Source organism: Flavobacterium shii, from assembly GCF_025847235.1.
GTDB lineage: Bacteria > Bacteroidota > Bacteroidia > Flavobacteriales > Flavobacteriaceae > Flavobacterium > Flavobacterium shii.
The window spans coordinates 1-109,492 of sequence record NZ_JAOZEW010000023.1 but is presented as its reverse complement, the minus strand read 5'-3'; the positions used below and the strand labels follow the sequence as shown (position 1 = coordinate 109,492).

The window sequence follows — 109,492 nt, the reverse complement described above, 5'->3', positions numbered from 1 at the left end:
CTGATAACGCCCCAGTTCTTTTTGAGTAGCCCCATACCGCAACCAAACTACGACCATTCCTTTTGGTGCAAAACCAAAAATAATATCACCAAATTCGCTATACGTTACAGATTGATTGGGTTTACGCTCATATACATATTCCTTTAAATCTTCGTCATTTTCTAAATCTTCGTAATTGGAATAAAATCTTTTGGTTAAATCCACAATCGTATCTACTGGAAAATCCACATTCAAACGATAAAAGGTATCTTCATATCCTGCATAATAAGTAACATCTACCCCTATAGGAGTACCGTACTGTTCTGTCCATCGTTTATGAGCAGATCCCCATTCGCCCGAAGAACCTCCATAAGGGAATGAAGCTGAACTGCCCTCAAGTGTTTTTATTTTATCATAAACAGGTTCGATTCCATATTTGTTTTCAGGATGACACATCTCTACATGAAATTGTGGTAATTCTTTTTTCATTTGACAACTAATTAATTGGGTAAAAACAACGGCTAATAAACTACAATGCGATACTATTTTTTTTATTTTATCCATGGTGTATTTCTCTTTTTCTATATTTTTGTTCCAATGCGCCTTCTTTGGATGGAGCTTGACTTTCGCGCGTTTCCAATCCAAATTTATTGGCTTTTACTGACCAGTGCAAATATTCGTTTCGCAAAGTTTTTAAATCTTTCTCACTTATATAATCAAGATACGATATTTGTCTCAATTCGTTTAAATAACTTTTCGAATCATTCGATTTTTCTCTAATATATTTATTCCTTAAATCACTACAGGCTTTCATATAGTTCATTAACTGATTGTAAACTTCTTGCAAAAAAAGATTATTTATTTCGTATTTTTTTTCAATTTTAGTAGTATCATATTTCACCCCAAAATAATCGGAGAAAAAGAACATTTTTTTTAGCGGTATTTTATCATAGCTATTGCGTAGATTTTCTCTTGTTCCTACAACGGTATAAAAAGTTTCGGCATCATCGACGCTTCCTTTTACTTCTGTACCTAAATCTGAGTCATGAAGCACTCCTGCTGTAACTTGATAGGGTTTATACCAGCCTTCGTTAATTACTATTTGTCTAAATTTTTCAATTTCGGTATCTGTATCATGAATTACCCTGTTGTATACCGATTCTCTTTTGTAATACAAAACAGAAACTTCCTCTTCCAGATCATTATAAGCACCGCCTATGTCACAATGTACGCCAGGAAGGGTATATTCTAACCCATTTAATCCTGCACTGGTAATATCGGTAAGGTCAAAATTTTCGCGGTATTCGTCATCAGCCGAAAGCTGTAAAACAAAATGTGAATTTTTAATGGCGTCAAGATCTAAATCGCTTACATCATTGCCATGATAAACTCCGTAAGAAGCAACCGTATCATAAAGTCCTGTAAAATGAAATTTAATTTTTTTGGGATTAATTTTTCTTTTTAACAGACAAGCTGCAAAATAACCGTGTTTATCTAATAGAGGACTATAAGGTACCTTAAATCTAAAGTCCTGATTTTCCATTCCTTGGTAGTTACGAGGTGTGTTTACTGTTATATTATTCTCTCGATCTGTGTTAAAAATAATAGCAGGACTATTAGCGATATGCAAAAAATGTCTGGCGGCTGCAGCACCACGGCTAAAACCAAAAACATTTACTTTTAATTCATCGATTTCTTTTCCTGTATATTTTTCCTGAGAGAGTATCTTCCCTGCTTCAACACAAGCCTTTACTACTTTCGCCACTACACCTCGATCTCCCATACCAAGGCAACATCCGGAAAAATATCATCACTCTCTTTATCAGAAGTTCCTATCCCTTCTATATAAATACTTTCCTGAAAAGGAACATCAGTAGCTACAGTATCATAACCTCGTGCCACGTTTGAGAAAGCATTGGTATAACTATCGTCTTCTTGGTTTGATTCTTTGTACTTTTTACCTTCTAGCGTATTGGTTTTATTATTTTGCGTACCATCAAAAAAAATATTTAATGTAATGTTTATTTCATTTGCCAATGAATCGGCAGGATGTAAGGGTTCATAATCATGGTAAAAAACACCTTCTTGATCTCCGTGCCAATTATTATTTTGAGTTGCAATAAAATCTACATTACCCTCGGTTGCGCGTATATCAATATTGTCTGTAGCGGTCTTTTTTAATGTACCGCCAATAATTCTTGTAATACTCATGATTAACCGTTTTTAGATATTTCGCCACTATGGTTATTTACATTTTTGGCACCTCGTACATCGATACTTTTCTCTGTACTATTTAAAAATATTTCCTGAGCCATTTCTTTAATGCCTTTACCCTGTGTTTCTTTATTTCCTTTTATCCACTCAAACATACTTCCTACAATATTTAAAACGAAATTTATCCCGATAGAAATAGTTTTTGAACCTGTAATTGTTTCGGTATGATTTCCGCCAATGGCGTCCATTTTATTTATACCTACATTTGTGTTCATGTTTTCTGAAGCATTAAAATTAATATTTTCGGCATTTACAGTAAAAGTTTTGATGGCATCGGTTGTAACATTACCTTGTCCATCTTGAAAAACTTTACTTCCTGCTTTATCCTGTGTTAAGATAGAACCATCGGCATCGTTGATAACGATTTTACACCCACTTCGGGTTTGAATTACTTTTATGTCATTTTCTGGCGAGCCATAACCCGAAGATTCATTACCATTATATTGTGTTCCCATAACATAGGGATTCTGAGCATTACCACCCTCAAAACCGACCAATACTTCTTCTCCAATTTCAGGGATAAAATAAAAGCCTTTTCCTGCTCCCGAGTGCGGTTGTAACATGCGTATCCATTGGCTCAAAGTATTGCTGGTTGCTCCATAAAACCGCACTTTTACACGACCTAATCCTTCGGGATCATTGTTGTCTTCTATTTTTGCGGGTTGGGTTTCGGCTTTGGCAAAAACATGAACGTTAGTATAATGTGGAGCTGCAACATCGGCAGGAATCGCTTTAAACTCACAAGAATAGTTTCCGTGTACCTCTGAGTGGTGTATCGCTTCTATAACAATCAGTTCATGTTCTACGGTTTGATTTATTATCGTAAATACTTGTCCGATTCCTAAAGGAAAGTATGATATACCACTATAATACACACTATTGGCATCGCTACCCGCAGTTTGTAATGTAACCATTTCTTCTATTTCCTCTTTGCTTTGTGCATTGGTCGTATAGGCACCATTGCTTAAATCAGGCTGTACAACAGTTCCTTGATTATAACCTACTATAGTCGAAAAACTGTCTTTACTACCTGTAGCGGTTCTCGCAGCAGCATTACGAATATCTGAGCCATTATTATAATCATAACCAGTCAAATAAATTTTATGAGATACCATATTCGTTTGTATCTTAAAGCTATGCAGGGAAGCCCCATTGATTAGTTTTACGTTACTACTTTTTGTTTGTCCAAACTGCATACGCATACCATCAAAATAGAACCATTGTCCGTAACGTGCTGCCAATCGTTTTAAGAACTCAAAACTGGTTTCATTATACTGAGCCATGTATTTGAACTCCTTAAGATAGGTTGACCTTATAGAATCTCTTTGATAAAATTCGCCCGGACCTTCGGTAAAAATACCAAGTACAATATCGTCCATTCCTCGCTCTAAGAAAGTTCTTGATTTTTTCATATCATCCAAAACAATCGTATGACTTATACCTGTAACGTGTAAACCAACTGGACTACCGTGAAGATCAACAGAAGAAAGTTCGGTTATGATTCCTTTACTCATCAATCTAATTCCTGTAAGGCTCTTAAAGGTAAAAATAACTTCATCACCCAAATAACTTCTTAATGCTTTTGCCTGGTCAGCAGGTTTTATAATTGCTTTGCCTGTATATTGCCATATAAATGAAAAATGATGATGGTCTGCCATTTTTTGGGATAGCTTTAAATCATAATAAACAACATTTTGAGTAAAACTCCCTATAGTTATATGTACTTGTTCTGATAAATGTGTCATGATAATCGGTACTTATTTTATTTAATTTCTAAATTTAATCCAGTGCAATCCAGTTGTTCGAAGATTTGGCATCCCCAAAGGTTATTTCTTTGGCGACTAATTCCATTGTGATTTTCATTGGTATTTCGGTTGTGCTGGTAAATTTTTCATCATAACTAATGCAAAATGCTTTTATAAATGTGAGTTCTTTCATTTTGCTCAAAGCATCCCTTCTATAAAAAATGATTTTCCCATCCTTGGTCAAATCTCCATTTAACATCCAAGACAAAAAACTACTGCTTTGATTGGCTTCAATTATTATTTTTATAATACCTCCTTTGGCATTTCCAGTAGGTTTACTCGTTGTATCGATTTCTTGCTTAAAGTTGATATTGAATTCAAGGATATTGTACTCTTCCCCGTCAATCTGTAATTTGGATAAAAAACTCATGGTTTTGGTTTATTGATTATAGATAGGTTAAATATTGTCTTACCATTTGATGTAAAAATAATCTTGCAAACCTAAAGGTTGCGTTACATTAAAACAATACCCACTTTTAGTGATTTTATAAAAAATATACTACAACAAAATTCTATCATTTAATTAACTTAAAATAATAATGTTTTAAAAAAGATATAGCTATATAACAACAAAAAAGCATTCTTGAAATAATTCCAAGAATGCTTTTTTGTTAGTGTTTATTAACTAAAAAGTTATTTTGACTGAAAATCGATTTTAAGATGATTTATTATCATGAATGTGTATTTGCCTCCGCTAAATATCTTATTAAAAAGCGCTATTGAGAAAGGTATTTAATTTCATCTTGTACAGTATCCGATATGGGTAAACTACTATGTACTTTATTAAGTGTTTTAATGTTTGAATAGTTATTTATATGTACTACAATTAAATGCCTAGTATGATTTTATTAATTAAAACAGTCCAAACCAGTATTGATAAGAAATGATAAAGCTCAATCGTAATGGACTGAGCTTTATAAAAAAAGTTAGTATGTTTTGTTGTTGTATTTTATGAAATTGCTTCTTGTTTTACAGGATTTTTACTTTCTATAGCAATGAATTTAGTAAGCATAATATCTGCCGTTTGCAAAGCTCCTTCAACCCAACCTTGAGCATCAGAGTAAGCTTCTCCACAAATGTATAAAGAACAATTTTCTATTGGGTGGACAATTTGTTCTTTTACTTCCCAGCTTTTAACTCCAATATTCCAACTATTCCATCCTCCTCCAAACGGATCTTCTCCCCAATCACGGAAAGAAGCACTCTGAACGGCTGGAGTATAATCTACATCATGAATTTGTTTTAACTGACGGTCTAATTCTTCAACCATTTTGCGGGGAGCTTGGTAATCATGCCAACTCTGGTTTAAAACTTTGCTCTCGGCAATTTCGGCATTAGCGCCTTCCCCAATAAAAGGATCACTTATAAGATCGGCATGAGAAATACCTTTTTTCCACGCTTTTTTTCGTTGAGGTCTAAGTCCGTCCCAAAAACCAATATTCGAACCATCGTCATAACTTGCCAATAGCATTGATTCTCCGCTTTGTGAAGGATCTCCATTGTTAATAGGCCAGTAATAGGTTTGTCTTATAGGTAAATCGGTTACAGTTCTTCCTGATTGTAATGGTACATATCCCTCTACAGGATCTGTATATCCTGCATTTCTCCACCAAGGGCTGGAATAGGTGGTAAATACTTTAAACAATGGTCTTGGAGTCACACTGCTTATAAGAGATTGAATTTCCTGTAATCTAGGAGAAGTATTAGTTAATAGGTCAAGAGAGCGACGTGGCATAGCCAATATTAATTGTGTTGCCTCGATGATTTCACCATTAATTGTAAGTTCAAATATATTGTTTTTGGACTCAAATCCTTCTAGTTTAGCGTTTAATCTTACTTCGCCTCCGTCTTGCTCAAAGAAATTTGCTAGTGAAATTGGAACTTGTTGGAATCCATTTTTAAATCCTTTGTATTTTGGTACTAAACCAAAATCCGAAAGATACCACGGAATTGCATCTGCAGCATTCCAGTTAACCAGTGTCGAGTTATATCCTCCAGAATCGATACTAAATTGATACGCTTCTCCACTAATTACACGGTAGAGTAGGTTCCAAAATCCTAATGTGTATAATGGTTCTCCTTCAAATGTTGCTTTATGACACATATCTAAACGTTCCTTTTCGGTTAAATTTGTATTCGTCACACCCGGAACTAATTGTTCGATCGCATTTACAATTATTGTTCCCGAAGTATTTCCTTTTTCCAAAAAAGATAATTTATAAGGTACTTTGTCGGGATCACTTGTAAAGTCCGATAAACGCAGGTGTTCACCACGTAAATAAGCTATGTTTTGAGGCTGATCTACAGGGAAATCGTATAATTTGATTTGCTCTTCCGGAGATAATTTTTTATTTATATCTTCTATTAATTTTACTATTAAATGCTGCGTGTTTTCAAGAATTCGCATTCCGCCTAATTCTGCCACCATATTTGGAATCCCCGGAGGTATTACAGACAATAAACGTCCGCCAATATGATCACCACCTTCAAAGAGGACTATCTTTTTGTCGGGATATTTTGTTTTAAGTTTCCATGCGCTGTATACGCCCGAAACACCTCCACCTACTATGGCGATGTCAATTTTTTTATTTTCCATTTTTTTTATATTTATGTCGCTTTCGCAACGATTATTTCTTTAAAAGAGTGATGGTAAATTCAAGATTATATTTTCGTTTTCTAAGGATTCAACCATTTTAAGTGATGCTTTTTTGCTGGATGCATTTTTTCTTAATGAATCATCAAGGAAAATATTTAGCGGTGGTTGCAAAGCATATCGTTTATCGACCATAAAAAACGTATCGTTTGATTTGATTTTTAATGGTGGAGTATTCGAAGCAATACGCATATCCAATATGTAAGAAGAGTTATTGTTTAGAACATGATTTACGCCTCTCTCGACAGCTTCTTTTACTTTGGCTGCTGTAAGTACAACTTCTCCGTGTTCTCCACCAAATGCTTTTGCTAAATTCACAAAATCCATTTTTGGTCTTTCTAATCGTAAATAATCAGGATCCATTGTTTTTGGCGTCCATCCATATCCCGGAGCCTTTCCGTAGGCATCCACAACTTGTTGTAGACCTAGTTGTAGCGTATGATATTCATGATTATTGGTAATAATATATAAGATTGGTAATTTTTCGTGAGCTGCAGTCCACCAGGTTTGCGGATAAAATAAAGAAGATCCGTCGCCTATGGCATTAATGACCAATTTAGTACCGATTCCTTGTGCTGTTTTTGGTTCCAATTTAATTCCTAACGAAGCAGGCATCGACCATCCAAGCGAACCACCGGCTACACAATAATAACTAATAGGTTTTGCTCCATTGGTTCCAAAAGGAAGATAATATTGAAAAGGAGCTCCATCGGAAACAGCTTCATGAACGTATACAAAATTATCTGTTAACTTGCGGGTTTCAATAGCTTCTTTTAATGCTTTGGCTATAACAACAGCCCATATATCAGGCTCTTTCATGGCCTTGTCATGATAATCGTTCCATTGTTTAGAACGAGAGATATCCAAGTCCTTGAGGTTTTTATTTCGTGCTTCAGCAGCTATTGGTCTTTGTGGAGTGATATAAGTGTTTAATAGTGGTAATGTGGCCTTAATATCTCCCAGAATAGCTTCTTCACCATAAAAGTTCTTGGCAATATCCCAAGTGTTATTGGTGAGATAGGCTAGTTTTACATTTTCGGGTATCAATGGTCCATCAGAATATTTAAATACTGCAACTTGTGCCTGAGCTCCAAAACCCACTAGAAAAGCTACGTCATGATCTTTAAAAACTGCCTGAACTCCTGCTTGTGACCCAGGTAATTCTCCTTGCCAGTGATAATCATTGTTTGGAAAATTGGCGACACTACTAAAAGATTGTAAAACAACGGGTGCTCCAATTAATTCGGCCAAATCCTGAACTTCCTTCCAGGCATCTGCATAACCTACAGCATCGCCACAAACAATAAGAGGATTTTTGGCTTTAGCCAATAAATTGGCTGTTTGTTTAACAGCTTCATTATCTCCAATAAAGTGAGGAGCAATACGAGTGACTCCTTTAATTTTTTGATTTTCCTCAATGGCGACCATTGTAAATTCCCACGGTATAGAAATAAAAACAGGACCATTTGGTGGTGCCATCGCTTCCTTAAAAGCTCTTTGTAATACCAATGGAATTTCCTCGGCGGTACGTACTTCATGAGCCCATTTAGTATATTGCTTTGCTAGGTCTACCAGATTTGACGCTAGTAATGGTTCTTGAGTAACCAACTCGTTTTGTTGCTGGCAGCAAAGAATTACCAACGGCATTTGAGAACGATGAGCGTTAAAAAGATTACCTATACTGTGTGCAATTCCTGGCGTAACATGCACCACAAGTACTCCGGGTTTTCCTGTCATGCGGGCAGAACCCATTGCGGCTCCAATAGCAATATTTTCATGTAAACATTCGATATATTTAACTCCATTTTCCGGATATGAAGTTCCATCTATTAGTGGAATTTCATTAGTACCGGGAACGCCAAATATATATTGGATTCCTAAATCTTTAAGGATATCAAATAAATAATCTCTAGTCCATCGTGTAGGGTTTTGAATTGCTTCTTTTTTCATGATATTTGGGGTGTTGTTTTGCAATGAGTTAATATTGTGATGATTATGGTTTTGAATAGATTGTAAATCAAAGGTAGAAACAAGCTTTTATAAAAAATTGAGTATAAATACGTGTTTTGCAAATACTGAATTTTATTTTTAATTAGTTGTAAATAACAAAAGGCGAGATACATATTCTTTTTACAGAAAGTATCTCGCCTAAGCGTTTTATTATTTGAGAGTCTTTACTCTATATCTATGTCCTTTAAAACAAAAAAGACACTACGTTTATGGAGTGTCTTTTCTGTTTCGGTAATCTATTGCAATGTTGTAATAAAAATTACAATGTCGTTGTTTCAATAGATGACGTTATTGTTGAATTAATAATAGATAAAGTAAGAGAATCTTGTTCGCCAGAGAAAAAGGCGTCCAATATTTTTTGAAATACAGGATTGCTATTTTCTACTAATGTAAAAAGAGTCATTGAAGAGCGTAATTTTCGCGCATCCAATTCTCCAAGAATTGTTTCTGCAGCGATCATTTTATAAGTCAGTAATAATTCTGAGATCTCAATAAGATGTTTTCCTAAAATAGGATGTTCCAGAAATTCAGTAGCTTCTTTTAAATCAGCAATCGCATAATAATTGGACGTATCGCTAGTCCCCAATCCTTTTATTTGAGGGAAGATGAACCACATCCAGTGAGCCTCTTTTTTTCCTTTTTTAATTTCAGAAAGAGCGGTAAGATAAAGGTGGTTTTGTGCCTCTAAAAAGCGGATTAAATCATTGTTTGAGTGAGTCATTGTTGTATTATATTAATAAAAAAAGGTTGCAAAAATAGTAAAAAAGATAGGAGAAACCTAATACAAGATTCAGACAGTGTGTGTTTTATGACTAAGTTGAGGATTATCCTACGTTATTTTTTGTTAAAACAAATGATACCTTCTGAAAGTCAGATTAATCCTTGCAGGTCTTTTTTTATTTTCTCCAAATGAAGATGTATTCTTTAACATTTACCCCCGATTAACATCTTTTTTCAATCTTAAGCTTGGTATAAAAGCCTATAATAGGAGGGGAGTTCTAATTAATACGATCAATTCTAGTTGTTTTTTAGCTCCTTTGCGGCAGCTTTTTTTGCATCTTTATCTTTCTTTTTAAAATAACCTCTTAATAAAAAGTTGTGTTTGGCAGCCTCGAGATCTTCATTTAATTTCTCAGAGCTGCTTTCCAGATTTTCCAGTGTTTTTTTCAAATTGGCACCCGATTGTTCATCGTGCATCAAGACGCCAATAGTAGTATTTGGATTTGCACTTGCTTCTTTTAGATTTGTCACTAATGCATTGGCATTTTGAGTCATTTGATGTAATTGCAATGCAGATTTTTTTATCGAACTAAAAACAACAGTATCTGTTACTAATTCATTGGCAAGAGTTCCTTTTTTATTTAATTTTGAGCTAAAACTATTAAGCGAAGTCATGAGATCTTTTGCTTTTGCAGAAGCATCATTAAGAGATGCAGTTGCCGAATTGATGTTATTGTATAATGTATTGTCATTTATTAATTTCCCAACCGTTCCCTCGCTTGTCGTTAGTTTTTTGCTTATAGTTTTAAAATCAGTGGTAATAGCCAGAATATTTTCATTGTTTTTCTGCAACGTATTCATGATATTTTCTGTGGTTAATGATTTCTCAATAGCCAAAGTGTCTCCTTCCTGCACAGCATTAGATTGAGAAGTACCTCCATAGATAACGATGACTTTATTACCAATAAGTCCATCATTACTTATTTTGACTTTGGCATCTTTACGAATGAAATTTTGTATGTTTTTCTCCACATTTAAGCGCACTAAAACATGTGATTTATCATTGAGACTTACACTAGCGACAGTTCCTACTTTAACACCCGAGAACCAAATGTTATTTCCTTTTTGCAATCCATTTACATCATCAAATAGGCAAACTAACTGTACTTTATTTTTAAAGGTTTCATGCAGATTACCTACCATTAGAATTCCCAATGCAAGGAAAATTATTCCTAGTAAAATAAAAAGACCCACAATTATACCACGTTTATTAGGAGACTCATTCATAACTTATTGTATAAAATTATAGTTAAAAAACTCTTTTACCTGTTTATTATCTAAGTTTAAAACTTCTTCAAATTTTCCGACTTTCAAAAATTCCCCTTCAACCAGCATGGCGATGCGATCACAAGTATTTTTGGCACAGGTAAGATCATGGGTAATAATAACAGAACTGGTTTTATATCTCTGTTGTACTTCTACAATAAGATCATTAATTTCGGTACTTGTAATAGGATCTAATCCAGCTGTAGGCTCATCGTACAACATTATTTCGGGGTTAAGAATCAATGTTCTTGCTATCCCGATTCTCTTGCGTTGCCCTCCAGAAAGATCTGCAGGGAGTTCCTTTATTTTATCTTTTAATCCTACAGCATCCAGCGCTTCTTCAACGGCATTATTCACTTCTTTTTTAGAAAGGTTCTTCACGTTCATTGTTAGCGGAAATGCCAGATTTTGATAAACATTCATACTATCATACAAAGCACTGTTTTGAAACGAAAATCCAATTCGCAATCGCAGCTCGTCTAATTCTTTTCGGTGTAATTTATTAACCTGTTTTCCCAATACCATTATTTCGCCTTTGTCAGGTTTTAATAATCCCACAAGAGTTTTTATCAATACCGATTTACCAGAACCGGATTTTCCAAGTACAGCAATATTTTCACCCCTGTGAACTGTTAAGTCCACACCCTTTAAAACATCCAGCTCACCAAAGGATTTATATAATCCGTTGATTTTTATGACTGTTTCGTCTGTATTAATATTATGTTGTACTTTGTGTCTCTCCATTTTAAAAATATCTTATCCAATTAACAACTTGTACAATAATAACTTCTTCAAAAAAGATAAGAAACATTGCAAGCACCACCGCATGATTTGTTGCCTTTCCTACGCCACGAGTTCCTTGTTTGGCATAAAATCCTTTATAACAGCCAACAATTCCAATAGTAAAACCATAAACAATAGATTTAATGAGAGATGAAAAGATGTCTAAAAAAGAAATATTAGAAAAGGCATTTTTATAAAACGTTACCAAACTGGTAGCTTCTTCGGAGTGAACATTATAATAAGAGCCCAATAATCCTACACAACTGCAATACAATGCCAGAATAGGTATAGAGATTGTTGTAGCAAGAACGCGGGTAACAACCAGATATTTGAAAGGATTGATCGCAGAAACTTCCATAGCTTCAATTTGCTCTGTTACTTTCATGGAGCCCAGCTCTGCACTAATGCTTGAACCAACTTTACCCGCACAAATTAATGCAGTTACCAGTGGACCTAAAGCCCTTACAATAGCGATTCCTATTAATGATGGTAACCAGGAAACGGCACCGAAAGTCTCTAATGAGGGGCGTGATTGTTTTGTAAAAACGATACCAACAATGAATCCGGTAAGCGTTATTAATGAAAGTGATTTTAATCCTACTTCAAAACATTGATTGATAATTTCCCGCCAATGAAAAGGAGATGTAAATGCTTCTCTAAAAAAGCGAGCCGTAAAACGATACCCTTGATAAACACCCTCTAAATAAGAATCTATTGATTTTGAAAACAAATTTTTTTTTGTCCCGATACTATTCATTCTAGAGTGTTTTATTATGTTATTATAATCTGAATCTTTAAAAATAAACCGAATATACCTCTATTGAATAGGTATTATAAAATTACAAAAATAAAGTTATAATGAAGATTTTATTCTAAAAGATGTTGATAATGAAATTATTGTACTCAGAATAACTTATCGTTTTTAAGATACATATAAATAAAATATTCATTAATATTGAAAATAATTCTTTGTTAGCTGTAAGAAATTCTTTGTAATATCTTGTAATTTAGGTCATTTGTATATTTATATTTATTTTTTAGGTGTATTAAAATATACTTTTTAGTATATTTGTATTCTAATTGCAACATACAATGCTTACAAAGGCCGAAAAAACAAAACAATTCATATTAGAAACTGCGGTACCACTTTATAATGAGAAAGGTATTTCGGGAGTGAATATAGATGATGTCCTTGAGGCGACAAAGCTTACCAAGGGGTGTCTTTACGGTCATTTTCAAGGTAAAGATGATTTGTCTGAACAAGTTATAGATTTATCGCTTAAGAAGATTTCGGATAAAGTAAGAGCTGCTGTTTCTAAAGGTAAAACACCCAAAGGTAAAGTGCTTGCATTTATGGACTTTTATAAAAATCCTATTGAAACATACATTTCCGGAGGATGTCCTATATTTAATACGGCTGTAGAGGCCGATGATAATTATCCGGGTGTAAAATTGAAAGTAGCCAAAGTGTTTAGAACTGGTCAGGAAGAAATTACTGCTTTGCTTCAGGAAGGAATTAATATTGGTGAATTTTCCAATACTCTTGATCCTGTTGTTTTTGCTTTTAAAATGGTTGCTGCTATAGAAGGAGGGATTGTAATGTGTAGAGTTATGGACACTGCTAAACCTATGCAAGGTCTTATTAAGAGTCTAAAATCTGAATTGGAGCAATACGCTCTGTAATTTTTTTTAGATAAAAATAAACTAAAAAGTATATTTTAAAATAAACTAAATAGTATAAATGTTTAAATAATAGAATCGTAAATATCTATAAAATAAACAAAATAAAAATAATTTTTTAATTTAAATAAACAATAATGAAAACAACAGGAAATACAGTATTTATAACTGGAGGGAGCGCAGGAATAGGGTTGGCTATAGCTAAAAAATTAAGCGCTGCGGGGAATAAAATAATCATTAATGGGCGTAATGAAGAACGTTTGCAAAATGCATTAAAACAATTGGATAATGCTATTGCGATACAAGGGGATTTATCATTGGAAACAGATAGAGTTCGTATTGCAACACAATTAAAGGAGAATTATCCGGAGGTGAACATAATCATCAATAATGCTGGTGCTGCTTTTGCTTACCTTTTAAGTGAAACCAAAAATGCACATGAAAAAGCACTTATCGAAATGAATACGAACTATTTTAGTGTGATACATTTTACAGAATTGTTACTGCCTCACCTGGCTAAAAAGGCAGAGGCAGCTATTATAAATATTTCGTCAATTGCAGTTTTCGACAGTCATAAATTTCTACCTACTTACGGTGCGACAAAGGCTGCATTGCATAGTTATACCGTTGCATTGAGATACACATACGAAGAAGAAAAAAATATCCAGATTTATGAGGTATATCCTCCATTGGTAAATACAGAATTTTCGGCAGGAATAGGAGGGGCAAACGGTATTCCACCAGAAGATGTTGCCGATGAATTACTTCTTGCTTTAGAAAAAAATCAGTTTGATGTTCCAGTAGGAGATTCTAAACAATTTTTTAAATAATTAAGTAAAATTAAGTTCTTCGTTATGAAAGTAGAAATAACTGACTATTTTTTCAAAAAAAGTTTCTTAAATTTAATAACGGAGAATTTATTTAGAGAATAAAAAATTTAAATAAAATGGATATAAAAGGTAAAACAATATTGATTACCGGAGGTGCTTCTGGTATTGGATTAGAATCTGCCAGACAGTTTTTATCAGAAGGAGCCAACGTGATTATTACAGGTAGAAATCAGGCTAAATTAGATACTGCAAAAAAAACACTTCCCCAATTAACAGTTATAAAAAGTGATGTCGAGAATCCCGATGATGCATTATCCCTCTTTAATAAGGTGGTTTCTTTGGGCGGAATTGATATTTTATACAATAATGCAGGTGTTGGAAGTCCGGCGCTAAATCTTGGAATTGCAAATGAACAAATTCTGAAGAATGCAATTTATGAAATGAACGTTAATTATTTGGGTGTTATAAGACTGAATGATCTTTTTATTAATATGCTCAAATCAAGAAAGGAAGGGGCAATAATAAACACAACATCAATTTTAAGTTTAGTTCCAGCCATCGAAGAGCCAACTTATTCTGCAACTAAAGCAGCTTTAAGTTTTTATACCCGATTGCTTAGGAAAGATTTGGAGATATTGGGAAGTAACGTAAAAGTATTTGAGCTGTTACCTCCAGTTGTAGCAACAGAGATGACGGCTAATAGAAATGACAAAAAATTAACCACAGAACAGTTGGTAACAGCACTTATTTCGGGACTTAAAAAAGATCAATTTACGATTCGTGTTGGGGATTCCAAGTTACTATATTTTGTAAGCAGGTTTTTCCCTAAACTAGCTTTTAATCTGGTAAATCCTAAAAAAGCATACACAAGTCTTAAGTAATAAATAAAGTTTTAAAGTATATAAAATGAAAGCATTTATAATTAACAAGTATAGTAAAAATTCCAGATTGGAGCTTGTAGATATGCCTGTACCGGAAGTAAAGGATAATGATGTTCTGGTTGATGTTTACGCATCTGGATTGAATTTTTTGGATTCCAAAATAAAGGCAGGCGAATTTAAACTCATTTTGCCTTATAAACTTCCATTAATTCTGGGACATGATGTAGCAGGTATAATAACTAAGGTTGGGAAAAATGTGAAAAAGTTCAAAGTTGGTGATGAAATCTATGCCAGACCATCTGATTTTCGCATCGGAACATTTGCAGCTTTTATTGCCATAGATGAAAAAGATGTAGCACTCAAGCCTAAGAATCTTTCTATGGAAGAAGCCGCATCCATTCCCTTGGTGGCTCTTACAGCTTGGCAGGTACTGGTTGAAAGAGCACAAATAAAAGAAGGGGATAAAGTGTTTATTCAGGCAGGCTCCGGAGGCGTAGGAACCATTGCAATTCAGCTTGCGAAACATTTAGGCGCTAAGGTTGCTACCACTGCAAGTATAAAAAGTTCCGAGTTATTAAAAGAGTTAGGTGCCGATTTAATTATTGATTATAAAAATGAAGATTTCGAGAAACGCCTAAGTAATTATGATGTTGTATTGAATAGTCAGGATAAAAAAACACTTGAAAAATCGATAAACATATTAAAATCCGGCGGAAAATTAATTTCAATTTCAGGGCCTCCAACTCCGGATTTTGCAAAAGAAATTGGAGCGCCCTGGTATGTAAAAAAAATTCTTTCCTTAATAAGTGCCGGCATACGTAAGAAAGCGAGAAATCGAAATATTGATTATTCCTTTTTATTTATGAGAGCGCAAGGGGAACAGTTAAGTAAAATTACTGCTCTTATAGAATCGGGAATAATTAAACCGGTTATGGATAAAATCTTTCCTTTTGAAGAATTAAACGAAGCACTATCTTATGTAGAAAGTGGACGTACAAAAGGAAAAGTTGTTGTGAAAATGAAATAAGTAGTCTATATTTTTTGCTAAACATTTCATACTTGTGCTGCGCAAATGTCTCCGACTTTGCGCAATTTTGAATTTTAAAATTCCATTACAGAGCCCAAACCACGTCTTAATCCTTTAAATGTTCCTACTTTTTCAATGGCAAGTATGGCACCTTTTACATAAGGTTGCGCACTTGTACCGGAATCATGTCGGATGGTTAATTTTTCATCTTGTAATCCGAAAATAGTTTCGATGGAAATAACGTGTCCCGGAAGCCGAATAGAATGAACTTGTACACCATCTAAGTTTGCTCCACGACTTGCTTTATCGCCAATTATTTCATCATTAGAAACATGAACCGTTGGCTTTTGGATTTGAGAAAGGCGATGTGCTAATTCTCTGGCTGTTCCGCTTGGGCTATCAATTTTATCTTGATGTGCATAATCAATAATTTCGAAATTTGGAATGTACTTGGCAGCCATTTCAGCAAATTTTTGCAGTAGCACCACTGTCATAGCAAAATTTCCAACAGCCAATACAGAAGCATTGTTTTCAAGAGCTACTTTTTCGATCTCGCTATAATCTTCGTTTGTTAAGCCCGATGTTCCAACAACAACATTCTTTCCTTTTTTTAATGTAGCGATAATATTCTTTTTGCCTACTTCGGGCTTTGTATAATCCACCAATACATCAAAATTAGTTTCTGATAGAGCTGTTTCTATATCTCCAAAAACAGGGATTTGTACATCTCCTAAATTTAGAATTTCCGCGAGATTTTCGCCCTTGTGTTTTCGGGATAATGCGCCAACCAACTGCATTCCGTCAATATTAAAAATACCTTTACTCAATTCTGAGCCTGCCCAGCCTGTTGCTCCTGCTATAAATACTTTTATCATTTTCTTTATTTTTTATTTCCCCTTCGATTGAGTTAAAATATTTTCTTATTGAGGGTGTTAGGTGTTATATTTGATTACAATTTAAAAAAAATAACTCAGAATAAGTAAACAGCAGTATTAAATTTTAAATCTTACTATTAATAATTACTATTAACTATAATAGATTGAAATTGAATATACAAGGTAGTAATAAGGTTATGTAATAGGAAAAATCCAATATCTTTGTTTTAGTTTAAAAAAGGTGAACATTTATGCTGGAAAATTTCTCATTTGGTCTCGGGCTTGTTACTGCTATTGTATTAATCATTATGCTGGCCAATAAATTAAAAGTTGCCTATCCGGTACTTTTGGTTATTGCTGGATTAATTTTAGGGTTTATCCCTGGTGTTCCAATACTACATATTGAGCCGGAGCTTATTTTTATAATTTTTCTGCCACCATTACTTTATGAAGCAGCTTGGTCAATCTCCTGGAAGGAATTATGGCGTTGGAGGCGAATTATAAGCAGTTTTGCATTTGTAGTGGTGTTTCTTACGGCACTTTCAGTAGCATTTGTAGCCAATTATTTTATCCCTGGTTTTTCTTTGGCTTTGGGTTTCTTGCTTGGGGGTATTGTATCGCCACCAGATGCAGTAAGTGTAGGTGCCATTTTTAAAATTGTAAAAGTGCCACGCACATTGTCATCTATTCTTGAGGGAGAAAGCTTGCTTAATGACGCATCATCGCTTATTATTTTTCGATTTGCATTAATAGCAGTTGCAACAGGTCAATTTATATGGTATGAGGCAGCTTTGGATTTTGTTTGGATGATTATTGGAGGTATTGGGATTGGGTTACTACTTGGATTAATCTTTAGAAAATCTCAAAAATATTTGCCTACCGATGCCAATATGGATATCGTTCTTTCATTAGTAGCTCCTTATTTAATGTATATTATAGCAGAACATGTACATAGTTCCGGAGTTCTTGCAGTAGTAAGTGGTGGTTTATATTTATCAAATCACAGGCATTCCTTTTTGAACAGTGCTTCCCGAGTACGTAGTGTAAATGTTTGGGAAAGCCTTTGTTTTGTACTCAATGGTCTTGTATTTATCCTTATAGGTCTAGCACTTCCAGAAATTACAGCAGGTCTTGAAGGAGTTAGTATCTACAATGCAATTGGTTATGGAGTATTGGTTACAGTTGTTTTAATTGTGGGCAGAATTTTATCTGCGTATGGAGCAGTTATAGTAACAATGATTGCGCGAAATTTCATTACAGTTGCCGAGACTACCAATCCGGGTTTTAGAGGCCCTTTTATTTTAGGATGGTCGGGTATGCGAGGTGTTGTATCCCTTGCAGCAGCTTTATCGATACCAATAAATCTTGATGACGGCACACCATTCCCACAAAGAAATCTAATATTGTTTATTACGTTTGTCGTAATTTTTCTAACATTAACCATACAGGGATTGACTTTACCGGTGTTAATAAGGAAATTAAAGATTCCTAGTCCTCCCCAAAAGTTTACAGAAGAAGAGATTCATAATCGAATAAACCAACAACTGGCAGAAATTGCCCTTAATAATCTAAATAGTAATTACAACGAGCAACTTAAAACTTTACCATTACTACAGCAAATGGCGACCAAGTGGCAAGCAGGTATTAATTCTTCTGATGATGTAAAAATGACCAAAGAAATCGAAATAATATATCGTGAGATTCTAAACAATCAAAGGCAATGGTTGATCCAGAAGAATAAAAGCTTTGAATTATTAGACGAAGAAATTATCCGTAGACATTTATACCGTCTCGATATGGAAGAAGAAAAACTACGCTTGATGTGATCATTTTTGACTCGATAAACCCAAAAAATCCGTTTCGGGTTCAATTTTGTCCGTCTCCCCTCAATTTATAATATTCATAATATTTAGACTTTATACTTTTGACCTGTTAAAAAACAATTATTAGTATAAAAATTAAAATTTTAAAGTTATGAACATCATAAAAAAATTATTTATTGGCTGTATTCTGTTAGCTACTACAAGCGGTTTTAGCCAAAGCTTTTTCAAAAACATAACAGATCGTCTTTATTTTGGAGTAAAAGCCGGAGCGAACTATAGTGATTTTTCTAATGCAGACTTTGATACAGAAGGGCTGACAGGCTTTCATGCGGGTGGTATTGTAGGTTACAAATTCAATGATAAGTTTTCTATTCAAGAAGAGTTTTTATACTCCACCCAAGGAGCCAAAATAAAAGGAGGTCTTATGGATGGCAAGGATATAAAACTATCTTATGTAACAGTTCCAATTCTATTAAAGTATAAAACAAATTTTGGTTTATATTTTGAGGCAGGTCCGCAAGTAGGGATATTAGTAGATGAGAATTTTAGCGCTTTGGGAATCAATTCAGGCACAAAATATGCCGAAAAAATTGACGGAGGAGTTTCAGCAGGGATTGGTTATCAGTTCAAAAATGGATTAGGAATCGGAGCAAGGTATTATAGATCTTTAACGGATGTTACAAAAGTGAAAACTGCTGGTATAAATACTGATTTTCAAAATAATACAGGTCAGGTAAGTTTGTTTTATATTTTTTAAAAATAACAAATAAGGGTTAGGTTACCACGCTTTTTTATTTTGATATCGTGATGAAAGTTCCGGCTACAATTTGTAGTCGGACTTTTTTTGTAGCTGAAAGTATGATTTTATAATTAACTGTAAAACGGGTGATAAGATAAAATATTCATACATATTTTGTATATTCCTTGCTGTAAATAATGCTAAAACTACAATGAAAATACACTAATCGTTTAACTTTATCAATATGATAAACAATATTAAGAAAACCGTAAATTCATATAATCTCAAAGAGATTAGAAAGTTAAATATGCTGCTGGTGGGACTGGCTTTTCCATTTACTTTTTTATTACTCTTTCTGTTTGAGGAGATACTCTCAGCCTTATTTGTTCTGGCAATTAAAACAGCTTGTTATATGCTTATTACAAGCAACTTATTGGTTGAGATTTTAAAGTACAGCGCAAAAAAGTTTCCTGATGATCTTTTTAAGTTTAGATTATGCAGGTATAGTCTTAGCTATACCTCAGGAATAGTAATTTATCTTACACTATGGCCAATTTTTTCTTATCTGGCAAAAATTCCAAGTCATTTGGATAACTATAAGCTTTTGGCAGCATTTATTGCTATTGCTATTGTGCTTACTACCATTATATTATTTTTGCATGACTTTGTAATTTTCAGGGAGAATAAAATCCAGACAGAGCTTGAAAATTCTCGTTTACAACTTCGTACTTCACAAGCTGAGAATCTGCTCTTAAAACAACAGATTCATCCTCACTTTCTATTTAATTCATTAAATACGTTGAAAGCCTTATATAAAAAAGACCCCATACTTGGCGAAACGTATCTAATACAATTAGCCGATTTTCTGCGAGCTGCCGTATCGCATAACAATGACTGTGCAACAACACTCGAGGAAGAAATACACATTTGTAAAAATTATATGGAAATGCAAAAAATACGTTTCGGTGATGCTTTGGAATGGGATATAGAAATAGAGGATATAAAAATGCTTAAAGGTTTTGTTCCTTCTTTTTCATTACAACCATTACTGGAAAATGCAATAAAACACAACATATTTACCAAGCAAATTCCACTAAAGTTAATTATAAAACAGGAAGGTGAAAATATAACAGTATACAACGCTATTAATCGCAGAGATGCGGGAGAGACGTCTACAAAAAGTGGACTTAGTAACTTAGCCGAACGCTACCACTTGTGGTCAGGTCAGGAAATTATAATCAAGAATGATGGAAAAACCTTTTCTGTCAGTTTTAAAATCATGATGCATGAAAATAATAATTATTGAAGATGAAATGCTTGTTGCAGACGAGCTTGTTGACAATCTTAAACAAATAAAACCAGATGTAGAAATTGTATGCATTTTAAGTTCTGTTAAAGAAGCAATAGATTATTTTACAGATAATCCGCAACCGGATCTTATTTTTAGTGACATACAATTAGGTGATGGGTTAAGTTTTGACATTGCAAAAGTAATAACGATCGATGTGCCTATAATTTTTTGCACTGCGTTTGATGAGTATGCGCTCGATGCTTTCAGGGTAAACGGAATAGAATATATACTAAAACCTTTTAGCCTTGAATCATTGGAAAAAGCACTTCTCAAATTCCAAAATATGCAAAAGGTCATGGCTGGAAGTATTGCCTTGAAGTATGAAGCGGCTATGGCTACATTAACGGCAAGAAATAAAAATAACAGTAATACAATAATGGTAAAATATAGAGATAGACTTTTACCATTTACTCTGGATAAGATAGCGCTGTTTTACCTCGAAAATGAAATTACGTATATGTATGCTCATTCCGGAAAAATGTATACCATGACCGATAGTCTTGAAGAACTGGAACATAAGGCAGGATTTGATTTTTTTAGGATGAACAGGCAGTTCCTTGTGAATCGTAATGCGATAGAAGATGCAACAGACTACTTCCCAAGAAAACTTAAAATCAACCTGCTTATTGCATTTGATAGAAATATTATAGTAAGCAGGGAAAAGAGAAGCAAATTACTAACATGGCTTGCCTATTAAAGAGAATTACTTTTTAACCGTTTTGTTATTTTTAATTTAAAATTGATATATAAAACCGCCAATTGATAACATTAGCGGTTTTTTGTATGTTTTAAAGAGTTGCAGCTGCTTCCAGAATTAATTCGGCTACTTCTTTTGGATGTGATGCCAAAGAGATATGCCCTGCATCAAGAGATATGATTTTTTTAGGATTCATTCGTTCCGCCATTTCTTTCTCTGTTTCTGTTGGGATCATATTGTCGTTATTGGACACCTGGTACCAACTTGGTTTTGTTTTCCATGCTGGCTCGCCTGCGATATCTCCAAAACATTGTCCGTGTATAGGTCTTTGAGATAAAGCCATTACGAAGGCATTTTCTTCGTCTAAATCTTGACAGAATGATTTATGAAATTCATCGTATTTAATCCAAAAAAAACCTTTTGCGTCGGGATAAATACTGGCTCCGCCTGCACTGGCTCTACGCCCCAAGAGACCTCCCAAACTTTCTCCTGCATCTGGTGCAAATGCTGCGATGTACACTAAACCTACTACTTTATCATGATTTCCTGCTCCCGAAATTACAGCACCACCGTATGAATGTCCTACCAATAGTACATTTCCCTCCTGTGCATCAATTAGATCAGTTGTTTTATTAATGTCATCTTGCAATGAGGTTAAAGGATTTTGAACGCTACGCACTTTATAACCGCTTTTTACCAATGCCGGAATTACGTGTCTCCAGTGTGAGCCATCTCCCCATGCACCATGAACCAAAACAATGGTTAAATCTTTTGTTGCCATATTTTTATTTTTAAATTGTTTGATAAGGCAAATTTATCCACTTGAGATTCAATAGGCGTTCACTTAAGTTAACTAATGAAAATTCTTTTTCTTATCCGACTAAGAGATTGCGGCGTTATACCCAGATAGCTTGCAATGTGTTTTTGGTGGACTTCTTGAAAAATTAAAGGGCTTTCTTTTAATAAATTCGTATATCGCTGTTCGGGGGAGTAGTATAATAAATCCTCTATTCTTTTTTTTGCATCCAGATATAATTTTTCTTTTGTTTTTCGGCCGAATTCCTGCCAATAGATTCCTTTAGTATATAATTTTTTTAAATCATCTTTATGCAATAAAAATAGCTCTGATTTGTGAATTGCCTGAATGTTTAATTTTGATTTTTTGTCAAATAGTAAGCTTTCATAATCCGTAAAGAACTGATTATTAAAATGAAAATTAAAGCTTATGTCATTACCATTTTCGTTATTGTGAAAACTTCTCAAGGTTCCATTTTTAACAAAACCAATATATTCACATTTTCCTTCTTGTTGTAAAAAGAACTCGGATTTTTCAAGTGTAATACTTTTTAGTTGAGAAAAAAACTCGTCAAAATGTTCCGCGTCTACTTGAAACAGGCTGCCATATTTTTGAAAATTATCAGACATTTTTATCTTTTTTTAATGCAAGGATAAAGGTAGAATAATTTAGAAGGTCTCACAATATTTCTCTTTTATTGGAGAGGACTATTAATATGCGAATTCAATCTTTTTTGTTAGTTCGATCTTTATTTATTTTATTTTTAATTTAAAATTTCATCCATGTTAAGATTGTGTATAATTGTATAACTTTTCGGATTAATTATATAACTTTTTCCGATTTTAAATTTACATTTTTGTTGTAATTGGTTGATTTATTATGTTGTATGAAAAAATACGTAAATTTTATAACCCTTTTTTAATTCCCAAATTATGAGAAATACAAACCACATTGCCATTCTATCGAGTGCGCTTTTTACCCTATTTAGTTGTTCGAGTGATAAAGATGTCAATACCAATCCTGGTACAGTAACCAATCCGGTAGAAGGTAATGCAGCAAATACAACTTATAAACCTGCATTTGCAGGACAAACCCGTATCGATGGGTTAAAGACAAATACAAGCTTTCAGGCAGCTGTTATTACTTCTGGTTTGACTAGTCCTTGGGGAGTAAAAAGTCTTCCAGACGGCAGATTATTAATTACAGAAAAAGCGGGCATTATGCGCATTGTTACTACAGCAGGAGCAGTGAGCAGTCCAATTACAGGTATTCCAGCTGTTAATGCTGCAGGTCAGGGAGGTTTATTAGGTTTATGTCTGGATCCTGAATATGCTACAAATCGTATGATTTATTGGGTTTTTTCGGAAGCAGCAGGAGGAGGAAATAATACGGCTGTTGCCAAAGGAAGATTATCCACCGATGAGAAAACGATAGAAGGAGCAACTGTAATTTATCGCGCTAATCCTGCCAATGCCAGTACGCTACATTATGGAGGGCGCATACTTTTTGACAAGACAGGTACTCTTGTAGTTAGTACAGGAGAACGTTCTGTGCTTGAAACCCGACCATTGGCACAATCACTTACCGCTGGTTTAGGAAAAGTTGTTAGAATTACAAAAGATGGACAACCGGCATCTGGAAATCCTACTTTTAGTCAAGCAGGTGCATTGCCGGAATTGTATACTTATGGACATAGAAACCCGCAAGGATTGGCATCTCATCCTGTTACAGGTGAAATTTGGCTTGCCGAGCATGGACCACGCGGAGGTGACGAAATTAACCGCTTAAAACCTGGATTTAATTATGGATGGCCAGTTATTACTTATGGCATTGAATATAGTGGAGAAAAAATCGGTGCTGGAATTCAGCAACAAGATGGGATGGAGCAGCCTGTTTACTATTGGGATCCTGTGGTTTCACCAAGTGGTATGACTTTTTATACTGGGAATCGTGTTCCGGAATGGCAAAATAATCTTTTTATAGGCGCTTTAAGCGGAATGCATATTGTACGTCTTGCCATAGAAAATAATCGTGTTGTGGGCGAAGAAAGACTTCTTGCTCAGGAAAACCAGCGATTTAGAGATATTACACAAGGAAATGATGGCGCTCTATACGCTATTACAGATGGAGGTAAGTTGTATAAAATTGATAAGGAATAATTATACACATCTCTTTTTATATAAAACACGAATTATTATGGCGCTATTTGGCGCCATAATTTGTTATAGAGCAGTTTTTTTGAGTTATCGAAATTTGAAATACACATCTTTTTTTTAATATTAAGAACTTAATAGCCTGTAAGTGCAAGAAAAACAGTCTTAAAATAAGTGATCTTTCTACTAATTTATCAGTTTTTAAAAAATAATAATTTTAAACTATACTAATTTGGTAGAATTTATATATATTTGCAGAAGCAAAAAAAAAGCTGCATAACTTATCCAGAAAGACTGAGGGAGTAGGCCCTATGATGTCTTAGCAACCTGTTACCCAATAAGGTGCTAAATCCTTCTGCTACGGCGGACAGATAAGAAAGATTTCCTTGGAAAATCTGAATAAGTTACATCGTATTTTTAAACCTTTTTACTGATTACAATGAAAACTGAGTTAGTCCCTTTGTGTGTCCATTCTAAAAAAAATAACCTGCCTTTCGAAGAAAAAGAAATCTTAGTTTTCCGAATGCGTAGCCGCTAACTTTATAAATACCAATTCCATTTAAATAGCATTTGCTATAGGTCATCTCAAAACTGACCCAGGAATAACTATGTCCAATTTTAAAACAAATTATAATGAAAAAAATCGTATTATTTCTTACGCTTTGCCTTGGAGCAACAGCAGCTCAAGCACAGCAAGATACAAATGTGCAGTTAAAAGGAACAGTTGTAGATACTGTTGCCAAATATGTTTATCTGCAAAAATTCCATAACAAGATGTTCACCACCATAGATTCTGTTAAGGTTGTAGATGGGAATTTCAATTTTAAAACAAAAGTAAAACTTCCGGAACTTTATGGTCTTAGTTTTAACACGGCTAATAGTCCGCTGTACATATTTCTAGAAAAAGGACCAATTACGGTAAAACTGAGCCCAGTAAAATATTACAACAATTCTGTTGTAGAAGGTTCGGCATCTCAGGATTTATTTAATACTTATAAAAAGACGGAGAACGTAGAGATTAGTAAATTCATAACCGAACACCCAACTTCTATTGTTTCGGCTTATGTATTATATAGAAACTGGTCTTACAGATTAACTCCCGAACAAATAACTCAAAACATTGCATTGCTTGATAAAAGTTTGGCTACTACAACTTACGTTAAAGAACTTAAGGAATTGGTAACGGTTTTAAACGGATTGGCTGTTGGTAAAAAGGCACCGGATTTTATAGGTAAAGATGCAGAGGAAAAATCTGTTCGTCTTTCGGAAAATCTTAAGGGATATACATTGATTGATTTTTGGGCGTCTTGGTGCGGACCATGTAGAAAAGAAAATCCAAATATTGTTGCTGCCTATAAACAGTATCATGATAAAGGATTTAATATAATCGGAATTTCTTTGGATAAAAAGAAAGAAAGCTGGGTTAAAGGAATTAAAGACGATGACTTAAACTGGTTACATATTTCGGATCTTAAATTTTGGAATAGCGAAATAGCCAAATTATATGGTGTAAGAGCGATTCCGGCAAATTATCTGGTAGATTCAAAAGGGATAATCGTTGCAAGAAATCTTCATGGCGAAGAACTGGAGACTACACTTAAATCACTTTTAAATAAATAAGATCCCAGTAGCCAAACAAATAGTTTACTCTTAGCAATAAAATTATGTTATTTAAAAAATCTATAGAAAGCCTGATCTCCGAGAATGAGAAAAATGATGGAGCAGGATTAAAGCGTTCATTAGGACCAATAAACCTTGTAGCACTAGGAATTGGTGCAATAGTAGGAGCGGGAATATTTTCTCTTACGGGTATTGTAGCTGCCGAAAATGCTGGTCCTGCAGTTATTCTTTCGTTTATTCTTGCAGCGGTTGCCTGCGCTTTTTGTGCTTTATGTTACGCAGAATATGCATCAATGATTCCTGTAGCAGGTTCGGCTTATACCTATACGTATGCTACGATGGGAGAGTTTATGGCATGGATAATAGGATGGGATTTGGTTCTCGAATATGCGCTTGCTTCTGCTACTGTTGCGGTAAGCTGGTCCAGTTATGCTACAAAATTATTGACGCATCTCCATATTAATCTTCCTCCGGAATTAACAAGTTCCCCATTCGATCCGGTAAAGCTGGCAGATGGAACAACTCTAAGTGGCGGAATTGTTAATCTGCCTGCAATAGTTATTGTTGCTTTACTTTCTCTTGTACTTGCAAAAGGGACCAAAGAATCGGCAACGATGAATAATTTCCTGGTGTTACTAAAGCTGAGTGTAATTGTTCTTTTTATTGTTTTAGGCTGGTCATTTATTCAAGAGGAGAATTATCATCCTTTTATTCCTGAAAATACCGGAGAGTTTGGTCATTTTGGCTGGTCGGGAATAGTTAGAGGTGCCGCTGTGGTATTCTTTGGGTTTATAGGGTTTGATGCGGTCTCAACAGCAGCTCAGGAATCTAAGAATCCACAAAAAGATATGCCTATCGGAATAATTGGTTCGCTTCTGGTAGCGACTGTTTTATATGTTGCCTTTTCTTATGTAATGACAGGAATGGTTTCTTATAAAACTTTTATTGGAGATGCGAGTCCAGCTGCAACTGCCTTTGCTGTTACGGGGTATCATTTTTTAAACAGCGCTTTAATTATTGCAATTCTGGCGGGGTATACCTCTGTAATCCTTGTGATGCTTATGGGACAGTCTAGAGTTTTTTACAGCATGTCCAAAGATGGACTTTTACCTTCTTTTTTCAGTGACATACACAGTAAGTTCAAGACACCATGGAAGAGTAATCTTTTCTTTATGGTATTTGTGAGTATTCTGGCTGGTTTTGTACCCATTTCAGATTTGGGACATATGGTAAGCATTGGTACACTTTTCGCTTTTTCGCTTGTTTCATTAGGGATTATTATCCTAAGAAAAACAAGTCCAGATGTAAAACGAGGTTTCAAAGTACCGTTTGTACCATTCGTGCCGATTTTAGGTATTGGAGTATGTGTATTCCTTATGACAGGACTTCCTCTGGAAAGCTGGGAGCGCCTATTTATCTGGATGGCAATTGGTATCGTGTTTTATTTCCTTTACGGAAAACGACATAGTAAATTAAGAAAAGAAAATGAGCAGTTAAAGAAATAATTAAAATGATAGGGAAATGAATGCTATTGAAAACAAAATAAAACCAAGTCAATTAGAAGACTATTTTTCAAAGTTTAGAGAAAATACAATTGGAGTAAATCATAGTTTTGAATCTGTGTATGGGAAACAAAAGTTGCTTTATGCCGATTGGATTGCAAGCGGAAGATTATATCTTCCGATCGAAGAAATTATGCTAAATAAAATAGGTCCAATGATCGCCAATACGCATTCATTTTCCAGTCAGACAGGTAAAGCTTCAACTTATGCGTATCTGTATGCCAGGGATTTAATTAAGACTCATGTAAATGCCAATGAATCGGACGTTTTGGTTGCTACAGGAACCGGAATGACCGCTGCGATATCCAAACTGCAGCGTATTATGGATTTACGTAAGTTAAATGGTAAAATAACTCATGACATTGATCGACCAGTGGTTTTTATTACACATATGGAGCATCACTCCAATCAGGTTTCCTGGTATGAAACCAATGCTGATGTGGTGGTTTTACCGCCTGATGAAAATAATTTGGTTAGCCCAAAGATACTTTCGGAAGTAATAAAAAAATACTCAGACAGGACTTTAAAGATAGGTTCGTTTACTGCTTCTTCGAATGTTACGGGAATCATTACTCCTTATCATGAATTGGCAAAAATAATGCATAAAAATAATGGGTTTTGTTTTGTCGATTTTGCTGCTTCAGCACCTTATGTTCAAATAGATATGCATCCCAAAAATCCAGAAGAACAATTGGATGCAATTTTCTTTTCGCCACATAAATTCTTGGGAGGACCAGGAACATCCGGTATTTTGGTTTTTAATGAAAAATTATATAAAACTAGTATTCCGGATAACCCCGGAGGAGGAAATGTAAAATGGACTAATCCTTGGGGGAAATATTTGTACAGCAATGTAATCGAAGTTAAAGAAGATGGCGGAACTCCCGGATTTTTACAGGTTATAAGAACAGCTTTGTCTCTGGAACTGAAAGATAAAATGGGAATTGAAAATATTAAAAACCGAGAAAAAGAATTATTAGATATTTGTTATTCCGAGTTTAAAAAGATAGCAGGATTATCAATTTTAGGCAATATTACAACGGATCGAATAGGTTGTGTTTCTTTCATAGTTGAAGACATTCATTATAATTTAATTGTTAGACTTTTAAACGATCGATTCGGAATTCAGGTTCGAGGTGGTTGGTCATGTGCAAGTACGTATGCCCACTATTTATTTGATATTGATGAAGAAAAGTCTAGGGAATTTACAGATAAACTTCTTCTGAAAGATCAGAGTAATAAACCAGGATGGGTTCGTTTATCCTTACATCCTATAATGACAAATGATGAGGTCGTGTTTATCTGTGATGCTATACAAAAAGTAGTTTTAAATCATAAGGAATGGCAAAAGGATTATAGGCATAACCATTCTACCAATGAATTTGAGAGTATTATACAAGAAGAAAACATTGCCGAAGAAGTAAAGGAATGGTTTGTGCTGAAATAAAGTTGAGCTCATTAAAGTTCCCGCTCACGACGTGGATGATCAAGATTTGCAAAAGCAAAATCACTATAGAACGGATTTAAAAAAATAGAAGTAAAATAAAATTCGTTTTAATTCTATCTAACTCTTTGCCGAAGGGACGCAGATTATGCGGATTCGCTAAAGCGAAAACACGGATTAAACGGATTTTATTTTCGATTATTTTAAAACCCGTTTCATCCGCGTAAATCTGCGTTACTTTTTAGACAAGTTTAAAGAAACTACTCACGCAAGAGCCATTAGAAAGTAGACTTATATAAAAAAGAATCATAATGAATAGTAATATAATAGGATTTCATCATTTTGCAATTAAGGCACAGGATTTTGAAAAAACAGTACAATTTTACAGAACACTTAATTTTGAAGTGGTACATGGTTGGAGCCTTCCTGAGTTCAATTTGGAAAAGTGTGTGATGATGAAGAACAAGGGATTTGATTGTTATATAGAAATATGCGACAATAATGCTAATTTTCCGACTCAGGGACGCAAAAGAAAAAAAGGAGATTCTTATGTAGAGAATTCCCTTTTGCATATTTGCTTTACAGTTGGCGATGCAAATAAGGCGTACAATGAAGCAATCGAAAATGGCGCCAAACCATTATCGGCAAAAGAAACATTAGAATTAAGAAGCCTTAAGAAAATTGTGACCGTTAGTAATAGTTTGGTTTATAGCCCAAATGGAGAGGTAATTGAGTTTTTGGAATCTGTTGTTTTTTAAGTTGTTTTTTCGGATAAACATAATTTTGAGTTTAAGGTTGATATCTTAATTTTCTAACTTTAGATAATACTTCATTCTAATTATAAAAAATGAATTTATATTTGCTTTACTATTATAAGAATACACATAGATTCAAAAAATAAAAATAAAATGGATACCGTTTTTTTTTCTCATATTTTAGCAAAAGTGTCGCTCAGTGAAGAAGAAAAAAACAGTATAAAAACTTTTTTTGTATCTAAAAAACTTCGCAAAAGGCAGTATTTGTTGCAGGAAGGAGATATTTGTAAATATTTATCCTTTGTAGAAAAAGGTTTGCTTAGATCCTATAATATTGATGAAAAAGGAGAAGAGCATATGAATATGTTTGCCTGTGAGGGATGGTGGATCTCTGATATGAACAGTTTTTTATCCGGAGAAAAAGCAGTTTTTAATATAGATGCCATAGAAGAATCAGAACTTTTAATGATTACTCTGGAGGACTTTGAAGAAATGACTTTGAAAATACCTGTAATGGACCGCTATTTCCGTATTCTTTTTCAGAACAGTCTAGTAACTAAAGAGCGAAGACTCGTTAGTTCAAACACACATACTGCAGAGGAAAAATACATTGAGTTAATGGAATCTAATCCAGCTATAATTCAAAGAATTCCTCAAAATTTAATTGCTTCTTATATTGGTATCGCACCTGAAACTTTAAGTCGTATTAAGAAAAATATTGCGTCACGCAAATAATTCTAATTGATATAGATCAATTTTATTTCTTGTTCTATATCAACTGCCAGCCTTTTGAAGCAATATACATTTGTATTGATATAATTTCAATATAATATAAATATTTCGATAACATTTTATGGTAAATACAACACTTCCAAAAATACTTATTACTGGAGCAACTGGACAAGTAGGCACAAAAACAATTGATTTTCTTTTGTCTAATAAAGACATAGAAATTATAGCTGCAGTACGATCACTAGAAAAGGCAGCTTATTTTACTGCTAAAGGGATTGCAACTGTAATCCTTGATTTTGATGATGAAAGTACTCATTTACCCGCTTTTGCAGGCATTGATCGTATTTTAATCATTACTGGCTATACAGTCGATATGTTACGCCAGAGTAAGGCACTTATAGATAATGCTAAAAAAGCAGCAATACAACATGTGGTACATTTAGGAGCTTGTGGTCGCGACGATACTACAGTCGCACATTGGGCATGGCATCAGTTTATCGAAAGATATATTGAGTGGTCTGGTTTTTCATATACCCATTTACGTCCCGAAAGTTTTATGCAAAACGTGCTGAGTTATGGCGGTAAAAAAGCAATAGAAAACGGAGTAATTAATGCTTATGTAGCCGATGCGAGAATGAGTTGGGTTGATATCGATGATGTGGCGCAGGTTGCAGCCTTGGCTTTGGCACATCCGGAGTTACATGCTGGTCAAACCTACCGATTAGGATATGATGCTATAACCTTTGATGAAATGGCGGCATTGATGACTTCTATAATTGGTAAACCATTTCACTACGAACCACTTTCTCCCGAAGTTTTTTTACAATCCATGATAGATTCCGGTGCAGAAATGGCTTATATGAGTTGTGTTTATGATCACTGGAAGCGATATGCTGCTGGAACCATACCCGGTGCAGATGATACTTTTGACAATTTTTATGAAATTACTGGTAAACAACCCACAAAATGGGCTGATTTTATAGAAAAGCATAAAACAGAATTAGAATACTAATTATTAATTGATTTAAGAATAAGCAAGCTTAAGTAATTAAAAAAGAGCCCAATTCATTTAGAATTGGGTTTTTACGTTTGTGTTATATGATAGAATTGCACCAGACAAATTACATCGTTTGTTTTATTTCCAAGTCATTGGTACAAGAATTAGTTTTCTAAAAGGGTGCAATCAGGAATGGAGACAGCTTCTTTAAGTTTACAGGCGTTACGATGAAACTTAAAATCTTAACTTTAATAATCTGTATCCGTGTATAATTTTATTTTTGTATCTGTATCTGTTTTTATTTAGCGCGTAATTTTGTACCAAATAATTATATTATGAGTACAAAAGTAGATAAGATTCAGCATATAGAATTTGACAGCGCCAGTATTACACACCTTAGTAGCATTTTAGGGATTTACAACCAAAAGAAAGGAAAAACTAAAAGGGAACGAAACTCAAAACAAGATAATGTCGAGGATATTATGGAGCATTTTGGACTTCCGTTAAATGTTGCCTATTTTGGAAAGCAAATGATAGGTTATGGATTTGTTCTAGTAAACAGCTCGAGAGAGATTGAAATGAATTATCATTTTGATGAGCAATATGATGTGTCGGATATAAAGAAAGGCTTAGAGAAAGAAGTAGAAAAAGAGTTTAAGATTTTGTTTAATGATGCAGATAAGAAAGTAGATGCTGTACAAAACGCAATTCATAAGCTGGAAAATTGGATTAATCAATGCTAGCAATGATTTTGCACTTATTTGAGATAGTATTATCGTGGATAAAAATCCAATTTTAAGTAAATTTGCACGCTACAGATAAAATTTAAAGAAATGGCCAAAGAGATTTTATATTTAAAAATTGCACATATTATTCAGGAGCAGATTTTATCAGAAACTTTAAAAATAGGAGATAAACTGCCTTCTATTCGTGCCTTGCAGAAATTGTATAATGTAAGCATAAATACTGTCAAACAGGCATTTTTGGAATTAGAAAGTAAGTCTTTGATAGAATCCCGACCTAAATCCGGATTTTATGTGAGTAAGACTTCCAACAGAAAGTTTTCGATTCCTTCGATGAATAAATTAAAAGTATCCGAAAGCCAAAAAAGCCCTGATGATCTAATTACTAAGGTATTCGACACCTTTAGCGATAAGAGTATTACCCAATTTTCATTGGGAGTTCCACATAAGAGTTTGCTTCCTATTGCCAAACTTAATAAGGGAATCATTAAAGCCATGCGGAATTTAGAAGAGAGTGGAACCGATTATAATTTAGTTCAGGGGAATCTAAATTTAAGGCGCAATCTTGCAAAATGGTCTCTTGTACTAGAAGGTAAATTAACCGAAGATGATTTTGTAACAACCTCAGGAGCTATGAATGCTATTTATAGTTGCTTAATGGTTACAACTCAGCGAGGAGATACTATTGCTATAGAAAGTCCGGTTTATTTTGGAATACTTCAAATAGCAAAATCTTTAGGGCTCAATGTTATAGAATTACCTACACACCCCACTACTGGAGTCGACCTGGATGCTTTAAAAAAAGTAATACATAAAGTTAAGGTATGCTGTTTTATGAGTAATTTCAGTAATCCTTTGGGGAGTTTAATGCCGGATGAAAGTAAAATGGAATTGGTTAGAATGCTTACGTACCATAATATTCCTCTTATAGAAGATGATTTGTATGGGAATCTTTTCTTTGGTGCAGAGCGGCCAAAACCTTGCAAGTTTTATGATGAAGCCGGGATTGTTATGTGGTGCGGTTCAGTATCCAAGACGTTGGCACCCGGATATAGAGTAGGATGGGTAGCTCCGGGTTTATTTAAAGAAAAAATTATCAGACAGAAATTAGTTCAGACAATTTCTACGCCCTCTTTGTATCAGGAAGTTGTTGCCGATTTTATGGAATTTGGAAGATATGATCATCACCTGAGAAATTTCAGGCATACATTACATACAAACTGTCTTAATTTTCAACGTGCTGTAGAAGATTATTTTCCTGAGAACACCAAGATTTCTCAGCCACAAGGAGGCTCATTTCTTTGGCTTGAACTAGACAAAAGTATTGATACCGTTTCTTTATATGACATAGCCATAAAGCAAAAAATAAGTTTTGCACCAGGACGTATTTTTACTCAACTCAATCAGTATAACAATTGCATGAGGCTCAACTTTGCATTGGAATGGAATGATAAACTCGATGCCGATTTAAAACGTTTGGGTACGATTGTAAAAAATGCATTGTAAATCTGTGCCCAATTAAAGTTAAAAAACTGTATCTGTGTTTGTTTATGGGTATATTATAGTTTTACATAAAAAATAGCATTATACAGCTTATTGTTTTTTGGTGTTTTTTTTTTAAGTAATAGATTTAATATAAAAAGGAATGAATCAGGATGTAGTTAATGCCAAATCAAGAGTAAAATTTATAGATTACTCTGATGAATTTAAAGAATCAATTAAAATACTTAACTATGCATGGCTTGAAAAGTATTTTAGAATTGAAAAGATGGATCAAATTTCTCTCTCAAATCCAAAAGAAGAGATTATTGATAAAGGAGGTTTTATCTATTATGCAATATTAGATAATGAAATTATTGGTACTGCTTCACTTTTAAAAAAGAATAACGGCATTTTTGAATTAGGAAAAATGGCAGTTAGTGATACTGTACAAGGTTATGGAATTGGTACTTTATTATTAGAACATTGTCTTAAAACGGCAAAAAGCAAGAACATCGAGACGTTAGTTTTATATTCTAATACCAAGTTAGAGTCTGCGATACATCTTTATAGAAAATATGGATTTGAAGAAGTAGATTTAGAGCCGGGACTTTATGAACGTGCTAATATAAAAATGGAAAAACAATTATAAAAAGTTTTAGTACATAGGTTTCTAAGTTGAAATACAGGTGATTTGGCCGCAAAGTTTTTTACAGATAGTACAGAAATTATTTCCATGCCCGTTGCTAAAAAAAAAATAGATTAGTGTAAATTAGTGTAATTTGTGGCTAACTTTTCTACTACAGATTGTAATTTAAAAAGCTTCTCCAATTCGGAAATAGAGACCCCAATCACCTTTTCCTACAGCAGCATCCAGACCCACATTAAATTTTTCGGTTTTAAATGCTCTGTAGCGATAGCCTATACCGGCTCCGGGATATAAATTCCAGTTAAAATCGGAGGTATCAGAACCATAAATAGTAGCCACACCGGCAAATCCCACAAGTCCCATTTTTTTATTAAAGTTGTATCGGTATTCACCCTGTAAAGCCATGAGTCCGTCACCACGGTATTTTCCCTCAGAATATCCCCTGATATCTTCTCCACCGATGGTTACTTGTTGTTCGAAAGTAATATTTCCTAGTCCGAACTTACCCGAAAAGCGGGCTGCAAGTACATCTGTTCCATTTCGCATGGGGAAATATTTATTGTATTCCGAGAGAATTTTATTAGCACTAATATCGTTCCCAAACCATGTGGGATAATTAATCCATCGCAATTTTACTTTATCACCCTGAGTAGGATAATAAACTGCGTTTCGGGTATCGTACATCATATTTATTTGTATACCATTTGTTTGTGTAACAGAAGATGGTTGTACATCATCTTCATATTTGGTATTGTAATGGGCATAAGCATAACCAAGACCTGCATATAAAGCTTTTACTATTTTACGCTGTACGATTATGTTTGCCACAGATGCTTTGGTAGCATAGTCATAAAAATCCGGGGTGTCGATGTCATCTACATAAAACTGAGCATTTTGATTGCCTGTTGCCAAAAACAATTGTGCCCGCCACTTATCTTCTTTAAAATACCATTTGTTAAATGAGGCTACAAAATAGGATTTATTGGTAGTATAAACGGCAGATATGCCCGATAAAGATTTAGGAGAAATAGTATCGGTTTTGTTTAGTTTATACATCATCATGGGAATAGCCCCAAACATAAAATCAAGAGTTCTGTTGTAATTAACGTAAGGCATTACATTAAAATCAATGTTCTTGGTCTTCGGCTTAGATGTTGCAGTGCTGTCGGCTAACTTTGCCTGGGTCCATGCCCATGAACAACAAAAAAGCAGTAGTATAGTAGGTAGGATTTTCTGCATTTGGGATTTTTTTTTAAGTTGTTCGTTATGAGTTGTTTAATGGGTTTTAGAGCATGTGTAAATGTGATAATTGGTTATGCGAGTAAATTTATTTGGCGACATAAAACTTAAAGGTAAATTATTTTTTTTAGGTATCAAAATACTGTAGTATAGTAACTTATGTTTTGGTTTTTATAGTGCAAGAGAACAATGGCGGAAATTTTTTGCAGGACGAGACAAAGTCATAAAAGAGCCTCTATTCGTAAAGGAATTGAGGTTTTTTTGTTGTGTTCAAAATAGTTACCAAATAGGATTGATAACATAAGATATGAAATGTTAATACAATGTTTTATAATCGTCTTGTTTTATTAATATAACCGTAACCTTATTGACCTACCCTCATTTCTAATTTTGGAGACATATTATAAAACAAACCATTGTAGTATATGTCATTTTTTAAATTAAGAATACATCGCAAAAAAACAATTGAAATAAGTGTTTTATTAAACACCGATTATTTGATCAATAATGCAAAAGTGAGGTATTATGTATAAAGGATATACTGATGAGGAGCTTGTTGAATTATTGAAGCAAGGGAAGGATAAAGCATTTGATGAATTATATTTTCGATACAGAGATTTACTTGTTCGGTTTGTATATTTAAGAATGAAATCACTTCCGGTTTCTGAAGAAATTGTTCAGGAAGTTTTCACTACTATTTGGGAACGACGTAAAACCTTAGTGATTCAAAAAAAATTTGCGGCTTATGTCTATACTTCAGTTCGTTATATGACTTTGGATTATATAAAATCGCATACTATAACCGATCAATATATAAAGGAAGTTTCCGATAGAAGCACAGGGGATTACAATAGCAACAATGCAACCGAAGATTCCATTTATTATGATGAACTGCAACAAGCAGTAGATAAAGCCACATTATTACTTCCTAAAAAATCCAAAGAGGTTTTTATCCTAAGTCGTATTAAACAGTATTCCAATAAAGAAATAGCAGATGAACTAAATGTTTCTCACGAAACAGTAAAGTACCATATCGCTTATGCGCTAAAATTTATGCGTTCCTATTTGGGCGAGTTCAACTACTAACAGAATTTCATGTTTAGCGTACGTTTTTCATTCTTAACAAAAGCGTAACCTTATGCACCTACCTGAAATTTGAATTTCTAAGACATACTATTAAAGAGATAAATAAATTATAATGCCTGAAAAATTACATCAAGATATAAAACTTTTTTTAGAAGGTAAACCTGCTCCAAAGGGACAAGAAATTTGGGATAACTGGTATGATCACCCTGAGGAAATATCGGATAAAGAGATTATCATAGTATCTGATCGTTCGAAATTAAAAAAAGAAATCAGACAAATAAAGAAAACGAACAAGGTTATTTTTCTTCATAAAAAAAATTGGGCTTTAGCTGCTTCACTTATATTATTAATGGGGTTATCCTGTTTTTTTTATCTGTCATCTATAAAAACGGTTACTAAAGAATATGCAACAAAGGCAGGAGAACATGCTAAAATAACCTTGGCAGATGGGACACAAATATGGTTAAATGCCGGAAGTCGTTTAAAATATCCAAATGAATTTAAAGGAGGTACACGTGAAGTTTATTTAACAGGAGAAGCTTTTTTTGATGTTGCCAAAGACAAAAAACATCCCTTTATAATTCATACCGATAAAATGGATACCAAAGTATTGGGAACCAGCTTTAATGTTCAGGCATATCCTGAACAAACTACACAAGAAGTTTCTGTTTTAACTGGCAGGGTAAATGTAAAATCTACAGTTACCGAGGAAAATGTTTATGTAACGCCAGGGCAGAAAGTCATTTTTAAATCCAAAAATAATAAGCTAAAAGCATTTAGTGATATTCCTGTGAATTCTATTTCATTATGGCGAAAAAATATAATTGTTTTTGAGGATACTCCTTTACCAGAAGTCATCGCAACGATCAATCGGAATTATAATGTAGCCATTGAGATTGAAAATAAGAATCTAAATAATTTAAAGATAAGTGCCTATTTTAAAGAGCTTCCTGCAGAGCAGGTTCTTGGTTTAGTATGCAATATAATTAATGCCAATTACAAACTAGAATCCGGAGTTTATAAAATTCGATAACCTTTTTACAGCTTATAACACAAAATAAAAATTGCCACGAAAGAAAATTAAAGAGATTCAAAAAAAATTAAAACCAGAAATTATGAATGAAAAACAAATGCGGTACGTCGTAAATTGTCAAAGCATTAAAAGGGCCGTATTGGCGAAAGCACTTCTGTTTGTTACTTTATTTTTTATAGGGTTAACAGCAAAAGCCAGTGGTGTTGAAATGAACAAAAGAGTAACCTTAAAAGTAGAAAATGAAAGCATAAAAAACATTTTTCAAAAAATTGAGAATCAGGTCGATGTGCATTTTATGTATGAAACCAATCAAATTAATACCAATCAAAAAATTAGTTTAAAGCTTAGTAATGTAACATTAGAGCAAGCACTTGATAGAATTTGCAGTAATTTTTCACTTCGATACGAAATTTTGAATAATTACATTGTTATTAAAAAAAATCAAAAAACTGGAGATAAAATTACTATTTCGGGAACTGTTTATAATGGTGATGACGGTATGGCATTACCAGGAGTTGGAATCGTAGATAAAGGGTCAGACGCTACAGCAACAACAGATTTTGACGGAACTTTTAAAATAGAAATCAATGTAGCCGAAGCTACACTTGTTTTTTCATATATAGGTTATGTTACCAAAGAAGTAAAAGTAACTCAATCGGAAAAAATCTCTGTAAAATTATTTGCCGATATGAAGCAACTACAAGAAGTTGTAGTAATGGGGTACGGTAGTGTGAAAAAGAAAGCAGTTTTGGGTGCAGTAGGTACAGTTTCTATGAAAGAGACTTCGAGTAGAACCTACAATAGTGCAGCCGAGTTATTACAAGGTACAGTTGCAGGTGTTACTGTTATTAATAATGGAGGAGACCCAACGAGTGAACCAACAATCAATATTCGTGGTATCGGATCTTTAAACGCCGAAACTCCTTTGATAGTACTGGATGGGATTATTTATAGTGGTTCATTAAATACTTTAAATCCAAACGATATTGCTTCTATAAGTGTTTTGAAAGATGCTGCTTCTGCGGCAATTTATGGTGCCAGAGCTTCTGGTGGCGTGATTTTAATTACATCCAAAAAAGGAGTTTCTGAGCGTATTAATGTAAATGTGAATTATCAAGGAGGTGTTCAAAATGTAGCTAGAAAATTGGATGTTTTAAATGCAGCCGAATATGCTGATGCAATGAATACTGCCAGAGATAATGCCAAATTGCCAAGGATTCCTGCATTTGACCCTGCATTCGAACCTACGGCAAGAACTACAAAAACAAACTGGATGGATGAAATTTTTCAGTTAGGTCAAATTCAGGATTTATCACTTTCAATAAATGGAAAAACCGAGAAATCTAATTTCTTTCTTTCGGGGAGTTACCGAAAAAATGAAGGGATATTATTGAATACTTTCGGAAATAGATATACAGCAAGAGCAAATTCTTCTTTTAAATTGGCTCCTAATTTTACAATAGGAGAGAATCTATCGTATTCATTAACAGATGGCCAATCTGCAAATACAACAAGTGGTTATACAGGGGCTATTTTGGCAGCAATTTTTTATCCACCAAATGCAACAGTATATAGAGAAGATGGTTCTGGGAATTTTGGAGGTGTTCCCGAAAAATATATAGGTTCTTATGGAGACGTTATAAATCCTGTAGCTTATTTAAAAAGATTGGATAATCGCAATCCTATCTCTACAATTTTGATAAATCCCTATGCCGAATGGGAGATTGTTCAGGGGTTAAAGTTTAAATCAAACTGGGGATATACGAGAATACAGAATAATACAACGGAATTTGCAACTAAAATAACAGAGCCGGGTAAGATATTTGATTTTAATCGATTGACAAAAAGCAATATAACTACTACCGATTTATTAAGTGAACAAACTCTTTCTTATGAAAAATCACTGGGTAAACATAATTTTAAAGCCTTGGCAGGATATACGTACCAACAAATAAAAAAAGATTTTTATACAGTACAAGGGACAGGTTTTGATAGTGAAGATCCATCACAACGCTATTTGCTAAATGCCAAATTGATTCAGCAGACAGAAGCAGGTTTATCTGAAGAAATCATTTCATCTTATGTTGGAAGGTTAAATTATGATTTTAATCAAAAATATCTAATTTCAGGAATTGTCCGTAGAGACGGTACTTCAAAACTTACATCGGAAAACCGTTGGAAAGTGTATCCTTCTATTTCCGCAGGCTGGCTAATTTCTGAAGAAGAATTCATGAAAAATATTAGCCCAATAGTGAGTAACTTAAAATTACGTGCGAGCTGGGGGCAAATAGGGAATTTAGGAAATTTAGGACCATACCAATTTAGCGTGCCTTTAGTACAAACAACTGCTTTAATCGGGGCTACTCCTGTAATTAATTACGGTTACTCAGAAAGTGAATTGTCAAACCCTTCTTTAAGATGGGAAAGTTCTGAGCAATCTAATGTTGGTTTGGATTTTACAATGTTCAACAATAGTATCTCAGGATCTGTAGATGCTTATGTAAAAACCAACAAAGACATGCTGGTTCGTGATCAGCTTCCGGGTGTTTCGGGAACTCCATTGGGTAGAATTGTAAATTCTGGAGATGTCGAAAACAAAGGGATTGAAGCAAGTCTTACGTATCAAAAAACACGTGGAGAATTTAAATTTGATGTTACTGCAAATGCGTCATTTTTAAGTAATAAAATAGTTTCTATTAAAGATGATTTAACTTCTCTGGAACCGCTTAATCTTAGTAGGGTTCGTAGTTTACCATTGGCAAATATTTATCAGGTAGGAAGTCCTGTAGGTGCTTTTTACGGATATTCGACAGATGGATTGTTCCAAAGTAATGCCGAAGCAAAAGCATATAAAAATGCCAAAGGAGATCTTTATCAGCCTAATGCAGTTGCAGGAGATATTAAATTTAAGGATATAAATGGAGATGGTGTAATTAACAATAATGATAGAGTAGTACTAGGAAGTCCTTTTCCTAAAACAACTTATAGCTTAAATATGAATTTTAGATACAAAGATTTCGATATGAATATCTTTTTAAGCGGAGCAGCAGGAAATAGTGTTTTTAATGCAGTAAAATATACAGGTTTAAATGCTTCTTTCCCTGGATATAATTTATTAGCCGATTCTAAAAATGCGTGGTCACCTACGAATACTGATACCAATATCCCGGTACTTTCATCAACAGACAATAATAATAACTTCGGACGAATTTCTGATTTCTATATTGAAGACGCTTCTTTCGTACGATTAAAAAACTTTTCTATCGGGTATACTGTTAAAGAACAATGGTTAAACGGAAAAGCTAAACTTAGATTTTTTATCTCAGGACAAAACCTTTTTACAATCACAAACTATTCCGGAATGGATCCAGAGGTTGGTCTTAAAAACTTTGGTATGGACTTAGGAAAATATCCACTTTCTCGTATTTATATGACGGGTGTAAATGCAACTTTTTAAAAAATATAAAACAAATAAAATGAAAAAATTAGGTCTTTTATTATTGAGTTTTGTACTGTTTACATGTACAATAGCTTGCGAAAGTGAACTTGATCTTGTACCACAGGGAGCTCCTTCGAGTGCAAATTTCTGGAAAACACCTGCTGATGCAAAAGCTGGAGTGAATGCTATTTATGCTTTGTACTCTGATGATAATATGTATGGTCGCGGTTTTTTCTGGCTCAATAATGCCAGTGATGATATAGGAACTAAGCCAAGACAAAATGCAGAGCGAATTAAGAATTTTATTGTTGATGGTGCCGAATCGGATACTAAAGATATTTGGCGAATTCATTACGAAATCATGAAACGTTGCAATGATGTTATTCGTAATATCCCGAAAATCTCCTTAGATGAAAAAACAAGAAATACGATGCTTGGAGAAGCCTATTTTAATCATGCAGTAATGCATTTGGAATTGGCGTATCATTACGGAGATGATCGTGCAGGAATCCCTATTCAGGATAGAACAGATCCTACGAATGTATATGTACCACGTGCAAAAAATGTAGCTGAAAATTATGCTTATATCGCTGCCGATTTAATTAAAGCTGCCGATTTATTGCCTTATTTTAATGAGCTTACTCCGGATAATTATGGACGTGCGCATAAAACGGCTGCATGGGGATATTTAGTGCGTACCTATTTATACGCCAAAGATTGGGATAATGCCATTAAATATGCCGATTTGATTATTAAAAGTGGGAAACATAAATTGCTTGACAATTTTGATGATGTATTTAAAATTAAAAACAACTGGTCGACAGAATATATCTGGTCGGTTACTTCCAGTGCAGATAATACATCTTTAGGTTCGATTTTCCCAGGAGTATGTCTGGAAGACAAAGGTTGGGGAGTTTATAACGGTTGGGGAAATTTTTATCCTACCAAAGAACTATTTGATACCTATGATCCTACAGACAAAAGGCGTAGTGCAACTATCTTGCAAAAAGGAGATCAATTTATGTATTTTGGTGAATTAGTGACTTTTAATCAAGGTAAATATGTGGTGAGTTCCAGTAATAGAACAGGTTACCAGTTTAAGAAATACATGGAACCGTTTAGTTATCCAAAAACAACTTCTGGTGGAGTAGATACCCGTTATGTAAATGCAAACGGAGATAAACCTTCGACCACTTTAAATGTACCTCTTTTGCGTTATGCCGATGTAATCCTAATGATGGCAGAAGCTAAATTAATGAAAGGGCAGAATGCCGATACAGAGATAAATATGATACGCAATCGTGCCGGCTTAAAGGAGATTACTGGAGCAACAATGGTTGATTTAAAAAGAGAAAGACGTTGCGAATTGGCAGGAGAATGGACCGATCGCCATTTTGATTTAGTACGTTGGGGCGATGCTCAGGCTGCTTATGCTAAACCTTTGCATCATTATGATGGAAGCGTAATTTATCCAGCCCGTAATTTTAACCCTGCTATTCATCATGTTTGGCCAATACCACCAGATGAAATTGCAGTAAGTAAAGGAGCCTTATTTCAAAACAAAGGTTGGTAGTTAATGGGTGGTTTTGTTTAGTTTTTTTTTGCACTGCAAGCTTATGTCTGGCTTGCAGTTGTAAAAAAAAAGGTAAACAATTTAATTATAAAAGTTAGTCAGTCTTTTAATAAAAACAGACTAACTTAAATTATCTATAAATGAACGCGGATCAAACGGATTTTTAAAAACAATAGATAGAAAATCCGTTTGATCCGCGTTCATTTTACAAAGTGTTAGATAGAATTAACAAGATTAGAATGATTAGTTCCAGCGGGACATTAATATTTATATAAATTCAATTTTACCAATGAAAAAAATAATAACCCTTTTTTGCTTCCATTTTTTCTTGTTTGCACAAGCACAGGAATACAGCACATCCAATATTCATTCTCATAATGATTATGCGAGTGCACTTCCTTTTTATGGAGCCTATTCGAATGAAGTTGGCGTTATTGAAGCCGATGTTTTTTTAGTAAATAATGAACTATTTGTTGCTCATACTTCCAAAGAAATCACACAACAGAACACGCTTAAAAGTCAATACCTTGATCCGCTTGCTGCAAAATTTAAAAGTTTAGGAGGAAAAGCATACCCAAGTAATAAACCTTTAATTTTAATGATCGACATTAAGACAGAAGCTGATGCAACTTTAAAATTAATCACTCAACAGCTAAAAACGTTTCCAGATCTTATTTCGAATAAAAATCTAAAAGTAGTTATCTCAGGAAACCGACCTTCTCCTGCAAATTGGAAGGATTATCCGGAATTTATTTATTTTGATGGTAGATTGAATGAAAATTATACTTCAGAACAATTGTCTCGTGTCGAAATGATTAGTGAAGATTTAAAAGAAATCACAATTTGGAACGGTAAAGGTGTAATGACACAAGCCGATTCGGAAAAAGTACAAGCGATTATTAAAAAAGTACACGATCAGAATAAAAAAATTAGATTTTGGGCTACACAGGATAATGTAAACACATGGATGACTTTGATGAATTTAAAAGTTGATTTTATTGGTACAGATAATGTTTCAGAATTGGCGCATTTTATCAACAATATCAAATCAACATTTTATCAAAATACAGAATTCCATCAGGCATATATTCCTAAAAATGTTTCGGCTTTCGCCAAAAAGAAACCTAAAAATGTGATTCTATTAATTGGTGACGGAATGGGATTGGCGCAGATTTATTCCGGCTACACGGCTAATAAAGGTCAGCTGAGTCTTTTTAATATTCCAACTCAGGGATTATCTATAACGAAATCTTCAGATAGTTATATTACAGATTCGGCTGCAGGGGCGACTGCTATGGCAACAGGTCACAAAACCAATAACCGATTTATTAGCGTTGATGAAAACGGAAAACCACTGGAATTGATCACAAAGCAATTGGCTAAAAAGAATTACAAAACGGCAATAATTTCTGCGGGAAATATTACCGATGCTACTCCGGCAGCTTTTTATGCGCACCAGCCAGAAAGAAGTTATAGCGAACCTATAGCTGAGGATTTTTTATCGAATCCTTCAGATATTTTAATTGGAGGAGGAGTAAAGGAGTTTAATTCAAGAAAAGACGGTAAAGATTTGTCAAAAGTATTAATAGAAAAAGGATATACTTTTTCGGATAAATTCAATACGCTGGATACAATAAAAAATGTCCGACTTGTAGTTTTGGATGATGCTTCGGTAGTTTCCATGAAAGATGGGAGAGGAGATTTTTTAACTAAATCTTTGGCGAAAGCAACATCGACTTTTTCTAAAACAAAAAATCCGTTTTTTATCATGGCCGAAGGTGCACAAATTGATTATGGCGGACATAAAAATAATGTAGAATATGTGGTTCGAGAAATGCTCGATTTTGATAAATTGGTAGGTCAGGCAATGGAATTTGTAGATAAAAATCCTGAAACATTATTAATTGTAACAGCCGACCATGAAACAGGAGGTTTGTCATTAATAGACGGAAGCATTGCAAAAGGTTATGTGCATGGAAGTTTTAGTACCAATGATCATACGGCAGTTCCGGTACCCGTTTTTGCATACGGACCAGGTGCTCAAAATTTTATGGGTGTCTATCAAAATACTGAAATTTATACTAAAATAATGGAAGTTCTTACTCATTAAATAAATTAGTTTTTTGGAATTAAGGAGCCTTCTCAAATTTTGTTTTGAGAAGGCTTTTTTTATTAAAGTAATTAAAATGGAGCTTTTACCTGCTATAAATGAAATGCAAAACTACTTTATTAAGAGGTTTAGCTGAATAAATATACTGTAGTAAATTTTTTATAAAAATCACTAAATGTGGGTATTGTGTTGAGATAAAAAAGCTTTATTTTTACACGATTATACTTACATTTAGTTATTGGGATAATAAACTTTTAAAGTGCTAAAATATAGATAGATAGGGTTTTTTATTCCATAGTAAGATAATTTATACAAAATAAATACTTAGGGTATAGTCATTTTTGAACTATAATCTTTTAAAATTTTACAAAATAAATATGGCTGGAAATGGGTTTTATATAGCGGAGAGAAATGAAGACGGTCATGATAAGCATTCCATAAAAAAAGGAGACACATTCGAAAGTGTGGCTGAAGAACTTGGTATTGAGTGGCAAACTTTGCGCGCGTATCACAATACACATTGCGTTGCAGATGCCGATGTTATAAATGCTTATTTCCCTAGTCACTTAAAGTTTTTACTTTTAAAACCCATCAGATTACAAGCAAATGGGGAACTTGAAGAAGAACCTCTTAAAAAAGTAATATTTAATAATAGCTTTAGAATACCTTTTAACCGCGCCAAAGTAAAAAAGAACTATGTGGTAATGTACACAATGGAGAATGGCGAACAAGTCAATACCATAAAATATAAAGCTAGTGTAAACTGGGTTGCAACTGATAAAAATGAATATTCTTTTTTTGAAATTGATAGACAGTCTAATCTATGCATCAATGATAAAGAAGCCGATACAATAGCCGAAAAATTGTCTGAACAAATATCGAGTATATTATATCCTTTGGTAATCGTTGTTGATCAAACGGGAAAATGGATTGATATTCATAATTTTAAAATAATACAAGAGCGATGGAGAACCAGAAAGCAGAATATCTTAGGGAATAACGAAGGAATGACAATAAACAAATATTTAGACTTTGTAGATTCTATGCTAGTTGAGAAAGATAACTTGCTGAAAAATCTTTTGGATGATTGGTTCTTGACAGTCCTTTTTAACGGAATCCATACAGATCATACTTCAGATCTAGCTTTTACAACAACAGTAGATTTCCCTATTATACCTAAAGAAGTTCCTGTAAAATTTGAAATAATACAAAAAATAGAAGAATATCTCAATAGTGCCAATATGTTAGTGATTAAAAGGAAAGGGATATTGGCTGATATTGCAAATGACATTGCATCGACAGAAAATCCTCAATTAGGTAATTATTATGCTATTTATCATTTGAATCCTAATAATTATATGATAGAAAATGTAAGTCTGGTATGCAATATAATGCTGGATAATCCAAAAAAAGTGACTATTGAAATTCATAACCTAAATGATAGTAAAGTAATAGTTGGTGGGGTAAGTAAATCTCTTTTTGTAGCCGAAGAGGTGAAAAAAGAAAGTTTTCTCAAAGGACTTTTTAAACATTTCTAAATAATAAAATAAAGAGTTATGAGCGAAAAACATATTGTCGTACATGGTGCTATTGTAAAGTGCAAGTTTAGCGTAGAGCCTAAGCTCGATAAACTAAAAGTAAAAACACACAAAAAGCATTATGCGAATGATAAAGATGCCAGTAAAAAACTTATTGCCACTGATAAAGAGGTTGGTCAAACTTTAGAAAAACACACTTTTGGTAAGTGTAAAAAGCAGCCAATGGGTAACGATTACTTGCCTTGCCAAGCTGTAATAACAAAATGGAGTGGATTCTATGAAAATATAACTTTGTCTAATAAAGGCAAGATATTGGTTGAAGACAGTAAAGGTACGTGTCCGATGGGCGCCCCAGATTGTATCGAAATTACCAAACACGGACAAGTAGCAGAGCCTAGCGAGCAAAATTTTATGAATGCCAATGTAGATGTTCAAAATTTAATAAATCCAATTATAGATATGAGAGCGTTTCAAAACGAACTAAACGGGATTTCTGAAGTTGAAAAATAACAATTATGAGTTTTTATATAAAAGGAGATACAAGACCAATAATTGGTAAAAATATTTATACATTAATGTTTTCTAGTACAGGTAAACAGACAGCAAAGAAAAATAATCAATTATATGTAAGTGAAAAAGGCGATACTCCCAAAGAGGTAGATGCTACTAAGATTGTAAAGCAACATTGGAAATTATTGAAAAACGGGAAACTAATTTTGGATTTAGGTTCAGATGGCAAGATTACCTTTAATCAAGTAAGTTTAGGAATTGACTACACTATCGAAGTTGTTTACACAGATACTTATGGTACAAAAGGTACTGCAAAACTAGATATTACTCCTGTAGCAGGAAAACCAAGCATACAAAACCTTAAATGGCAAAATCAATATTACGAAGATCTCAATGGAAAATTAGTTGGCTATTTGGACAATGTACGTTTGTTTATCCATACATTAAACATTCCTGTAGGAGATACGCTCCAAGTGACCATTTGGGAAGATGAAGGTACCGATGGACACGGTAGTAGTTCTCGTAATATGGGAACTTATACTACCACTCGTGTAGATAAATATGGAAAAGCCGAGTTATATTTTAATAATATAAAAGTATATCAAAAAATATTAAATGATAAAGATCTTATTAATGAAAAAGAGCATGAATTTTATGCACAGGTAAAATACAAAGGCAAGATTGATACCATAGAAGACACTATTCAATTAAAAATTGTAAATCAGGTGATTAAATTGACAGAAGTACCTAAAAATAATACTCTTGTAACAGTTTTTACCCCAGACAAACAAAAACAACCAGAAAATAAAAAAGGGGTAAAAGTAACTGTGAATGTGTTTTTTGATGGAACATTAAATAATGCCCAAAATACCAAAGACAGATTGGCATACCAAGAAGGGAAAGTGAACAAAACGGCAACTGAAGATCCAATGGCCTTTAAAAAGAATGCCGGAACAGATAGTAGTTATGATAACTATTTTTCTAATATTGCTATAATGTATGATCTTAACACGACTGAAAATAAAGACAAGCAAATAAAAATTTATATAGAGGGTCCGGGAACAAGAGACCATGAGGAAGATGACACGATGGGATTTGCTTTTGGTAGTGGTGATAAATCGGGGATTCCTGTTAAAGTAAAAAAAGCTTTTGATAAGATTAATGATCAAATAGATTTCTTAAAGAAAAAGAATTTTATAAAAGAAACTGAATTTGTAAACGAAATTGAATTGAGTGTTTTTGGTTTTAGTCGTGGTGCAGCGGCAGCTCGTAATTTTATTTCTTTAAGACTTAAATTACAAAATATGTACAATCTTGAATCAAGTAAGCTTACAATTAAATTTGTTGGACTTTTTGACACTGTTTCTTCCTTTTCCAAAAATGCCTCTATTACACCAAATTTTGAGAATGATGTCGAGGGCAAAGAAGGATTGGGATTAAAACTAGAGGGTAATGTACAAAAAGTGGTACATCTTACAGCAGCCGATGAATACCGTGGAAATTTTTCGCTCACTAATATTAAAAGCTCCATACAGGCTGGTGTAGGTTACGAACTCTCGCTACCAGGCGTACATAGTGACATAGGTGGAGGTTATGAGGAAATTCAGAAAGTAGAAGATAGGATTTTATCTTCAAATGTGATAAAATTTGGCGAAATAAAAAATGAACTTACAAAACAAGGTTGGTATACTCCGAAACAGTTTTATCAAATAGAAACCAATAAAGATGATAATACAGACCATATAGATTTAGAATTGCATGGTAGTCGTAAGAATATCCCAAACAGTTATCAGTATATCCCACTTGCTATTATGGTAAAACTAGCAAAAAAGTATGATTTATCATTTGATGAATCATTGTTGGGTGAAGGTAAAAAAGAAACTTATAATGTACCTGAAGATTTAACGGAAGCCAAAGAAGCTTTATTAAATTACGCTATAACTAATGATGGAGCGCACAGCAAAGCAGTTTCTATAAGAGCCGAAAAGTTATGCCCCATTCGCAATAAATACTTACATCGTTCTACATCTACTTCTTTTGGACTGGAAGGAAGATATAAAGACAACAAACCCTATAGACTACCTATTGATGGATAAACTACAACAATTATGAAGAAATTAAAAAATATGATAATCGTACTATTCCTTATATCATTATGGAGTTGTAACAAAAAAGAAGAAATGTTAGTAAAAACAGAAAAATTTGAATGGCTCGCAGAAACAAGCGGAGATGAAAGTTGTCCTGTAGAGGTTGTTCAGGGTAATTTTATCCTTTCGGATGGTAATACTGTCTGGATACCAAGCGGACAATATTTAAGTGGTAATTGGGGAGCCAGCAGTGGTACTATGGTAGTAGGAGATGATTTAAAAAAAGTACCTGAACGCATGAAAATAACTTGGTTTTCGTATGCCGAGAATAAATTTTATACAGGTGATTTTGAATTACCTCAAAAAAAAATATACGATATTTTTAAAAAAGATTATGGAAAGTCTATAATGCCAAATAGTTCAGAATTCAAAAATGGGTTTAGAAGTTTACTTGTGGGTTTTGCTTCACAAGGATTAGTAACTGTTTGGATTGATGGAGAAGGTTCTAAAGAAATAGGTACCTATCAGGCACATGAAACAGTTGATGTGGAGTGGAGTAGTTTTAGTAAAAATCTAAATAGAATAGAAGTTATTAAAAATTATCAAAAGGATATGCTTCCATTTGTTCAAAAAGAAATCGCAGAAGGTAAAATTAGCAATACTTATTTTAGAAACAGGCTAAAACGATACCATTATACCGTTGGTACAAACAGACCTGATTTTAAGATTTATAATTATAATATTCCTTTTATCAATAACGAAGTTATAAGCAAAACAAATACTGGTTTGGAATTTTTAAGAGATACTACATTAGGAAAAGCAGTTCCTATTAGTATGGCTATTTTTATCAAAGATCAATTTGCTCATGATTTAGAAGTTCGTATTTGGATAGATTTACTCGATGGAAAAACAACAGATGAAAATGACCATTTAAAAGATCCTCTTGAAGAGCGTGCATTCAATAACCAACTAATGGATCTTTTTAAAACCTTTTTTGAACAAAATAAAAATGTAGAGTTGTATATAAAATTCAATAAAGAAATTATAAAAAGCAATATTAATAAACCTGTTTATTCTGGTAAAGTTTGTTTAAAATCAGCTATGGCTGAGCTTGAAATACCAAATTCCAAAGTAGAAGTATATAATGCGGAGTAAAATACTTAAATGTAGTTTTTTATAATACTTATTTTTCCTTAATACCTTAATGGTTTATTTTTTTTATACTCATGAAGCACGATAAAATACTAATTATAGTACTCTTAACCTTGGTTTTTGGGTGTAAAAGTAGAGAGGAAATGTTAGTAAAAACAGAAAAATTTGAATGGTTGGCAGAAACAAGTGGTGACGAAAGTTGTCCTGTAGAGGTTGTGCAGGGTAATTTTATCCTTTCGGATGGTAATACTGTCTGGATACCAAGCGGACAATATTTAAATGGTAATTGGGGAGCCAGCAGTGGTACTATGGTAGTAGGCGATGATTTAAAAAAAGTACCTGAACGCATGAAAATAACTTGGTTTTCGTATGCCGAGAATAAATTTTATACAGGTGATTTTGAATTACCTCAAAAAAAGATATATGATATTTTTAAAAAAGATTATGGAAAGTCTATAATGCCAAATGGTGTAGAATATAAAAATGAATATAATACACTTACAGTAGCTATGGCTTCACAGGGATTGGTAACCGTTTGGATTGGCGGAATAGGAAAGAAAGAAATAGGTACCTATCAGGCACATGAAACAGTTGATGTGGAGTGGAGTAGTTTTCATAAAGGAGATAAATCTGTATTGATGAATTTGCGTCAAAAACAAATGCTTCCATTTGTTCAGAAAGAAATAGCCGAAGGTAAAATTAGCAATACTTATTTTAAAAACAGGCTAAAACGATACCATTACACTATTGGTACAAACAGACCAGATTTTAAGATTTATAATTATGATGTTTTATTTATGAACAATGAAGTTATAAGTAAAACAAATACTGGTGTTGAATTTTTAACAGATACTATAATTGGAAAAGGAGTCGCAAAGGAAATAGTACTTTATATAAAAGATCAATTTGCTCATGATTTAGAGGTTCGGGTTGATGTAGATTTACTAGATGGAAAAGTTCCAAATGAACGTTTAAAGCCTCTTGAAGAGCGCGCATTCAATAACCAATTAATGGATCTTTTTAAAACCTTTTTTGAGCAAAATAAAAATGTAGAGTTGTATATAAAATTCAATAAAGAAATTATAAAAAGCAATATTAATAAACCTGTTTATTCGGGTAAAGTTTGTTTAAAATCAGCTACAGCTGAGCTTGAAATACCAAATTCCAAAGTAGAAGTATATAATGCGGAGTAAAAGGCTTAATAATAATCTTTACGAACTAGTAGTTAATTCAATCTCTATAAAAGATTATAAAGAAGACAATCAGTATCTAAAACAAAAAACATGAAAGAAAATAGATTAATAAAAAAAGATTCTGATATACTAGAACATTTAACAATTAGATTAGGAATTCCTCTTTTTGTTGTTTTTTTATTGTGGGGGATTGGCGACATTAGTAACGGCTCTTTTGAAACATTGATATTTTTTTCATTTTTTATCAGTGTTTTACTGATTATAATTATCACATTTCTATTAAGAGAAACTATTGATCTTCATAGGAATAAAAGATTTTTATTGAGAAATATAAATTGTGTTTTATTGATGTTTTTTATCCCCACATTTTCATTTCTAGTAATTGTAGGTTTCGGACTTGCCACATTTTGATATTCTTAAACAATAAAATATGCACATATAAACTTGATAGTTCTAACATTAATAATGCTAAGCAGTTGTAAAAAAGACGATGAAATTGCCATAAGGCACGAGAGATAAGCTATTTTAAACTCCTAAAAATTCGTTAGGTCTTTTATTTAGTATTTGAAAAAAACTAGAGCTAAATGCTTGCAGACTTTTATACCCTACAAGATATGCTACTTGAGATACTGTATATTTTCCGGTGCTTAAAAATTCAATCCCTTTTATGATTCGTACCAATTGGATATACTTGGAAATCGTAATTGTTGTTTCTTTCTTAAAAACTCGTTCTAAGGATCGCAACGACATATTATTGTTTTCGGCAATTGTACTTACCTGCAAGTTATCTCCAATATTATCTATAATAAAGTTACTTATTTGCAATAAACGCTCATCGTTTGGGATAACGACATTTAGCGTCATTGCATCTTTAAAGAAACTTGGCAGGGCTACAAAAATTGCATTTAGAAAAGCTTCTTCTTCAATCGAATATTCTTCTATTTTACTCCATTTAGACGAATACGCTATGATCTCCCGAAGTACAGTAGGGACAGAAAAGATCCTTAGTTTATCATAAAAATTATCTTCTTCTTCGATGGTGTAAAAAATAGTTCTCAGGTTTATATTATCCGAAACTGCTGTTGTCCTGTGAGATAGATTGGAAGGTATCCATGCAGCATGATTTTGAGGTAGGAGATAGATACGCCCAGCCACATGAAGGTATTGAAATCCCTTTTCTACATAAACTAGTTGCGCTCTTTTATGAGAGTGCTCATCGCTGTCATGTATCCAGTTATCTTCAAACCATACATAGGCTTTCTTGACAATTTTGTCTACTAATTCATGATTCTTCATAATGCATCACACAGTTTTATTTTGTCGTTTTAGATTAAATATATGGCAAATTTAATTATAATACGCATTGTAAATTTGCCGAAGAAAATAAATATCATGAATAAGTATAAAAAAGACTGGAAAAGTAAGATGGGATTTTGTTTTGGAATCTTACTTCCATTCATAGGAATCCTATTTGTTGCCTCAACATTACGTGCGCCATTAACAGCACTTGGACCTGTATTAACAGAGATAAGTAAATCTTTAAATCTTTCAAACGGTGAGGCTGGATTACTTACAACTATTCCGTTAATGGCATTTGCATTTCTATCTATTTTTGTTGGGCAACTATCAAGGAAACTAAGTATAGAGAAGTTTTTGTTGTTTTCAATAGTACTTTTAATTGTTGGACTATATATAAGAGTGATGGGAACCGTTTTTACATTGTTTCTAGGATCGGCTATACTTGGGATAGCAATATGTATTGGAAACGTTTTGGTACCGGGATATATAAAGCAAACATTCCCTAATAAATCAGGAATGGTTATAGGTTTTTATTCTGTATCGATGAATCTTACAGCAGCACTTGCTTCTGGATTTAGTATTGCAATTGGTAAGTTAAGTGGTCTTGGCTGGAAAGGTTCTTTGGGGGTATGGATATGGATTGCTGTATTTTCATTTTTGATATGGTTACCAATTGTATTAAAAAGAACAGAAAGCATTGGAAAAACAGAAATTGTAAAAAGCAATGTAAACATTTTTAAGTCACCATTGGCATGGCAAATTAGTATTTTCATGGGGCTTCAATCCTTAATGTATTATTCTCTTGTAACCTGGCTTCCTATGTTGCTTCAGGATTTTGGTATGATAAAAGAAGAAAGCGGATGGGTTTTGTCTTTTATGCAAATGGCAATGCTCCCTTTAACCTTTCTTGGACCAATTATCGCATCCAAACTTTCTAGTCAAAAGAGTTTGGTTTTTATTGTTGCCGCAGGAATGTTTATTAGTGTGTTACTAATAGTATTTTTTCAATTGCAATATATCTATATAGCTGTTATACTTTTTGGGATATCCTCTGGATTATCTTTTAGTTTATCGATGATGTTTTTTGTACTTCGTACCGCAGATAGTCATACTGCCACAAAAATATCAGGTATGGCACAATCTGTAGGTTATCTTTTGGCAGCATTTGGTCCTCCAATATTTGGTAAGCTATATGAATATGGAAATACATGGAATCTATCCCTATACTTTCTTTTAATAATAGTAGTTATATTATTTATTGTAGGCTTAAAAGCAGCAAGAAACAGGCTGATAGATTAAGATTCTTTACAAAGCATATTATAAAATTAGTATACTTTTTTTAAATTTGAAACAGGCATTATTTGCCTGTTTTTTTATGCTTATAAGAAAACAAACTATATGCTTTAGGGCAAATTTAGTAGACTTTAAACAGGTATAAATACGCTAATGGTAATTAATTTTTTACATTAAATTGTCAATGAATTAGGAATTAGTTTTAATAATAAATTTTGCACATTCTAAAAACAAGTAGAGATGTTTGCTTATTTTAATTTTAAAAATAAACATAATGAATTCACAAATAAAAATATGGGAAGATCAGGTTATCCCTGGTTTTAATGATAGTTTAGTAATTCATTTCAAAATTCCAACTTGGAACGATGAATTAGAGAATACAGTTTCTCTAACTATATTTTGGAAAAAAAATAAACAAGACAGTTACAAACCAAAAGAGATTTTTGTCTCTAGTCCATGTTATATACAACATACTTTCCAAAACGGAATTACTATAAACGGAAATCTGGATATTAAAAACTTCAGTTATTTTAATTCAACAGATACTTTGGGTATTTTTGGAGATATCTATTACTATATAAATGAAAATGAAAATTACATATGGCATACAGCAGGGTTTTTAATCAGTTTTAATCCTAAACCTGCTAACATTGATGATGAAAAAACTCATATTATTGATGAATCAATATTGAATAAACTAAAAACTGCTGCTGCAGTAAATCCAATGGCTGTGTCAGATTCTGAGCACGCATGGAGTTTTTTTTACTACAAACCTTTTCTTAAAAAGTCTCCTGATTTTTCATTTCCCGCTAAACTAGTTTCATTAAAAGCAAAAGGACAAAGAGAATTAATGCAGAATGAAGCTTTAGATTTTATTGATGGAATCGTTCCCTATAATTTGCAATATGTATTTAATGTAAACGAACTATATGGGGATATCGGTAAATTTAAATTATTCTATGATTTCTTATATAAAGGGAAAATACTTACTCATATAATTGAGCAAACCTGTGTATTTTTTGACACAAGTGTAAAAGATTTTTTAATATATCTTGAAAGTGATTCTTATTTGGAAAATAAACAGAGATTATGGGAGACTTATTTTGCTTTAATTATAACAATGGGGTATGATAATGAGAATCGTACTGCTATAATGAAAGTAATGATGCTGTGTAACTTTTTGGAAAAAGTCTTTGATCATCTGGACGATGCTCAATTTACCACCACACTAGATAAAACAAAATTATTTTCTCTTTTTAATGCTTCTATAGTTTTAAATGAGGAGATATTTCCACTGCCTGCTAAATCATCCATGTCTATTAACTAGTAACAAAAATCAGCTCGCTACGATTTTGCGCAGCATAGAAAAGAGACTTCGTAGATATATTGGAGCAGGAGGGAAAGGAATTTTTAAAACTGTTTTAATTTATTCTTTAACTAATATAATAGTGGCTTTATAACCTGTACCTACATTCCATTGGCTAGACTCAATAACGACTCCTTTATCGTCATAAACCTGAAATTCGGCTGTATTAGGTGGGGCAAAACCTTCATTTAAAGCTTCAAAATCAATTTTATTAATTCCTTCTACTAAGTTTATTTTGAATTCCTGAAACTCTCCAATTAAACTCACTTCGGGTACAATTACCTTATCATTTAAATATACTTTTATCTTATCTCCATCTACAAAAGCAGCATCGCGATAACGAATTGTAGACGTAAGTGATTTCGTTTTAAAGCTTCCTAAATATTGATTTCGTCTATAAAAAATGCCCTCAACATTGGCTTCTTTTTTGTACAGATTACTATCCTTAAAAAGTTCTTCGGGATTGACTTGCAAAGGATCAGGTTTTTCTACCACAGCTGGAGGATTGACTTTTGGGGCAATCTCTTTTGGAGGAATAACTTCTTTTATTTTGGATTTCTTGGCTGGAATCGGCTTAAATTTATCATTAAGTTCATCTTGTGTATATCCTTGTACAGAAATACCAATCATAATTATTAAAAACAATATCCTTTTCATATCTCTTATATATTAGTAAATAAATACATGTTAATGGTTAAAATTAAACACATTAATGCCTATTTAAACAAACATAAAATTATAATATTTATTGTATTTATAGTAGATTAATTATCTAAAGAAGCTAGATTCTTATTAGGCTACTTTTGCAGAATTTGTAAATTTCATGGGACTTAATTATCTTACCACTGGACGCAATAAAAAACTAAACCGGAAATTAGCATTAAATCCTGTATAACAACTTTATTGTTTTTGGAAGCCATTTGAACTGAATTTTCTTGTTTCCACACGTTTTTCTTTAATATTTAAAGTGAATTTGACTTCCTTAATATTGTTAGGTTCGGCATCTATAAGCTGATTGTTATTTTCTACTTCTACATATTCGGAGATACCGGTTTTTTCCAGGCTTACAGTATATAATCCTTTTGGGACATACAATATAAAGCTTCCGTTTTCATCGGTTTTGGTTGTAAATAGTTTACCGCTGTCGTCTATTGCAATTATTGGTAATCCCCCCTTTTTCTTTGTTATATCAAAACTTTTATCGGTAGCAATATAAGATAAAGTCCCTTTAATGGTAGCAGTTTTATTTAGACCAATAGCAATTTTAGTATCAGCGTCAATATCTATTTTTACTACATCAGCATACCATTCATTAGTATTAACTGGCTTTATAGTATATGATCCTGGAGGTAGCGATCTGTATTTTAAAATACCTTTATTGTCTGTTCGAAATGCTTTTCCATCAATAATTACAAGCTGGTTTATAGCAGGTGAATTTTTGGCAATAGTTTCTTTTTTGTCGCCAGTTTCGTAGTAAACATAAACTTCAAGTGTACTTCTTGTTTTGTCAATCTTTATTGGATTAAAACGTTTTGTGAGTCCTACTTGTATCGTGTTTAAAGTAGTTGCACTGGTAGAAAAATCACTGTAATAATTATAAACAAAAAGGCTAAAATCTTTGGTTACATCATAATCTGCACGTCCGTTAAACTGAAGGGATTCACTAATTATACTATTTTTCGAATATACCATTCCAAGATTAATGGTAAGCTTATCGTTAAAAAACTTTTGCTGTAAAGTAGGGGAGATGGTTAAGTTGGTGTATGTTTTTTGTATCCCCAATTGTGAGTTGGCTATGATTTCTCCCAAATAAAAATTATTATATTGATAAAAGGCCAAAAGATTAAGCATTTTCCAGCTATAAATAAAATTCGTTTTAAAATGGAATTCTCTTTTCTCAATTGTATTAGCAGTAAAAAGCCCCCCTTCAAAAGATAGTGATACGTTTTGCCTTGTTGGTGTATTGTAATAGGTTAATCCTAAAGTCATCCGGGCAGCTTTCATCGAGTACTCGTCTGGAGTAATGGAACTCATAAGTTGCTCTGTACGACTTTCGGTATAATAATACGGAGATAACGATACTATTAATGATGAAAATCGCCTTGATATACCTATGTCATAACGTGCCGTAGAAAAATTTGTTGAGGTAAATTGATTTGCAAATGATTCTGGTTTGGCAGACAGGTAATTGTACACACCCCATAAATTGTATTTGCCTACAGGCAGGTTAACTCGTTCATTAAGATTTACAACACCTTTTCTCATTCCCGAAAAATAACCCGAACTTAGATAGTTGGAACTGCTATAGAATAAATTTTTCATTTTACCATTAAACTGAACTTCTCCTGCGCCACCTAATTTGTTTCCAGATTCAATGTTGGAGGTAAGATTACTTATTGCTCCGCCGGCTCTAAGATTAAAGTTTTCGGACGTATACAAAGAAAACCGTGAGGATGCCAAATAGTTTTGGGTACCAGAGTAGGAGTCATTGTCATAAATGATGGTGTTTTCATATCCTTTCTTTTGCATCCATCCATTATTATGGGTAAACATCCCCCATGCCGATTTACCAAAGGATAAGCTGGGATTATCAATCAGGTTAAAAGTTTTATCAATCGCACCGGCTTCAATGGTATTTTTTTCGTTGGGTTTGTAAAAACCTTCGGCACCTCTACCTATAAGATTGAGGTCAAAAAACTTTGATATATTTCCAATGGTTGCACCGTAATTTTTTTCTTTATAGCCAAGCCATGTGTTTCTAAAAAAGACCTGATCTGAGTTCTCCCACCAGTTCATATCCAGATTTGCCTGTAGAATACCGTTGTTAATTTCGGCCTGCGCATTTGCATATAAAAAATAAGCATTTGTATTGTCGCTATTATGCTGTATACTCGCTGTAACCTGATTGGTTTGATTAAACGTTAGGTTATAATCGGGATTGTATGGTGCAACATATCTTCGGTCCTGTCTAATAGAACTTGCTCTTACTGTACCGTTATTAATAATATCGCCATTGTGATACAGTACGGTAATATTAATGGTGAAATCCTCCTGATTTAGAATCATTTTATTAACCACTTTTTTTAATACTATGATGGTATCTGTAAATGGCGGAATGTTTAGATCTTTATTTTCTATTGCATTTCGGGTTATAAAATCAGGATAACGGGCTAAGATGGTAATTTTTTGAGCAGTATTTCCTTCGTTAGAAACACGTATTGGTATGGTAAGACTATCACCGGCTCTTTCATAGATTAAGTTTGTTTCGAGTAACATTACTTTTACCAGTTTTCTTTCGCGTATAAAAACAGGCATAAATACACTTTTGGCTTCCTGTGTTTCAGTAATGGTAAATATAGCTTCTATAGTACTTTGATTACCTGCTTTTGCAGTTGTAGAGACGATAGCTTTTATTGGGATAAAAATACTATCACGGGCAGCTAATGTAATGGTTTTTAATTTTCTTTGCGAAAGGTAAAGATCTTCGTGGCTGCTATGCGTATCAAAAGTTCCTTCTATCGAATGAGTGGTAGTGTTTACTATTTTAACATAAGCATCTGCAACTCCCGTATTGTTTGTTTCGATTTTATTGCTTGTAAATTGGATGCTAAAGCTATTGTTTTGTGACCAAGCATTTAAGCCTGATCCAAAAACAGTAAGTAGCAATAGTATTTTATAGCATTTACTCTGCATCAATAAAGAAATTTAATTTGGCATTATTACAAAATAAACACGGGTACTATATGTTCCCGGTGTAACATTTAATCCCGGACTATTTGCGGGTATAAAGAATTTTACATTGTATGTAATGTCTTGAGGAGCACTACTGGATCTAATGGCTATTGGTTGCGTTGTTGTAGCCAGAGTTACAGGCGAAATAATTTGCAATCCCTTATAAGCTTGATTAGTACTTAACTGTAATTTTAAAATAGAAAGTGGTAACGTTTGTGATGATGTCGATGATATAAAATCTCCCGATGCTTCGACTGCCAATTGTGAGTTATAGGTATTAACCCGTAGTGCGTTTGCAATTGTAACCGATTTTTCTACTGTATAATCTGCTGGTGTACTATAGTTTATATTAAATTGCTGAGCACCATTTTGGAGCATAACACTTTGACTACCAAAATTCCCGCCAAAAGATAGCTGAAATCTGGCATCTCCAATAGGAGAGGTGTAAATACCGATTAACTGTTCTGTTCCTTCCGATATTTTATAAAGCTTAAATTCATACGATGAATTATACATTCCGTTGGGGTTTACCAATAAATGATTACCACCCTGAATGGTTAAGTTATAACGGAAGATTCTATTTACAGCACCATTTAAGTTTATGTTACTATGAATAAGGGTTACCTCGTTGTATTTGCTAAGCTGAAATGCCTGAGTAGGAACGTTTACAAGAATCCCATTTGCAGAGCCACTATTTTCCTGACTATTGAACTTTAGATAGCTATATTGTGCACCTACGGTGTAAGCACCATTAACTTCATTTGTATAATCTTGTGTAAGTCTTGCAGTAAGTTTCCATTCGTTTACATTTATATCGGCACCATAATATTGTATGGGAATAGAGATTTGATTATTTAGTGTTTTTCCCGATACCATTTCTGCATAAGTAGAAAACACAGGTTGCCCATTATTGTAAGCGCCCAGCATATATTGCGCATTGGCTACATATTGTGAAAACAGAGAAAAACATATAATAGTTACTATTTGTTTCATAGGCTAAATTCTAGTTCCGCAATTTTTATAACATCATTTTCTCCATAGGTTAAAATTGCCGAAATGGTATAATTACCCTTGGCAAGATCTGATGGTAATTGTTGTTTTAGGACTCTAATATCCTTAGGAAGTGTATAGAATTCGGATTCTTTTAAGGTGCTTTTTTTACCAGTACTATTATTAAACAGTTCCCATTTTACTTTACCATCGGTCCATAAATTGCCTTGGTTTCCGATTTTTAGTTCAATGATTTTGTTTTTGTTTTCATCCATATAACTTGTGAAATTGACAAAATCAACAAGAACTTTATTTTCTTTAATAAAACTATGATACACTTTTACACCCATTCTTACAGTTACCTGTATTGCAGCGCCGTTTTGATCGGTGGCTACACCAGGATTAAGTTGAGTAAAGAAAATCATTGCGGTATGAATAGGTACAGCTGTATCTGCATTGGCAGGAACTTTAAAAAGTACTTCTACTTGTTTAGTTTCGCCGGGTTTAACAACAAAATAGGATGATGGCAATATTTGTATCCAATCGGAGCAAGAAGTTGGAAGTGTATTTGCTTCTGCAATTTTATTATTACCGGATGGTTCGTATTCCCAATCGCTAAAAGAAACACCTACTTCAAGTTCTTTATCAGTAGGATTTGTCAAGCTAACATATTGAGAGCCGGATGCTCCTGTATTTAATTTATAATATAAACGTCCCGGTGAAACAGATATACCTGCCTGAGCGTGTATTTGGTTTATCATAAATAATCCAACTATAAGCAATATAAAATTTTTCATTTTTTTATTGTTTAATAATAGTAAATATACCATTTATTGAGGAATTAAAGTGTACATAATTGTAGTATTATATGCACCTGCTTCCCGATTAAGGTAGCTTGGTGACTTTGTTTCGGGTATTGCATAATCAACATGAAAACCGCGACCCCATTCACCAGAAGGAGATTTTATAATAGTTGTAGGTTGTGTAGAAAGCATAATTTGCGATGCTACCTGAAGCCCAGCCGGAGGAAGAGCATTAGAATTAGTAAGGTTACCTGTGGCAGTTTTTACGGCAATTGTATTTACAGGCAATGAAGTAGTGTTCCCGTTATGGGAAAAATATTCAGCGCTTGCTTTTACAGTTACTTCATAAGCAGTACTTGAACTCACCTTTATATGGTTTGATTGTTGACCCGAATCATTTCCCAAAAGAAAATGAGAAGGCTTAGCCATACTTATACTCACTGTAGGCTGAGAAATCTGTATGCTTTGTACCTGTGCTATAGTAACGTTTACCTGTGTTTGTGCCGATCCTATGCTTTGAGCTATTACAGCTATAGGACAAAGTAGCAACAGAAATAAATTTCGTATGATTTTTGAAGTTTTCAAATTAATTATGTTTCCAATGGTTAAACAATACCCTCCAGAAGACAACCAATTCTGAGTATTAAATAGATAAAACAGCACCAACCCATAAAGAATAGATTAGTGCCATTTTATTAAAAGTTTTATTATTTAGTTTGCTACTATAGTATAAGTAAGTAAAGTGGTGTAAACAGCTTCAGGTTTGTTTAAGTAAACAGGAGCGCTCACTGGAGGAATTGTGTACTGTACGTTAAATCCACGGATATCACCTTTAGTTGAAGAAATAAGCTCAACCGGAGTCGTTACGCTAAGTGCCGGAGCATTTGCAGGGAAAGTAGCACTTGATCCCGCATCAATACTACCTGGAGCACCAGAATAAGTACCCGGTGTAGTCGTTACAACAACAGTAGATACTGGGATAACGTCATTACCAGGAGATGTTAACTCTGTAGCAGCCTGAATCGTTACTTTGTAACCGTTTGTTGCACTCACTTTAACGTGGTTCGGTAAAGAACCAGTTGTGTTACCTTGCGTAAAGTTTGTCGCAGTATTCATTCCGATAGTAACCGTTGGATTAGTTACCTCAATAGAATAAACGTTTGCTAGATTTACGTTTAGGTTCGTTGTTTGTGCAAAAACAGAATTTGCCGACATTGCAATAATTGCAAATGATGCAGCTATTAAAAATCTTTTCATTTTAGAAATTTTTAGAGTAAGGTCTAGATATTTAGACACTTAAATTATTTGGTGCAAAAGTACTTGCGTGAACAACGGAAGTCAAAGTCAAAAAAGGACTTTTTAATGTCATTTTACGACAGAATATGATTTTAACCATGTTTTAACATTCATTGTAGTAGTGAGTTATGAAAACACTATGTGTAATTTATAGTAAGAAGTTCCCAAAGGTTTATTATAAAAAAGATTAAAATAGTATGATTATGACATTAGAACCAAGTTTTAATCACTATTTATATAATTTTACTTTTTGAGATGTAAACTCTTTTTTCTTCAAATTGTGTTCTGTAGTTTGTAGGCGATACTCCTGTAGCATTTATAAAAAAACGAATAAAATTACTTGGATCCAAAAAATGGAGTTCAAAAGCGATTTCTTTAATACTCATATTTGTATATCGAAGCAAGCGTTTGCTTTCTATGACAATTTCTTCGGTAATTACCTTTTTGGGCGGAATTCCATAAATAGTATTGCAAATTTCGTTTAAAGATTTTACAGAGATATTGAGTCTTTCTGCATAATCTTTTACAAGTCTAATTTGTTTTAGGTTTTCTTTTACCAACTTCCTAAAATGATTTGCAATATTTACATCTCCCTTTTTAAAGGTTTCGATAGGACCATAGGATCTGTCTAATAATTCTTTTTGAGAAAAAAGCAACAATCGCTCAACAGTATTGTGTGCAAAATGATACATTAACCCATCAAACGGTTGTCTGCATAAATGCAATAAAGACTGATAGTATTGGACAATAATTTTCTTTAAAGAATTATGTAATTTATACTTTAATAATTGTTCCGAATTAAAAAACACACACGATGATAAAAACTGCCTGTCTAGATCTGTACGGCAATAAAAATCCTCATCAAAACAAACAAGGAGTAACTCAAAACTAGATTTTGTTTCTACACTAAAGACTTGGTTTATGCCTATAAAGCCACATTCAGATTTATTTATATCCAATAAATTGTTATCTAAATTAAGAGTAAGTTCACCCGATTTTATCCAGAACATTTGGTAAAAAGAACTCCTAAATGATTGGTTTAAGAGCGCATACTCTTCAGATTTTACCGAATGTGTGCTATAGCCACTAGGGAATTGTTTTCGATCAAGATTAAGAATTTCAATCATAATATTTCTATAAAACAGAATCAATTATTAAAGGTAAGAAAACTAAACAAATATGATTGCATAAAAAGAAGTGGAAATAAGTATAATTTGTTGGTTATTAGTGTTGTTTATATGTTGTAATTGGAAGTTGTGTATATTTACTGTTGAAAGTAAAATAGTAGTAATCAGATTAGTGTATTGTATAAAAGCACAATTTATTGCTGGTTTAACAATTAGAAAGAAGACAATGAAAGACAATTCTACAAGTGCAAAATGGGTACTGCTTATCTATTTTCTATTCTGTTTTTATTATTTTGGTGTAATTATGATGACCTATTTTATCAGTTACCCACAAATGAGTAAAGTACATGAAAATAGTCATGATTATTTACAAGTGTTTAATGATAAAATGCTTTGGTTTTCAACCATTCCATCTATATTAATGCTTATTTCATCATTATTTTTAGTTCGATTTTATTCGGGGATATTTAATAAATGGCTTATTTGGTCTTCGGCATTATTGGCAATTATTACAGTATCAACTACTCTTTTTATAATACTTCCCATTCATAACAAATTACCTTTAACAGGATTTAGTGAAGCAATTCAAAGGGAACTTCTTTCTACAGCAATGAATTTGCAAATTTTACCAGCAGTTTTTCAGGTATTAATTGCTTTTGGACTATTGAATATTTATTTTAAAGAAAGTAAACCCATTGAGCGATGGCTATTTATTAGTGTTTTTAGCCTGTCTTTATATACATGGGGAACTCTTTATATGGAAAGTTTAGTTGGATATCCTATGTGGAAATTAATAGCACCATCGGAGTGGATGGCAACTCGTGAGACAGTGGGATTGAATATTCCGGTTTTTAAATGGGTATTTTTAATACCCGATTACCTTCCATTACTATTGTTAATTCCTATGTTTTGGAAGCGTCCTATTGGTATTTCGAGGTATTATGTTGCAATAATGTTTGTGACCTTACTTTGGATATTTTTAATCACAGCAATGTATTTTGTCCCTAATATACAGTTGAAGCTAGGAGAATCTTATTCAAAACAGCTAATTGATGACCTTAATAAGTATGATTTTCCTTTAAGAGGAGTTCCGGGATTGATTTATTTTGCGACAGTTTTATTAATGTTCCTCAAAATAAAAAGAAAGGAAACGGTTTAGAAATAATTCTGTGAACTTACTATTTTAGGGTTGTTTCTTTTTAGTTAAAAATAAATAAGTAGTGTAAAGTAGGGAGTATATTGTTAAAAAAATAATTTAAGTTTCATCATTTTATATTTTACGATAGTACAAATGAACCATCAAAAGTAATTTAACATTCTTAATGATAAATAATCAGTTATAATCGTTTTGATAAGTAAAACATGAATTAACAATGCGGAATTCTGAACTAAATTATAAATTATATAAATTAGCAATTCCATTATAAAATTCAATAAAACATGATTTTTAGATTACCATTTATTAGTTTATTCAGCATTATTCTTCTTTTGATTAGTACAGTTGCAAATGCACAAACACAAAATACTTTTAGCGGATGGAGTGCCGCATTTTTCACTTATAAGTTAAATGATAAATTCAGTATCCATTTTGATGGACAAGCCAGATCTACAGATGAATTAAAAGATATTCAGTCTTATATTATACGTCCCGGATTGAATTATCAGATAAAAGACAACATGATTGCCACGGTAGGTTATGCCTACATAGGAAACAATAGGAATATTATGGATGTTGATGGTTGGGTACCTGAACATAGAATATGGGAACAATTTATTCTCAACCAGAAGTTTGCATTATATAGTCGTCCTGTTACTCTACAACATCGTTTTAGACTAGAGCAGCGTTATATGGGGCAAGCAACGATTGAGCAAAATGAGCTAGTAACCGATAGTTATGACTTTGCACAGAGATTACGTTATTTTGCCCGTTCGATTTTTCCTCTTTCACCAACAGACAATTTTACCAAAGGAGCTTTTGTAGCATTGCAGAATGAAGTATTTGTGAATATAGAAAATGCTCCCAATGATCGTTTTTTTGACCAAAACAGAGCTTATCTGGCATTAGGATGGAGAGTAAGTCCAAAATTTGATATTGAAGCAGGATATATGAATCAATTTATTCTAGGTAAAAACAACAATACAGTAAATAATATAGTGCAATTGGCAGCTTATGTAAGATTGTAGACTACAAAAAAAATTAACTTTTTTTAACAAATAATCTCTTGATGAACTGTAAAAACGCAAGAGAAAATAGTATTGATTCCTGACTTTAAAAGGTATCAAAGAACGCAGCCTCTTTATAAATTTAAAACATCCCAAAAAGAACCTTTCTTTGCGGGATATTTTTTTTGAAAAATCATGATGTATTTTTCTGTATATTAGTAGAGTAAAATCATATCGGTAACTAAAAAAATGATTTTTGCAGAAGCCACTCAGTACATAAAAAACTTTAATTTAAATCTGTTTATTGGGTGAATTTATTAGTTTTTAAAACATATAAAAAGACTCCTTTTTAATGGAATATTTAATCCTTTTTTTAATTTTTTCAAAAGCATAAAATTATTTTAAAAAACAAAAAAGCTTTAAAATGGCACAGTTAATGCAAAAGAACCAAAACATAGAATAATCAATACTTAAAGAAGTATTACAAAATTTAAAAAGAATGAAAAATTTAAAATGCATGTTTGTTTTGATGATGGTGACACTAGTAACCTCATTTACTTATGGACAAGAGACCCTGAAAATGTTTGTGAAAGAAAACAAAGTACCTTGTCAAGGTGTAGGCCCTATGGAGTGCTTACAGGTAAAGTACGATAATAAGAAAGACTGGCAGTTTTTTTACGATCATATCGATGGTTTTAACTTCGAAAAAGGAAACCGATATGAGATTACGGTAATAAGAACAAAAAGACAAGGTCTTATTCCCGCAGATGCTTCTTCATACGAGTATAAATTGAAAAGTATTATTTCAAAAACACCTGTAACCGCAGTTAAAGGTATTTATGATACAAAAATGACATTAACCCGCTTAAATGGAAAAACAATAAGTACTGGGAATGTATATTTGACAATAAACCCAGAAACAGGAACAATTAGTGGAAAAAGCGGGTGCAATAGATTTAGTGTAAACTACACTCAACTTGCTTCAAAAAATCAGATTCAAATTGGTTCATCTATTGGAACTTTAATGGCTTGTGATGAAGCAAGCATGAAATTAGAGCAAAACTTTACTAAAGCGATACAAGATAAAAAGTTTAAAATTGTACAGAAGAACAATAAAGTACAGTTTAAAAACTTAAAAAATAAAATCATCATGGAATTTACTATTCCTACTCAAAATGATATTTGGAGCTTTATTGGTAAGAACGATTGGAAACTAATTATGCTTGAAAACGTAGGACAGGATTATGGAAAAGCTTCTATTAAATTTGACACAGCTACTAAAAAAGTGAGTGGAAATTCTGGATGCAATAATTTCTTTGGAACATATACACTTAAAGGAAACGATCATATTCAGTTTGGTAATTTAGGATCTACAAGAATGGCGTGTATTGATCCAGAAGCTGCTAAAACAGAACAAAAAATACTATCTCTTTTAGACAATAAAGACATACGTTTTGATGTGGCTGAACAAACATTGAATTTTTATCTTGATGATAAATTGATAATGATGTTTGGAACAATAAAGTAAATCATATAGTTCATACAACAACAAAGCCTGACAATGTTCAGGCTTTGTTGTTTATACTAATTTTGGTTTAAGTACGGAGTTAAACGTGACTATTTTACTTCCATTTTTTTTGAGGATTTTTTCTTTCAAAAAAAAGAGCTAACTTGCACAAAATTAAAAGCATTTATAATAATGACTATTTCAAATTTTTATCTAAAAAATAATCGCTTGATGAGCCTTATGGGCACGTTATTATATCTGCATGACGATACTTTCTTAAAAAGTTCCAAAGAGTTTATTAATTAAGCCCTGTCACAACTCTAGACGGGGATTCTTTTATTCAAGCGCTCATTTATTTAATCTTCAATTTTCATTTAGGATTAGGATATCATTAAACATAAAACTATAGTAGCTATAAGATGTTTAATGAAGAGTTATATATCATACCTATGAGAATGGAGCAAACAGAAAGTTATGTCACAAAATATTATTTTAACAACAGGAATATACGATTTAATTAAAGACCATATAAGAAGAAAGAAAGTAACAATTGAAGAAGAAAAATTGCTGCTTCTTCAACTTAAAAAAGCAACACAGGTACTAAGGAGAGATTTACCGGATGATATTGTTTCGGTAAACCGAAAAGTAACCTATAAAGATCATACAAACAACGAAGAAAAAACGGTTGAGTTTGTAGGTCCTGAAAAATCAAAACCGAACAAAAATAAATTTTCAATTCTTTCAGATGAAGGCATTGCAATGGTAGGATATAAAGTAGGAGATCTTATAGAATGGCCCTCTAAAAAAGGAGACTTAAAACTAGAAATCTTAAAAGTAGAAGAAGTAGCTTAACGCTCTTTATAAATTTAAAACATCCCAAAAGAACTTTTCTTTATGGGATGTTTTTTTTTGACTAAGATCTATTTTGAAAAGGTTTTGATGAAATAAATAATAAAAATGATTGGGTTGAAACAGGCTATATTACAGTTGAGTTTCTAGTCAGTAGTTTTAGTAAACTAAAAACAAGCGTGTATTTATTCGTTAGAAACTTATAATTAATGGTTAATTGAATTTTAATAGTAGATTTGTCGGTACATAAATAATAAAAATCTGATCTAACTAAGATATGAGTACATTATTCGTTAAAAATATGGTCTGTAACCGCTGTATAATGGTGGTTCAGAACGAGCTCGAAAAACTAGGCTTGGACTTTACAAATATTAAGCTTGGGGAGGTTACGCTTACAAAGGAGTTAAACCCAGACGAAAGAAATTCTGTAGAAGGAGCATTAGTTCCTCTAGGTTTTGAGGTTATTGATGACAAAAAGAGCAGAATCATCGAAAAGATAAAAAATATTATCATCGATCTGGTACATCATCAGGATAATGATACAAAAAATAATCTATCAGACATATTGAGTGAAAAAATCAACCATGACTACAATTATCTTTCCAACCTGTTTTCGGAGGTAGAAGGTACGACGATAGAAAAGTATTTTATTGCTCAAAAGGTCGAAAAAATTAAAGAACTTTTGGTTTATGATGAGTTATCGCTGAGCGAAATAGCTTTGCGCTTAAACTATTCAAGTGTTGCTTACCTAAGCAATCAATTCAAGAAAGTAACTGGGTTAACACCAAGCCATTTTAAACAAATCCGAGAAGAAAAAAGAAAGCCATTGGATAAGGTGTAAGTAAATTTTACAAATCAAATCCATAATTACACAATAAAATCCATAGATATTGTTGCCAACTTTGCATATAAATTACAACAAGTGAATTATGGCAACAAATAATAATACTAAGGAAATAATTTACATCCCTCTTGAAGATGTAGACAGCGAGCACTGTGCATTAATCGTAGAAAAAGGATTAGCACAGGTTACAGGCATTGAAACCCACAAAGTAGAAATAAACAACCGTAGGGCAGCCATTACTGTTAAAGGCAATGAAACAGTTGGTAATGCCGTAAAGGCTATTAAGGACTTAGGATATGGTGTTCGAACAGTTAAAAATACCTTCCCAGTTCTGGGCATGACCTGTGCATCTTGTGCGGGTAGCGCAGAAAGTATTGTAACATACGAGTTAGGAGTAGTTGGTGCTTCTGTAAACTTTGCAACGGGAAATCTAACTGTTGAATACCTACCAAATCTCACAGATGCAAATAAACTTCAAAAAGCCGTTCAAGCCGTTGGTTACGACTTACTTATTGTAGACGAAACCAAACAGCAGGAATCTTTGGAAGCTATCCACGCAGAGAAATTCAAAAAATTAAAAAGTAAAACTATCTGGGCTGTTGTATTATCGTTACCAGTCGTTACCATTGGGATGTTTTTTATGGATATGCCTTATGGTAATGAGATTATGTGGTTGTTTTCTACCCCTGTAGTTCTTTGGCTTGGTAAAGATTTCTTCATAAATGCTTGGAAGCAAACGAAACACCGCTCTGCCAATATGGATACATTAGTGGCTTTAAGCACAGGAATCGCTTACTTATTTAGTGTATTCAACATGCTATTCATGGATTTCTGGCATCAGCGAGGATTACATGCTCACGTATATTTTGAAGCCGCAGCGGTAGTTATTGCGTTTATTCTGCTTGGTAAATTATTAGAAGAAAAAGCCAAAGGAAATACTTCATCAGCAATTAAAAAATTAATGGGTTTACAGCCCAAAACGGTGATGGTTATTCAACCCGACGGAACAGAAAAACAAGTAGCTATTGAAAACGTAAATGTTGGCGATATTATTTTGGTAAAACCAGGTGAGAAAATCGCTGTGGACGGAATGGTTATTTCAGGTAATTCCTATGTTGACGAAAGTATGTTGAGTGGTGAACCTGTTCCCGTATTGAAAATAGAGAACGAAAAGGTCTTTGCCGGAACGATAAACCAAAAAGGTAGTTTCCAATTCAAAGCTGTTAAAGTAGGTAAAGAAACGATGCTTGCGCAAATTATCAAAATGGTGCAAGATGCTCAGGGAAGTAAAGCCCCAGTGCAGAAATTGGTAGATAAGATTGCGGGTATTTTTGTCCCAATTGTGATTACTATAGCAATTATTACCTTCCTTCTTTGGTTCTTTCTAGGTGGAGAAAATGCCGTAGCACAAGCATTGTTGGCAGCAGTTACCGTGTTGGTTATTGCCTGTCCATGCGCTTTGGGACTAGCTACGCCTACAGCGATTATGGTAGGTGTTGGTAAAGGAGCAGAAAATGGCATATTGATTAAAGATGCCGAAAGTTTGGAACTAGCGAGAAAGGTAACAGCTATTGTCTTGGATAAAACGGGAACCATTACCGAAGGGAGACCACAAGTAACGGGGATTAAATGGCTGGATAATGAAGATTCTACAAAGGATATCTTAAACAGCATCGAAAAACAATCAGAACATCCTTTGGCGGAAGCCGTAGTAAAAAAATTAGAAGGTGCGCAAAGTGTGGTTTTATCCGATTTTGAGAGTATCACGGGTAAAGGTGCAAAAGCTGTCTACAAAGACGAAACCTATTTTGTAGGTAATAAGAAATTGTTGGTAGAGAATAATATTACTATTGCAAATCAATTATTGAATCAAGCAGATGAATGGGGAAAAGAATCTAAGACAGTAATTTGGTTTGCCAACAGTAGACAGGCTCTTTCGGTTATTGCAATTTCGGATAAGATTAAAGAAACATCTGTAGAAGCAATTAAACAAATGCAGGATATGGGCATTGAACTGTATATGCTTACCGGAGATAACGAAGCTACTGCAAAAGCTATTGCTGGACAAACAGGGATTAAACATTACAAAGCAGAAGTATTGCCACAACACAAAGCAGACTTTATAAAAGAGCTACAAAAGCAAGGCAAAATTGTAGCAATGGTAGGTGATGGGATTAATGACAGTACAGCTTTGGCAACAGCCGACGTAAGTATTGCAATGGGTAAGGGGAGTGACATCGCAATGGATGTGGCAAAGATGACCATTATATCATCTGATCTTAACAAAATACCTCAAGCTATTCGATTATCTAAACAAACAGTAGCAACCATAAAACAAAACTTATTCTGGGCGTTTATATACAATCTTATTGGTATTCCCCTTGCTGCAGGGATTTTATATCCAATAAACGGATTCTTGCTAAACCCTATGATTGCTGGAGCTGCAATGGCTCTGAGTAGTGTAAGTGTAGTAAGTAACAGCTTACGTTTAAAATGGAAAAAATAAACTAAGATTCTCTAAATAACGATAATAAATAGTAATCAAGATGAAACTAAATAAATTTGCGATAATAATATTGGCTTCAATAGCAATATTGGCTTCATCGTGTGGAAGCGATAATAAAAAAATGAAAGATGCTCATAATGATAGTGATCCTCACAATCATACTGAAGGTTTAGTAAATAAAGACACGACAAAAAAAGTAAACAAGTATGAAAATGCGCTTGGTCAGGCACTTGATAAAAAAGGAAAATTTATTACTGGTTGTCCGTCGCATAAAGAAATGATAGGCTCAAAAGGAGATAAATGTCCTAAGTGCGGTTATATGACAATGTTACCTATTACCTGGTCTTTGGAAGGAGTAGATACGTTAAGAGTAACAAGTTTTTCCGATTATAATCCTCCCATTGTAAAATAAAATTAATTTTTAGTTTAAAAAAAACTCTTTGATGTGTTTGCCAAACGGCGGTTTCATGATTTCATGGCCGCCGTTTTTTATTTTCTTTTATTTTGAAAGCAGTAATGCATCATTAATTTTAAATCAATGCCAATGTTCAATCAGTAAATATTATAAATCAAACAAGGAATAGCATTATAAAAAACAGTTGAAGTATGTGAAATTTGTAAAACAAAATTAAAACAAAATGGAAAATATAATATTAAGCATACCCGATATGGAAAGTGCACATTGCCAAGCCAGAGTAAATAAAGCTATCAAAGATATTGATGGTATTCAAGTCCAAAAGTTGGAAGCAGGAAAGCTATCCGCTTCTGTTGAAGACAATGATGCCATGGAAGATCTTATAGATGCTATTAAAAAGGCAGGCTATACTATTGGTAGCAATAATACTACTAGTTCTTCGAGTTCATCAACAGGATGTTGCGGCAATTAAGACAACGTTTAATTGTGTGAAACTCCATGTTTCACACTTTATTTAGATTCTTCATGATGGATTAAGGTGACTTTTTACTAAAAATAGATGTCTTACTACTTGCATCACTAATATCAATTTTATGACATTACTAATCAAAGGAATGGTTTGCAACAGATGCATTTATGTTCTCGAACAGGAATTTTCAAATCTAGGTTTTGAAATCATTACTATTGAGTTAGGGCGTATCATAATAAAAGATACGGCTGATCTTGCTATGAGTTTGATTACAATTAAATCGATGCTGAAAAAATATGGATTTGAATTACTGTTCTGCAAAACTCAAGAAACTGTAGAAAAGATAAAAGAACTAGTAGAAATTGGTATCAAAATGCAATTGGATTGTGGAAAAGCTACTAAATTTTCTTCCTTAATCAGTAATAAGCTTACCAAGAATTACGATACACTTAGTGCTTTATTTTCTTCTGTTGAAGGACAAACTCTCGAAAAATATATCATTCTCAGAAAAATCGAAAAGATAAAAGAACTCCTCGTATATACTGATCAATCAATGTCCGAGATTACCCATACGTTAGGCTACAGCAGCCCCGCACATTTATCTAATCAGTTAAAAAAATATACTGGTTTTACTTCTTCCTACTACAAAAAAATAAGACTTGATAAGCTTGCTATCATCGACAAGCAATCCCATAAAAATAAGGCTTCTTAGAATATAAACTTAAGACGCACTGCGGTATGCCTCTATGGAAAACCTTTGCACCTCAGAACCTTAGTACCTTCTCAAAAATCTTCCTCAAAAGTAAATCTCACAACTCTTACCTGTAATTGTGTATAAAGCCCCCTAGCATCTCTATGTAATTTTGACACTGAAATTTAATAGTTAGTTGGATAATTAAAAAAAAGAACATGTTATACAAACATACTACACCAAGGTTGGGAATATTAGTTCCCCTGTTGAGCGTCTTATTGATTGCTTGTGAAAACAAAACTGAAAAAGTGCCTGAAAAAGCGGCAACAGCTAAGGCGGATGCCAACAAATTACCAGTTGACATTATAATCGCGCAAGAAAAGCTGCTCAATCAAGAAGAAGCTGTAGTGGGAACGATGATGCCTTATCGCGAAGTTTCTATTGTGAGCGAACTGCCACAAAAAATTACCCATGTAGCTTTTAAAGATGGTAGCTACATTAGTCAGGGGGCAGTGCTTTACAAACTGAATGATGCCGACATCAGATCGCGTTTAAAGCAAGTTGGTGCCGAATTAGAACTGGCTCGTTTAACTAAAGATAGAGTGGCTAATCTTTTAAAAACCGAAACTGTAAGGCCACAGGAAAACGATGAAGCGGTTATGCGCTACCAATCCTTGATTGCACAGCAAGAACTACTAAGAGTAGACTTAGCCAAGACTGTAATCCGAGCTCCGTTTTCAGGAAAAATCGGAATTTCAAAAGTACACCTTGGGGCGTATGTATCGCCTGGTGTAGAACTGGTGCAGTTGCAGGATCAAAGCAGCATCAAAATCAATTTCTCTGTTCCCGAAAAATACTTACCGTTGATACAAACAGGAAACAAAGTCCGATTTACTTCCGAATTATCCGATCAAGAGTATTCGGCAACTATCAATGCTACTGAACCGGGTCTTGATGCGCAAGGCAGAAGCTTACAGGTACAAGCGATAACAAATAATGCAAACGGAAAATTTCGGGCAGGCCTTTCGGCAAAAGTTTATTTCAGTGTGACCAAGCAGGGAACAAAAGGAATAATGGTACCAACGGAAGCTTTGTCGCCAAGTGATAAAGGCTATGCTGTTTTTATAATAAAAAACGGAGTAGCAAAACCCGTGGCAGTTACCATAAGTAATAGGACAGAAACGGATGCTATTATCACATCTGGGATCAAAACTGGTGATAGTATCATAGTTTCAAATATGCTGCGCATAGGAGATGGTACGCCTGTAAAAGCTGTTGTACCCAATTAATCAAATTCAAATTTTAGCGTTATGAGTATATCAGCTTTAAGTATAAAAAAACCGGTTTTAGCCGGGGTATTTTCTCTCCTCATTGTCATTTTAGGAATAATAGGATGGAAGCAATTAGGTATTCGAGAATTTCCGTTAACAGAACCGCCAGTAATTTCGGTAATTACTTTCTATGCCGGTGCAAATCCAGATGTAATAGCATCCAAGATTACCAGACCAATGGAAGAATCTATCGCTGAAGCAAATGGAATACGGACCATTTCTTCTGAATCCAGGGAACAGGTAAGTGTCATTTCGATAGAGTTTAATCGTGAAATAAACATTGAAGACGCACTAAACGATGTAAGGGATAAAGTAGCCAAATCACGCAAGCAGCTCCCTACCGATGTGGATCCGCCGATCGTACAAAAAGCATCATCGCCAGATAATCTAGTGGCATTCCTTCAGGTGGAAAGCGATACCAAAGACATAAAAGAAGTGAGTCATCTCGCATCTACTACCATCAAAGATAGAATACAGTCTATTCCGGGAATCAATAACGTTGCTATTGTAGGAGAGCATAAGTATGCGATGCGTCTTCGATTTGAGCCCGCAAAACTTGCAGCATATAAGCTTACACCCGAAGACATTCGTCAGGCATTGGTAAGAGAAAACATTGATTTGCCTGCCGGTAGGATAGATGGGAATAACAGCGAGTTAAGTATTCGTACAATGGGACGCCTTACTACGGTAAAGGATTTTGAGGAAATGCTTATCAAGCAAGTAGACAATACAGTAATCCGACTCAAAGATATTGGCTCTGCCGAATTGGGAGAAGAGAACGAACGTACTGCTATTATTAACGAAACAGGAAACCTTAACCGCGTTGGTATTGGTGTGGCGATCCAAATACAACGTGGTGCGAACGCAATTGAAGTAGTCGATGAATTTTACAAACGACTAGATAAGCTAAAAAAGGAAATCCCATCGGAATACCGCTTGATAGTAGGTTTCGACTATACTCGTTCTGTACGAGAGTCTATCAAGGAGGTAGAAGAAACTCTGTTCATCGCTTTTGGTTTGGTAGTATTAATCATCTTTCTATTTCTTAGAGACTGGCGATCTACTATTATTCCTGTGATTGCTATTCCTGTATCTATTCTTTCTGCATTTTTCATCATGTATATAGCTGGATTTTCCATCAATATACTTACCCTTTTGGGATTGGTACTTTCCATAGGACTAGTCGTCGATGATGCCATCGTTGTACTGGAGAATATCTATAAAAAAATTGAAGAAGGCATGTCGCCCATACAGGCTGCATTTAAAGGATCCAAGGAGATTTATTTTGCAGTTATTTCTACTACTATTACGTTAGCAGCAGTATTTCTGCCTATTGTTTTCATGGGAGGTATTAGTGGACAACTTTTCAAAGAGTTTGCTATTGTAGTATCGGGTTCCGTATTAGTATCGGCTTTTGTAGCACTGACGCTGACACCGATGTTAAGTGCTTATTTTTTGAAGAAAGAAGAAAAGCCTAGTTGGTTTTATAGTGTAACCGAACCATTTTTCGTCAGCTTAAATAATGGATATGCTCGTTTGCTAATCACTTTTATGCGAGCCAGATGGTTGGCTTGGGGCTTCCTGGCAGGTACTACCATATTAATTTATCTCGTTGGTAAAGGGCTTCCTTCAGAACTTGCACCAATTGAAGACCGTTCGAATATGAATCTTATTGCCGTTGCTCCCGAGGGTGTTTCTTTCGATTATATGAAAAAGCACATGACCGAAGTTGGAAAATATGTAAACGACTCGACCGATGGGTTATATCAAACCTATTCGATGGTTGCTATTTCATTTATTCCCGCTCCGGCACCTGTTAATGTGGCTGTACAGAGTATTTATCTTAAGGAGCCTAAGGACAGAAAAGCTAGTATTCAGGATTTATACAACCAATATGGCGCTGCGTCGGGTAAATTTAGAGGATTTCTTTTGTTTCCCTATCTGCCGCCAACCATTGGAAGCCGATATGGAGGAGGTATGCCCATACAATATGTATTGCAATCACCAAGCCTTGATAGCTTAACGGCTGTGCTTCCAAAATTCCTGGCAGCAGCACGCCAGAGCAGAAAACTCTTATTTGTTGATGCCGATCTCAAGATTAACAAACCAGAGATGAAAATAAATATCGACCGACAAAAAGCAGCCTTGATGGGCGTATCTATGGAGGAAGTCGCGCATACCTTGCAGCTTTCTTTCTCCGGACAGCGTTACGGATATTTCTTGCGCAACGATCGTCAATATGAAGTGATTGGTCAGTTAGATCGTAAGTATAGAAATGATAAGAGTGATTTAAGCGCTATCTATGTTCGTTCGGCAACAGGTAAGATGATTCCATTAAATAACTTAATAACAACAGAAGAAGCCGTAAGTCCAGCTGCGATCTACCGATACGACCAATACATATCGGCCACAGTATCGGCAGCAACTGCCCAAGGAGTGAGCCTTGCCGAAGGAATACAGGAAATCGAAAAAATAAAGAAAGAGGTACTAGGAGAGAATTTCAAAAGTTCGCTAGCAGGTCAATCACGAGATTATGACGAGAGTCAAGGTAATATTGCCTTTACACTAATCCTTGCATTATTACTTATTTACATGATTTTAGCCGCTCAGTTCGGGAATCTTCGTGATCCGCTAACCATTATGTTAACGGTACCAATGGCAGTAACAGGAGCAATTTTAAGTCTTTCATGGTTTGGTCAGAGTTTAAATGTGTTCAGCCAAATCGGGATTATTACACTGGTAGGATTAATTACCAAGAACGGAATACTTATCGTAGAATTTGCCAATCATCTCAAAGATACAGGACTTTCTAAATACGATGCAGCAATACAGGCAGCAGAGCAGCGTTTCCGTCCTATTTTAATGACATCGCTAGCCATGATATTTGGAGCATTACCTATAGCGCTTACAGTTAACAGCCGCCAGTCATTAGGAATTGTTATTGTGGGAGGACTTGTCTTTTCGGGAATATTAACGTTGTTTATCATCCCAGCAGTTTATTCTTATTTGTCAAGCAAAAAAGGGGAAGTTGTTATTGTAGAAGAAGATTCTGAAGACACAAACAGTCCAGCCATAGAATCATGATTTTAAATCTCAAAGAAGATAAAATGAAAACAAATATCTTACACATAGTTACAGCGCTGCTATTGCTTAGCAGTGCTAATGCAGTGCATGCACAGAAAAAAAAACTGGCTCTTACAGATGCATTAGAAATGGCAAAACAAGGAAACAAAGCATTACAGGTTCAAATCTTAGAAGAAATAAATGCCAAAGAAATGACCCGAGAAACAAAAGGAGGTTTGCTGCCTAGTATTTCGGCAAATGCAGGCTATTCTCATTATTTTGACAGGCAGGTAATATTTCTCCCAGGTTCATTTGTAGGCACAGACAAAGCGGTGCAGGACTTTGCAGTTGGCGGAAGAAATACCTATAATGCGTACGTATCGTTGTACCAACCCATCTTTGCGCCAGCCACACATCAGCATACAAAAGCCTCGAAAATCAACGAGAAAATTCAGGATGAAAAAACTGCTGATTTAAAAAGTAGAGTAGCACTTCAAGTTTCTAGTCGCTATCTTAACATATTGATGATGAACCGTCAACTAGGTTTACTTGAACAAAGTCATCAACGTAATATCAAAGCACTTCAAGATTCAAGATCGCTATTTGCACAAGGTAGAGGATTGAAATCAGATACGCTAAGAAGTTTTATTGCTGTAGCAAATTTAAAATCTTCTGTCTCTTATTTAAAAAATAATATTGAGGTGTCTGGTATTGAGCTAAAAAGGCTTATTGGGTTGGAAGATTCGGGAGAAATTGAACTGACAGACGACCTTGAATATAACATAAAAGTAAGCCAAGGCGAATTTTATCAAGTTGACGAAGCATTGATAATTGCTGATAAAAACAGGAGGGATTTAAATATCCAAAAACTGACCATTGAGCTTCAGCAAAAAAAATTAAAGGCTGCTCGGGCAGGACTGTTGCCGCAATTGGTATTAATAGGACAATATCAGATACAAGCACAAGCTGATGATATGGAATTTAACGAATATGCCTGGCCAAGAACCTCTTTCTTAGGCTTACAACTTAGCGTCCCTATTTTTAATGGTAATCGTACTAAATCTCAGATTAATCAAGCCAAAATTAAAATACAGCAAGAAGATATATTGCTAAAGGATTTAAAAGATGAAGTTAAAACCGAACTAGCTACGATTATAAGCAAATGGAAGGAATCCGTAACGCAATTAGACATACAGGAAACAACGGTAAAGTCGGCAGAATTAAACTACCGAATGATTGATGATCGTTTTAGAAATAGCTTAGGATCAAGACTAGAACTTACAGATGCTGAACTAGCATTAACACAAGCCAAAATAAACTACCTAAACGCTGTATATAACCTGCGAATGCTACACGTAGAGCTACAACAAGCCCTTGGACTTTTAAGTCTATAAGTACTAACCAAAATAATTAAATAAAAAATATGACTAAAAATAATAAACAACCAATAGACAAACCTGTACCATATAGCAAACGATGGTCGGCACTTTTCCTGCTTTGTACAGCACAATTTATAGTAATTATGGATACCTCAATTATTGGGGTAGCGCTGCCCGCAATAAAAGCCGACCTTGGGTATTCGCAAAGCAGTTTGCAATGGATTTTTAATGCATACGTTATCCTATTCGGAGGCTTTTTGCTTCTCGGTGGGCGTTTGTCGGATTTGTTTGGTGCTCGCAAGGTTTTTATGTGGGGATTTGTTATCCTTTCTGTCGCATCACTTTTGGCAGGCGTGGCTTGGTCAGAAGCAGCACTGAATACAGGAAGGGCTTTGCAAGGCTTAGGTTCGGCTCTTATTGCTCCAGCAGCACTTACATTAGTATTATCCAAGTTTACCGACCCAAAAGAACTCAATAAAGCATTAGGTTTTTGGGGAGCTGCAGCAGCGGCTGGAGGTTCTGCAGGAGTTTTTCTTGGCGGAGCAATTACCGAATGGCTTTCCTGGCATTGGATATTCTTGATTAATATTCCTGTAGGACTTATAGTTTTGGCTTATAGCAAAAATTTATTGTTTGCGGGTGTTACGCGAAAAGGAAAAGTAGATGTTGCAGGAGCAATTTTGGCAACAGCCGCTTTGGTGATAATGGTATATGCCATTGTTTCAGGAGAAGGAGCAGGGTGGAAGTCGTTACAAACCATCGGACTATTAGCGCTTTCTTTGGTATTGTTATTTGTTTTCTTTGTTGTTCAAAAGCAGAAAAGGGAACCATTGGTACCTATGAGTATTTTTAAAGTTCCTAATCTTTCAGGAGGTAATCTGGTGATGGCTTTAATGGCTGCAGGATGGATTCCGCTATGGTTTTTTCTGAATCTTTATTTGCAACAAACTCTTAATTATTCAGCCTTTAATAGCGGACTTGCCTTATTACCAATGACTATTGCCATCATGGTTTTGATGGTTGGCGTTACCGGAAAGTTGGTAGCTAAATTTGGTTTTAAAGCAAATCTAATAGCTGGATTGATAGCTCTTACAGGATCACTTCTTCTGTTTAGTACCATTCCGCCCGACGGAACATTCCTTATCAACGTTTTGCCTGCATCTTTACTGGGGGCGCTTGGTATGTCATTAGCCTATATTCCGGGTACTATCGCTTCGATGTCTGGAGCTAAACCTGAAGAAATGGGACTTGCTTCTGGGTTGGTTAATACAAGTTATCAAGTGGGTTCGGCTTTAGGACTGGCTATTGTTGTAGCTATTTCTGCTGCCAAAACCAATGCATTTAAAGCGATGGGAGCGACTGATATTGTTGCATTGAATGCAGGTTTCCAGACCGCATTTTTCTCTGCGGCCGTTGTATGTGCAATTGCTGCGATAATTGCCGCTTTTTCTATCAAAACACTTAGACAATAATATTGGTAAACTATATAATTCGTTAAAAAAGTGAAAACTATATTTTGAATAGGCTCCTACTTTAGCTGGAATATAATGATGAAAAAACATGTATCGGCTTTAGCCAAAATTACAGAGTATTTTGGCTAAAAGCCATATTTTTAAACCTCCGGCTAAAGCAGGAGGCAATTCAACACATTTAAACCTTTGCAGCTTAGAGCCTCAAAACCTTTCTCTATAATCAGTAAATGTTACAAATCAAATTGAAAATAACACAAAAGTTGAGCGATACTTTTGCTGAACTTTGTATCATTATTAAACGATGAAATTTAAATAAGATGGAAAGCAATAATTTAAGGTTTTTACTCAATAGCTAATATCTATAGTTGTTGTGTTGTTTATTGATTAACAAGTTTTTGAGTGTATTATTGTAAAGTTATTGTTTAATGTGTGATCTTGAGGAAATTAAAATAAAAAAACATGAAAAAGAACTTATTGATATTGGCAATTTCGCTGTTAGGATATGCAGGATTTGCCCAAAATACAGATACGCTTTTAAGTAAGTATTACAGCATAAAGAATGCTTTAGTGAAGAGTGATGCCAGAGCAGCTTCTGAAGCAATTATCAATTTGCAAAAAGAAATCAAAGCGGAAGATGCTTTTAAAGAGAAGAATGATTTGAATACTGCTGTAGATAAATTAGCAAAAGCAAATAGTATTGAAAAACAAAGAGCCGTTTTTAATGATGTTTCAATCGCTATGTGGCAACTTGTAAGCAGTACAGAGAAAGTAAGTCAACCTGTTTACTATCAATACTGCCCGATGAAGAAAGCCTATTGGTTAAGTAGTGAAACTGTTATTAAGAACCCTTATTTCGGTTCGGCTATGCTCACTTGTGGTAATGTTTTCCAAACAAAGAAATAATAATAGAGAGGCATTAGTCTAAGGCTAAAATCTGCTAACAATTTTCAGACCTCATTTTAGACCTTCTTCCTTAATATCTTGAAAGTTGGTAAAAATGGGGTCTTTTTTATCAAATCAGTATTATGAGAGAACTCATTACTCAATATGAAACAGGAATGGTAATGATTCCGGATATATCCGGTTTTACAGATTTTGTTATAAGTACCAATATGTTTATCGGGAAATACATAACAGAGAACCTCCTGAAATCAATAATAGACAGCAATAATCTTTTTCTCGAAGTTTCTGAAATTGAAGGAGATGCTGTATTGTTTTACAAATACCGTAAAATACCCTCGTTTGACAATGCATTGACTCAGATAGAGGTAATGTATGATAACTTCAAAAAGGAAGTAGCCAGACTATCATTACAGCTTGCTATGGAAATTCCCTTATCATTGAAAATTATTGTACACTATGGTATTTTTACCAAATATAAAATAGGCAGATTTGAAAAGCTTTACGGAGCGCCTATTGTAGAAGCTCATAAAATGCTCAAAAATCATATTGCCAAATTCCCGCCGTATGCATTATTTTCGGATGCCTTTTTAAAAGCTAATTTTGAACAACCGGCTAAAGCTACAATTGAATATGATACTTGCGATAATTGTATGTATCTACCGGAAATTGGCTATATACACTATCTGTAATCTGTAAGATCAATTTTTTGTTTTGGCGGAAATATAAGGATATGATTTCGAATGTCTAAATATCATAAATCAAACAAAGAATATTGTAAAACCATTTTCAGTCAGATTGATTAAATTTGTGTTACTGTTTAATAGATAAGTATAAAATAATGGAAAACTTAGAAGAAAACTTATTGAAAAGAAATATAAAACCTACATCAATAAGGTTGTTGATATTCAGAATAATGACTGAGTTTAAGAAAACATTTAGTTTAACTGACCTTGAAACAGAATTAGAGACAGTTAACAAGTCAACTATTTTTAGAACTTTGACATTATTTCATGAAAATTTACTTATCCACAACATCGATGATGGTTCCGGTTCAATGAAATATTCAATTTGTAACGAAACCTGTATGTGTACGGTTGGTGAGTTGCACGTTCATTTTAATTGTAACCACTGCCATAATACATATTGTCTCGAAAGCATTGCTATACCACCGATACAGCTTCCCGAAAAATTCTTATTGGAAAGTGTCAATTTTGTAATGAAAGGGATTTGTGAAAATTGTTCCAAGTTCTTTTAGATTCTCTGAAGAAAAACTACTATTTATATCTTTATCCTGCAAGGTCAGAAAAGACCTTGTAGGAGACGAGACTTTACAAGATTAGAATTGATAAATAAAATTGATTTAAGATTTTTGACTAACAATTTTTGATTTCAGTACTATAAATTGCAACCAGGTTCCCAAAACAGACTGATAACTTTGCCATAGAATTAAAATTCATTATTATGTCAAAGCAATGTTGTAGTATAGATAATCATGTAAAACCTCAAAACAATGAGGCGAACCATGATAAATGCGATAGTAAGAAAAAAGAAAGTCATGATCACGGTCACAATCATGACCATAGTCATGGACATGATCACGATCACAGCCACGACCTCGAAGACAAAACTGTATTTCAGTTATTTTTGCCGGCTATCACTTCATTAATTTTATTGTTAATCGCCATAGGTTTCGACAATTATTTTCTGCAGGAATGGTTTACTGGTTGGGTAAGATTAGCATGGTATATAGTAGCTTATATTCCAGTAGGATTACCAGTAATTAAAGAAGCTATTGAGAGTATCCGCTACAAAGATTTCTTTTCGGAGTTTTTCCTTATGGTTATTGCAACAGTAGGAGCTTTTGCTATAAGCGAATACCCCGAAGCTGTAGCTGTTATGTTATTCTATGCAGTAGGTGAGGTATTCCAGACACTTGCTGTGTCTCGAGCAAAAGGAAATATAAAAACACTATTGGACCAGCGTCCGGATGAAGTTACCATACTAAGAGAAGGGAAGGCGGTAGTTATAAAAGCCGAAGATGCAAAGATTGGAGATATTATCCAGTTAAAACCGGGAGAAAAATTGGGACTGGACGGTGTGCTGATTTCAGAAAGTGCTTCATACAATACTGCAGCACTTACAGGAGAAAGTAAACCCGACACGAAATCTAAAGGTGAAACTGTATTGGCGGGCATGATTAATGGTAATACTGTAAGCCAAATAAAGGTTACCACTGCATATTCAGACAGTAAACTAAGTAAAATACTAGAGATGGTGCAGGATGCAACTGCTCAAAAAGCACCTACGGAATTGTTCATTCGCAAGTTTGCCAAAGTATATACACCGATTATCGTATTTCTTTCAATCGGTATTACGCTGTTGCCGGCTCTCTTTGTCGATACATATGTGTTTAGCGAGTGGTTGTACAGAGCATTGGTATTCTTGGTTATTTCTTGCCCTTGTGCGTTGGTAATCTCTATTCCGTTAGGATATTTTGGAGGTATTGGAGCAGCAAGCCATAATGGAATCCTGTTTAAAGGTTCTAACTTCCTGGATATTCTTGCCAATATTCAGAATGTGGTAATCGACAAAACCGGAACAATGACCGAAGGTGTTTTTAAAGTTCAGGAAGTAATAATAAAACCTGAATTTAATAAAGATGAAATCCTTAAAATGGTCAATGCACTGGAAAGTCATAGTACACATCCTGTCGCTACTGCCATTCATGACTATGTTGGAGAAGTAGACAGTACTGTTAATCTGATGAGAACGGAGGAAATAGCCGGACACGGGCTTAAAGCAACAGTGAACGGAAAGGAATTATTGGTTGGTAATTTTAAATTGCTTGATAAATTTAATATCAGCCATGATACAGACACTGCAAATATTGTGTACACGGTAATTGCTATTTCTTACGATGGAAAATTTGCAGGTTATCTCACAATCTCAGACAGCATTAAAGCAGATGCAAAAATCGCTATAGATAAGTTACACAGCATGAATGTAAGGGTAACTATGCTTAGCGGTGATAAAAGCGCCGTTGTAGCGCATGTTGCAAAGCAATTGGGGATAGATAACGCTTACGGGGATTTATTGCCTGAGGACAAAGTAAATAAGGTGAAAGAGATAAAAGCCAGTAACGGTAGTGTCGCATTTGTGGGAGATGGAGTAAACGATGCTCCGGTAATTGCATTGAGTGATGCCGGTATTGCAATGGGCGGATTGGGAAGTGATGCTGCTATAGAAACTGCCGATGTTGTAATACAAGACGATATGCCATCAAAAATAGCTATGGCAATAAATATCGGTAAACAAACCAAAAAAATAGTTTGGCAAAACATCATACTGGCATTTTCTATTAAAGCTGTTGTGTTGATACTTGGAGCAGGAGGACTTGCCACCATGTGGGAAGCAGTATTTGCCGATGTAGGTGTTGCGCTAATAGCAATACTAAATGCTGTTAGGATACAAAAAATGAAATTTTAAAGGATATAAAAGACATTTCTTAATCAGTAAATATCACAAATCAAATAAGGAATATTGTAAACGAATTGAGGCATAATTGACGGAAATTTGCAGTATCAAATAATTATTAAAGTATCAATAAAATGGAAAATAAAAATCTTCAATTCAAAACGACTCTTAATTGTGGTGGATGTGTGGCGAAAGTAAAATCTGATTTGGATAATGCCGAAGGTATTGGCGAATGGAATGTAGACACTAATAATGCTGATAAAATACTTACAGTTCAATCAGAAGGTGCTACAGAAGACGAAATAGTTGCTATCATCAAAAGCAAAGGATTTAAAGCGGAGCCTTTATCTGTTTAGTATCGTAAACGCACAAATAGCTTTATTCAATGAAAAAGAGTATTTCAGTTCCCGGAATTGAAATGCTCTTTTTTATTCTAAGTTATGTTCTGATTTTGCATAATCTCTTCAAGAGATTTACTTAAAATGTTTACTGCATTTTCCATTTCGGTTTTTTCCAAATGCCCAAATCCTAAGCGGGTAGCTGTGCCATTTTTTGTTTGATATAAAATCGTTTTTGGCAAGAACAATCCATTTGAAATACATTGTTTTTGCAACTTAATCAAATTAAAATTATCAAGCCATTCCACCCAAATAGCGAAACCCCGAAGAGGAATTTGAAATTTAATTTTCCCGTTCAATTTTTCATTTAGCAGTAATACAAAATAGTCTCTACGTTCTTTATAGATTTTTTTATTCTTTTTTGAGAGACGATGTACTTCGCCTTCCATAATCCATTCGGTTAATACCTGCTCTTTGATAACATCTATTTCGGGTTCGAGAATGTTTTGATGTTTTTCCAGTTCTGTAATAAATTCTGATGGTGCAGCGACAAAACCGTAACCAAAACCTGCTGGTAATGACCTTCCAAATGATCCAATATAAACAACTCTTTCATTAGAATCTAAGGCCGCTAAAGGTAATACAGGGTTATTATCATAATGGAAATCAAAATCGTAATCATCTTCTAAAATCACAAACCCATATTTATTTGCCAATTCCAGGACTTCCATTCGTCTCTTTGCACTAAGTGAAATTGTTGTAGGATAATGATAATTGGAGGTAAGGTATAATAGTTTGATATTTTGCGTTTCGCAAATTTGTCTTAGATCTCCGGTGTTGATTCCGTCTTTGTCAACGGGTATGGTGATTATTTGGGCGCCACTATCCGATAATGTCATGTTCGACATATAATACCCAGGCGAAGCAACAACAACTTTATTGCCAGGAGTAATAAGTAATTTGGTAACCAGATATAAACTAATTTCATGGCTACTGGTTGTGAGTAAATTTGATGTCGAAATGCGTATTCCTCGGGTAAGATTTAAAAAATTAGAAAACTGGGTTTTAAAATTCAAATGGGATTGTGTTTGAATTTGTTCCCAGGTTTTTGCACTTTTTTGACTTTTTAGTTTGGAAACATAAAGTCTTGCCAGAACATCTGTTTGTACTAATCGCAAATCGGGTAAGCCATCATTAAATTGGTAGGGCAGGATACTGACTTCTTTTGGATTTTCAAGAATTGTAGAACGCTTAAAAGTAAATGGAGCACTTATTTTTGAAATACTTTTACCTTCAGTCGAAGTAAATTCAGGCTTGTTTTTTTGTTTTTTTTCAGATAAGATAAAAGTTCCTTTATTTGGCAAAATTTCAATCCATCCTTGCAATTCAAGATCCTGAAAAGCTTTAATAAGTGTATTTCGGTTAACCGATAATAATTTACATAATATGCGTGTTCCTGGAAGTTTTGTGCCTTCGGGCAATAATCCTATTTGTATTGCTTTAATAAATTCAAAGACTATTTGCAAGTATATAGCAGTTGTCTCTTCGGGCTTAAGCTGAATGAAACTTTTGAAAGGAATTTGAACCGGACTATCCATTTTTGTAAAACTGGTATACATTAGTAGTACGGCAAGATACTACTTTTGCAAAAAAATTAAAACAAATGACAAAATTTTATTTTGCTATACTAGCACTTATAAGCATTGATTTATATTCTCAGGTGCAGAATGACACTATTAATATTGATGAAGTGATAATTCATGAAAACCGTTTTAGCACTCCGATTTCTAAAAAGAACAGAAATGTATATGTAATTGATAAGGCTACAATCGAAAAATTACCAGGACGATCTATTCAGGAAATATTGCAATATGCTAATGGAGTCGACCTAAGACAAAGAGGTCCATTCGGGAGTCAAGCCGACGTAAGTGTTGATGGAGGAAGCTTTGAACAAACAGTTGTTCTCTTAAACGGAACAAAAATAATAGACTCTCAAACGGCACATAATATGCTTAATTTGCCTATTCCGGTTGAGGTAATCGAAAGAATTGAAATAATCCGTGGTCCGGCAGCTCTTACTTACGGAGTAAATAGTTTAACTGGAGCAATTAATATTATTACCAAAAAGCCAAGTCAATCGGGTTTTTTAATAAATTCTTATGCCGGTTCAAATTTTGAAAAGGATACACAAGGTACAGGAGATACATTTTATGGTACCGGAATTCAGGTTGGAGGAGTTATAAGCAAAGAGAAGCAACAGCATTCGCTTTTTGCTTCTCACGATAAAAGCAATGGATATCGATATAATACTGCTTTTGAAAATAACAAAATATTTTATCAGGGTAATTTTCAAATAGATAATAACAATGAGATTCTAAGCTCATTTGGTTATATCAATAACGGATTTGGAGCTAATGGATTTTATGCGGCACCAGGTGATAAAAATTCAAGTGAGGTTGTGCAAACTACATTTGCATCGGTACAATCCAAACATAACTTATCGGATAAATGGAAATTGATGCCACGATTGAGCTACAGATATAACTATGATGATTACCGTTATTATGGAATTTCGAACCTAAACGCGGGAAGAAGTCAGCATTACACTAACTCATTAGCTGCCGAAGTTAACACAACCTACCAAATGGAAAGAGGAGAGCTGGGTTTTGGGGCAGAAGCAAGAAGCGAAGAAATTAGTTCTTCTAATATTGGCGATCATAATCGTGATAATTATGGAATTTATCTACAATATAGAACGACTTTTATAGAGAAACTCGATGTGAATTTTGGGGCTTATGTAAATTACAATTCAGATTATAAATGGCAAGTTTACCCGGGACTTGATGCCAGTTATGCGATAACAGATGCTTTTAAGATAATCGGAAATATTGGAACAAGCCAGCGTATACCTTCGTTTACTGATCTATACCTTAACCAGCGTCCCGGAAATATTGGAAATCCTAATTTGGATACCGAAAATGCTTTTCAGAGTGAGGTTGGGTTTAAGTATATCAAGCGTGATTTTACTTTTAATGCCAATTACTTTTATAGAAAAATCAGCAATTTTATAGATTGGACACGAAATGTAACTACCGAGCCTTGGCAAAGTAATAATTACGGAAACCTGAATACAAATGGTTTCAACTTGCGTACCAATTATAATACTCATTTCTCCAGAGATTCTCGATTAAACATCAATCTGGCTTATTCTTATTTAGATTTTAAATTTCAGGATATTATTCCGGTTGTTTATTCTAAGTATCTGGTTTCATCATTGGAGCATCAAATAACGAATACGATAGATTTTCAGCATAAAAATTTTACGGCTTTATTTGCTACTCGTTTCAGCCAAAGAGTAACTGGACCATCATACTGGGTTAATGATTTTAGAGTAAGTCAGTCCATTAAAAAAGTAACAGTATATGTTGATGCCCAAAATATTTTCAATACCACTTATTATGAAGTTGGAGCAGTGCCGCTTCCTTCCAGATGGTTTAGTTTGGGAGTTAAATTTGTGAATTTTTAAGGTTCTCTAATTTTTAAGAATAAAACTCCTTTAATCATTTTATGATTAAAGGAGTTTTTGTGTTTAGGGATAGATTATTTAAATCTTTAAAATGAGGAATAAAAATACTCATTTAGGGGTATTTTTTAAGAATTGTTTGGTGCTTAAATTTGGTATGTTAATTTATAGAAAATGTTTTTTTATTTCTAAATAAATCTATAAATCTAAATTATAGAAATCATGTTGAATGCTTTAAAAAAAAATAATGAAATATCTCCTGAAGATAGTCTTGTTGACGAGAGAGGGAATAAAGGTATAATATTTATCCTTTTTTTGGCTATTCTTGGGATTGGGGTCATGATTTTATATTCGTGTGAAGGAGGTACGTTTATTTCCGTAATTACCACTTTATTTTTTGTATCAGGAGGTATTTTTACTTTTAGTAGCTTAATTGGTTTTTTGTTTGGTATTCCAAGAACTATGGTTATAGATGAATCTGAAAAGTCAAAATCACGCTATATGGGTAATGATAATTTACTACAGGTAAGTGATTGGTTAACTAAGATTATACTTGGACTCGGTCTTACACAAATTCATCAAATCCCTAGTATGCTTAAAAGAATTGCTAAATTCATAAAGGATAATACAGAGGTAAGTAATCAGGCGCTTATTATTTTAATATTGATATATTTTGCTTGTCTAGGTTTTCTTTTTGGCTATCTCTGGACTCGTTTGTATTTTATAAAAATGTTACGTGATAGCGACAATGATGTCAATAACGATGAAGAAGTAATGACGGAAGTAACAACTAAAATAACTACCGATATTACAACTGGTGTTAGTACCGGAGAGGATAAAAAATAATTAATTAAAGGATATTAAATTTTAGGTTAATGAAAAATAAGACAGGATGAGTCAGCCAAAAACAGTTTATAGAGATTTAATAGCAAAAATTTTGCTTATTGGATCATTTGTTCTTTTAATTGCTATTGTGATATATTGGATGGTATGTGGTGATGAACCTGAAAGATTATTTAGTCTTTTAGCTCCTTTAATTAGTACCTGGATTGGAACTCTTCTTGCTTTTTATTTTGGTAGAGAAAGCTTTGAAGCAGCTTCTAAAAGTTATAATGAAATAATTAATAAAATATCTCCTGATATTTTAGATGATATATTAGTCAAGCAAGTAATGATAGATAAGTTTACAATGGTGTCTATTGATGTAACTAATCCTATGATTACAACATTTGATTTAAAAGCATTACGAGATTTTCTTGATAGTATTAACAAAACTAGACTACCTATTTTAGAAGGAGGAAAGATAAAGTGTATTGTTCACAAAAGTACATTTAGCGATGAGCTACTTAAAATTACACCAGCAAATACACTTTCCGATTTTATTAATGCAAACCCAATTGTTGTTCAGTTTGAAGTAATAAACGAGACTCAAAAAGTAGAGGACGCTAGAAAATTAATTAACGAGAAAAATTGCAAAGATTTGTTTGTTGTTGATGGCAATAATCTGGTTGTTGGCTGGCTTACAGATACACAAATTATCAGATATATGAACAGTCAAAATTTATAAAACCTCGGAAGCCGAAAAGAGGGAGATAGAGTAGGTGGGATTTAAATTTAAAAACCTATGAATGTAGTAAAGTATCAAATTGAAGATAACAGTAATGAGATAAATATATCAGTAAATATAATTACTGCTGATGGAGCATTGGTTACAGCTGATGTAGATTTATATATAAATGATAAAAAATCCCTTAAAGGAGAATCAAAAAATGGCGAACACTATATAGGTAAATCTTCTCTTGGAATTGCTAAAGAGTTGACAAATGGCTTATTGTTAATAGAAGCTGATATAGATTTAAAGCTTATCGAAGAAAGTTTTTGGGAAGATTGTTTTAAAAACTTAAGTATAAAATATTTCTTAAATGGAGGAAAAGTAGATAAAAGCTTTGAACTTGTACCAGAGGATATTAAATATAAAAGTGATTTAGGCGGAACTATTAAAACCAAAAAATATTTTTTTCTAAAACAAGTTAAATCATGAAAAGAATAATTCAAGTAATGTTAATAAATTTAATCATTATTTTTAGTGCAAAAGGGCAAGAAGTAATTAAGTTAAAGGATTTAAAAACTCCAAATTCACCAGGTTTTCAAATTCTGGATATCGCACCTTCATCTATAGAACGGCCAACAAATCCAAAAGCTTTTGCAGCAACTCTAATGAGTTTAACTAGTAATGGTAGCGCTATTCCAAAAAACTTTGCGATGGAATTTTCACCTTTTTGGACTTTTAAATCTGATTCTACAAGCAGTATTCATAAATATCTTAACATTCGAAAAGACAAGAGTTCTAAGAATGCTATTTTTAGTGGCATCTTAAGAAAAATGAGTGTTTCTCTAGTTTCAACTTTTAGTGATTCTACAGCAGGTAGTTTACTTAAAAATACCAATTATATTGCTTTTGGAATTAGAACTAATTTGATTACCATTAGAACCAAAACACAATCTGACAATATTAATATAGCTTTATCTAAATATTCAGAGAAAGTAAGAATGTTAAGAAGTCATGAAGAAGAACTGGATGTATTAAATAATCAATTAAGGAAGAGCATTATTGAAACTGAACGGTTATATGGTATTTTGGAAAATGCGAGCAGTGATGAAAGAAAAGAAATTCAACAAGATTATAACGAAGAGATTGCTAACCAGACAGTTATTGGAATGGAAATTGTTTCTATAAGTAAAGTCCAGCCAAATGAATTAGAAAAAGCTTTAGATACTGATAAAGAAATTCAAAATTATTATAAAAAATTCTTAGAACTTCCTGTTTTTCAGTTAGATGGAGCTTTTGCGTACTCTGAAGCTTTATCAGGTAATCAATCTGATAATAAACGCTTTAATAGAAGTGGTTTTTGGCTTAATGGAGCTTATAATATCAACAATCTTAAAATTGATGATAATTTACTAAACGGAAATTTCTCAATCATAGGATCTATCCGTTATATTAGTGATAATGTTTTAGAAGTTAATACGACAGATGTTTTTAGTAAAACTAATGCTTTTGATTATGGAGGAAGGATACAATATACTATAAAGGACTTTTCTATATCATATGAATATTTAAAAAGGGAATATTCAAATGATAACAGTAACTTAAATAGTGATAGAAGTGTAGGATTAATGGAATACAAAATCAATGATAATCTTTATTTTACAGGTACTTATGGGAAAAATTTTGGAGAAGTAAATACTCTTTTTACTCTCTTTGGAATAAATTATGGATTTGGAAATTCGAGTTTAAAAACGGATTAATTATCCCTAAAATATTCGCAAAACATTAAATCCCCCATTAAACAGTTGATGTTTAATGGGGGATTTTTAAATAACTAGAATTAGAGTAAAGCCCTTTATTCGCAAATAATTCTTAATTCCAAATTCCATTCATTTCTGTCAATACAATTGGTTTACTGTCGGTAACCACAATAGTATGCTCGTGTTGTGCCATGAAACCGCCTTTATTCCCAACCATTGTCCAGCCATCTTGCAAAGATTCGGCATAGGTGGAAGTCGTTGAAATGAATGTTTCAATGGCAACTACAGAATTTTTCTTAAACCGTGTAAGGTTAGATCTGTCCCTATAATTGGCTATTTCATGTGGTGCTTCGTGAAGGTTTCTTCCAATTCCATGTCCGGTTAGATTTTTAATGACTCTGTAACCTCTTTTCTTGGCTTCGGTTTCAATTAAAAAACCAATGTCGGAAATGCGAACGCCGCCTTTTATATTATATATTGCTTTATGCAAAATTTGTTTTGAAGCTTCAATAAGTTTTTGGTGTTGGTTTACATCTGTTCCAATAACAAATGACCCTCCGTTATCTGACCAAAAGCCATCTAGCTCTCCCGAAACATCGACATTAATTAAATCACCTTCATTAAGTATTCTCTTGTCGGATGGGATGCCGTGACAAAATTCATTATTTACGCTTATGCAAGTCCATCCAGGAAAACCATACGTTAAATAGGGTGCTGATTTTGCTCCTAAGTCATTAAGGATTTGCCCACCAAAGTCGTCTAATTCCTTTGTTGTCATACCTGGTTTTGCAAAGTTTCTCATTTCTTTCAAAGTGTAGGCAACAGCTTCGCTAGCTTTTTTCATTCCGATTAATTCGGATTCTGTTGTTATAGACATGTCTCTTTTTCTTTGATTAAAGTTTAGTTTTTTAGCCTTACTACTAACTAACTTCTCGCAGCCTTATAAAGTTGCCGGAATTTGGCAACTAAGAAGTAGTAGAGTGACAGAACGAAGTTATGAAAAAGAATTATTTTGACAGGTATAAAACAGGGGATTTTATAAAACCCCTATAGAGACTTAGCTATTGTTAAGTAGTGGGAAAGCCAAACGAACTTATTATGTAAAGTAAAACTTGTAAAATATTTAATAATAAAGATTAAATAAATGCTAAATATTTTAATGAAAATAAACTGTCTTGATAACTATGTTTTTGTTCTACCTTAGTAAAAGGACTATTTAGTCCGTTTAATCCAATTCTGTTACAGAACAGATTTTAATCGCTTTATTCTAATTTTACCTCACTAGAGAATAAAGCGGCAACAATAACCGTTGTTAAACAAAACTATATTATGAGAATATTTGATTTTATGACAGTGGAGATTGCTATGGATTTGGGAACAGCTAATACATTAATAATTTATGATGGAAAGATCGTAGTTGATAGTCCTTCCATTGTCGCCAGAGATATAAGAAACGGGAAAATTATCGCAGTAGGTAAGGAGGCCAGTTTAATGCAGGGGAAGACCCACGAGAATATTAAAACAATCCGACCACTTAAAGATGGAGTTATTGCAGATTTTGATGCTTCGGAAAAAATGATCAGCTGGTTTATAAAAAATATACCCGAATTAAAGAAAAAATTTTTCACTCCCGCATTACGAATGGTTGTGTGTATCCCCAGTGGTATTACCGAGGTAGAAATGAGAGCGGTAAAAGAATCCTGCGAAAGAGTAAATGGGAAAGAAGTGTTTTTAATTCATGAGCCTATGGCTGCTGCTATCGGAATTGGTCTGGATGTGATGTTGCCCAAGGGGAATCTTATTGTTGATATTGGGGGAGGTACTACAGAAATTGCGGTTATTGCCCTTGGAGGAATAGTTTGTGATAAATCTATAAAAATTGCGGGTGATGTTTTTACCAATGATATTTTATATTATATGCGAACGCAACACAATTTATATATTGGAGATGCATCTGCAGAGATGATAAAACTTGATGTTGGTGCCGCAATGGAAGAACTCGAGGATGCTCCTGATGACATGACTGTTCGTGGAAGAGATTTGCTTACTGGTAAACCAAAAGAGGTAAAAGTTAGCTTCAGGGAAATTGCAAGAGCATTGGATAAATCAATCCAGAGAATTGAAGACGCTATAATGGTAACGCTTTCTTTGACACCTCCAGAGCTATCTGCCGACATTTATAATACAGGATTGTATCTCGCAGGAGGAGGAGCAATGCTACGCGGTCTTGATAAAAGAATATCGCTGAAGACGGATTTACCAGTCTATATTGCAGAAGATCCTTTAAGAGCCGTAGTAAGAGGCACTGGTATTGTGTTAAAGGATATACCAAAATATAAAAGCGTACTTATGAAATAAGTACGCTTTTATGATGGAGTTATATTTTAAAAAGTAATTCTTTATTAAAACTGAAGATTTTATACAGTGTCATAGTTTTTTGTGGCACTGTATCCTCAGTTATTAGAAACTTTTAATACTCACATAAAGATCCTATTTGCTGTAAATGTTTCTCTGTCTGGTATTTATTAAAGTTACCCCATTTTGGAGGTGAGGTTGTTTTTTGTCCGTACATAGAATCCAAGCAAAAGTTGTTGTCTTTGTATTTATCATGTAAAACAGCCAGAATCTTAAAGAAAAACGCATCAAGCATTACAATAGCTTCAAATTCGGATTTTAGGGTATTATAGTTACTATCCGATGGATTTAATAATTGTAATAAATCCAACACTTCATTCTTTTCAGCGTCATTAATTTCGGCTAAATAACCCATTTTTAAAGTTTTAAAAACTAAGTTATTCCAAGCTGCACTGTCATGTCCCCATTGAACATCGGGTAGGTTTAAAGAATGCTCACAAATAAGAATAATAGAAAAAAGAACATCATTTAAGTATTCTGCCGGAAACTCGTCAAAGCTTCTGAATTCAAAACCGCTTTGGTACATTTTCTCCTGATTAAAATCAAGTCCCACTTCCGAAAGCATTTCATATTCCATGTCTGCTTCAATCTGATCTCGCCACCAAATATTTTCTTCTTTTCCAAATTTCAGTAATTTTCTAAAATCATCTACATTATATGTTAGAATTTTACCTTTTGGCATTGCTTTATTATAAGTTCCTACACCTATGTAACGAGACATAGCATTTCTCATAGAACCCAAAGTAAATTTTTTGTCCATACTATAGGTATCACTTATCACACCCATAATGTCGGGACTTCCCAGAGTTGCTATAAAAAAGGGCTCAAACCATTGTAATAAATAGATGGCATTGGCATGTGTTTTTTCGAAATTATTGTAATCTACAATCCTGCTGTCTTCAGTTAATGATGGTAAAGTAATATGAAAATGATATGTTCCGGTATTAAACAAAACAAGGTTTTCCTGATTACTCATGAACATATTAAGGCCATTATTGTAATCTGGAAAATTTAATTTCCCATTCAGTACAGCAGATTCATTGATTTTATCAAGAAATAACTTTTTGGTAGCTTTTAATTCTTTACATGATTCAGCTATCGTTCTGTTTTCAAAATATTTGGTTACAAATTCGATAGAATCGCCATCAAAATGTACAGAACCCATTGTTTTGTTTCTTTGAGTAATCATACTTTGAATATTGTAAGGTTGATCCTCAAGGAAAAGCTCCATGATAGATTTTCCAAGATATTCAGGATTTTCAATTGGTTCTGCGGCAACCTCACCATTTACAGTATCAATTAATGGTCTTACTGGCGATAATGTTTTGTGTTGATAGTTTATATCCAGTTTTTCAAGCGAATGACTATTCATCATTCGGCTTACTTCATAGTTTTCATTTAAGCTAAATGCTTTTTTCAACACAGGAGCTAAGCTGTCTGGTTTATAGCATTTTCTATAGTCAATACTGTATTTCTCAAAACCAATTTTTTCTTGTATAAATTCACCAGAGACTATTAGGGGATCTTCAAATTGTAAGTAAGTTTCGTTTTCTAATCCTATTCCCCAATAATATTTTTGTGTCTGATTGTCTTTCATTTATACTAATTGTCTTTTTTATGGTTAATGTTCTCTTTTAAAATTTTGTTTTTTATTCGGAAATACAAGTCTAATGTGTTTAAAATTAGAGACAAAGAATCTTGTAATGGATTAAGCATAATTCTTGCATCCATTAAAAAAGTTATATCTTACTTTTAAAATTATAGAAGTTTATTTTTTAGTCTCAGAAATTTTGCACCTGTATCGACTGAAAGATTGATAAATAAGTAAAGTTTTATAAAGAGGTTATAAAATTACTATTGTGATTAATCACTTTTATATCAATAATTTAAGTGGATGAATAGCCAAATTACAACTTTTGCTATTCTTGAATTTTCTAAGCTGCAAAAGTAGTTCTTTTTTATATCATTTCCAAGTAGCTAACACGCTGAAAATCAATAAAGGCTTTAAGTATTTAAACAATCGGAGTAATTGTTTTTATTTATTGATGGTAATAAAGTACATAAGAGGAATATAACTCATCATTCCACCAATCTTCTCTAACTTCCGAAAAGTAATTATAATTCAACTTTCCCGCTTGTGATTGTAGCGGATATACTACTATGCCATTTTCTCTATACGCCTTATTTAAGTGTGTTTCGGGAACAACAGGAACAATATGTCCAGAGAGTCCTTTTTCTTTTCTTTTGGCGCAAATTATTCCAATTCCACCATTGGTATTTACTTTATTTTGAATTTCATCAATAGTAAGTACTTCTTCCCAGCCAAAAGCAGGTCCCCATTGCGGTAGCCAATCATGTAGGGCACTAGAATAAATACGCTCGACAGTTTTGTCAAAAATAGCTTCTACTTCCTGTCCTTGCATTATTTTTTCCAAAGATTCATCTGTCCACCAAACTGTTGGAAGATAAACTTTGGAGAAATAGCAGTAATCATACGCATATACATTGCAATACGTATCTTCTACTGTTCTTTGATATCTAAGATTAGTTTCAACATCCAATTTATCAATAAGTCGGGCAATACTTTCTTTTTTACTGGTAGTATCGGTCAAATCTCTAAACGGAATACTAGAATCCATTAGAGGTCTTTCCTTCATTTCCATAGAATCTAACCGAGATTCTGGATCGGGTAATAAATCAGCTTTCATTAGTTGATCATTCGGTATTGTATTATCACCCAGGGGTAACGGTGATACTGATGTGGTATATTTTTCCATCTTGACTTCTTAAATTAATTGGCTTAACGCTACAGGAATTAACTATTTATGTGACGCAATTTTATTAACCAAAAAGTAAATGTAAGGATTTTAAACTTTTTAAACTGTTCCAGGACAGTACAAATTATGAAAATTTTACGATTAATTTAGTTTGTATAGGTATATTATCTCTTGATTAAGGGACTATTCGTTAGTTTGAAATTAGAGTTTTCGCTATCTTTGCACTTTTAAAATTTCCCCATGAATCCCCCTGTAAAAGCCATCCATCCAATTTATAATCTTCAATTTGGATTAGTCTGTTTAAGTTCACTACTCTTTTCTGCTAGTTTTAATATGCTAATTCCTGAACTTCCAGAATATCTGAGTAGTATGGGCGGGGCAGAATATAAAGGATTGATTATTGCTCTTTTTACATTAACAGCAGGGATTTCCCGACCTTTTAGTGGTCGGTTAACCGATACTTTAGGAAGAGTCCCAGTAATGGCAGTTGGTTCAATTGTCTGTTTTGTTTGTGGTATTCTCTACCCAATTTTAAGCACTGTTTCAGGGTTTTTATTTTTACGACTTATCCACGGATTCTCTACAGGATTCAAGCCTACAGCAACGGCAGCTTATGTTGCAGATATTGTGCCAAGAGAACGTTGGGGAGAAGCTTTGGGTTTACATGGACTTTGTTTTTCTATAGGAATGGCTCTTGGTCCTGCTATCGGGAGTACGATTAAATTGTATTCTTCCATGAACATGCTTTTTTATGCTTCTTCAGTTTTTGCCCTTATGTCTATCGTTATTTTGATGAATATGAAGGAAACTTTAAAATATAAGCAACGTTTTAGCTTGCATATTCTGAAGATTTCAAGAAAAGATATTATTGCTATAGAAGTGCTACCGGCAGCTATCGTGACTTTTCTTTCCTATATGGCTTATGGTGTGATTCTTACATTGATTCCAGATTGGAGCCAGCATTTAGGAATAGCCAATAAAGGTATGTTCTTTATGGTCTTTACGATTACTTCGGTAATGATTCGTTTTGGCGCCGGAAAAGCATCAGATAAATATGGTCGTTTACATTTGATAAGAATCGGACTTTTCTTTTTAATTATATCGTTGGTTATTGTAGGTTTTTCAACTTCGATAAGCGGGCTTTTACTTGGAGCTGCAGTTTATGGAATTTCTACCGGAATTGTCTCACCAGCTTTAAACGCATGGACGGTCGATATGAGTTTTCCCGAACACCGAGGCAAAGCCATGGCGACTATGTACATTGCTCTTGAAGCAGGAATTGGTCTTGGTGCGCTTTTGGCGGGATGGATGTATCAGGATGTGATTGCAAAAATTCCAATGTTAATGTATGCTAGTGCTGGAATGGTTTTCTTGGCCTTGGGGTATGTTTGGATACGCTTGCGGAAGACCGAAAAGGTTTAATTTTTTTTTAGCGATAAGCGATCCTTCCAATTAATTTTTACTCTAATTGATTTTTAGCTTCAATTTTCGGAGAGTATATTCTATAAGTCTATGCATTTTTTATAAAAATTAACTTCAGTCTAGCGATTGAGGAAATCTTAATTATATGAAATAATTATTATTTTTATAAAGTTAGTTATACCTTCGCCCCAGATTTTGGTCTGTTTTTTTTAAATTTTAAAAAGAAACAGTTAAAAGGGAATCAGGTGCAAATCCTGAACAGACCCGCTACTGTAAGTTCTATATAAGTCTTTAAACGTTACTAATGCCACTGTTTCTTGAAGAAATGGGAAGGTTGTTTAAAGATGGAACAAGTCAGGAGACCTGCCACAATCACATAGTTTAAGACTTTCGTGGAATAAAGTTGAACAACAAGAATTGACCTGTTATTTTATAACGGGATTCTCTCTTATTGCTTTAGATTATTATATCACGAGGTTTATTTAATTAAATCAGTGATGTATAATAGAAAAAAATTACCCTTATTTATTTTTATATTATTTGCTCCATTGTTACTTCATTCGCAAGTATCTAATGATAGTTTGCAGGTTTTAAAAGAAGTAATTCTAAAAGGAAAACCTTATCAGGAAGTAATTCCGGTGCAAAGCCTTTCGGGAAAATTACTCGAAAATTTAGCGAGCCATAATGTTGCAGACGCCCTGAGATATTTTGCAGGAACCCAAATTAAAGATTATGGTGGACTCGGCGGACTTAAAACTGTAGATGTACGTAATATGGGTACGCACCATGTTGGTGTTTTTTATGATGGTGTACAACTAGGCAATGCACAAAATGGAGTTACCGATCTGGGAAAATATTCTTTGGACGATATGGAATCCCTTACCATGTATAATGGCCAAAAAAGCGAAATTTTTCAGTCGGCAAAAGACTTTGCGGCAGCTTCTACCATTTATTTGAGAACAAAACGACCTGTTTTTGAGAGGAATAAAAAGACAAATTTATTGGTAAGATATAAAACGATGTCTATCAATTATAATGATCCTTCTTTTAGATGGGAACAAAAATTGAGTGATAAAGTAAGCATGAGTGTGAGCTCTGAGTATATCAGATCCAATGGGGAATATAAGTTTAGATACAAAAGAAATAATCTCGATGGAACTGTAGCCTATGATACTACTGCTACTAGACATAATAGTGATATAGCAGCACTAAGGATAGAATCTGGACTTTACGGAAAAATAAATAATGGATCGTGGGATGCCAAAGTTTATTATTATGATTCTGATAGGGGAGCTCCGGGAGCAATTGTAGAGAATAAGTTTTCGGACGGTTTCAGGCAATATGACAAGAATTTTTTCTCGCAGGGTACTTTTATAAAAGATTTTACCGAAAAATATAAATTTCAAGCCAAGGCAAAATACGCCTATGATTATACCCATTATGTTGCCAGAGACACTACTAATATTTTAGGAGAAATAGTTACAGAAGGAGCACAATCTGACGATAGCTATTATCAGCAGGAATATTATTTCTCGGCAGTAAATATGTACAGTATATTACCTACATGGGATATTTCTTTATCTACAGATTTCCAATACAATAGATTAAATGCAACCAGAAGAGGAATTCAAACATTGTTTTCTTACCCGCAGCGTTATACGGCTCTATTTGCGCTTGCAAGTTCTTACAGACTTGATGGGTTTAAAGTTTTGGGTAGTGTAGTAGGAACTCATGTACAAGAGGAAGTGCGATATAATGCAAAAGCGCCCAATAAAACAGAGTTTACCCCCGCATTATTTCTAGGATATACTCCGTTTAAAGATTATGATTTTAATTTAAGAGCATTTGCAAAACGTATTTTCAGGATGCCTACTTTCAATGATTTGTATTATACGATGGTTGGCTCAAGTACTTTAAGACCTGAATATATGAATCAGTACGATGTTGGTTTTACCTATAATTTACCAGTAAACAAAAGCTTCTTTGATAAATTATCATTTCAGGCCGATGCGTATTATACCAATACCAAAGACAAAATTGTGGCAGCGCCTACAGGAAATTTATTCCGCTGGATGATGACCAATATTGGACAGGTAAAAGGGAAAGGTATAGAATCTGTACTAAATATGGGAATGCATATTGGTAAAGTGAGTTTAGAAGCAAATCTTACTTATACTTATTCCGAAAGTAGGGATTATACCAAATTTGCTGGTTTGGAATTGTCTTCTTATGGAGATCAGATACCATATACACCGTGGAGTAGTGGATCGGGAATACTTAATGCCGATTATAAAACCTGGAACTTTAATTACAGCTTTATATATGTGGGAAAACGATACAATGGTAATGTAAACAATATAAAGGTTAATGAAGTTCAGCCTTGGTATACCCACGATTTAGCGGTGCAAAAATCTTTTGCGTTTCAGCAGTATAAAATGAAAGGGGCAGTAGAGCTTAATAATGTTCTCAATCAGCATTATGAAGTTATATACAATTATCCTATGCCTGGGCGTACATTAAAATTTATAATAAGTATTGAGCTATGAGAAAGATAACAACAAGATTACTACTCAGTTTATTTATAGTCATAGCTTTTATTTCCTGTAGAGAAGAAGAAACTATTTTTCCGTCTTCGGATAAAAGTGTTGCTGCGCCAAGAAGTGATGGTAAAATAGAGGGGTTTTATCTTCTTAATGAAGGTAATATGGGGATGAACAGGGCTAGTATAGATGTGTTTAATTACAGGACTGGAAATTACACTACCGATATTTATTCAGAGCGAAATCCTACAGTTATAAAAGAGCTGGGTGATGTGGGCAACGATATAAAAATATACGGTAATAAAGTATATGCGGTAATAAATTGCTCCAATAAAGTAGAGATCATAGATAAATGGACAGCAAAACGCATTAAGAAAATAGATATCCCTAATTGCCGATACGTAGCCTTTTACAAGGATAAGGCTTACATCAGTTCTTATTCTGGTCCTGTGGCAATTAATCCCAATGCAGAGATTGGATTTGTGGCAGAGATTGATACGACATCATTAGAAATAAAACGAAAAGTCACAGTAGGTTATCAGCCAGAGCAAATGGTCGTGCATAATGGGAAACTATATGTGGCCAATTCCGGAGGTTATAGAGTTCCTAATTACGACAGAACAATTTCGGTCATTGATCTTGAAACTTTTACCGAAATAAAGAAAATAGATGTTGGCATAAATCTCTATGGTATGCAAGTAGATGCTCGAGGAGATATTTATGTAAGTTCCAGAGGAGATTATTACAGTACACCTTCCAATCTTTTTGTGATAGATACTAAAACAGATGAGAAAAAAACACAGCTTGATATTCCGGTTTCGGGAATGTGTCTTGTAGATGATTTGCTTTATTTCTATAGCGTATCGTGGAGTTATCTAACTAATAGTAATAAGGTAACCTATGGAATATTAGACACTAAAACCAAAAAAATAATTAGCGATAGAGTAATTACAGATGGTACCGATAAACAAATCATGATTCCCTACGGACTACAAGTAAATCCCGAAACAAAAGAAATATATATAACAGATGCACAGAATTATGTGGTAACAGGTTATATCTACTGTTTTACTCCCGAAGGAAAATTAAAATGGAAAACAACCGCTGGGAACATTCCTGCACATATTGCTTTTATAACCAAAAACTAAAACAACAATAATCATGAAAAAAAACTTTACCCATTTCTATTACTTGCAATTGTTGCAGTATTTAATTTAAAATTTTATGGATATGGAAAGAAACCCTTTTAAAATTTTAAAAATCACATTGCTATCAATTTTCTTACTTGGACTTATCGGATGTGAAACGAATAAAGAAGAAGAGCTTGGAATTGAAAATCCTATAGAAATACTTAAAGAATCATACACAATTGATCGCTTTAAAGTTCTAAATATTATTCCGAATTTATCTGTCAATTCAAAACTGACTTGGAGTGTTAATGATTCTGTAATTTCACAGAGTTCACAACTGGATTTTATCAGTCCGTATCAAAAGAGCTATCCTTTAACTTTAAAGGTAGAGACTAATGGAGCTGTAAAAACATACCAATCTTCTATTAAGGTAACGAAAGAAGCCGCAAATTATAGTAAATATATTTCGAATGTTTTTGATTTCCGTCCGGCAGTAGGTCAGTTTACCAATGGAATTCCGGAATATTTGCCCGGTAATACCGAAGCCAATCTTATAAATGCAGCCAAAAAGGCGATTGTTGGAGCTAATACTAATATGATATCATTAGGTGGTTTTGGAGGTTATGTAGTATTTGGCTTCGATCATACAATCCCGAATATGAATGGTAGGGATTTTAAGATTTTGGGAAATGCATTTTGGGGAAATGAAGCCAATGAGGCGCGTTCAGGATCTTGCGAACCTGGGATTATTTTGGTGGCATACGACAAGAATAAAAACGGAAAACCCGATGAAGACGAGTGGTATGAAATTGCAGGAAGTGAATACTTTAAAAATACTACGATAAAGAATTACAGTATCACCTACTTTAAACCAGATCCGAGTAAATCGCAGGTTGCGGGAGATGAATTTTGGCAAATGGATGTTGAATATATTAAATGGCTGGATAATCAAGGGAATTCAGGATATAAAACAAGAAATGCATTTCATGATCAAAGCTATTATCCGCTATGGATTTCCGATGCATCATATATTCTTAAAGGAACCAAAATTCAAGATAATTTTTACGATCAGAGTGGTACCGGAAACTATTGGGTAGGTAAGTCTTTTGATTTTGGGTATGCAGATAATGCTCCAAATAATGATGAAGGATCAAATATCGATATCTCTTGGGCGGTGGATAAAAACGGAAATTATGTGAAACTCCCCGGAATAGATTTTATAAAAGTATATACGGGAATTAATCAGGAAGCAGGATGGTTGGGCGAAGTTTCTACAGAAGTGGCTGGAGCCTATGACTTATACCTTAAATAATAAAAAATTTAAATTAAATATAACATGAAGAAAAATTACTTTTTAATAATAATGTTGCTGTTTGCATTTCTTACGAATGCGCAGATAAAGGTACAAGGTGTACCTAGAAATGATATTAAGCAAAAATCAACAGCTCAAAATCAGCACAAAAAAAGCGCAACCACTGCAACGACTTTCAACGATATTCAGTATTGGGTAGGAACTGGTTCTAATCAGGCAGCATTTGTTGTGCAATGGAATGATGGCAAAAATTCCGATGCCTTAATCTGGGGTTTTAGATGGGATGGTACAGCAACGGGTGAAGATATGCTTAAAGCAATTGCAAAAGCAGATCGCCGTTTTTTCTCTCTGCTTTATCAGGGAACACAGTTTGGAACTGCAATAGGAGGGTTAGGTTTCGACTTGAATGGAGTAAATGCTAACGGACTTTATAAAGATGGAAACATGACATATCCATATTATCCTGTGGCAGGTATCATTAATACAACCGCTTATGATTTTGATAATTATACAGCTATAGATGTTGCTGATCACTGGCAATCTGCATGGTATAATGGATTTTGGTCCTATTGGGTAAAAGATGCGACTGATCCTGATTTTGGTTTTTCAGGTTTGGGAGCAACCAGTCGTGTTTTAGAGAACGGCTCTTGGGATGTTTGGAATTTTCAGCCAAGTGGTTCTGATTTTTCTATTGCATCAACATTTATCCCAGTTACACCTTATGTTATGCCAACAGATTTCACCAACGGTTATTTTATGGTAAACGAAGATTGGTTCGGGCATACCAACGGATCTGTTAATTTTATTAATAATAACGGGACTATTAACTATCGTGTTTATAGTGCTACTAATGATAATCATTCTTTTGGGGCAACAACACCTTATGGAGCAATCTATGGAGATAAATTTTATTTCATTTCAAAACAAGCTGCCGATGGGGGAGATACTCAGTATACTCCAGGGGGTAGATTAGTTGTTGCCGATGCCAAAACCATGAAGAAAATTGCCCAATTTGATAATATTGGAGGCGGAGATGGACGTTCTTTCATAGGGATTAATGAAACCACTGGTTATATTGGTGCTTCTAATGGTATTTATCTGTTTGATATTGCCAACATGAAGGTAGGAAGTGTGGTAACAGGAACAGGCGGAGGAAGTTTGTATGCTGGACAGATAGGAAATATGATTCGTACTTCTCAGTATGTATTTGCAGTAAAACAGACTAAAGGAATTTTAGTTATTGATCCAAATACTAATACTGTTATTAATACCATTACTGGCGCATTCCATTCGGTTGTTCAAGCTAAAGATGGAAGTGTTTGGGGAATTCAGAATCAAAAAATAATCAATATTGATGCTACAACTTTTGCAACAACAGAATATGCAATTCCTACAACCAAATATTTAGGATCTTGGGGAGCCTGGAACGCAGGAAGCTTTACCTATAGTAACCAGCAGAATGTTTTGTACTGGATGAACTCCGTTAATAGTTTTGTTTCAGGAGCGCAAATTGTGAAATTTGATGTTGCTTCAAAAACATTTAATGAAAATTTTGTAACAATTCCAGGACAAGCAGCAACTTATAAGCAGATTCCTTACGGCGCCTCATTACGTATTGATCCTGTTTCTGATCATTTAATTGTAAACACAACAGAAAGCGGATTTGGAGCACATTATCAAAAAAACTGGATTTATACTTACGATAATACAGGAAACTTAATAAATACTAATACTTTAGATGATTATTATTGGTTTCCGGCTGTAGCAGTTTTTCCAGATAATACTTCGCCGGTAGTAAACGCAACTTTGCCTTCACAGGTTTCGGTAACTGGTCCTACAGTAATCGATTTAAAAACGGTTGTTTCCGATACAGATAATTTATCGATAGCAATTGTAAAAACTGTAAAATCAAATAGTAATGCAGGAGTTGCTTCGGCAGTGATAAATACCAATGACGAGTTGGTCTTAACACCTCAGTCTTTAGGAAGTACTACAATTGTAATAAGTTTTAATTCTAATGGCAAAGTAGCCGAAAAATCTATAACAGTCAATGCAACAACTACTTTAGCAACTGGTGATTTTAAGAAACTGAAGTTGGCAATTTATCCTAACCCAGTCTCTGATATTCTAAATATTCAAACAGAAGATAAGGTGCTTAATGTAACTGTTTATGATATTTCAGGGAAATCAATCAATACCAGAGTTAATAACAACCAAATTAATGTAAGTGACTTTATAAAAGGAATGTATATCATCAATGTGGTAACAGATAAAGCCAACTATGTACAGAAGTTTATTAAGAATTAATCAAAATATTAAGTTATAATAATTAAAACAGCCCCTTTACTAATATTGTAATGGGGCTGTTTTAATTAAAAGTTTGTTTATGCTTATTAATAATCTAGCCACAACTTAAAAGAAGTAGCTTTTGTTCTGCTCACAATAATATCGTCATCCTTACTATGTTTTATTTTGAGCTTTAATTTGCCATTGAAAAAATTATGCACATTTTCAATAGAATTCACATGTATAATATACTGTCGATTTGCCCTGAAGAAATCTTTTAGATCCAGTTCTTGCTCTAGTGTTTCGAGGGTTTGGGATACCACAAATTCTTCTCCGTTAAACAATCTTACATAATTAATGTTCATATTCGAATAAAAATAAGCGATATCTTCGGTATTAATTTTTCTGTAACCATCCCGATAAGGAATAAGGAAACGGTTTCTATATTCTTTTGGTTGTATATAAGCGAGTAGTTCTTCAATTTTCGGTTGCTGACTTTGGGATTGTTGTACAGAATTTTCAAATTTAATTATAGCCGCTTCAAGCTCATCTTTTTCTATTGGTTTAAGAAGATAGTCTATACTATTGTACTTAAATGCTTTGATAGCATATTCATCATAAGCTGTTGTAAATATAATAGGGCAGGTAACTTCAGCCAGATTGAAGATCTCAAAGCTTAAACCATCTGCCAACTGTACATCCATCATGATAAGATCAGGACATTTGTTTTCTGATAACCAGGACACTGTCTTTTTAACACTTGGTAAGACATCAAGAATCTCTACTTCAGGTCTTATTTTGAGTATTAAGCGCTTTATTCTTTCCGAGTTTAATTTTTCGTCCTCAAGGATCAATATTTTTTTTATTGCATTCATTAGATGAGTGGTACTTTTACAGTAAAAGTTTTATTGTTTTCTTCTACAGAAACCTTTCTATCGCTCAATAAGGCATAGCGGCTTATAATGTTTTTTAAACCTATTCCTGTAGAAGGTACTTTTTTTATCAGAGGCAAGAGCGTATTAGATACTACTAATTCATCATTGTTATTTGAATATATATGAACAATGAGAGGGTTTTCTTCTTCCGTACGGTTATGTTTTAAGGTGTTTTCTATAAAAAGCTGAAGCGTAATTGGAGGAATCAACATATTAAGTTTTGATTGATCAATGTTGATCTGAAAAGCACAACCATCACCAATCCGATTATTTATAAGAAAGAGATATGCATCTAGAAATTGAAGCTCTTCGTGTAGTTGTACCAATGGTTTTTTAGAATTAACCAATAAATAACGATACACTTTTGCGAAGTTTTCTGTAAAATCGTATCCTAATTGTTGGTCTTTGAGTATCAATTCCGAAAGAACACTCAGGTTATTGAAAACAAAATGGGGGTCAAGTTGTAATTTGAGCGCCTGAAGCTCTATTTCGGCTAACAATTGTTTGTTTTCGGCAGCATTTACCTTGTATTCGGCAGCTTTTATAGTAGCATTTTTCCAATTTTTTAATAAAAAGTCACCCGTATTCAATGCACTTACCATTAATGACCAAAGGATGATTGAAATTACAGTATATAATGCTTGTCTAATATCAGTTTTAACAGGTAGTGTGACTACATAATCTCCTAATGTATAAAAAATAATAGCCAAACTAATAATAACAATCAATGCTCCCAATATTTGAAATAATATTTGAACCAATAAACGTTTTAGTGGATGAGCCATCCAGGATATTTTTTTATCTAAAACCCTGTCAATGAAAAGACTAAAAGTCAGTATTAGGATACAAAAAACCAGATTGCCTAGTATGTCCAGTACAAGTTTTGGAAATGGTAAGTTAAAATATTCTGTCCAATAAGAAGAAGGATATATGATAAATATACTAGCATAAGAACCTATAAACACAAACGTAATTAGTGATACCGTTTTTAGTTTACTCTTCTTTACCTGACTAGTTATTTCTTCTGTGTGATTCACAATTTTTGTTTTTTTATAAGACACCAAACACTGGTTTGATTTCTTTTTTGAGTGTGCAAATAAAAGAATTTTGAAGCAGTTTTGAATAAAAATTATAGAAGTTTTATAAGTTCTTATTTTTATTTGCGTCTACGTAAGTACGCCATATATAAGGGTTTTATCTTAAAAGGAACAATAGTAATTCAGTTCAATATAGTAAAATGACAATTCACTGGATAGATTCGTTGCTTCACTCAATAAATTCCCTATAGAAGAGATGTTACCAATAATTTTGCATCATAATAATAACAAATAATATTAAAAATGAAAAAAACAAAATTAATGGCATGCACAGATTCTAATACTATAAAAGCGAATGGCGAATTTGAAAATTACGGAATAAAAATGGTGACAATTTTTCTTTTGATGATGTTTACGTTTACGGCTTCTGCTCAGAAATCAAAAGTGATGGATGCTTTTTTTAAATATGGGATTGATTCTAGTATTCTTAATCTCGAAAAGACAAAACGGCCAGATAACTATGCATTCAATTTTAAACAAACCATAATAACTAGTGCGAGTGAAGTAGTTACAATTGCCGAATTCGATCCGGGTAATTCAAAAGCCGGATGTTGGACGGTTATTTCTATAGACGGAAAAGCACCTTCTAAATCTGCTATAAATACCTTTAGAAAGAACCAGAATAAACCGTCTCCGATCTTTCAAATAGATGATGCAAGCTATAAAATTGAGAAAGAAACAGCAGATCAATTGGTTGTTAGTTACAAACTTGATCCTTCTAAAATCACTAAGGATAATGGATTCATAAAAGATTGCCGATTTTACATGGTAATTAATTTAAAATCTAAAAAACTAGATCAAATACAAACACTTAATGAGAAACCGGTGAAAGTTACTATTCTTACTGCAGATAAGTTTGATCTTGTTGTGAAATACAAATGGGATGATCAGGCAAAACAATACCTTCCAGTAAATGAAAAACTGCACATGGAAGCTAAATTCATAGGACAGGCAACAAATATAGAAACGATTACCGAATACTCTAATTATATTAAGAAATAACCACGAATCACTTATAAAGCAGAGAGGCATTAAAACCTGCTGTTTACATAAAAAACATAATAAAGAAAATTTAAATTAAAAATATATAAAATATGAAAAAAATAATTGCAGTTGCAGCGCTATGTATGTCAGTGTTTAGCTATGGTCAGGTTCATCTTGGGGCAAAAGCCGGTGTTAATCTGAATAAACTTGATGGTAAAAACTTTAATAGCAATTTTGAATTAGGCTATCAATTGGGAGGTTTCGCTACTGTTAATTTTACTGATTTCTTAGGTGTTCAGGGAGAGCTATTGTTTAATCAAACTAATACTAAAGTTGCGGATAATTACAGAGATGTTTTTAATAGTGCTTTCAAAAAAGGGAAAACACTTAATTATATAAGTGTACCTGTATTACTTCGTTTAAATAGTGAGGGATTAATTACTGTTGTCGCTGGACCACAGTTCAGTTTTCTGGCGAGTGGTAATCAGAGTGTTTTGGAAAATGGGAAGAAACTTTTCAAGAAAACTGATTTTGCATTTATCGCTGGTGCCGAGATAAATATTAAACCATTAACTGTTTATGCAAGATATATATGGGGATTTTCGGATGTAAGCAACTTCGGTGGAAAAGCAAATAGCCAGCAAATTCAGGCAGGATTGTCTCTTCGTTTGTTTTAATATATAATTATGAGTAGTTGGAAAATAATAAAAGGATTACTAGTTACATTAGTAATCCTGTTTTTAGCTTTATGGATGCTAATTAGTAAAGGACTTCATTTTATATTAAAAATTAGAAAAGTATTGAATGAAAATATAAATGGATGGTTCGATAGTACTTTAGGGTGATAATTATGTCTATATATTAAGGTATGTTTTTTACTTATATATAGGTAGGAGATTAATTTCAGGAGCTATTTCCTGCTATCTGCTTCAATCTTGTCCTTTTTAAAGGAAAAAGGACAAGGATTTTCGCTACTATCAGGGCTAGGGGAGGTAAAGCGGAAAAGAAATCCCGTATTAAAGACAATAAAAGCAACTTTGTGCCTTGACGATTTAGCGAGAAACCCAGCAAAACCTAGCAAAACCGAGGGAGAAACAGGGTAAACGCCT

93 protein-coding genes and 2 riboswitches are annotated in these 109,492 nt (G+C 33.7%); of the genes, 63 read left to right on the top strand and 30 right to left on the bottom strand.

Going from position 1 to position 109,492, the window contains the following annotated elements:
• The 11 genes from OIU83_RS19320 to OIU83_RS19270 all read right to left on the bottom strand — a co-directional run.
• Positions 1–468 (bottom strand): DUF2931 family protein (locus OIU83_RS19320; protein WP_264207905.1); only part of this gene is annotated, 468 nt, incomplete at its 3' end.
• A 67-nt stretch (positions 469–535) separates the two neighbouring features.
• Entirely contained in the window at positions 536–1,762 is a 1,227-nt protein-coding gene (locus OIU83_RS19315; protein ID WP_264207904.1) for a DUF2235 domain-containing protein, read from the bottom strand.
• On the bottom strand, positions 1,744–2,190 hold the full coding sequence (locus OIU83_RS19310) for a hypothetical protein (protein ID WP_264207903.1): 447 nt from the start codon (positions 2,188–2,190) through the stop codon (positions 1,744–1,746). Before OIU83_RS19310 ends, OIU83_RS19315 begins: the two co-directional genes overlap by 19 nt.
• Positions 2,191–2,192: 2 nt before the next feature.
• Entirely contained in the window at positions 2,193–3,998 is a 1,806-nt protein-coding gene (locus OIU83_RS19305) for a type VI secretion system Vgr family protein (protein WP_264207902.1), read from the bottom strand.
• 34 nt (positions 3,999–4,032) lie between these two features.
• The gene (gene tssD, locus OIU83_RS19300) at positions 4,033–4,428 is read right to left on the bottom strand and encodes a type VI secretion system tube protein TssD (RefSeq protein ID WP_264207901.1); all 396 of its coding nucleotides are present in this window, start codon (positions 4,426–4,428) and stop codon (positions 4,033–4,035) included.
• A gap of 579 nt (positions 4,429–5,007) precedes the next feature.
• Entirely contained in the window at positions 5,008–6,654 is a 1,647-nt protein-coding gene (locus OIU83_RS19295; protein ID WP_264207900.1) for a flavin monoamine oxidase family protein, read from the bottom strand.
• A 39-nt stretch (positions 6,655–6,693) separates the two neighbouring features.
• Complete coding sequence (locus OIU83_RS19290) at positions 6,694–8,661, bottom strand: thiamine pyrophosphate-binding protein (protein WP_264207899.1); 1,968 nt, start codon at positions 8,659–8,661, stop codon at positions 6,694–6,696.
• Between the two features lie 319 nt (positions 8,662–8,980).
• Positions 8,981–9,442 (bottom strand): DUF1810 domain-containing protein, encoded by a 462-nt coding sequence (locus OIU83_RS19285; RefSeq protein ID WP_264207898.1) that lies wholly within the window; start codon positions 9,440–9,442, stop codon positions 8,981–8,983.
• Between the two features lie 296 nt (positions 9,443–9,738).
• Positions 9,739–10,728 (bottom strand): MlaD family protein, encoded by a 990-nt coding sequence (locus tag OIU83_RS19280; protein WP_264207897.1) that lies wholly within the window; start codon positions 10,726–10,728, stop codon positions 9,739–9,741.
• 3 nt (positions 10,729–10,731) lie between these two features.
• Positions 10,732–11,511, bottom strand: coding sequence for an ABC transporter ATP-binding protein (locus tag OIU83_RS19275; protein ID WP_264207896.1), 780 nt, complete (start codon positions 11,509–11,511; stop codon positions 10,732–10,734).
• 1 nt (position 11,512) lies between these two features.
• Positions 11,513–12,307: an MlaE family ABC transporter permease gene (locus OIU83_RS19270; RefSeq protein ID WP_264207895.1), complete on the bottom strand. Its 795-nt coding sequence runs from the start codon at positions 12,305–12,307 to the stop codon at positions 11,513–11,515.
• A 335-nt stretch (positions 12,308–12,642) separates the two neighbouring features.
• Here OIU83_RS19270 and OIU83_RS19265 point away from each other — a divergent pair, with 335 nt between their 5' ends.
• The 4 genes from OIU83_RS19265 (at position 12,643) to OIU83_RS19250 (ending at position 15,968) form a co-directional block, all read left to right on the top strand.
• Complete coding sequence (locus tag OIU83_RS19265; RefSeq protein ID WP_264207894.1) at positions 12,643–13,233, top strand: TetR/AcrR family transcriptional regulator; 591 nt, start codon at positions 12,643–12,645, stop codon at positions 13,231–13,233.
• A gap of 134 nt (positions 13,234–13,367) precedes the next feature.
• Entirely contained in the window at positions 13,368–14,060 is a 693-nt protein-coding gene (locus OIU83_RS19260; RefSeq protein ID WP_264207893.1) for an SDR family oxidoreductase, read from the top strand.
• Positions 14,061–14,176: 116 nt separating this feature from the next.
• Positions 14,177–14,941, top strand: a complete 765-nt coding sequence (locus tag OIU83_RS19255) for an SDR family oxidoreductase (RefSeq protein ID WP_264207892.1) — start codon at positions 14,177–14,179, stop codon at positions 14,939–14,941.
• Positions 14,942–14,966: 25 nt separating this feature from the next.
• Positions 14,967–15,968, top strand: a complete 1,002-nt coding sequence (locus tag OIU83_RS19250; RefSeq protein ID WP_264207891.1) for an NADP-dependent oxidoreductase — start codon at positions 14,967–14,969, stop codon at positions 15,966–15,968.
• Between the two features lie 74 nt (positions 15,969–16,042).
• Here OIU83_RS19250 and dapB read toward each other — a convergent pair whose 3' ends face one another.
• Entirely contained in the window at positions 16,043–16,843 is an 801-nt protein-coding gene (gene dapB / locus OIU83_RS19245) for a 4-hydroxy-tetrahydrodipicolinate reductase (RefSeq protein ID WP_264207890.1), read from the bottom strand.
• 251 nt (positions 16,844–17,094) lie between these two features.
• On the opposite strand from dapB, the gene OIU83_RS19240 reads away from it, so the two are divergent.
• From OIU83_RS19240 to OIU83_RS19225, 4 genes are all read left to right on the top strand, one after another.
• Positions 17,095–18,669, top strand: coding sequence for a Na+/H+ antiporter (locus tag OIU83_RS19240; RefSeq protein WP_264207889.1), 1,575 nt, complete (start codon positions 17,095–17,097; stop codon positions 18,667–18,669).
• 148 nt (positions 18,670–18,817) lie between these two features.
• Positions 18,818–19,423: a porin family protein gene (locus OIU83_RS19235; RefSeq protein ID WP_264207888.1), complete on the top strand. Its 606-nt coding sequence runs from the start codon at positions 18,818–18,820 to the stop codon at positions 19,421–19,423.
• Between the two features lie 226 nt (positions 19,424–19,649).
• The gene (locus OIU83_RS19230) at positions 19,650–20,711 is read left to right on the top strand and encodes a sensor histidine kinase (RefSeq protein ID WP_264207887.1); all 1,062 of its coding nucleotides are present in this window, start codon (positions 19,650–19,652) and stop codon (positions 20,709–20,711) included.
• Positions 20,692–21,453 (top strand): LytR/AlgR family response regulator transcription factor, encoded by a 762-nt coding sequence (locus OIU83_RS19225; RefSeq protein ID WP_264207886.1) that lies wholly within the window; start codon positions 20,692–20,694, stop codon positions 21,451–21,453. Before OIU83_RS19230 ends, OIU83_RS19225 begins: the two co-directional genes overlap by 20 nt.
• Before the next feature lie 91 nt (positions 21,454–21,544).
• On the opposite strand, the gene OIU83_RS19220 is transcribed toward OIU83_RS19225, so the two are convergent.
• On the bottom strand, positions 21,545–22,234 hold the full coding sequence (locus OIU83_RS19220; RefSeq protein WP_264207885.1) for an alpha/beta hydrolase: 690 nt from the start codon (positions 22,232–22,234) through the stop codon (positions 21,545–21,547).
• Between the two features lie 68 nt (positions 22,235–22,302).
• On the bottom strand, positions 22,303–22,878 hold the full coding sequence (locus tag OIU83_RS19215; RefSeq protein WP_264207884.1) for a Crp/Fnr family transcriptional regulator: 576 nt from the start codon (positions 22,876–22,878) through the stop codon (positions 22,303–22,305).
• Positions 22,879–23,181: 303 nt separating this feature from the next.
• On the opposite strand from OIU83_RS19215, the gene OIU83_RS19210 reads away from it, so the two are divergent.
• The 10 genes from OIU83_RS19210 to OIU83_RS19165 all read left to right on the top strand — a co-directional run bounded on the left by OIU83_RS19210 (position 23,182) and on the right by OIU83_RS19165 (position 34,386).
• The gene (locus OIU83_RS19210; protein WP_264207883.1) at positions 23,182–24,408 is read left to right on the top strand and encodes a PQQ-dependent sugar dehydrogenase; all 1,227 of its coding nucleotides are present in this window, start codon (positions 23,182–23,184) and stop codon (positions 24,406–24,408) included.
• Positions 24,409–24,680: 272 nt separating this feature from the next.
• Positions 24,681–24,780, top strand: a riboswitch (SAM riboswitch).
• 255 nt (positions 24,781–25,035) lie between these two features.
• A complete protein-coding gene (locus tag OIU83_RS19205; protein ID WP_264207882.1) occupies positions 25,036–26,022 on the top strand; it encodes a TlpA disulfide reductase family protein in 987 nt (328 codons plus the stop codon).
• Positions 26,023–26,066: 44 nt separating this feature from the next.
• Complete coding sequence (locus OIU83_RS19200; RefSeq protein ID WP_319005364.1) at positions 26,067–27,527, top strand: amino acid permease; 1,461 nt, start codon at positions 26,067–26,069, stop codon at positions 27,525–27,527.
• Positions 27,528–27,543: 16 nt separating this feature from the next.
• Entirely contained in the window at positions 27,544–29,031 is a 1,488-nt protein-coding gene (locus tag OIU83_RS19195; RefSeq protein WP_264207881.1) for an aminotransferase class V-fold PLP-dependent enzyme, read from the top strand.
• A 308-nt stretch (positions 29,032–29,339) separates the two neighbouring features.
• Positions 29,340–29,786 carry a VOC family protein gene (locus OIU83_RS19190; RefSeq protein WP_264207880.1) on the top strand — a complete coding sequence of 149 codons (447 nt, stop codon included), beginning with the start codon at positions 29,340–29,342 and terminating at the stop codon, positions 29,784–29,786.
• Positions 29,787–29,936: 150 nt separating this feature from the next.
• Positions 29,937–30,518: a Crp/Fnr family transcriptional regulator gene (locus OIU83_RS19185; protein WP_264207879.1), complete on the top strand. Its 582-nt coding sequence runs from the start codon at positions 29,937–29,939 to the stop codon at positions 30,516–30,518.
• A gap of 118 nt (positions 30,519–30,636) precedes the next feature.
• Complete coding sequence (locus OIU83_RS19180) at positions 30,637–31,527, top strand: SDR family oxidoreductase (protein WP_264207878.1); 891 nt, start codon at positions 30,637–30,639, stop codon at positions 31,525–31,527.
• 320 nt (positions 31,528–31,847) lie between these two features.
• Positions 31,848–32,255 (top strand): hypothetical protein, encoded by a 408-nt coding sequence (locus OIU83_RS19175; RefSeq protein ID WP_264207877.1) that lies wholly within the window; start codon positions 31,848–31,850, stop codon positions 32,253–32,255.
• Positions 32,256–32,345: 90 nt separating this feature from the next.
• Positions 32,346–33,761 carry an aminotransferase-like domain-containing protein gene (locus tag OIU83_RS19170; protein WP_264207876.1) on the top strand — a complete coding sequence of 472 codons (1,416 nt, stop codon included), beginning with the start codon at positions 32,346–32,348 and terminating at the stop codon, positions 33,759–33,761.
• A 139-nt stretch (positions 33,762–33,900) separates the two neighbouring features.
• Positions 33,901–34,386 (top strand): GNAT family N-acetyltransferase, encoded by a 486-nt coding sequence (locus OIU83_RS19165; protein ID WP_264207875.1) that lies wholly within the window; start codon positions 33,901–33,903, stop codon positions 34,384–34,386.
• A 162-nt stretch (positions 34,387–34,548) separates the two neighbouring features.
• Here the strand turns inward: OIU83_RS19165 and OIU83_RS19160 are convergent, their stop codons facing one another.
• On the bottom strand, positions 34,549–35,622 hold the full coding sequence (locus OIU83_RS19160) for a BamA/TamA family outer membrane protein (RefSeq protein ID WP_264207874.1): 1,074 nt from the start codon (positions 35,620–35,622) through the stop codon (positions 34,549–34,551).
• A 525-nt stretch (positions 35,623–36,147) separates the two neighbouring features.
• Between OIU83_RS19160 and OIU83_RS19155 the strand changes: the two genes are divergently transcribed.
• From OIU83_RS19155 to OIU83_RS19105, 11 genes are all read left to right on the top strand, one after another.
• Complete coding sequence (locus OIU83_RS19155) at positions 36,148–36,708, top strand: RNA polymerase sigma-70 factor (RefSeq protein ID WP_264207873.1); 561 nt, start codon at positions 36,148–36,150, stop codon at positions 36,706–36,708.
• A gap of 112 nt (positions 36,709–36,820) precedes the next feature.
• Positions 36,821–37,741 (top strand): FecR family protein, encoded by a 921-nt coding sequence (locus OIU83_RS19150; protein WP_264207872.1) that lies wholly within the window; start codon positions 36,821–36,823, stop codon positions 37,739–37,741.
• An 82-nt stretch (positions 37,742–37,823) separates the two neighbouring features.
• On the top strand, positions 37,824–41,198 hold the full coding sequence (locus OIU83_RS19145) for a SusC/RagA family TonB-linked outer membrane protein (protein WP_264207871.1): 3,375 nt from the start codon (positions 37,824–37,826) through the stop codon (positions 41,196–41,198).
• Positions 41,199–41,217: 19 nt separating this feature from the next.
• Positions 41,218–42,753: a RagB/SusD family nutrient uptake outer membrane protein gene (locus tag OIU83_RS19140; RefSeq protein WP_264207870.1), complete on the top strand. Its 1,536-nt coding sequence runs from the start codon at positions 41,218–41,220 to the stop codon at positions 42,751–42,753.
• A 289-nt stretch (positions 42,754–43,042) separates the two neighbouring features.
• A complete protein-coding gene (locus tag OIU83_RS19135; RefSeq protein ID WP_264207869.1) occupies positions 43,043–44,863 on the top strand; it encodes an alkaline phosphatase in 1,821 nt (606 codons plus the stop codon).
• A 377-nt stretch (positions 44,864–45,240) separates the two neighbouring features.
• Entirely contained in the window at positions 45,241–46,401 is a 1,161-nt protein-coding gene (locus OIU83_RS19130) for a hypothetical protein (RefSeq protein ID WP_264207868.1), read from the top strand.
• 18 nt (positions 46,402–46,419) lie between these two features.
• Positions 46,420–46,911, top strand: a complete 492-nt coding sequence (locus tag OIU83_RS19125) for a DUF4280 domain-containing protein (protein ID WP_264207867.1) — start codon at positions 46,420–46,422, stop codon at positions 46,909–46,911.
• A 5-nt stretch (positions 46,912–46,916) separates the two neighbouring features.
• Positions 46,917–49,007: a phospholipase effector Tle1 domain-containing protein gene (locus OIU83_RS19120; RefSeq protein WP_264207866.1), complete on the top strand. Its 2,091-nt coding sequence runs from the start codon at positions 46,917–46,919 to the stop codon at positions 49,005–49,007.
• Between the two features lie 12 nt (positions 49,008–49,019).
• Positions 49,020–50,153, top strand: a complete 1,134-nt coding sequence (locus tag OIU83_RS19115) for a DUF2931 family protein (RefSeq protein WP_264207865.1) — start codon at positions 49,020–49,022, stop codon at positions 50,151–50,153.
• A gap of 140 nt (positions 50,154–50,293) precedes the next feature.
• The gene (locus OIU83_RS19110; RefSeq protein WP_264207864.1) at positions 50,294–51,343 is read left to right on the top strand and encodes a DUF2931 family protein; all 1,050 of its coding nucleotides are present in this window, start codon (positions 50,294–50,296) and stop codon (positions 51,341–51,343) included.
• A 90-nt stretch (positions 51,344–51,433) separates the two neighbouring features.
• The gene (locus OIU83_RS19105) at positions 51,434–51,754 is read left to right on the top strand and encodes a hypothetical protein (protein WP_264207863.1); all 321 of its coding nucleotides are present in this window, start codon (positions 51,434–51,436) and stop codon (positions 51,752–51,754) included.
• Between the two features lie 114 nt (positions 51,755–51,868).
• Here the strand turns inward: OIU83_RS19105 and OIU83_RS19100 are convergent, their stop codons facing one another.
• A complete protein-coding gene (locus OIU83_RS19100; RefSeq protein WP_264207862.1) occupies positions 51,869–52,639 on the bottom strand; it encodes a helix-turn-helix domain-containing protein in 771 nt (256 codons plus the stop codon).
• A gap of 96 nt (positions 52,640–52,735) precedes the next feature.
• Here OIU83_RS19100 and OIU83_RS19095 point away from each other — a divergent pair, with 96 nt between their 5' ends.
• Entirely contained in the window at positions 52,736–53,941 is a 1,206-nt protein-coding gene (locus tag OIU83_RS19095; RefSeq protein WP_264207861.1) for a CynX/NimT family MFS transporter, read from the top strand.
• A 268-nt stretch (positions 53,942–54,209) separates the two neighbouring features.
• Positions 54,210–55,262 (top strand): hypothetical protein, encoded by a 1,053-nt coding sequence (locus tag OIU83_RS19090; RefSeq protein ID WP_264207860.1) that lies wholly within the window; start codon positions 54,210–54,212, stop codon positions 55,260–55,262.
• Positions 55,263–55,361: 99 nt separating this feature from the next.
• Here the strand turns inward: OIU83_RS19090 and OIU83_RS19085 are convergent, their stop codons facing one another.
• From OIU83_RS19085 to OIU83_RS19055, 7 genes are all read right to left on the bottom strand, one after another.
• The gene (locus tag OIU83_RS19085; RefSeq protein ID WP_264207859.1) at positions 55,362–55,958 is read right to left on the bottom strand and encodes a hypothetical protein; all 597 of its coding nucleotides are present in this window, start codon (positions 55,956–55,958) and stop codon (positions 55,362–55,364) included.
• 243 nt (positions 55,959–56,201) lie between these two features.
• Entirely contained in the window at positions 56,202–58,994 is a 2,793-nt protein-coding gene (locus OIU83_RS19080; RefSeq protein ID WP_264207858.1) for a COG1470 family protein, read from the bottom strand.
• Positions 58,995–59,006: 12 nt separating this feature from the next.
• Positions 59,007–60,026: a hypothetical protein gene (locus OIU83_RS19075; protein WP_264207857.1), complete on the bottom strand. Its 1,020-nt coding sequence runs from the start codon at positions 60,024–60,026 to the stop codon at positions 59,007–59,009.
• Entirely contained in the window at positions 60,023–60,820 is a 798-nt protein-coding gene (locus tag OIU83_RS19070; protein ID WP_264207856.1) for a fimbrial biogenesis chaperone, read from the bottom strand. Before OIU83_RS19070 ends, OIU83_RS19075 begins: the two co-directional genes overlap by 4 nt.
• Before the next feature lie 33 nt (positions 60,821–60,853).
• Positions 60,854–61,411 (bottom strand): hypothetical protein, encoded by a 558-nt coding sequence (locus tag OIU83_RS19065; protein WP_264207855.1) that lies wholly within the window; start codon positions 61,409–61,411, stop codon positions 60,854–60,856.
• Between the two features lie 126 nt (positions 61,412–61,537).
• Positions 61,538–62,083: a hypothetical protein gene (locus OIU83_RS19060; RefSeq protein ID WP_264207854.1), complete on the bottom strand. Its 546-nt coding sequence runs from the start codon at positions 62,081–62,083 to the stop codon at positions 61,538–61,540.
• Between the two features lie 272 nt (positions 62,084–62,355).
• A complete protein-coding gene (locus tag OIU83_RS19055) occupies positions 62,356–63,249 on the bottom strand; it encodes a helix-turn-helix domain-containing protein (RefSeq protein WP_264207853.1) in 894 nt (297 codons plus the stop codon).
• A 226-nt stretch (positions 63,250–63,475) separates the two neighbouring features.
• On the opposite strand from OIU83_RS19055, the gene OIU83_RS19050 reads away from it, so the two are divergent.
• The 18 genes from OIU83_RS19050 (at position 63,476) to OIU83_RS18970 (ending at position 84,671) form a co-directional block, all read left to right on the top strand.
• Positions 63,476–64,408, top strand: coding sequence for a hypothetical protein (locus OIU83_RS19050; protein ID WP_264207852.1), 933 nt, complete (start codon positions 63,476–63,478; stop codon positions 64,406–64,408).
• Positions 64,409–64,689: 281 nt separating this feature from the next.
• Entirely contained in the window at positions 64,690–65,433 is a 744-nt protein-coding gene (locus OIU83_RS19045; RefSeq protein WP_264207851.1) for a DUF2490 domain-containing protein, read from the top strand.
• Positions 65,434–65,911: 478 nt separating this feature from the next.
• A complete protein-coding gene (locus OIU83_RS19040; RefSeq protein ID WP_264207850.1) occupies positions 65,912–66,940 on the top strand; it encodes an META domain-containing protein in 1,029 nt (342 codons plus the stop codon).
• A gap of 453 nt (positions 66,941–67,393) precedes the next feature.
• Positions 67,394–67,771 carry a GreA/GreB family elongation factor gene (locus tag OIU83_RS19035; protein WP_264207849.1) on the top strand — a complete coding sequence of 126 codons (378 nt, stop codon included), beginning with the start codon at positions 67,394–67,396 and terminating at the stop codon, positions 67,769–67,771.
• Between the two features lie 274 nt (positions 67,772–68,045).
• Positions 68,046–68,609 carry a helix-turn-helix domain-containing protein gene (locus OIU83_RS19030; RefSeq protein ID WP_264207848.1) on the top strand — a complete coding sequence of 188 codons (564 nt, stop codon included), beginning with the start codon at positions 68,046–68,048 and terminating at the stop codon, positions 68,607–68,609.
• A gap of 88 nt (positions 68,610–68,697) precedes the next feature.
• On the top strand, positions 68,698–71,118 hold the full coding sequence (locus OIU83_RS19025; protein ID WP_264207847.1) for a heavy metal translocating P-type ATPase: 2,421 nt from the start codon (positions 68,698–68,700) through the stop codon (positions 71,116–71,118).
• A gap of 40 nt (positions 71,119–71,158) precedes the next feature.
• Entirely contained in the window at positions 71,159–71,530 is a 372-nt protein-coding gene (locus tag OIU83_RS19020) for a hypothetical protein (protein WP_264207846.1), read from the top strand.
• A gap of 226 nt (positions 71,531–71,756) precedes the next feature.
• Positions 71,757–72,005 (top strand): heavy-metal-associated domain-containing protein, encoded by a 249-nt coding sequence (locus OIU83_RS19015; RefSeq protein ID WP_264207845.1) that lies wholly within the window; start codon positions 71,757–71,759, stop codon positions 72,003–72,005.
• A 121-nt stretch (positions 72,006–72,126) separates the two neighbouring features.
• On the top strand, positions 72,127–72,714 hold the full coding sequence (locus tag OIU83_RS19010) for a helix-turn-helix domain-containing protein (protein WP_264207844.1): 588 nt from the start codon (positions 72,127–72,129) through the stop codon (positions 72,712–72,714).
• Positions 72,715–72,911: 197 nt separating this feature from the next.
• Complete coding sequence (locus OIU83_RS19005; protein ID WP_264207843.1) at positions 72,912–73,982, top strand: efflux RND transporter periplasmic adaptor subunit; 1,071 nt, start codon at positions 72,912–72,914, stop codon at positions 73,980–73,982.
• Between the two features lie 21 nt (positions 73,983–74,003).
• Positions 74,004–77,108, top strand: a complete 3,105-nt coding sequence (locus OIU83_RS19000; protein ID WP_264207842.1) for an efflux RND transporter permease subunit — start codon at positions 74,004–74,006, stop codon at positions 77,106–77,108.
• A 23-nt stretch (positions 77,109–77,131) separates the two neighbouring features.
• A complete protein-coding gene (locus tag OIU83_RS18995; RefSeq protein WP_264207841.1) occupies positions 77,132–78,481 on the top strand; it encodes a TolC family protein in 1,350 nt (449 codons plus the stop codon).
• Between the two features lie 29 nt (positions 78,482–78,510).
• A complete protein-coding gene (locus OIU83_RS18990; protein ID WP_264207840.1) occupies positions 78,511–79,938 on the top strand; it encodes an MFS transporter in 1,428 nt (475 codons plus the stop codon).
• A 459-nt stretch (positions 79,939–80,397) separates the two neighbouring features.
• On the top strand, positions 80,398–80,841 hold the full coding sequence (locus OIU83_RS18985) for a DUF3347 domain-containing protein (protein WP_264207839.1): 444 nt from the start codon (positions 80,398–80,400) through the stop codon (positions 80,839–80,841).
• A 122-nt stretch (positions 80,842–80,963) separates the two neighbouring features.
• Positions 80,964–81,530 carry a DUF2652 domain-containing protein gene (locus tag OIU83_RS18980; RefSeq protein WP_264207838.1) on the top strand — a complete coding sequence of 189 codons (567 nt, stop codon included), beginning with the start codon at positions 80,964–80,966 and terminating at the stop codon, positions 81,528–81,530.
• Between the two features lie 149 nt (positions 81,531–81,679).
• Positions 81,680–82,096 carry a Fur family transcriptional regulator gene (locus tag OIU83_RS23640; RefSeq protein WP_404827713.1) on the top strand — a complete coding sequence of 139 codons (417 nt, stop codon included), beginning with the start codon at positions 81,680–81,682 and terminating at the stop codon, positions 82,094–82,096.
• 206 nt (positions 82,097–82,302) lie between these two features.
• Complete coding sequence (locus OIU83_RS18975) at positions 82,303–84,327, top strand: heavy metal translocating P-type ATPase (RefSeq protein ID WP_264207837.1); 2,025 nt, start codon at positions 82,303–82,305, stop codon at positions 84,325–84,327.
• A 122-nt stretch (positions 84,328–84,449) separates the two neighbouring features.
• On the top strand, positions 84,450–84,671 hold the full coding sequence (locus OIU83_RS18970; RefSeq protein ID WP_264207836.1) for a heavy-metal-associated domain-containing protein: 222 nt from the start codon (positions 84,450–84,452) through the stop codon (positions 84,669–84,671).
• A 77-nt stretch (positions 84,672–84,748) separates the two neighbouring features.
• On the opposite strand, the gene OIU83_RS18965 is transcribed toward OIU83_RS18970, so the two are convergent.
• Positions 84,749–86,251, bottom strand: a complete 1,503-nt coding sequence (locus OIU83_RS18965) for an aminotransferase-like domain-containing protein (RefSeq protein ID WP_264207835.1) — start codon at positions 86,249–86,251, stop codon at positions 84,749–84,751.
• Positions 86,252–86,316: 65 nt separating this feature from the next.
• Between OIU83_RS18965 and OIU83_RS18960 the strand changes: the two genes are divergently transcribed.
• The 5 genes from OIU83_RS18960 to OIU83_RS18940 all read left to right on the top strand — a co-directional run bounded on the left by OIU83_RS18960 (position 86,317) and on the right by OIU83_RS18940 (position 91,485).
• Positions 86,317–88,179 (top strand): TonB-dependent receptor plug domain-containing protein, encoded by a 1,863-nt coding sequence (locus OIU83_RS18960; protein WP_264207834.1) that lies wholly within the window; start codon positions 86,317–86,319, stop codon positions 88,177–88,179.
• Between the two features lie 219 nt (positions 88,180–88,398).
• Positions 88,399–89,022: a hypothetical protein gene (locus tag OIU83_RS18955; protein ID WP_264207833.1), complete on the top strand. Its 624-nt coding sequence runs from the start codon at positions 88,399–88,401 to the stop codon at positions 89,020–89,022.
• 46 nt (positions 89,023–89,068) lie between these two features.
• Entirely contained in the window at positions 89,069–89,743 is a 675-nt protein-coding gene (locus OIU83_RS18950) for a CBS domain-containing protein (protein WP_264207832.1), read from the top strand.
• 57 nt (positions 89,744–89,800) lie between these two features.
• A complete protein-coding gene (locus tag OIU83_RS18945; RefSeq protein ID WP_264207831.1) occupies positions 89,801–90,217 on the top strand; it encodes a hypothetical protein in 417 nt (138 codons plus the stop codon).
• Complete coding sequence (locus tag OIU83_RS18940; protein ID WP_264207830.1) at positions 90,214–91,485, top strand: porin family protein; 1,272 nt, start codon at positions 90,214–90,216, stop codon at positions 91,483–91,485. Before OIU83_RS18945 ends, OIU83_RS18940 begins: the two co-directional genes overlap by 4 nt.
• Before the next feature lie 112 nt (positions 91,486–91,597).
• On the opposite strand, the gene map is transcribed toward OIU83_RS18940, so the two are convergent.
• Positions 91,598–92,362, bottom strand: coding sequence for a type I methionyl aminopeptidase (gene map, locus OIU83_RS18935; RefSeq protein WP_264207829.1), 765 nt, complete (start codon positions 92,360–92,362; stop codon positions 91,598–91,600).
• A 452-nt stretch (positions 92,363–92,814) separates the two neighbouring features.
• On the opposite strand from map, the gene OIU83_RS18930 reads away from it, so the two are divergent.
• Positions 92,815–93,843 (top strand): rod shape-determining protein, encoded by a 1,029-nt coding sequence (locus tag OIU83_RS18930; RefSeq protein WP_264207828.1) that lies wholly within the window; start codon positions 92,815–92,817, stop codon positions 93,841–93,843.
• A gap of 112 nt (positions 93,844–93,955) precedes the next feature.
• On the opposite strand, the gene OIU83_RS18925 is transcribed toward OIU83_RS18930, so the two are convergent.
• Positions 93,956–95,497: a hypothetical protein gene (locus tag OIU83_RS18925; protein WP_264207827.1), complete on the bottom strand. Its 1,542-nt coding sequence runs from the start codon at positions 95,495–95,497 to the stop codon at positions 93,956–93,958.
• A gap of 442 nt (positions 95,498–95,939) precedes the next feature.
• Positions 95,940–96,677, bottom strand: coding sequence for a hypothetical protein (locus OIU83_RS18920; protein WP_264207826.1), 738 nt, complete (start codon positions 96,675–96,677; stop codon positions 95,940–95,942).
• Positions 96,678–96,917: 240 nt separating this feature from the next.
• Between OIU83_RS18920 and OIU83_RS18915 the strand changes: the two genes are divergently transcribed.
• The 5 genes from OIU83_RS18915 (at position 96,918) to OIU83_RS18895 (ending at position 105,388) form a co-directional block, all read left to right on the top strand.
• Entirely contained in the window at positions 96,918–98,099 is a 1,182-nt protein-coding gene (locus OIU83_RS18915; protein ID WP_264207825.1) for an MFS transporter, read from the top strand.
• Between the two features lie 179 nt (positions 98,100–98,278).
• Positions 98,279–98,484: riboswitch (cobalamin riboswitch) on the top strand.
• A gap of 112 nt (positions 98,485–98,596) precedes the next feature.
• Positions 98,597–100,645, top strand: a complete 2,049-nt coding sequence (locus tag OIU83_RS18910) for a TonB-dependent receptor (RefSeq protein ID WP_264207824.1) — start codon at positions 98,597–98,599, stop codon at positions 100,643–100,645.
• Entirely contained in the window at positions 100,642–101,787 is a 1,146-nt protein-coding gene (locus tag OIU83_RS18905) for a YncE family protein (RefSeq protein ID WP_264207823.1), read from the top strand. The genes OIU83_RS18910 and OIU83_RS18905 overlap by 4 nt, the downstream gene beginning before the upstream one ends.
• 82 nt (positions 101,788–101,869) lie before the next feature.
• Positions 101,870–103,081 (top strand): cell surface protein, encoded by a 1,212-nt coding sequence (locus OIU83_RS18900; RefSeq protein WP_264207822.1) that lies wholly within the window; start codon positions 101,870–101,872, stop codon positions 103,079–103,081.
• Between the two features lie 24 nt (positions 103,082–103,105).
• Positions 103,106–105,388 carry a T9SS type A sorting domain-containing protein gene (locus OIU83_RS18895; RefSeq protein WP_264207821.1) on the top strand — a complete coding sequence of 761 codons (2,283 nt, stop codon included), beginning with the start codon at positions 103,106–103,108 and terminating at the stop codon, positions 105,386–105,388.
• Positions 105,389–105,474: 86 nt separating this feature from the next.
• Here OIU83_RS18895 and OIU83_RS18890 read toward each other — a convergent pair whose 3' ends face one another.
• On the bottom strand, positions 105,475–106,242 hold the full coding sequence (locus OIU83_RS18890) for a LytR/AlgR family response regulator transcription factor (RefSeq protein WP_264207820.1): 768 nt from the start codon (positions 106,240–106,242) through the stop codon (positions 105,475–105,477).
• Positions 106,242–107,339: a sensor histidine kinase gene (locus tag OIU83_RS18885; protein ID WP_264207819.1), complete on the bottom strand. Its 1,098-nt coding sequence runs from the start codon at positions 107,337–107,339 to the stop codon at positions 106,242–106,244. The genes OIU83_RS18890 and OIU83_RS18885 overlap by 1 nt, the downstream gene beginning before the upstream one ends.
• A gap of 303 nt (positions 107,340–107,642) precedes the next feature.
• On the opposite strand from OIU83_RS18885, the gene OIU83_RS18880 reads away from it, so the two are divergent.
• The 3 genes from OIU83_RS18880 to OIU83_RS18870 all read left to right on the top strand — a co-directional run bounded on the left by OIU83_RS18880 (position 107,643) and on the right by OIU83_RS18870 (position 109,228).
• On the top strand, positions 107,643–108,401 hold the full coding sequence (locus OIU83_RS18880; protein ID WP_264207818.1) for a hypothetical protein: 759 nt from the start codon (positions 107,643–107,645) through the stop codon (positions 108,399–108,401).
• 92 nt (positions 108,402–108,493) lie between these two features.
• Positions 108,494–109,060 carry a porin family protein gene (locus OIU83_RS18875; protein WP_264207817.1) on the top strand — a complete coding sequence of 189 codons (567 nt, stop codon included), beginning with the start codon at positions 108,494–108,496 and terminating at the stop codon, positions 109,058–109,060.
• A 9-nt stretch (positions 109,061–109,069) separates the two neighbouring features.
• The gene (locus OIU83_RS18870) at positions 109,070–109,228 is read left to right on the top strand and encodes a hypothetical protein (RefSeq protein ID WP_264207816.1); all 159 of its coding nucleotides are present in this window, start codon (positions 109,070–109,072) and stop codon (positions 109,226–109,228) included.
• Positions 109,229–109,293: 65 nt separating this feature from the next.
• Here the strand turns inward: OIU83_RS18870 and OIU83_RS18865 are convergent.
• The coding region (locus tag OIU83_RS18865) for a hypothetical protein (RefSeq protein ID WP_264207815.1) at positions 109,294–109,492 on the bottom strand (199 nt) is incomplete at its 5' end.

Coding starts and splice junctions, on each gene's coding strand:
- OIU83_RS19315 (WP_264207904.1), bottom strand. CDS start 1,762: ATGGGAGATCGAGGTGTAGTGGCGAAAGTAGTAAAGGCTTGTGTTGAA.
- OIU83_RS19310 (WP_264207903.1), bottom strand. CDS start 2,190: ATGAGTATTACAAGAATTATTGGCGGTACATTAAAAAAGACCGCTACA.
- OIU83_RS19305 (WP_264207902.1), bottom strand. CDS start 3,998: ATGACACATTTATCAGAACAAGTACATATAACTATAGGGAGTTTTACT.
- tssD (WP_264207901.1), bottom strand. CDS start 4,428: ATGAGTTTTTTATCCAAATTACAGATTGACGGGGAAGAGTACAATATC.
- OIU83_RS19295 (WP_264207900.1), bottom strand. CDS start 6,654: ATGGAAAATAAAAAAATTGACATCGCCATAGTAGGTGGAGGTGTTTCG.
- OIU83_RS19290 (WP_264207899.1), bottom strand. CDS start 8,661: ATGAAAAAAGAAGCAATTCAAAACCCTACACGATGGACTAGAGATTAT.
- OIU83_RS19285 (WP_264207898.1), bottom strand. CDS start 9,442: ATGACTCACTCAAACAATGATTTAATCCGCTTTTTAGAGGCACAAAAC.
- OIU83_RS19280 (WP_264207897.1), bottom strand. CDS start 10,728: ATGAATGAGTCTCCTAATAAACGTGGTATAATTGTGGGTCTTTTTATT.
- OIU83_RS19275 (WP_264207896.1), bottom strand. CDS start 11,511: ATGGAGAGACACAAAGTACAACATAATATTAATACAGACGAAACAGTC.
- OIU83_RS19270 (WP_264207895.1), bottom strand. CDS start 12,307: ATGAATAGTATCGGGACAAAAAAAAATTTGTTTTCAAAATCAATAGAT.
- OIU83_RS19265 (WP_264207894.1), top strand. CDS start 12,643: ATGCTTACAAAGGCCGAAAAAACAAAACAATTCATATTAGAAACTGCG.
- OIU83_RS19260 (WP_264207893.1), top strand. CDS start 13,368: ATGAAAACAACAGGAAATACAGTATTTATAACTGGAGGGAGCGCAGGA.
- OIU83_RS19255 (WP_264207892.1), top strand. CDS start 14,177: ATGGATATAAAAGGTAAAACAATATTGATTACCGGAGGTGCTTCTGGT.
- OIU83_RS19250 (WP_264207891.1), top strand. CDS start 14,967: ATGAAAGCATTTATAATTAACAAGTATAGTAAAAATTCCAGATTGGAG.
- dapB (WP_264207890.1), bottom strand. CDS start 16,843: ATGATAAAAGTATTTATAGCAGGAGCAACAGGCTGGGCAGGCTCAGAA.
- OIU83_RS19240 (WP_264207889.1), top strand. CDS start 17,095: ATGCTGGAAAATTTCTCATTTGGTCTCGGGCTTGTTACTGCTATTGTA.
- OIU83_RS19235 (WP_264207888.1), top strand. CDS start 18,818: ATGAACATCATAAAAAAATTATTTATTGGCTGTATTCTGTTAGCTACT.
- OIU83_RS19230 (WP_264207887.1), top strand. CDS start 19,650: ATGATAAACAATATTAAGAAAACCGTAAATTCATATAATCTCAAAGAG.
- OIU83_RS19225 (WP_264207886.1), top strand. CDS start 20,692: ATGAAAATAATAATTATTGAAGATGAAATGCTTGTTGCAGACGAGCTT.
- OIU83_RS19220 (WP_264207885.1), bottom strand. CDS start 22,234: ATGGCAACAAAAGATTTAACCATTGTTTTGGTTCATGGTGCATGGGGA.
- OIU83_RS19215 (WP_264207884.1), bottom strand. CDS start 22,878: ATGTCTGATAATTTTCAAAAATATGGCAGCCTGTTTCAAGTAGACGCG.
- OIU83_RS19210 (WP_264207883.1), top strand. CDS start 23,182: ATGAGAAATACAAACCACATTGCCATTCTATCGAGTGCGCTTTTTACC.
- OIU83_RS19205 (WP_264207882.1), top strand. CDS start 25,036: ATGAAAAAAATCGTATTATTTCTTACGCTTTGCCTTGGAGCAACAGCA.
- OIU83_RS19200 (WP_319005364.1), top strand. CDS start 26,067: ATGTTATTTAAAAAATCTATAGAAAGCCTGATCTCCGAGAATGAGAAA.
- OIU83_RS19195 (WP_264207881.1), top strand. CDS start 27,544: ATGAATGCTATTGAAAACAAAATAAAACCAAGTCAATTAGAAGACTAT.
- OIU83_RS19190 (WP_264207880.1), top strand. CDS start 29,340: ATGAATAGTAATATAATAGGATTTCATCATTTTGCAATTAAGGCACAG.
- OIU83_RS19185 (WP_264207879.1), top strand. CDS start 29,937: ATGGATACCGTTTTTTTTTCTCATATTTTAGCAAAAGTGTCGCTCAGT.
- OIU83_RS19180 (WP_264207878.1), top strand. CDS start 30,637: ATGGTAAATACAACACTTCCAAAAATACTTATTACTGGAGCAACTGGA.
- OIU83_RS19175 (WP_264207877.1), top strand. CDS start 31,848: ATGAGTACAAAAGTAGATAAGATTCAGCATATAGAATTTGACAGCGCC.
- OIU83_RS19170 (WP_264207876.1), top strand. CDS start 32,346: ATGGCCAAAGAGATTTTATATTTAAAAATTGCACATATTATTCAGGAG.
- OIU83_RS19165 (WP_264207875.1), top strand. CDS start 33,901: ATGAATCAGGATGTAGTTAATGCCAAATCAAGAGTAAAATTTATAGAT.
- OIU83_RS19160 (WP_264207874.1), bottom strand. CDS start 35,622: ATGCAGAAAATCCTACCTACTATACTACTGCTTTTTTGTTGTTCATGG.
- OIU83_RS19155 (WP_264207873.1), top strand. CDS start 36,148: ATGTATAAAGGATATACTGATGAGGAGCTTGTTGAATTATTGAAGCAA.
- OIU83_RS19150 (WP_264207872.1), top strand. CDS start 36,821: ATGCCTGAAAAATTACATCAAGATATAAAACTTTTTTTAGAAGGTAAA.
- OIU83_RS19145 (WP_264207871.1), top strand. CDS start 37,824: ATGAATGAAAAACAAATGCGGTACGTCGTAAATTGTCAAAGCATTAAA.
- OIU83_RS19140 (WP_264207870.1), top strand. CDS start 41,218: ATGAAAAAATTAGGTCTTTTATTATTGAGTTTTGTACTGTTTACATGT.
- OIU83_RS19135 (WP_264207869.1), top strand. CDS start 43,043: ATGAAAAAAATAATAACCCTTTTTTGCTTCCATTTTTTCTTGTTTGCA.
- OIU83_RS19130 (WP_264207868.1), top strand. CDS start 45,241: ATGGCTGGAAATGGGTTTTATATAGCGGAGAGAAATGAAGACGGTCAT.
- OIU83_RS19125 (WP_264207867.1), top strand. CDS start 46,420: ATGAGCGAAAAACATATTGTCGTACATGGTGCTATTGTAAAGTGCAAG.
- OIU83_RS19120 (WP_264207866.1), top strand. CDS start 46,917: ATGAGTTTTTATATAAAAGGAGATACAAGACCAATAATTGGTAAAAAT.
- OIU83_RS19115 (WP_264207865.1), top strand. CDS start 49,020: ATGAAGAAATTAAAAAATATGATAATCGTACTATTCCTTATATCATTA.
- OIU83_RS19110 (WP_264207864.1), top strand. CDS start 50,294: ATGTTAGTAAAAACAGAAAAATTTGAATGGTTGGCAGAAACAAGTGGT.
- OIU83_RS19105 (WP_264207863.1), top strand. CDS start 51,434: ATGAAAGAAAATAGATTAATAAAAAAAGATTCTGATATACTAGAACAT.
- OIU83_RS19100 (WP_264207862.1), bottom strand. CDS start 52,639: ATGAAGAATCATGAATTAGTAGACAAAATTGTCAAGAAAGCCTATGTA.
- OIU83_RS19095 (WP_264207861.1), top strand. CDS start 52,736: ATGAATAAGTATAAAAAAGACTGGAAAAGTAAGATGGGATTTTGTTTT.
- OIU83_RS19090 (WP_264207860.1), top strand. CDS start 54,210: ATGAATTCACAAATAAAAATATGGGAAGATCAGGTTATCCCTGGTTTT.
- OIU83_RS19085 (WP_264207859.1), bottom strand. CDS start 55,958: ATGAAAAGGATATTGTTTTTAATAATTATGATTGGTATTTCTGTACAA.
- OIU83_RS19080 (WP_264207858.1), bottom strand. CDS start 58,994: ATGCAGAGTAAATGCTATAAAATACTATTGCTACTTACTGTTTTTGGA.
- OIU83_RS19075 (WP_264207857.1), bottom strand. CDS start 60,026: ATGAAACAAATAGTAACTATTATATGTTTTTCTCTGTTTTCACAATAT.
- OIU83_RS19070 (WP_264207856.1), bottom strand. CDS start 60,820: ATGAAAAATTTTATATTGCTTATAGTTGGATTATTTATGATAAACCAA.
- OIU83_RS19060 (WP_264207854.1), bottom strand. CDS start 62,083: ATGAAAAGATTTTTAATAGCTGCATCATTTGCAATTATTGCAATGTCG.
- OIU83_RS19055 (WP_264207853.1), bottom strand. CDS start 63,249: ATGATTGAAATTCTTAATCTTGATCGAAAACAATTCCCTAGTGGCTAT.
- OIU83_RS19050 (WP_264207852.1), top strand. CDS start 63,476: ATGAAAGACAATTCTACAAGTGCAAAATGGGTACTGCTTATCTATTTT.
- OIU83_RS19045 (WP_264207851.1), top strand. CDS start 64,690: ATGATTTTTAGATTACCATTTATTAGTTTATTCAGCATTATTCTTCTT.
- OIU83_RS19040 (WP_264207850.1), top strand. CDS start 65,912: ATGAAAAATTTAAAATGCATGTTTGTTTTGATGATGGTGACACTAGTA.
- OIU83_RS19035 (WP_264207849.1), top strand. CDS start 67,394: ATGTCACAAAATATTATTTTAACAACAGGAATATACGATTTAATTAAA.
- OIU83_RS19030 (WP_264207848.1), top strand. CDS start 68,046: ATGAGTACATTATTCGTTAAAAATATGGTCTGTAACCGCTGTATAATG.
- OIU83_RS19025 (WP_264207847.1), top strand. CDS start 68,698: ATGGCAACAAATAATAATACTAAGGAAATAATTTACATCCCTCTTGAA.
- OIU83_RS19020 (WP_264207846.1), top strand. CDS start 71,159: ATGAAACTAAATAAATTTGCGATAATAATATTGGCTTCAATAGCAATA.
- OIU83_RS19015 (WP_264207845.1), top strand. CDS start 71,757: ATGGAAAATATAATATTAAGCATACCCGATATGGAAAGTGCACATTGC.
- OIU83_RS19010 (WP_264207844.1), top strand. CDS start 72,127: ATGACATTACTAATCAAAGGAATGGTTTGCAACAGATGCATTTATGTT.
- OIU83_RS19005 (WP_264207843.1), top strand. CDS start 72,912: ATGTTATACAAACATACTACACCAAGGTTGGGAATATTAGTTCCCCTG.
- OIU83_RS19000 (WP_264207842.1), top strand. CDS start 74,004: ATGAGTATATCAGCTTTAAGTATAAAAAAACCGGTTTTAGCCGGGGTA.
- OIU83_RS18995 (WP_264207841.1), top strand. CDS start 77,132: ATGAAAACAAATATCTTACACATAGTTACAGCGCTGCTATTGCTTAGC.
- OIU83_RS18990 (WP_264207840.1), top strand. CDS start 78,511: ATGACTAAAAATAATAAACAACCAATAGACAAACCTGTACCATATAGC.
- OIU83_RS18985 (WP_264207839.1), top strand. CDS start 80,398: ATGAAAAAGAACTTATTGATATTGGCAATTTCGCTGTTAGGATATGCA.
- OIU83_RS18980 (WP_264207838.1), top strand. CDS start 80,964: ATGAGAGAACTCATTACTCAATATGAAACAGGAATGGTAATGATTCCG.
- OIU83_RS23640 (WP_404827713.1), top strand. CDS start 81,680: ATGGAAAACTTAGAAGAAAACTTATTGAAAAGAAATATAAAACCTACA.
- OIU83_RS18975 (WP_264207837.1), top strand. CDS start 82,303: ATGTCAAAGCAATGTTGTAGTATAGATAATCATGTAAAACCTCAAAAC.
- OIU83_RS18970 (WP_264207836.1), top strand. CDS start 84,450: ATGGAAAATAAAAATCTTCAATTCAAAACGACTCTTAATTGTGGTGGA.
- OIU83_RS18965 (WP_264207835.1), bottom strand. CDS start 86,251: ATGGATAGTCCGGTTCAAATTCCTTTCAAAAGTTTCATTCAGCTTAAG.
- OIU83_RS18960 (WP_264207834.1), top strand. CDS start 86,317: ATGACAAAATTTTATTTTGCTATACTAGCACTTATAAGCATTGATTTA.
- OIU83_RS18955 (WP_264207833.1), top strand. CDS start 88,399: ATGTTGAATGCTTTAAAAAAAAATAATGAAATATCTCCTGAAGATAGT.
- OIU83_RS18950 (WP_264207832.1), top strand. CDS start 89,069: ATGAGTCAGCCAAAAACAGTTTATAGAGATTTAATAGCAAAAATTTTG.
- OIU83_RS18945 (WP_264207831.1), top strand. CDS start 89,801: ATGAATGTAGTAAAGTATCAAATTGAAGATAACAGTAATGAGATAAAT.
- OIU83_RS18940 (WP_264207830.1), top strand. CDS start 90,214: ATGAAAAGAATAATTCAAGTAATGTTAATAAATTTAATCATTATTTTT.
- map (WP_264207829.1), bottom strand. CDS start 92,362: ATGTCTATAACAACAGAATCCGAATTAATCGGAATGAAAAAAGCTAGC.
- OIU83_RS18930 (WP_264207828.1), top strand. CDS start 92,815: ATGAGAATATTTGATTTTATGACAGTGGAGATTGCTATGGATTTGGGA.
- OIU83_RS18925 (WP_264207827.1), bottom strand. CDS start 95,497: ATGAAAGACAATCAGACACAAAAATATTATTGGGGAATAGGATTAGAA.
- OIU83_RS18920 (WP_264207826.1), bottom strand. CDS start 96,677: ATGGAAAAATATACCACATCAGTATCACCGTTACCCCTGGGTGATAAT.
- OIU83_RS18915 (WP_264207825.1), top strand. CDS start 96,918: ATGAATCCCCCTGTAAAAGCCATCCATCCAATTTATAATCTTCAATTT.
- OIU83_RS18910 (WP_264207824.1), top strand. CDS start 98,597: ATGTATAATAGAAAAAAATTACCCTTATTTATTTTTATATTATTTGCT.
- OIU83_RS18905 (WP_264207823.1), top strand. CDS start 100,642: ATGAGAAAGATAACAACAAGATTACTACTCAGTTTATTTATAGTCATA.
- OIU83_RS18900 (WP_264207822.1), top strand. CDS start 101,870: ATGGAAAGAAACCCTTTTAAAATTTTAAAAATCACATTGCTATCAATT.
- OIU83_RS18895 (WP_264207821.1), top strand. CDS start 103,106: ATGAAGAAAAATTACTTTTTAATAATAATGTTGCTGTTTGCATTTCTT.
- OIU83_RS18890 (WP_264207820.1), bottom strand. CDS start 106,242: ATGAATGCAATAAAAAAAATATTGATCCTTGAGGACGAAAAATTAAAC.
- OIU83_RS18880 (WP_264207818.1), top strand. CDS start 107,643: ATGAAAAAAACAAAATTAATGGCATGCACAGATTCTAATACTATAAAA.
- OIU83_RS18875 (WP_264207817.1), top strand. CDS start 108,494: ATGAAAAAAATAATTGCAGTTGCAGCGCTATGTATGTCAGTGTTTAGC.
- OIU83_RS18870 (WP_264207816.1), top strand. CDS start 109,070: ATGAGTAGTTGGAAAATAATAAAAGGATTACTAGTTACATTAGTAATC.